This window comes from Streptomyces cacaoi, from assembly GCF_006539165.1.
Taxonomy (GTDB): Bacteria; Actinomycetota; Actinomycetes; order Streptomycetales; family Streptomycetaceae; genus Streptomyces; species Streptomyces cacaoi.
On sequence record NZ_BJMM01000023.1, the window covers coordinates 1 to 108,322 of the forward strand.

General features: G+C 72.8%; 83 protein-coding genes and 1 pseudogene. 50 read left to right on the forward strand and 34 right to left on the reverse strand.

Translation table 11 applies throughout. The annotated features are described in order from the left end of the window. Window positions 1-51 precede the first annotated feature (51 nt). From SCA03_RS20895 to SCA03_RS20915, 5 genes are all read right to left on the reverse strand, one after another. Window positions 52-1,881 (reverse strand): branched-chain amino acid ABC transporter permease, encoded by a 1,830-nt coding sequence (locus SCA03_RS20895; protein ID WP_141275567.1) that lies wholly within the window; start codon window positions 1,879-1,881, stop codon window positions 52-54. 5 nt (window positions 1,882-1,886) lie between these two features. Next, on the reverse strand, window positions 1,887-2,816 hold the full coding sequence (locus tag SCA03_RS20900) for a branched-chain amino acid ABC transporter permease (RefSeq protein ID WP_030881319.1): 930 nt from the start codon (window positions 2,814-2,816) through the stop codon (window positions 1,887-1,889). Between the two features lie 78 nt (window positions 2,817-2,894). Then, window positions 2,895-4,139 (reverse strand): branched-chain amino acid ABC transporter substrate-binding protein, encoded by a 1,245-nt coding sequence (locus tag SCA03_RS20905; RefSeq protein ID WP_086814294.1) that lies wholly within the window; start codon window positions 4,137-4,139, stop codon window positions 2,895-2,897. Window positions 4,140-4,998: 859 nt separating this feature from the next. Continuing rightward, a complete protein-coding gene (locus SCA03_RS20910) occupies window positions 4,999-5,469 on the reverse strand; it encodes a PaaI family thioesterase (protein WP_030881329.1) in 471 nt (156 codons plus the stop codon). Between the two features lie 129 nt (window positions 5,470-5,598). Then, a complete protein-coding gene (locus SCA03_RS20915) occupies window positions 5,599-7,884 on the reverse strand; it encodes an FdhF/YdeP family oxidoreductase (RefSeq protein WP_030881331.1) in 2,286 nt (761 codons plus the stop codon). A 283-nt stretch (window positions 7,885-8,167) separates the two neighbouring features. Between SCA03_RS20915 and polA the strand changes: the two genes are divergently transcribed. The 4 genes from polA (at window position 8,168) to pgfA (ending at window position 14,312) form a co-directional block, all read left to right on the forward strand. Further along, the gene (gene polA / locus SCA03_RS20920) at window positions 8,168-10,897 is read left to right on the forward strand and encodes a DNA polymerase I (RefSeq protein ID WP_030887094.1); all 2,730 of its coding nucleotides are present in this window, start codon (window positions 8,168-8,170) and stop codon (window positions 10,895-10,897) included. Between the two features lie 305 nt (window positions 10,898-11,202). Then, window positions 11,203-12,954, forward strand: a complete 1,752-nt coding sequence (locus SCA03_RS20925) for a lytic transglycosylase domain-containing protein (protein WP_086814290.1) — start codon at window positions 11,203-11,205, stop codon at window positions 12,952-12,954. Between the two features lie 191 nt (window positions 12,955-13,145). After that, the gene (locus SCA03_RS20930; RefSeq protein ID WP_107061435.1) at window positions 13,146-13,280 is read left to right on the forward strand and encodes an SPW_0924 family protein; all 135 of its coding nucleotides are present in this window, start codon (window positions 13,146-13,148) and stop codon (window positions 13,278-13,280) included. 21 nt (window positions 13,281-13,301) lie between these two features. Continuing rightward, the gene (pgfA, locus tag SCA03_RS20935; RefSeq protein WP_037866096.1) at window positions 13,302-14,312 is read left to right on the forward strand and encodes a cell envelope lipid trafficking protein PgfA; all 1,011 of its coding nucleotides are present in this window, start codon (window positions 13,302-13,304) and stop codon (window positions 14,310-14,312) included. A gap of 48 nt (window positions 14,313-14,360) precedes the next feature. Here pgfA and hrpB read toward each other — a convergent pair whose 3' ends face one another. Continuing rightward, on the reverse strand, window positions 14,361-16,991 hold the full coding sequence (gene hrpB / locus SCA03_RS20940) for an ATP-dependent helicase HrpB (RefSeq protein WP_230988834.1): 2,631 nt from the start codon (window positions 16,989-16,991) through the stop codon (window positions 14,361-14,363). Window positions 16,992-17,036: 45 nt separating this feature from the next. Continuing rightward, window positions 17,037-17,906: a class I SAM-dependent methyltransferase gene (locus SCA03_RS20945; RefSeq protein ID WP_086814300.1), complete on the reverse strand. Its 870-nt coding sequence runs from the start codon at window positions 17,904-17,906 to the stop codon at window positions 17,037-17,039. Between the two features lie 482 nt (window positions 17,907-18,388). Between SCA03_RS20945 and rpsA the strand changes: the two genes are divergently transcribed. Then, a complete protein-coding gene (rpsA, locus tag SCA03_RS20950) occupies window positions 18,389-19,894 on the forward strand; it encodes a 30S ribosomal protein S1 (protein WP_030881351.1) in 1,506 nt (501 codons plus the stop codon). A 90-nt stretch (window positions 19,895-19,984) separates the two neighbouring features. On the opposite strand, the gene SCA03_RS20955 is transcribed toward rpsA, so the two are convergent. Beyond that, window positions 19,985-20,998, reverse strand: a complete 1,014-nt coding sequence (locus SCA03_RS20955) for a right-handed parallel beta-helix repeat-containing protein (RefSeq protein ID WP_230988835.1) — start codon at window positions 20,996-20,998, stop codon at window positions 19,985-19,987. Between the two features lie 212 nt (window positions 20,999-21,210). On the opposite strand from SCA03_RS20955, the gene SCA03_RS20960 reads away from it, so the two are divergent. The 4 genes from SCA03_RS20960 to SCA03_RS20975 all read left to right on the forward strand — a co-directional run bounded on the left by SCA03_RS20960 (window position 21,211) and on the right by SCA03_RS20975 (window position 23,871). Beyond that, a complete protein-coding gene (locus SCA03_RS20960) occupies window positions 21,211-22,191 on the forward strand; it encodes a proteasome assembly chaperone family protein (RefSeq protein ID WP_037849822.1) in 981 nt (326 codons plus the stop codon). 65 nt (window positions 22,192-22,256) lie between these two features. Continuing rightward, complete coding sequence (gene coaE, locus SCA03_RS20965) at window positions 22,257-22,844, forward strand: dephospho-CoA kinase (protein ID WP_030881366.1); 588 nt, start codon at window positions 22,257-22,259, stop codon at window positions 22,842-22,844. A 136-nt stretch (window positions 22,845-22,980) separates the two neighbouring features. Beyond that, window positions 22,981-23,382: a tetratricopeptide repeat protein gene (locus SCA03_RS20970; RefSeq protein ID WP_030881367.1), complete on the forward strand. Its 402-nt coding sequence runs from the start codon at window positions 22,981-22,983 to the stop codon at window positions 23,380-23,382. 69 nt (window positions 23,383-23,451) lie between these two features. Beyond that, a complete protein-coding gene (locus tag SCA03_RS20975; protein WP_030881371.1) occupies window positions 23,452-23,871 on the forward strand; it encodes a hypothetical protein in 420 nt (139 codons plus the stop codon). 90 nt (window positions 23,872-23,961) lie between these two features. Here SCA03_RS20975 and SCA03_RS20980 read toward each other — a convergent pair whose 3' ends face one another. After that, a complete protein-coding gene (locus tag SCA03_RS20980; protein WP_030881374.1) occupies window positions 23,962-24,780 on the reverse strand; it encodes an aldo/keto reductase in 819 nt (272 codons plus the stop codon). 322 nt (window positions 24,781-25,102) lie between these two features. Here SCA03_RS20980 and SCA03_RS36385 point away from each other — a divergent pair, with 322 nt between their 5' ends. From SCA03_RS36385 to SCA03_RS21000, 3 genes are all read left to right on the forward strand, one after another. Next, window positions 25,103-28,678, forward strand: a complete 3,576-nt coding sequence (locus SCA03_RS36385) for a DEAD/DEAH box helicase (protein ID WP_230988836.1) — start codon at window positions 25,103-25,105, stop codon at window positions 28,676-28,678. A gap of 458 nt (window positions 28,679-29,136) precedes the next feature. Beyond that, window positions 29,137-30,336: an SWIM zinc finger family protein gene (locus SCA03_RS20995; RefSeq protein ID WP_141275568.1), complete on the forward strand. Its 1,200-nt coding sequence runs from the start codon at window positions 29,137-29,139 to the stop codon at window positions 30,334-30,336. 359 nt (window positions 30,337-30,695) lie between these two features. Further along, on the forward strand, window positions 30,696-31,478 hold the full coding sequence (locus SCA03_RS21000) for a GNAT family N-acetyltransferase (RefSeq protein WP_086817705.1): 783 nt from the start codon (window positions 30,696-30,698) through the stop codon (window positions 31,476-31,478). A 196-nt stretch (window positions 31,479-31,674) separates the two neighbouring features. Here the strand turns inward: SCA03_RS21000 and SCA03_RS21005 are convergent, their stop codons facing one another. The 3 genes from SCA03_RS21005 to SCA03_RS21015 all read right to left on the reverse strand — a co-directional run bounded on the left by SCA03_RS21005 (window position 31,675) and on the right by SCA03_RS21015 (window position 35,591). Continuing rightward, complete coding sequence (locus SCA03_RS21005) at window positions 31,675-32,457, reverse strand: GNAT family N-acetyltransferase (RefSeq protein WP_141275569.1); 783 nt, start codon at window positions 32,455-32,457, stop codon at window positions 31,675-31,677. A 163-nt stretch (window positions 32,458-32,620) separates the two neighbouring features. After that, on the reverse strand, window positions 32,621-34,141 hold the full coding sequence (locus SCA03_RS21010) for a VWA domain-containing protein (protein ID WP_086815600.1): 1,521 nt from the start codon (window positions 34,139-34,141) through the stop codon (window positions 32,621-32,623). A 169-nt stretch (window positions 34,142-34,310) separates the two neighbouring features. Beyond that, the gene (locus tag SCA03_RS21015; protein ID WP_086815601.1) at window positions 34,311-35,591 is read right to left on the reverse strand and encodes an AAA family ATPase; all 1,281 of its coding nucleotides are present in this window, start codon (window positions 35,589-35,591) and stop codon (window positions 34,311-34,313) included. Window positions 35,592-35,987: 396 nt separating this feature from the next. On the opposite strand from SCA03_RS21015, the gene SCA03_RS21020 reads away from it, so the two are divergent. Further along, window positions 35,988-36,731, forward strand: a complete 744-nt coding sequence (locus SCA03_RS21020) for a hypothetical protein (protein WP_086815602.1) — start codon at window positions 35,988-35,990, stop codon at window positions 36,729-36,731. A 124-nt stretch (window positions 36,732-36,855) separates the two neighbouring features. Here SCA03_RS21020 and SCA03_RS21025 read toward each other — a convergent pair whose 3' ends face one another. Further along, window positions 36,856-37,704: a class I SAM-dependent methyltransferase gene (locus tag SCA03_RS21025; RefSeq protein WP_051846079.1), complete on the reverse strand. Its 849-nt coding sequence runs from the start codon at window positions 37,702-37,704 to the stop codon at window positions 36,856-36,858. 319 nt (window positions 37,705-38,023) lie between these two features. On the opposite strand from SCA03_RS21025, the gene SCA03_RS21030 reads away from it, so the two are divergent. After that, window positions 38,024-38,803: a PIG-L deacetylase family protein gene (locus tag SCA03_RS21030; RefSeq protein WP_170298015.1), complete on the forward strand. Its 780-nt coding sequence runs from the start codon at window positions 38,024-38,026 to the stop codon at window positions 38,801-38,803. A 33-nt stretch (window positions 38,804-38,836) separates the two neighbouring features. Here the strand turns inward: SCA03_RS21030 and SCA03_RS21035 are convergent, their stop codons facing one another. The 4 genes from SCA03_RS21035 to SCA03_RS21050 all read right to left on the reverse strand — a co-directional run bounded on the left by SCA03_RS21035 (window position 38,837) and on the right by SCA03_RS21050 (window position 43,152). Then, window positions 38,837-39,946 carry a PP2C family protein-serine/threonine phosphatase gene (locus SCA03_RS21035; protein WP_086815603.1) on the reverse strand — a complete coding sequence of 370 codons (1,110 nt, stop codon included), beginning with the start codon at window positions 39,944-39,946 and terminating at the stop codon, window positions 38,837-38,839. Window positions 39,947-40,034: 88 nt separating this feature from the next. Beyond that, window positions 40,035-41,375 carry an MFS transporter gene (locus tag SCA03_RS21040; RefSeq protein ID WP_086815605.1) on the reverse strand — a complete coding sequence of 447 codons (1,341 nt, stop codon included), beginning with the start codon at window positions 41,373-41,375 and terminating at the stop codon, window positions 40,035-40,037. Between the two features lie 166 nt (window positions 41,376-41,541). Continuing rightward, window positions 41,542-42,186, reverse strand: coding sequence for a methylated-DNA--[protein]-cysteine S-methyltransferase (locus tag SCA03_RS21045; RefSeq protein ID WP_030881406.1), 645 nt, complete (start codon window positions 42,184-42,186; stop codon window positions 41,542-41,544). A gap of 54 nt (window positions 42,187-42,240) precedes the next feature. Further along, window positions 42,241-43,152, reverse strand: coding sequence for a glycerophosphodiester phosphodiesterase (locus tag SCA03_RS21050; protein WP_030881410.1), 912 nt, complete (start codon window positions 43,150-43,152; stop codon window positions 42,241-42,243). 228 nt (window positions 43,153-43,380) lie between these two features. Between SCA03_RS21050 and uvrB the strand changes: the two genes are divergently transcribed. From uvrB to SCA03_RS21070, 4 genes and pseudogenes are all read left to right on the forward strand, one after another. After that, window positions 43,381-45,528, forward strand: a complete 2,148-nt coding sequence (gene uvrB / locus SCA03_RS21055) for an excinuclease ABC subunit UvrB (protein ID WP_030881414.1) — start codon at window positions 43,381-43,383, stop codon at window positions 45,526-45,528. 218 nt (window positions 45,529-45,746) lie between these two features. Continuing rightward, window positions 45,747-46,325: a TerD family protein gene (locus SCA03_RS21060; protein ID WP_030881416.1), complete on the forward strand. Its 579-nt coding sequence runs from the start codon at window positions 45,747-45,749 to the stop codon at window positions 46,323-46,325. A 40-nt stretch (window positions 46,326-46,365) separates the two neighbouring features. Continuing rightward, window positions 46,366-48,282, forward strand: a pseudogene (locus tag SCA03_RS21065) (TerD family protein). Window positions 48,283-48,582: 300 nt separating this feature from the next. Beyond that, entirely contained in the window at window positions 48,583-49,644 is a 1,062-nt protein-coding gene (locus SCA03_RS21070) for a TerC family protein (RefSeq protein ID WP_051846078.1), read from the forward strand. 131 nt (window positions 49,645-49,775) lie between these two features. Here the strand turns inward: SCA03_RS21070 and SCA03_RS21075 are convergent, their stop codons facing one another. The 3 genes from SCA03_RS21075 to SCA03_RS21085 all read right to left on the reverse strand — a co-directional run bounded on the left by SCA03_RS21075 (window position 49,776) and on the right by SCA03_RS21085 (window position 55,619). Continuing rightward, a complete protein-coding gene (locus tag SCA03_RS21075) occupies window positions 49,776-53,036 on the reverse strand; it encodes a phosphodiester glycosidase family protein (RefSeq protein ID WP_170298014.1) in 3,261 nt (1,086 codons plus the stop codon). A 940-nt stretch (window positions 53,037-53,976) separates the two neighbouring features. Then, window positions 53,977-54,987, reverse strand: a complete 1,011-nt coding sequence (locus SCA03_RS21080; RefSeq protein WP_230988838.1) for a hypothetical protein — start codon at window positions 54,985-54,987, stop codon at window positions 53,977-53,979. Between the two features lie 5 nt (window positions 54,988-54,992). After that, window positions 54,993-55,619, reverse strand: coding sequence for a papain-like cysteine protease family protein (locus SCA03_RS21085; protein WP_030887050.1), 627 nt, complete (start codon window positions 55,617-55,619; stop codon window positions 54,993-54,995). Between the two features lie 207 nt (window positions 55,620-55,826). Between SCA03_RS21085 and SCA03_RS21090 the strand changes: the two genes are divergently transcribed. Then, a complete protein-coding gene (locus SCA03_RS21090) occupies window positions 55,827-56,783 on the forward strand; it encodes a hypothetical protein (protein ID WP_086815130.1) in 957 nt (318 codons plus the stop codon). A gap of 316 nt (window positions 56,784-57,099) precedes the next feature. Here the strand turns inward: SCA03_RS21090 and SCA03_RS21095 are convergent, their stop codons facing one another. Together SCA03_RS21095 and uvrA are read right to left on the reverse strand one after the other, a co-directional pair. Next, complete coding sequence (locus SCA03_RS21095; protein WP_030881435.1) at window positions 57,100-57,555, reverse strand: Rieske (2Fe-2S) protein; 456 nt, start codon at window positions 57,553-57,555, stop codon at window positions 57,100-57,102. Between the two features lie 162 nt (window positions 57,556-57,717). Further along, a complete protein-coding gene (uvrA, locus tag SCA03_RS21100) occupies window positions 57,718-60,888 on the reverse strand; it encodes an excinuclease ABC subunit UvrA (RefSeq protein WP_169729622.1) in 3,171 nt (1,056 codons plus the stop codon). Between the two features lie 261 nt (window positions 60,889-61,149). Here uvrA and SCA03_RS21105 point away from each other — a divergent pair, with 261 nt between their 5' ends. From SCA03_RS21105 to SCA03_RS21165, 13 genes are all read left to right on the forward strand, one after another. Then, complete coding sequence (locus SCA03_RS21105) at window positions 61,150-61,851, forward strand: maleylpyruvate isomerase family mycothiol-dependent enzyme (protein WP_030881439.1); 702 nt, start codon at window positions 61,150-61,152, stop codon at window positions 61,849-61,851. Window positions 61,852-61,899: 48 nt separating this feature from the next. Continuing rightward, window positions 61,900-62,556, forward strand: coding sequence for an MBL fold metallo-hydrolase (locus tag SCA03_RS21110; protein ID WP_030881441.1), 657 nt, complete (start codon window positions 61,900-61,902; stop codon window positions 62,554-62,556). Between the two features lie 105 nt (window positions 62,557-62,661). Continuing rightward, complete coding sequence (gene uvrC, locus SCA03_RS21115) at window positions 62,662-64,728, forward strand: excinuclease ABC subunit UvrC (RefSeq protein WP_030881443.1); 2,067 nt, start codon at window positions 62,662-62,664, stop codon at window positions 64,726-64,728. A gap of 89 nt (window positions 64,729-64,817) precedes the next feature. After that, window positions 64,818-65,780: an RNase adapter RapZ gene (gene rapZ, locus SCA03_RS21120; protein ID WP_051856544.1), complete on the forward strand. Its 963-nt coding sequence runs from the start codon at window positions 64,818-64,820 to the stop codon at window positions 65,778-65,780. A gap of 5 nt (window positions 65,781-65,785) precedes the next feature. Next, the gene (locus tag SCA03_RS21125; protein WP_030881448.1) at window positions 65,786-66,814 is read left to right on the forward strand and encodes a gluconeogenesis factor YvcK family protein; all 1,029 of its coding nucleotides are present in this window, start codon (window positions 65,786-65,788) and stop codon (window positions 66,812-66,814) included. Beyond that, on the forward strand, window positions 66,805-67,782 hold the full coding sequence (whiA, locus tag SCA03_RS21130) for a DNA-binding protein WhiA (protein WP_030881449.1): 978 nt from the start codon (window positions 66,805-66,807) through the stop codon (window positions 67,780-67,782). Before SCA03_RS21125 ends, whiA begins: the two co-directional genes overlap by 10 nt. A gap of 199 nt (window positions 67,783-67,981) precedes the next feature. Then, window positions 67,982-68,986, forward strand: a complete 1,005-nt coding sequence (gene gap, locus SCA03_RS21135; protein WP_030881451.1) for a type I glyceraldehyde-3-phosphate dehydrogenase — start codon at window positions 67,982-67,984, stop codon at window positions 68,984-68,986. Window positions 68,987-69,131: 145 nt separating this feature from the next. After that, on the forward strand, window positions 69,132-70,352 hold the full coding sequence (locus SCA03_RS21140) for a phosphoglycerate kinase (protein ID WP_086815129.1): 1,221 nt from the start codon (window positions 69,132-69,134) through the stop codon (window positions 70,350-70,352). Beyond that, entirely contained in the window at window positions 70,349-71,125 is a 777-nt protein-coding gene (gene tpiA / locus SCA03_RS21145; protein WP_086815128.1) for a triose-phosphate isomerase, read from the forward strand. Before SCA03_RS21140 ends, tpiA begins: the two co-directional genes overlap by 4 nt. A 165-nt stretch (window positions 71,126-71,290) precedes the next feature. Then, the gene (gene secG, locus SCA03_RS21150; RefSeq protein WP_030881456.1) at window positions 71,291-71,521 is read left to right on the forward strand and encodes a preprotein translocase subunit SecG; all 231 of its coding nucleotides are present in this window, start codon (window positions 71,291-71,293) and stop codon (window positions 71,519-71,521) included. A 243-nt stretch (window positions 71,522-71,764) separates the two neighbouring features. Beyond that, window positions 71,765-72,052, forward strand: coding sequence for an RNA polymerase-binding protein RbpA (locus SCA03_RS21155; RefSeq protein ID WP_030881458.1), 288 nt, complete (start codon window positions 71,765-71,767; stop codon window positions 72,050-72,052). A gap of 157 nt (window positions 72,053-72,209) precedes the next feature. Further along, window positions 72,210-73,859 (forward strand): glucose-6-phosphate isomerase, encoded by a 1,650-nt coding sequence (gene pgi / locus SCA03_RS21160; RefSeq protein ID WP_086815127.1) that lies wholly within the window; start codon window positions 72,210-72,212, stop codon window positions 73,857-73,859. 158 nt (window positions 73,860-74,017) lie between these two features. Then, complete coding sequence (locus tag SCA03_RS21165) at window positions 74,018-74,746, forward strand: hypothetical protein (RefSeq protein WP_141275570.1); 729 nt, start codon at window positions 74,018-74,020, stop codon at window positions 74,744-74,746. A gap of 23 nt (window positions 74,747-74,769) precedes the next feature. On the opposite strand, the gene pgl is transcribed toward SCA03_RS21165, so the two are convergent. The 5 genes from pgl to tkt form a co-directional block, all read right to left on the reverse strand. Beyond that, the gene (gene pgl / locus SCA03_RS21170; RefSeq protein ID WP_030881462.1) at window positions 74,770-75,570 is read right to left on the reverse strand and encodes a 6-phosphogluconolactonase; all 801 of its coding nucleotides are present in this window, start codon (window positions 75,568-75,570) and stop codon (window positions 74,770-74,772) included. Next, a complete protein-coding gene (gene opcA / locus SCA03_RS21175) occupies window positions 75,567-76,748 on the reverse strand; it encodes a glucose-6-phosphate dehydrogenase assembly protein OpcA (RefSeq protein ID WP_086815125.1) in 1,182 nt (393 codons plus the stop codon). The genes pgl and opcA overlap by 4 nt, the downstream gene beginning before the upstream one ends. Further along, complete coding sequence (gene zwf, locus SCA03_RS21180) at window positions 76,745-78,271, reverse strand: glucose-6-phosphate dehydrogenase (RefSeq protein WP_030881465.1); 1,527 nt, start codon at window positions 78,269-78,271, stop codon at window positions 76,745-76,747. Before zwf ends, opcA begins: the two co-directional genes overlap by 4 nt. Window positions 78,272-78,276: 5 nt before the next feature. Further along, window positions 78,277-79,395: a transaldolase gene (gene tal, locus SCA03_RS21185; protein ID WP_030881468.1), complete on the reverse strand. Its 1,119-nt coding sequence runs from the start codon at window positions 79,393-79,395 to the stop codon at window positions 78,277-78,279. An 81-nt stretch (window positions 79,396-79,476) separates the two neighbouring features. Then, complete coding sequence (gene tkt, locus SCA03_RS21190) at window positions 79,477-81,552, reverse strand: transketolase (RefSeq protein WP_086815124.1); 2,076 nt, start codon at window positions 81,550-81,552, stop codon at window positions 79,477-79,479. A gap of 799 nt (window positions 81,553-82,351) precedes the next feature. On the opposite strand from tkt, the gene SCA03_RS21195 reads away from it, so the two are divergent. After that, complete coding sequence (locus SCA03_RS21195; protein ID WP_030881474.1) at window positions 82,352-83,299, forward strand: heme o synthase; 948 nt, start codon at window positions 82,352-82,354, stop codon at window positions 83,297-83,299. 150 nt (window positions 83,300-83,449) lie between these two features. Here the strand turns inward: SCA03_RS21195 and SCA03_RS21200 are convergent, their stop codons facing one another. The 4 genes from SCA03_RS21200 to SCA03_RS21215 form a co-directional block, all read right to left on the reverse strand. Next, window positions 83,450-83,767: a hypothetical protein gene (locus SCA03_RS21200; RefSeq protein WP_030881478.1), complete on the reverse strand. Its 318-nt coding sequence runs from the start codon at window positions 83,765-83,767 to the stop codon at window positions 83,450-83,452. A 163-nt stretch (window positions 83,768-83,930) separates the two neighbouring features. Next, window positions 83,931-84,980 carry a COX15/CtaA family protein gene (locus SCA03_RS21205; RefSeq protein WP_086815123.1) on the reverse strand — a complete coding sequence of 350 codons (1,050 nt, stop codon included), beginning with the start codon at window positions 84,978-84,980 and terminating at the stop codon, window positions 83,931-83,933. A 95-nt stretch (window positions 84,981-85,075) separates the two neighbouring features. Further along, complete coding sequence (locus SCA03_RS21210; RefSeq protein ID WP_086815122.1) at window positions 85,076-85,843, reverse strand: ABC transporter permease; 768 nt, start codon at window positions 85,841-85,843, stop codon at window positions 85,076-85,078. Window positions 85,844-85,929: 86 nt separating this feature from the next. Further along, window positions 85,930-86,856 carry an ABC transporter ATP-binding protein gene (locus SCA03_RS21215; RefSeq protein WP_086815121.1) on the reverse strand — a complete coding sequence of 309 codons (927 nt, stop codon included), beginning with the start codon at window positions 86,854-86,856 and terminating at the stop codon, window positions 85,930-85,932. A gap of 188 nt (window positions 86,857-87,044) precedes the next feature. Here SCA03_RS21215 and SCA03_RS21220 point away from each other — a divergent pair, with 188 nt between their 5' ends. The 12 genes from SCA03_RS21220 (at window position 87,045) to SCA03_RS21275 (ending at window position 96,921) form a co-directional block, all read left to right on the forward strand. Then, window positions 87,045-87,905, forward strand: a complete 861-nt coding sequence (locus SCA03_RS21220; protein WP_030881489.1) for a helix-turn-helix transcriptional regulator — start codon at window positions 87,045-87,047, stop codon at window positions 87,903-87,905. Beyond that, window positions 87,902-89,323: a Fe-S cluster assembly protein SufB gene (gene sufB, locus SCA03_RS21225; RefSeq protein ID WP_030881492.1), complete on the forward strand. Its 1,422-nt coding sequence runs from the start codon at window positions 87,902-87,904 to the stop codon at window positions 89,321-89,323. The genes SCA03_RS21220 and sufB overlap by 4 nt, the downstream gene beginning before the upstream one ends. Window positions 89,324-89,483: 160 nt before the next feature. Then, window positions 89,484-90,665 (forward strand): Fe-S cluster assembly protein SufD, encoded by a 1,182-nt coding sequence (sufD, locus tag SCA03_RS21230; protein WP_030881494.1) that lies wholly within the window; start codon window positions 89,484-89,486, stop codon window positions 90,663-90,665. Continuing rightward, window positions 90,662-91,000 carry a non-heme iron oxygenase ferredoxin subunit gene (locus SCA03_RS21235; RefSeq protein ID WP_030881497.1) on the forward strand — a complete coding sequence of 113 codons (339 nt, stop codon included), beginning with the start codon at window positions 90,662-90,664 and terminating at the stop codon, window positions 90,998-91,000. The genes sufD and SCA03_RS21235 overlap by 4 nt, the downstream gene beginning before the upstream one ends. A gap of 7 nt (window positions 91,001-91,007) precedes the next feature. Continuing rightward, window positions 91,008-91,772, forward strand: a complete 765-nt coding sequence (gene sufC, locus SCA03_RS21240) for a Fe-S cluster assembly ATPase SufC (protein ID WP_030881499.1) — start codon at window positions 91,008-91,010, stop codon at window positions 91,770-91,772. After that, window positions 91,769-93,037, forward strand: a complete 1,269-nt coding sequence (locus tag SCA03_RS21245) for a cysteine desulfurase (protein WP_030881502.1) — start codon at window positions 91,769-91,771, stop codon at window positions 93,035-93,037. The genes sufC and SCA03_RS21245 overlap by 4 nt, the downstream gene beginning before the upstream one ends. Window positions 93,038-93,046: 9 nt before the next feature. Continuing rightward, on the forward strand, window positions 93,047-93,523 hold the full coding sequence (sufU, locus tag SCA03_RS21250; protein ID WP_030881505.1) for a Fe-S cluster assembly sulfur transfer protein SufU: 477 nt from the start codon (window positions 93,047-93,049) through the stop codon (window positions 93,521-93,523). Continuing rightward, complete coding sequence (locus tag SCA03_RS21255) at window positions 93,520-93,849, forward strand: metal-sulfur cluster assembly factor (RefSeq protein ID WP_030881507.1); 330 nt, start codon at window positions 93,520-93,522, stop codon at window positions 93,847-93,849. Before sufU ends, SCA03_RS21255 begins: the two co-directional genes overlap by 4 nt. Before the next feature lie 139 nt (window positions 93,850-93,988). After that, on the forward strand, window positions 93,989-94,309 hold the full coding sequence (locus SCA03_RS21260; RefSeq protein WP_030881510.1) for a DMT family transporter: 321 nt from the start codon (window positions 93,989-93,991) through the stop codon (window positions 94,307-94,309). After that, window positions 94,309-94,884: a TetR/AcrR family transcriptional regulator gene (locus SCA03_RS21265; protein ID WP_030881512.1), complete on the forward strand. Its 576-nt coding sequence runs from the start codon at window positions 94,309-94,311 to the stop codon at window positions 94,882-94,884. The genes SCA03_RS21260 and SCA03_RS21265 overlap by 1 nt, the downstream gene beginning before the upstream one ends. 63 nt (window positions 94,885-94,947) lie before the next feature. Beyond that, window positions 94,948-95,937 (forward strand): 2,3,4,5-tetrahydropyridine-2,6-dicarboxylate N-succinyltransferase, encoded by a 990-nt coding sequence (gene dapD, locus SCA03_RS21270; protein ID WP_030881515.1) that lies wholly within the window; start codon window positions 94,948-94,950, stop codon window positions 95,935-95,937. 150 nt (window positions 95,938-96,087) lie between these two features. Beyond that, window positions 96,088-96,921, forward strand: coding sequence for an EI24 domain-containing protein (locus SCA03_RS21275; protein ID WP_037866098.1), 834 nt, complete (start codon window positions 96,088-96,090; stop codon window positions 96,919-96,921). 37 nt (window positions 96,922-96,958) lie between these two features. Here the strand turns inward: SCA03_RS21275 and SCA03_RS21280 are convergent, their stop codons facing one another. Beyond that, a complete protein-coding gene (locus tag SCA03_RS21280) occupies window positions 96,959-98,989 on the reverse strand; it encodes a DUF8508 domain-containing protein (protein WP_158102272.1) in 2,031 nt (676 codons plus the stop codon). A 510-nt stretch (window positions 98,990-99,499) separates the two neighbouring features. On the opposite strand from SCA03_RS21280, the gene SCA03_RS21285 reads away from it, so the two are divergent. From SCA03_RS21285 to SCA03_RS21295, 3 genes are all read left to right on the forward strand, one after another. Beyond that, window positions 99,500-101,167, forward strand: a complete 1,668-nt coding sequence (locus tag SCA03_RS21285; protein WP_086815119.1) for a hypothetical protein — start codon at window positions 99,500-99,502, stop codon at window positions 101,165-101,167. Window positions 101,168-102,345: 1,178 nt separating this feature from the next. Then, on the forward strand, window positions 102,346-103,626 hold the full coding sequence (locus SCA03_RS21290; protein ID WP_030881526.1) for a YeeE/YedE family protein: 1,281 nt from the start codon (window positions 102,346-102,348) through the stop codon (window positions 103,624-103,626). Between the two features lie 426 nt (window positions 103,627-104,052). Next, a complete protein-coding gene (locus SCA03_RS21295) occupies window positions 104,053-105,597 on the forward strand; it encodes an MFS transporter (RefSeq protein WP_030881528.1) in 1,545 nt (514 codons plus the stop codon). A 51-nt stretch (window positions 105,598-105,648) separates the two neighbouring features. Here SCA03_RS21295 and SCA03_RS21300 read toward each other — a convergent pair whose 3' ends face one another. Together SCA03_RS21300 and SCA03_RS21305 are read right to left on the reverse strand one after the other, a co-directional pair. Continuing rightward, window positions 105,649-106,131: a DUF1648 domain-containing protein gene (locus tag SCA03_RS21300; protein ID WP_230988839.1), complete on the reverse strand. Its 483-nt coding sequence runs from the start codon at window positions 106,129-106,131 to the stop codon at window positions 105,649-105,651. A 415-nt stretch (window positions 106,132-106,546) separates the two neighbouring features. Then, window positions 106,547-106,762, reverse strand: coding sequence for a hypothetical protein (locus SCA03_RS21305; RefSeq protein ID WP_030886989.1), 216 nt, complete (start codon window positions 106,760-106,762; stop codon window positions 106,547-106,549). A 55-nt stretch (window positions 106,763-106,817) separates the two neighbouring features. On the opposite strand from SCA03_RS21305, the gene SCA03_RS21310 reads away from it, so the two are divergent. Next, complete coding sequence (locus SCA03_RS21310; protein WP_086814938.1) at window positions 106,818-107,534, forward strand: class I SAM-dependent methyltransferase; 717 nt, start codon at window positions 106,818-106,820, stop codon at window positions 107,532-107,534. A gap of 167 nt (window positions 107,535-107,701) precedes the next feature. Continuing rightward, on the forward strand, window positions 107,702-108,322 hold a 621-nt coding region (locus tag SCA03_RS21315), incomplete at its 3' end, for a TerD family protein (RefSeq protein WP_141275572.1).

The window sequence follows — 108,322 nt, forward strand, 5'->3', positions numbered from 1 at the left end:
CGGGTTCCGGTGTGTGGGGGCCGGGGTGCGGGGTGGGCGGGGTGGTGGTCGTCATCGCTGTGGTGCCTCCGTCTCGCCGGGGTCCGGGCCGGGGCCGGGGCCTGCCGGGGCGGGTGTGGCCGGTGCGCCGGGGGCTTGGGGCCGGCCGGTCTCGTGGAATTCGAGCTGTTTGCGGCGGTCGGCGATGAGGCCCTCGGGACGGAAGCGCATGAGGAGGACGAGGGCGATGCCGAACAGGAGGAGTTGGTAGTCGGCCATGAACTGGAGTTTGGCCGGGATGAGGTAGAGCAGTGCGGCGCCGATGAGGGGTCCGCTGACGGTGCCCATACCGCCGAGGATGACGGCGATGAGCAGGAAGGCGGAGTTGGGCGGTGCGGTGTGGACGAATTTGTAGGACTCGGGGTTGACGGAGTATTCGACGTGGGCGAGGACGGTGCCTGCCATGCCGGCGAGGGTGGCGCCGAGTGCGAAGGCCATGAGTTTGAGGCGGAAGGCGTTGACGCCCATGGCGCGTGCGGCGGTCTCGTCCTCGCGGATGGCGAGCCAGGCGCGGCCGATGCGGGAGTTGTCGGCGCGGCGGAAGACGGTGACGACGACGGCGGTGAACAGCAGCATCAGCAGGTAGTAGTTGGCGAATCTGCCGGAGGTGAAGCCGAGGAGGGTGTGTTCGTCGCCGAGGTTGAAGCCGAAGATCTCCAGGTCGGGGATGTTGGGGATGCCGTTGGGGCCGCCTGTGACGTCGGGGCCCGAGTCGCCGTCGAGGTTCTGTACGGAGATGCGGAAGATCTCGCCGAAGCCGAGGGTGACGATGGCGAGGTAGTCGCCGTGCAGCCGGAGCGAGGGGAAGCCGATGATCAGCCCGAAGACGAGGGCGACGGCGGCTCCGATGAGGACGGCGGCCCAGAAGGGGACGTGCAGGCCGAGGGAGGAGGTGGGGGCTCCGGAGACGAGTGCGGCGGTGTAGGCGCCGACGCCGAGGAAGGCGACGTAGCCGAGGTCGAGGATGCCAGCGAGGCCGACGACCATGTTGAGGCCGAGCGCGACGGTCGCGAAGATCAGCACGCTGACGGCGATGTTGGTGTACGCCTCGTTGCTCTGGGTGACGGGGAACAGGAGCGCGGCGACGAAGGCGGCGCCGAGGGTGACGTTGCGGTGGGCGCCGGCGAGCCGGGAGAGCCGGTGGGTGAGTCCGGCTTTGCCGAGGGCGGGGAAGGCGAAGGCGGCGAGGAGGAGGAAGCCGATGAAGGGCGGGCCGTCCTCGGTCTCGATGCCGTAGGCGAAGACGTACAGGCCGAGTGCGCAGGCGGCGCAGATGAGGAGGATCTCGGCCCAGCCGGGCAGTGGTGCGGCCTGCCCGGGCTCGGGGGCCTTGAGTGCGTGGCGCAGCCGCCGCCAGGGCCCGGCGGGTTGTGCGGGGTGTGGGGGCGGGGTGTCGGCGGGGAGGCCGAGGGTGCCGAGGAGGGCGAGGAGGGTGCCGGCGAGGGCGAGCCACATGCCGGGTTCGTAGTTGACGAGTCCGCCGAGGTCGACGGCGAGGGCGGCGGCGGTGTACCAGGTGGCGGCGAGGTTGCCGAGGGCGATGAGCAGCAGGGGGCTGTGGGCTCCGCCGGGGGTGAGCCACCGCAGTCCGGGGACGTGCGCGGAGGCGAGGAGGAAGGCCGCGGTGAGCAACGAGGCGGCCAGGGTGAGCAGTTGGAGGCCGGCGGGGTAGAGGGCGAGGGTCAGGTTGCCGGGGAAGTCGGCGGTCCAGGTCCAGGCGAGCAGGGTGCTCACGAAGGCGAGGGCGGTTCCGGCGCCGGTGAGGGCGCGGGCGAGCAGCAGGCCGCGGGCGGGGTCGGGGTGCAGGGGGAGCGGTGCACCGGTCCGGGTGGGGGTGGTCATGGGTATCACGCCCGATCCGCGAGGCGTTCGCCGAGAATGCCCTGGGGTCGTAGGAGGAGGACGAGGATGAGGAGGACGAAGGCCCAGACGTCCTTCCAGGAGCCGCCGCCGAACTGTTCGAGGCCGGGGATGTCGCCGATGTAGGCGGTGGCCATGGCTTCGGCGATGCCGAGGACGAGTCCGCCGGCCATGGCGCCGTAGATGTTGCCGATGCCGCCGAGGACGGCCGCGGTGAAGGCTTTCAGTCCGGCGATGAAGCCCATGCGGAAGTTCACCTCGCCGGTCTTGAAGCCCTGGGCGATGGCGGCGACGGCGGCGAACGCGGCGCCGATCGCGAAGGCCAGGACGATGATGCGGTCGGTGTTGATGCCCATGAGCTTGGCGGTGTCGGGGTCCTGGGAGGTGGCCTGCATGGCGCGGCCGGTGCGGGTCCTGGCGACGAACAGGCCGAGGGCGATCATGCAGACGGGCGCGGCGACGAAGATGAACAGGTCCTCGCGGGAGACGGTGACGGGCCCGAGGTCGAGGTCGCCTCCGCCGAACTGCGGGAAGGGCCGGGCTTTTTTGGCGTCGGGGTAGAAGGCCCAGACGGCCTGCTGGAGGGCGAGGGAGAGGCCGATGGCGGTGATGAGGGGGGAGAGGCGGGGGCCGCCGCGCAGGGGGCGGTAGGCGAAGCGTTCGGCGCCGACGCCGACGAGGACGGCGCAGACGACGGCGAGCAGGATCATCAGGGGCAGTGCGACGGCGAGCGAGGTGCCGTCGGGGAGCCACAGATAGGCGGTGAGGGCGCCGAAGCCGCCGATCATGAAGATCTCGCCGTGGGCGAAGTTGATGAGCTGGACGATGCCGTAGACCATCGTGTACCCGATCGCGATCAGACCGTAGAGCGCGCCGAGAGCGAGGCCGTTCACCAGTTGGTCCGGCAGATCATGCACCGGGTCCTCCGAGGGGTCGGTACGGCGGCGCGGGGACGCGGGGCGTCCCCGCGCGCGGGTGCGGGGTGGCGCTCGCGGTCAGTTGCCCCGGAAGGTGCCGGTCTGTACGGGCACGTGTTTGCCGCCCTTGACCTCGTAGACGGACAGCTGCTTGTTGGTGGTGTCGCCGTACTTGTCGAAGGACACCTGGCCGGTCACACCGTCGAACTTCACGTCCTGCATGGCTTCGACGACCTGTTCGCGGGCCTTTTCGTGGTCGTCGGGCAGCTTGCCGTCGTTCTTCTGCACGACGGCCTTCACGGCCTGGACGATGGCCCAGGCGCTGTCGTAGCTGTAGCCGCCGTATGCCTCGTAGGGCAGCTTGTAGCCGGCTTCCCGGTAGTTGCGGACGAAGGTCTTGGCGGTGTCGAGGGTCTCCAGTGGTGCGCCGACGGAGGTGGCCATGTCGCCCTCGGACTTCTTCTTGTGCAGCTTGATGTATTCGGCGCTGTAGAGGGCGTCGCCGCCGATCGCGGGCATGGTGCCGCCGGCCTTCTTGATCTGGGCGGACAGCGGTGCGGCGGTGGGGTATTCGCTGCCGATGTAGACGAAGTCGGCCCGGGACGTGGCGACTTTGGTGGCGACGGCGGAGAAGTCGCGGTCCTCGGGGTTGACGTGGTCGGTGCCGACGACCTTGCCGCCGAGTTTCTTGAACTCGTCGGTGAAGGTGCCGGCGAGGCCGGCGCCGTAGGTCTTCTTGTCGTCGATGATGTACGCCTTGCGGAACTTCTTCTTGTCGTAGAGGTACCGGGCGGCGTAGGGGCCCTGGACGGCGTCGGTGGTCGCGGTGCGGAAGTAGGTGTCGAACAGCCGCTTCTTGTCCCCGGTTTGCCAGTCGGGGCCCTGGGTGAGCTGGGGTGCGGTGTTGGCGGGGGAGACCTGGACGAGGTGCGCGGTGCCGAACACCTTCTGCATGGACTGGCCGACGTGGGAGTTGAGCGGGCCGACGACGCCGAGTACGTCGCTGTCGCCGACGAGTTTGGTCGCGTTCTGCTGGCCGGATCCCGCCTGTCCCTGGTCGTCGAGCGCCTGGAGCTTGAAGGTGACGCCCTTGACCTCCTCGGTCCTGTTGGCGGTCTTCACGGCCAGCTCGCTGGAGTTCTTGATGCCCTGGCCCAGGGCGGACAGATCGCCGGTCAGTGGGGCGTCGAGGCCGATGACGACGGTGGTCTTCCCGCCGCTGTCGCCGCTGCCGCCCTTGGCGTCGCGAGAGCCGCAGGCTGTCAGCGCGAGGGCTGACACCGTGAGAGTGGTGGTGAGTACGAGCAAGGGGCGGTGACGCACGATCAGTCCTTTCCCCAGGCACGGCCCTCGGGGGGCGAGGGGTGATGGACGCGCCGGGCGCAGGACAAGGGATCGTGCGTTGGCATGTACGCCCACGCGGCGCGTTGGATGGCCGGTGACTTTAAGCCGACCGCGCAAGCTCGGGCAGAGGGGCGTCGTGGATGTGACGTTCTTGTTATGACAGTGCCGGAATAAGCGGATCTTCCGCGGAAGAAGGGATCAACTCCCTTGCGTGACCAGCGGATCGGCGACGGCCTTCCCCTTCGCGTCCCGCCGGGCGGTCGCGGGGAGCGCTCCCGTGGTGTTCGCATACCGTGCGGCGTGCGTCGCTGAGTGCGCGCGCCGGGGGCGTGCCCGCCGGGGCGTCCGGTGCCGGGCCCGGGCGCCCGTCACTGAGCGTCATCCGTGGCGGGGGCTGCCGGTGCTGCGACGGTGGGTTCCGGCACGCTGCGGCGGCCTGCGGCAGGTAGCGGCGCTGCCGCGGAGGGCTAGTTTCCGCGGGCGCCGGGTGACCGGTGCGACAGGCCCGCCGTGACTGCCCCTCCTGCCGCTTCCGGCGTAGCCCCGCATGGTGCGTGCGTCGGTGCCGGCTCCCGCGTCCCGGCCGGCGGGCCGCAGCGGAACGGCGCGGGCACCGCCCGCCGCACGTCGGCCCCCGGCTACGGGAAAGGCGGGCCGTGCCCGGCGACGCGTGAGGGCGGCGGGAGGGGACACCGTCCGGTGCTCTCGGTGCTCCCGGCGCTGTTGGTGCCGCTGGGGGCGTCGGTGCCGTCGGGCGCCGGGGCCGGTCGGGGCCCAGGGGAGCGCCCCGGTCGGGCCGGGGGCCCGGGCGGCACCGGGAAGCGGTGGGGCGGGAGAGTCAGGCGCCGGGCTGGGCCGGTGCGTCCCGCAGGAGGCAGGTGAGCCGGGCCGAGCAGACCCGCTTGCCGTCCTCGTCGGTGATGGCGATCTCGTAGGTGGTGCTGGTGCGGCCCCGGTGCACGGGGGTGGCCGTGCCGGTGACCAGGCCCGAGCGCAGACCGCGGTGGTGGGTGCAGTTGAGGTCCACACCGACGGCGATCTTGCCGGGCCCGCCGTGCAGCATGGCGCCCACCGATCCGAGGGTCTCGGCGAGCACCGCCGAGGCGCCCCCGTGCAGCAGCCCGTACGGCTGGGTGTTGCCCTCCACGGGCAGGGTGCCCACGACCCGCTCCGGCGCGGCCTCGATCACCTGGAGCCCCATGCGCTCACCGAGGTGCCCGGCGGAGAACAGCGCCTCCAGGTCGATACCGGAGCCGGTCCACTCGTCCAGGATCTCCTGGGGGAACGTGGTCGTGGTCTGCTCGCCCATGGGCCGCGGCTCCGATCGTTGATCGTCCGGGGCACGCCCGCGTACGGCCGGTGGCGCCCGGTGCCCGCCGCGGTGTGCGTGCTCCTCCTCGTCGTGCGTGTGTCCGAAACCGAGCTTAAGCCCGGGGGCTCACCCCTCCGCCGCCGAGGGGGTGAGCCTGACCACCACGGACTTGCTGGCGGGGGTGTTGCTCGTGTCCGCGGTGGCGTCGAGCGGGACCAGGACGTTGGTCTCCGGGTAGTAGGCGGCGGCGCAGCCCCGGGCCGTGGGGTAGTGGACGACGCGGAAGCCGCGCGCGACCCGCTCGGTGCCGTCCCGCCACTCGCTGGTCAGGTCGGCGTAGGAGCCGTCCGGAAGGCCGAGCGCCGCCGCGTCCTCGGGGCGGACGAGCACCACACGGCGGCCGTTGCGGATGCCGCGGTAGCGGTCGTCGAGCCCGTAGACCGTGGTGTTGTACTGGTCGTGCGAGCGCAGGGTCTGCAACAGCAGCCGGCCCTCGGGCAGTTGCGGGTACTCCACGGGCGCCGCCGTGAAGTTGGCCTTGCCGGTGGCCGTGGGGAAGCGGCGCTCGTCGCGCGGCGCGTGCGGCAGCGCGAAGCCGCCGGGGCGGGCGACGCGCGCGTTGAAGTCCTCGAAGCCCGGCACGACGCGCGCGATGCGGTCGCGGATGCGCCCGTAGTCGGCCGACAGCTCCTCCCACGGGACGACGGAGCCGGAGCCGAGCACGGCGCGGGCCAGTCGTGCGACGATCGCGGGCTCCGACAGCAGCGCCTCACCGGCCGGGGCGAGCCGGCCCCGCGAGGCGTGCACCATGCCCATGGAGTCCTCGACGGTGACGAACTGCTCGCCGCCCGGCTGCACATCGCGCTCGGTGCGGCCGAGCGTGGGCAGGATGAGCGCCCGCGCCCCGGTGACGCAGTGCGATCTGTTGAGCTTCGTGGACACGTGCACCGTCAGCCGTGCCCGGCGCATCGCGGCCTCGGTGACCTCGGTGTCGGGCGAGGCCGCGACGAAGTTGCCGCCCATGGCGAAGAAGACCTTCGCCTCGCCGTCCCGCAGGGCCCGGATGGCGCGGACCACGTCGTACCCGTGCTCGCGGGGTGCCGTGATGCCGAACTCCCGCTCCAGCGCGTCGAGGAACTCGGGCGCCGGGCGTTCGAAGATGCCCATGGTGCGGTCGCCCTGGACGTTGCTGTGGCCGCGGACCGGGCACACGCCGGCGCCCGGCCGGCCGATGTTCCCGCGCAGGAGCAGGAAGTTGACGACCTCGCGGATCGTCGGCACCGAGTGCTTGTGCTGGGTGAGGCCCATGGCCCAGCAGACCACGGTGCGCCGGGACGCCAGCACCATCTCCAGCGCCTGCTCGATCTCTTCGCGCTCCAGGCCCGTCGCGGCCAGCGTCTCGTCCCAGTCGGCCGCGCGGGCCGCCTCGGCGTACTCCTCGAAGCCGTGCGTGTGCGCGCGGATGAACTCCTCGTCCAGCGCGCCCTCCCGCTCCAGCAGGAGCCGGCCGAGGGTGCGGAAGAGCGCCTGGTCGCCGCCGATGCGGATCTGGAGGAACAGATCGGTCAGCGGGGTGCCGCCCGCGACCAGGCCGCGCGGCGTCTGGGGGTTCTTGAACCGCTCCATCCCGGCCTCGGGAAGCGGGTTCACGGTGATGATCTTCGCGCCGTTCGCCTTGGCCTTCTCCAGCGCCGAGAGCATCCGCGGATGGTTCGTGCCGGGGTTCTGACCGGCGACGACGATCAGATCGGCGCGGTGGAGATCCTCCAGCAGGACGCTGCCCTTGCCGACGCCGAGCGTCTCGGTGAGCGCCGAGCCGGAGGACTCGTGGCACATGTTGGAGCAGTCGGGCAGGTTGTTCGTGCCGAACTCGCGGGCGAACAGCTGGTAGAGGAAGGCGGCCTCGTTGCTCGTGCGGCCGGAGGTGTAGAACACCGCCTCGTCGGGCGAGGTGAGCGCGCCCAGCTCCTCCGCGATCAGGGAGAAGGCGTCCTCCCAGGAGATGGGCCGGTACTTCTCGCCGCCCTCGGGCAGATACATGGGCTCGGTGAGCCGGCCCTGCTGCCCGAGCCAGTACCCGGAGCGCCCGGCGAGATCGGTGACGGGGTGCTCGTCGAAGAAGCGGCGCGTCACCCGGCGGGTGGTGGCCTCCTCCGCGACGGCCTTCGCACCGTTCTCGCAGAACTCGGCGGTGTGCCGCTCGTCCCCCTCGGGCCAGGCGCAGCCCGGGCAGTCGAAGCCGTTCTTCTGGTTGACGCGCAGCAGCGTCAGCGCCGTGCGTCTGGCGCCCATCTGCCGCCCGGCGATGCGCAGCGAGTGGGCGACGGCCGGGGCTCCGGCGGCGGCGTGCTGCGGCGCGCTGACCTGGGGTGCGTCCTGAACGGGATCGGCGGAGGGCGGCTTTCGCTTCATGGCCCTGATGCTCCCACGCACGACCTGAGCTGCCCAGACCTGTGGATAACTCCGCCGCGACCCGGAACCGGCAGCGTACGCGGGCCCCGGCCGGGCCGCCCCCGCCGCCTCCCGCCGGGGGTGGCCGGAGCCCCCCGGCCGCGGGCCGCCGAACGCGGAGCACTGGCGGAGCGCTGGCGGAGCGCTGGAGGCGCGCTGGAGGAGCACTGCCCGCCGGTCCCCGTGACGCGTGACGCACCGCACTGACGGCGGCGTGTCGGTGGCCCGTGGGAGGATCGGTTCCGTGGCTAAGACGGCATCGAAGACGACAACGACAGCACCGAAGGCGGAGGCGGCGGCCAGGCCGCGTCTGCTTCTCATGGACGGACATTCCCTGGCGTACCGGGCGTTCTTCGCGCTTCCCGCGGAGAACTTCACGACCGTGACGGGGCAGCCGACGAACGCGATCTACGGCTTCACCTCGATGCTCGCGAACACCCTGCGTGATGAGGAGCCCACGCACTTCGCCGTCGCCTTCGATGTCTCCCGCAAGACCTGGCGCTCGGAGCAGTACTCCGAGTACAAGGCGAACAGGTCCAAGAGTCCCGACGAGTTCAAGGGCCAGGTCGAGCTGATCGGCGAGCTGCTCGACGCGATGCAGGTGCGCCGCTACGCGGTGGACGGCTTCGAGGCCGACGACGTGATCGCCACACTCGCCACCCAGGCCGAGGCCGAGGGCTTCCAGGTCTCGATCGTCACCGGTGACCGCGACACCTTCCAGCTGGTCACCGACAACATCACCGTGCTGTACCCGACGAAGGGCGTCTCCGAGCTGACCCGGTTCACACCGGAGAAGATCGAGGAGCGCTACGGCCTCACCCCCCAGCAGTACCCGGACTACGCGGCGCTGCGCGGCGACCCCTCGGACAACCTGCCGGGCATCCCCGGCGTCGGGGAGAAGACGGCCGCGAAGTGGATCAACCAGTTCGGTTCGTTCGCCGAGCTGGCCGACCGGGCGGACGAGGTCAAGGGCAAGGCCGGCCAGAACCTCCGCGATCATCTGGACGCCGTCCGCCTCAACCGCACGCTGACGGAGCTGGTGCGCGACGTCGAGCTGCCCGACCGCCCCGAGGACCTGGTCCGCGCCCCCTACGACCGGCAGGCGCTCGGCGTCATCCTCGACGCCCTGGAATTCCGCCACCAGAACTTCCGTGACCGCCTGTTCGCCGTCGACCCGGGCGCCGAGGAGCAGCAGGAGCAGCCCGCCGCCGGAGTGGAGGTGGACGGCGAGGTGCTGGAGCCCGGCGCCCTCGGCCCCTGGCTGGCCGAGCACGGCTCGGGCGCGCTCGGCGTCGCCACCGTCGACGTGTGGAAGCAGGGCACCGGCAGCGTCAGCGAGGTCGCGCTGGCCACGGCCGGCGGCCCGGCGGCCTGGTTCGACCCGACGGCGCTGACCGAGGAGGACGACGCGGCGTTCGCCGCCTGGCTCGCGGACGAGGCCAGGCCCAAGGCGATGCACGACGCCAAGGCGCTGATGCGGGTCTTCGCCGAGCACGGCTGGAGCGTGGCGGGCGTCCGGATGGACACCGCGCTGGCCGCCTATCTCGACAAGCCCGGCCGGCGGTCCTTCGCGCTGGACGCGCTCTCGGTCGAGTACCTCGGCCGGGAGCTGGGCCCCACCGCCGAGTCGGACGGGCAGCTGGCCCTCGGCGTGGACGAGCGGGCGGAGGCCGACGCGCTCATGGTCAAGGCGCGCACCGTGCTGGATCTGGGCACGGCCTTCGAGGAGCGGCTGGAGCAGGTCGGCGCGGCGGAGATGCTGCGCGATCTGGAGCTGCCCACCTCCGAGTTGCTGTCCCGGATGGAGCGCGCGGGCATCTGCGCCGACCGCGAGTGGCTGACGAACCTGGAGCAGCAGTTCGCGGACGCCGTGCAGCAGGCGGTCCAGGAGGCGCACGCCGCCGTCGGCCACGAGTTCAATCTCGGCTCGCCCAAGCAGCTCCAGGAGGTCCTCTTCGGCGAGCTGGGCCTGCCGAAGACGAAGAAGACCAAGACGGGATACACCACCGACGCGGACGCGCTGGCCTGGCTGGCGGGCCAGACGGACCACGAACTGCCCGTCATCATGCTGCGCTACCGCGAGCAGCAGAAGCTGCGCACCACCGTCGAGGGCCTGATCAAGACGATCGCCCCGGACGGCCGGATCCACACGACGTTCAATCAGACGGTCGCCGCGACGGGCCGGCTCTCCTCGACGGATCCGAACCTCCAGAACATTCCGGTGCGTACGGACGAGGGCCGCGCGATCCGCCGCGGCTTCCGCGTCGGCGAGGGCTACGAGTCGCTGATGACGGCGGACTACAGCCAGATCGAGCTGCGTGTGATGGCCCATCTGTCCGAGGACGAGGGCCTCATCGAGGCGTTCACCTCCGGCGAGGATCTGCACACGACGGTCGCCGCGCAGGTCTTCGGCGTGGAGAAGTCCGCGGTGGATCCGGAGATGCGTCGCAAGATCAAGGCGATGTCGTACGGCCTGGCCTACGGGCTGTCCGCCTTCGGCCTCTCCCAGCAGCTGGGCATCACCCCGGACGAGGCCCGCAAGCTGATGGACACCTTCTTCGAGCGCTTCGGCGGCGTGCGGGATTATCTGCACAACGCCGTCGACGAGGCCCGGGCCATCGGCTACACCCACACGATCATGGGCAGGCGCCGTTACCTCCCGGATCTCACCAGCGATCACCGGCAGCGCCGGGAGATGGCCGAGCGGATGGCGCTCAACGCCCCGATCCAGGGCACGGCGGCGGACATCGTCAAGGTCGCGATGCTCAAGGTCGATGCCGCGATCCGGGCGGCCGGTCTCGCCTCGCGGATGCTCCTCCAGGTGCACGACGAGATCGTGCTGGAGGTCGCCCCCGGCGAGCGGGAGCAGGTCGAGGAGCTGGTGCGCCGCGAGATGGCCTCGGCGGTCGAGCTGCGGGCGCCGCTGGACGTCTCGGTGGGCCACGGCCAGGACTGGGAGTCGGCCGCGCACTGAGGCGGTCCGCGTCCCGCACCGGGGCGGCGCCGGCGGCCCGGCCGTCGGCGCCGCCCCGGCGTATGCGGATCCGGGCCTCGGGACGGGGCGGTGCCTCCCGGGAAAGGCGCCGTACGGCGGGACGTCGCGCGGCAGCCGGGGGAAGGGGAGGTGAACCGGCGGGAAACCGGCCCCATGGGGGCAGGAAAGCTGCGCAGGGCGGGCCGGAAGTGGCGCGAGAGCGCTGACTTGACGGCCGGAAGTGCCGTAATGTCACCGGGGATTGCGTCTTCGGGGACGTTCAGGGGAGAGGACGGGACATACCTATGGCGCGGTACCGCGGCAGGCACGCAGCGACCGGACAGGGCAGTACGGCCGGACGCCACCGCATCAGCGGGGGCACGAGACTCCGCAGGGGGCTGGGCGGGACGGCCGTGGCGGCCGTCGTCATGGCGGCGCTGACCGCCTCGCAGGCGCCCGGGGTGGGGCTCGGCGGCCCGCAGCGGGACGACGGCAACGGCCGTACGGACGCGGTGGAGGACCGCACTCCCGGCGACGGTTCGTACCACACCGAGCTGCCGCCGTTGGAGTCGCCGAACCCGCCGGGTGACGAAGCGCCCGGCGGCGGCACCGAGTCCGGCATTCCCGCCTCGCTGCTGGCCGCGTACAAGAAGGCCGCCGCTTCCCTGTCGTCCTCCTCGCCGGGCTGCGGCCTGCGCTGGGAGCTGCTGGCGGCCATCGGCAAGGTCGAGTCGGGGCATGCGCGCGGCGGCGCCGTCGACAAGGACGGCACCACCCGGCAGCCCATCCTCGGCCCCGTCCTCAACGGCCAGGGCTTCGCGAGCATCAAGGACACCGACGGCGGCGAGTGGGACGGCGACTCCACCTACGACCGCGCGGTCGGCCCGATGCAGTTCATCCCGTCCACCTGGTCGCGCTGGGGCGCGGACGGCAATGGCGACGGCCGCAAGGACCCGAACAACATCCACGACGCCGCGCTCGCCGCCGGCCAGTACCTGTGCGCCGGCGGGCGCGATCTCGCCGTCAAGGCCGATCTCGACCGCGCGGTGCTGAGCTACAACAACTCCGCCGAGTATCTGCGCACCGTCCTCGCCTGGTTCGAGTACTACCGCAAGGGCACCCACGAGGTGCCGGACGGCGAGGGCGTCCTGCCCACCTCGCCCGGTGCCGGCGGCGCGGGCGACTCCTCCGGCGGCACGGCCTCCCCGGGGCGCGGCCACGGCAGCGGCGACGGCGGCTCCGGCGGCAGCCACAAGCCGGACAAACCGGGTAAGCCCGACAAGCCCGGGGGCGGGAAGCCGGACAAACCGGGCGACCCGGAGAAGCCCGGCGACGGCAACGGCGGTGACGACGGCAACGACGGCGACAACGGTGACGACGGCGGCTCGCCCAGCCCCGGCCCGACCGCGCCCGCCGCGCTGGAGGCGGTCTCCCCGGGCTCGTTCACGGCCGTCGCGGGTGAGGACTTCACCGAGCGCCCCCGGGTCAGGGCCGAGAACGCCCAGGGCAAGGGCGTCGAGGATGTCGAGATCACCTTCGAGGTGACGGGGAGGACGGGCGCCTCCTTCGACAAGGGCGCCAAGAAGTTCGCGGTCCGCACCGACGCCAAGGGCCTGGCCACGGCTCCGGTGCTGCACGCGGGCGCGGAGCCCGGTGACTTCGTCCTGCGGGCCACCGTGCAGGGCGGGAAGCTGAAGCCCGTCGAGTTCCGGGCGTCGGTGACGGCGCCGCAGCCCGACGGCCTCGCCCGCACCGGCGAGGCGGCGCTGGAGGGCGCCGCCGGCGAGGACATCGCAGCGCCGGTCGAGGTGCGGGCCACGAACAAGGGCGAGCCGGTGCCGGGCGCCGTGGTGAAGGCGGCGATGGCCGACCAGGGCAAGGGCCCCTACTTCACCGACGAGGACGGCAAGCCGCTGCGCACCCTCCAGCTGACGGCCGACGACAAGGGCGTGCTGAGGCTGCCGCCCATCCACGCGGGCGACGAGGCCGGTACCTGGACGCTGATCCTCCGCACCGGCAGCGCCGAGCTGAAGCTGGAGCTGACCGTCAAGGGCTGATGCCTGCCCGGTCGTGTGCCCCGGCGTCCGCGCGCCGGGGCACACGTCTGTCCGCACCCGCGCGGGCCGTCCACCGCCCCGGAAAATCGGGCTGCCGAGCTGTTCCCATCCCCGGCGAACGGCGGTACGTTCCCCGGGCCCTGACGAAGCGTCAGGTGCCGTCGGGTGACATCGACCGGGAGGTGCCGCGGATGCGTGCGCTGATCGCCGCCGGAATAGGACTGGCCGCCGCGCTCGCGCTCGTCTTCACGATCACGGCCATCGGCATGCCGGCCGGAAAGACCTCGCCGAAGCCGCTGTACACCACCGTTCCCGAGCACCCCTAGCCGGAGCAGGGAGGACGCGGCATGCGCAGAAGAGCGAGTCTGGTGCTGCTGGCGTTCGCGGTGTTCTTCGCCGCGCTCTCGCCGCTGATCCGCTGGTACGGCTTCCCGCGGCTGGCGAAGATCCCGCCGAGCCAGTACCAGGCCATGGTGCTGGAGGCGAAGGACGCCACCCTGCTCGACTACGCCACCATGCGGCCCAAGAAGGTGTCGAAGGTGAGCATCGTCCAGAGCCTCAGGGGCAATGTGCCGGCCGCCGAGCGGGTGCGTGAGCGCACCGGCAGGGACGTCGTCGTCTGGGACACCCGCAGCCATGTCGCCGACGACAAGGGCAAGCTGGTCTCCAGCATCCCCGAGCGCTACGTCTTCGACGCGCACACCCAGGAGCCCGTGCACACCGCGGGCGAGCACGTCGACGGCGACCCGGTGCGCCGCGAGGGCATCGAGTACAAGTGGCCCTTCCTGACGGAGAAGCGCGACTACGAGTACTTCGACTTCCAGACCCGCACCTCCGCGCCCATCCACTACAAGGGGACCCGCACGGTGGCCGGTATGGAGGCGTACTACTTCGAGCAGACCATCCCGTGGACCAAGGTGAAGGTCCCCAGGAAGCTGCCGATGGGCGCCACCCCCGAGGTGGTCCGGCAGGCCGGGATGGAGCGCTGGTACAGCACCAAGCGGATGTTCTGGGTGGAGCCGGTCACCGGCGCCCCGCTGGACGGCCAGGAGATCCACCGCGAGGAGATGCGCTGGAAGGGCCAGCCGGACAAGGAGCCGCTCACCGCCTTCTCCGGGCACGTCAAGATGCGCCCCGACTTCCAGCAGGCCGCGCAGGATCTCGTGCGCTCCCAGCGCCAGTTGGTCCTCGCGCTCACCAGCTATCTGCCGTGGGGCTTCCTCGCCCTCGGCGCCGTGCTGCTCACCGTCTCCCTCGTCCTGGAACACCGCTCCCGCCGCCCCGGTGCCCCCGGCCCCGACGCCCGCGCCGACACCGCCGACCGGGACCCGCAGCCGGCTCCCGCCACGGGGGCCTGAACGCCGGGCCGGGCCCGGGCCGTCCCGGGCCCGTCCACCCGGACGGGATCAGGCCCGGTCGCGGCCCCGCTCCTGCCGGGCCTTCGTGTGCCGTGTCGGCTCGGCCGCCGCCGGGTCCTCGGGCCAGGGGTGCTTCGGATAGCGGCCGCGCAACTCGGCCCGCACGGACCGGTATCCCTCCCGCCAGAACGACGCCAGATCGGCCGTCACCGCGGCCGGACGCCCCGCGGGCGAGAGCAGGTGGACGAGCACCGGAACCCGCCCGTCCGCGAGGCGCGGGCTCTCCTGCGCCCCGAACATCTCCTGGAGCTTCACGGCCAGCACCGGCTGCTCGGACGTGTAGTCGACGGCGATACGGGACCCGGAGGGGACCTCGATCCGCTCCGGGGCCAGCTCCGCCAGCCGGGCGGCCTCGCCCGAGGCCCACGGCAGCAGACCGGAGAGCACCTCGCCCGCATCGATCCGCCCCAGATCCGCCCGGGAGCGGACCGCGCCCAGCCACGCGTCGGCGCACTCCAGCAGCGCCGCGTCGGACACATCCGGCCACGGATCACCGAGCACCCGGTGCAGAAACGCCATCCGCTGCCGCAGCCCGCGCGCCTGCCCCGGCCACCGCAGCAGCCCCGTCCCCTCGCGGCGCAGCCCCTCCAGCGCCGCCTCCCGCAGCAGCTCGGGGGACGGCGCCTCCAGGGGGCGCACGGACAGCGGGACCGCGCCCAGCGCCGCCACCCGGCGCGCCACCACATCGCCCCCGGCGCCCTGCTCCGGACCCCAGCGCACCTCCTCCGACTCCGTGTACAGCTCACCGGCCGCCGTACGGGCCGTCTCCTCGTCCACCACGGCCGCGAGCCGCACCCGCGCCGACGCGCTGCCCACCGGCCGGTCGGCGACGGCCACCGCCAGCCACGCCGCCTCCCGCAGCCGGCTCTCACCCGCCGTCCGCGCCCGGGTGCCGCCCGCCATCAGATACGCGTCGCCGCCCTGCGCCCGCGCCACCCGCTCCGGATGCGCCAGCGCGACGACCAGCCCGACCGCCTCCTCGTCCGTCCCACCGGCCGCCGGCGCGCCGCCCGCACGCCCGTTCCCCGCGCCGCCCGCCTCGCCGCTGCGCTCCGCGCGCCCCCGGCCGTGCGCACCGGCGCGCTCCTCGTCGTCCAGCAGGGCCCGCAGCCGGCGCCGCTCGGCCGCCCAGCGCCGCCCGTAGGGATCGCCCCCGCGCCGGGCCCGGCGCAGCGCCTCGACGGCGTCGTCCCCGTACTCGCGCGGCGGCTCCTCGCTCAGCAGCGCCACCGCTTCCGCCGCCCGTTCCGGGCCGACCCGCGCCGCCCCGTCCAGCAGGGCCCGCGCCAGCCGCGGATGCAGCCCGAGCCGGGCCATCCGCGCGCCCCGCGAGGTCATGCGCCCCGCCTCGTCCAGCGCGCCGACGGCGTGCAGCGTCCGCCGGGCCGCGTGCATCGCGCCCTCGGGCGGCGGGTCGAGCAGCGCGAGCCCCTGCGCCCAGGGCTCGCCCCAGTGCGCCGCCTGCAACGCGAAGGACGTCAGATCGGCGAGCGTGATCTCCGGCGCGGGCTCCGCCGGCCGCCCGGCGTCGTCCGCCTCCGCCCAGCACCGGAGGGCCACCCCGGGCGCCTCACGCCCGGCCCGCCCCGCGCGCTGGGCGGCGCCCGCCCGGGAGACCCGCACCGTCGTCAGCGCCCCGAGGCCCCGCGCATGATCCACCCGCGGCTGCCGTGCCAGCCCCGAGTCGACGACGACCCGCACCCCCGGCACCGTCAGACTCGACTCGGCGACCGCCGTCGACAGGATCACCCTGCGACCGGCCCCGGAACCGCCCCCGAGCACCTCGTCCTGCACCCGCGAGGGCGCCCTCCCGTGCAGCTGGAGCACCTCCGCCCCGACCCCGTCCAACAGGCCCGCCACCCGCGCGATCTCCCCGACCCCGGGCAGGAAACACAGCACGTCACCCTCCGGCACGGCCCGGAGCGCCTCCCGGACGGTGGCCGCCACGTGCCGCAGCAGCGCGGGGTCCACCCTTGTCCCGTGCGCCGGCCGCACGCCGGCGGGCGCGGGCGCGTGCCGCACCTCGACCGGGTGGCTCACCCCGTGCCCCCGCACGACGGTCCCGCCCAGCAGCCGCGCCCACGCCTCGGCGTCCTGCGTGGCGGAGGCGGCCACCAGCCGCAGCCCGGGCCGCAGCGCCTCGCGCACATCCAGCAGGAAGGCCACCGCGGTGTCCGCGTCCAGATGGCGCTCGTGGCACTCGTCGATCAGGACGACGTCGACGCCCGGCAGCTCCGGGTCCCGCTGGAGCCGCTGGAGCAGCACCCCGGTGGTCACCACCTCCACCCGGGTGCGCGCCCCCGCGCTGCGCTCCCCGCGCACGGTGAAACCGACGCTCCCGCCGGTGCGTTCACCCAGCAGCCACGCCATCCGCCGCGCCGCCGACCGTGCGGCCATCCGCCGCGGCTCGGCCACCAGCACGCGGCGCGGGGGAGCGCCGTCGTCCAGCAGCCCGGCCAGCGCCAGCGGCACACAGGTCGTCTTGCCGGTGCCCGGCGGCGCGTGCAGCACGGCCGCACCGTGCTCCTCCAACGCGTCCCGCAGTCCGGGCAGCGCCGCGCCGATGGGCAGGTTCCGCAGTGCTCGCAGGTTGGCTCGCTCGCCGTCGTCAGGCCGCACGCCCCGCAGTCTGCCGTGCCCCCTCCCGCGTCCCGAGCCCGGGCCCTACGCCCGCTCGCAGACGAAGACGGCCGTGCCCGGCACGAGCTGCCCGCGCAGCGGCGACCAGCCGCCCCACACCTGCCGGTTCCACTCCGGCCACTCCGGCTCGACCAGATCCAGCAGCCGGAACCCGGCGCCCACCAGCTCCCGCACCCGGTCGCCCAGCGTCCGGTGGTGCTCGACGTAGACGGTGCGCCCGGCCGCGTCCTCCTCCACGTACGGCGTCCGGTCGAAGTACGAGGCGAGCACGGTGAGCCCCTCGGGGCCCGGCTCGTCCGCCAGTGCCCAGCGCAGCGGGTGGGTCAGCGAGAACACCCACCGGCCGCCGGGCCGCAGCACCCGCCGCACCTCGGCGAAGACCCGCTCCGGATCGGCGACGAACGGGATCGCGCCGTAGGAGGAACAGGCGATGTCGAAGACGGCGTCAGCGAACGGCAGCGCCCGCGCGTCCGCCTCCACCAGCGGGAACCCCTCGGGGGCGTCCGGCCCGCCCCCGATCCGCAGTGCGTGCTGGAGCTGCCGGTGCGCGAGGTCGAGCGCCACGGGCCGGGCGCCCTGCGCCGCCAGCCAGCGCGAGCACTGCGCGGCGCCCGCGCCGATCTCCAGCACGTCGGCGCCGCGCAGGGCCCCGGCGGGGCCCAGCAGCCGCGCCTCGGCCTCGTCCAGTCCCTCGGGGCCCCAGACGAACCGGTCGTCCCCGAGGAAGTCGCCGTGATCACGCTGGTACTCGTCGGCGTTCCTGTCCCACCAGCCGCGGCTGGCCCGGCTGCTCTCCGGCCCGCCCGCGGGCCGGCGGACCGCCTCGGCGTCGTCGTCGCCGCCGCCGGAGTCGCTCACGGGGAAGGCCGCGCTGACTTCGTGCTTTTGTTCCATCGCCCCTGTCGCCGTACTCTTGTGCTCGATCACGTGGCTGATCACCGCTGACCGGTAGCGCCGTCCCCGACGACCGGTTTCCCCGGTCACCGCGGTGCCCGTCGGCCCTGTGGCGTACGGGGGTTCCGCGGCTTGTGCGGCGCCCGCAACGCCCGCGGTGCGGCCGCCGGGTGAAAGCCCTGTACAGGCCCCGCGCGAAGGCCCAATTCGGCTGGCCGCGCGGCGAGTTCTGCCGGGAATGGGGGCTTCCAACCGAGGTGTGCTCTTTCGCGCATTGACCATGCCCAGCGGCCCCCGTATGCTACAAGTTGCGCTGCGGGCCTGCGCGCCTCGGACGGAGCAGGCCGCGCTCGCATCGGCTGTATGTCCCCTCGGGTTTCCGGCTTTCATGGCTGTCCGGCTGGCTTGCATGTGGTGCGATCAAGGGCTCTCGGCGTAGCAGTACCTACGACTTCATGTCCGTACCGGAGACCCTTTCCCACATGACGAGCAGCACCGAGACCTCCGCCACCACTCCGCAGGTTGCGGTCAACGACATCGGTTCCGAGGAAGCCTTCCTCGCCGCGATCGACGAGACGATCAAGTACTTCAACGACGGCGACATCGTCGACGGCGTCATCGTGAAGGTCGACCGGGACGAGGTCCTGCTCGACATCGGTTACAAGACCGAAGGTGTCATCCCTTCCCGTGAGCTGTCGATCAAGCACGACGTCGACCCGAACGAGGTCGTCGCCGTCGGTGACGAGATCGAAGCCCTGGTTCTCCAGAAGGAGGACAAGGAAGGCCGCCTGATCCTCTCGAAGAAGCGCGCCCAGTACGAGCGCGCCTGGGGCACCATCGAGAAGATCAAGGAAGAGGACGGGATCGTCACCGGTACCGTCATCGAGGTCGTCAAGGGTGGCCTCATCCTCGACATCGGCCTCCGCGGCTTCCTGCCGGCCTCCCTGGTCGAGATGCGCCGCGTGCGCGACCTCCAGCCGTACGTCGGCAAGGAGCTCGAAGCCAAGATCATCGAGCTGGACAAGAACCGCAACAACGTGGTCCTGTCCCGCCGTGCCTGGCTGGAGCAGACGCAGAGCGAGGTCCGCCAGACCTTCCTCACCACCCTCCAGAAGGGCCAGGTGCGCTCCGGCGTCGTCTCCTCCATCGTCAACTTCGGCGCCTTCGTCGACCTGGGCGGCGTGGACGGACTGGTCCACGTCTCCGAGCTGTCCTGGAAGCACATCGACCACCCCTCCGAGGTCGTCGAGGTCGGCCAGGAGGTCACGGTCGAGGTCCTGGACGTCGACATGGACCGCGAGCGCGTCTCCCTGTCGCTCAAGGCGACCCAGGAAGACCCGTGGCAGCAGTTCGCCCGGACCCACCAGATCGGCCAGGTCGTCCCCGGCAAGGTCACCAAGCTGGTGCCGTTCGGTGCGTTCGTCCGCGTCGACGAGGGCATCGAGGGCCTGGTCCACATCTCCGAGCTGGCCGAGCGCCACGTGGAGATCCCGGAGCAGGTCGTCCAGGTCAACGACGAGATCTTCGTGAAGGTCATCGACATCGACCTGGAGCGCCGCCGCATCAGCCTCTCGCTGAAGCAGGCCAACGAGGCCTTCGGCGGGGACCCGACGATGGTCGAGTTCGACCCGACGCTCTACGGCATGGCCGCGTCCTACGACGACCAGGGCAACTACATCTACCCCGAGGGCTTCGACCCGGAGGCCAACGACTGGCTGCCCGGCTACGAGAAGCAGCGTGAGGAGTGGGAGCGCCAGTACGCCGAGGCGCAGGCCCGCTTCGAGGCGCACCAGGCGCAGGTCATCAAGTCCCGCGAGGCGGACGAGCAGGCGGCGGCCGAGGCCGCTTCCGGCGGTGCCTCGCAGGGCGGTGGCCAGTCCGGCGGCGGCTCGTACTCCTCCGAGGGCTCGGACGAGGACTCCGGCGCCCTGGCCTCGGACGAGGCCCTGGCGGCTCTCCGCGAGAAGCTGGCGGGCGGCCAGAGCTGACACCGGCTCCCGGTACGCACGCAGCGAGGCCCGCACTCCCGGAAGGGGGTGCGGGCCTCGCCCGTGTTCGGGCGGAGTTTTCCGCAGGGCTCAGTCCTCGACGGGGATGCCGGGGTTCGTGAGGCCCCTGCCTCCCTCGACGGTGTTGTCGGCGGCCACGGTGACGGGGCAGGAGGCGGCGTCGTAGTGGGTCACGTTGATCGCGTAGCGGCCGTCGCCGGTGGCGCCGCGCAGATCGGAGTGGTTGCCGCGGAAGACGGTGCCGCAGCCCCAGCCGTCCTCCTGCGAGTGGGTCTCGTAGCCATTGTTTGTGGTGTTCTTGCCGGTGTTGTTCTCGACGAGGACGTCGTTGCCCTTGATGTCGACCCAGGAGTCGTCGTAGTTGGCGCCGGTCAGGCCGCTGCCGTCGAAGGTGTTGCCGGTGATCCGGGCGCCGGACGTGCCTTCCTTGATGTCGATGTTCTCGCCGCCGATGCCGGGCCCGAGGGTGTTGTCCGCGATCAGGATGTTGTCGCTTCTGTCGCCGTCGTCGCCCGTGCCGCCGGCGCTGCCGACGTAGACGCCCTCGCCCATGCCGCGGCCGTCGTGCCCGGTGTCGCGGATGGTCGAGTCGCGGATCGAGCCGTCGGAGCTGGAGTTGCGCCAGTGCACGGCCTCCATGTCGAGGTCGTGGACCGTGACGCCGTCGATGTGCACACCGTCGGCGCCGTCCATGACGATGCCCTTCTGGCCGCCGGTGACGGTGAAGCCCCGCAGATTCCAGTGGCCGGCCCCGTCCAGGTGCAGCCCGTAGCCTCCGCTCGCCTTCAGGACGGCGTCGGCCGAGCCGGTGAGCGTGACCGGTTCGCTCTCGGTGCCGGCCCGGGTGGTGCGGAAGGTGCCGCTGTAGGTGCCGTCCGCCAGCTGGACGGTGTCGCCCGGGGAGGCCGAGGCGAGCGCTTCCTTGAGCTCCCTGCTGTCCGTGACCTCGATGGTGTCCCGGGGCACGGCCGTCGTGTCGGCGAGGGCCGCGGTGGCGCCGGGCCCGGTCGCCAGGAGTGCGGCGGCACCGAGAGTGAGCAGGCGGCGTCGTCGCGCGGCGGAGGGGTGGGGGGAGCCGGGCATGACGGTTCTCCTCATATGTGAACGATGGGCAGGAGCATGAACTGGTGCGGTGACCGGTGAAGCTAGAGTCGGCGCGTGGGGGCGTCAAGGCGGGCGGACCGGAAAACAGGAAGGTTTCCAGTCGGTCGGTGATCACGGGACGCGGCGGCAGCGGGAATGCCGTACCGGTAGCGGGCGTTGACGGTACGTAGGCCTTAAGGAGCGTGAATCAGTTGGATCCGCAGGGTTTGTACGCGTGGGACCAGAGCGGGCTGGACGCCGTCGACGCGATCGTCGGTGAGCCGGACAGCGCCGGCCTGGTGATGCTCTACCACTTCGAGGGCTTCATGGACGCCGGGGACACCGGCGAGCAGATCGTCGAGCGGCTCCTGGAGAGCCAGCCGTACGTCACGGTCGCCCGCTTCGATGTCGACCGGCTGATCGACTACCGTGCGCGACGCCCGATGATGACCTTCCGCCGCGACCGCTGGGTCTCCTACGAGACGCCCCGCCTGGAGCTGCGCCTGATGCGGGACGCCACGGACACCCCGTTCCTGCTGCTCGCGGGCCCCGAGCCGGACAACGAGTGGGAGGCGTTCTCCACGGCCGTCCGCGAGATCGTCGACCGGGTGCGGGCGCGGCTGTCCGTCACGTTCCACGGCATTCCGATGGGGGTGCCGCACACCCGCCCGGTCGGTCTGACCCCGCACGGCAACCGGACGGAGCTGGTGCCCGCGCAGCGTGCCGCGTTCGACGAGGCGCAGGTGCCCGGGAGCGCCGCCGCGCTGGTCGAGCTGCGGCTGGAGGAGACGGGGCACGACGTCCTCGGGGTCGTCGCGCATGTGCCGCACTACATCGCGCGCTCCACCTATCCGGACGCCGCGCTGGTCGTCGCCGAGGCGATCACCTCCGCGACCGGCCTGGTGCTGCCGGATGTCGCACACGCGCTGCGCAGCGAGGCGCTGCGCACCCAGAACGAGATCGAACGCCAGCTCGCCGAGGGGGACGAGGAACTCGTCTCCGTGGTGCGGGGCCTTGAGCAGCAGTACGACGCGGTGGCCGGGGCCGAGACCCGGGGCAATCTCGTCGCCGAGCCGGCCGAGCTGCCCTCGGCCGACGAACTGGGCGCCGTCTTCGAGCGGTTCCTCGCCGAGCGCGAGACGGACGGTGGCTTCGGCGACGGCCCGCAGGACGGCGGCCCGCAGCGTGGCTGAGGAGCCGTGCGCCCCGGTTGCCGGGCGCCGTGTCCGGCCCGCTGCGGTGCCGATAGCGTGACCGCATGGTCAAGGTGGGTCTGACAGGCGGGATCGGTGCGGGCAAGAGCGAGGTGTCGCGGCTGTTCGCCGGGTACGGCGCGGTCGTCGTGGATGCGGACCGCATCGCACGGGAGGTCGTGGAGCCGGGCACGCCCGGACTGGCCGCGGTCGTCGCCGAGTTCGGCGAGGAGGTGCTGACGGCGGACGGTGCGCTGGACCGTCCGAAGCTGGGCTCGCTCGTCTTCGGCGACGACGAGCGCCGTGCCGCGCTGAACGCGATCGTCCATCCGCTGGTCGGGGAGCGCTCGGCCGAGCTGGAGCGGGCGGCGGGCCCGGACGCCGTTGTGGTGCACGATGTGCCGCTGCTCGTGGAGAACGGCCTGGCGCCGCTGTACGACGAGGTCGTCGTCGTGGACGCCTCCTGTGCGACGCGGCTCGACCGGCTCGTGCGGCTGCGCGGTATGGACGAGCAGGAGGCCAGGGCGCGGATGGCCGCGCAGGCGAGCCGCGAGGAACGGCTGGCCGTGGCCGATGTCGTGATCGACAACGACGGTCCGCTGGCGCAGCTGGAGCCGCAGGTGCGCAGGGTGTGGGAGCGGCTGGCCGGCTGAACCTTCCCGGCACCGGCGCGCGGCCTCGGGCGCGCGCGGGGGCCGGGCTCCCGGGCGCACCGCCTCTCGGCCGCGGTGCGGGAATGCGGCGTCGGCGCACGGTGTTGAAGTCGACGCGACAACCCGAGGGGAGGGACTGTCCGTGACCAGCCCCGAAACGAATGTCATCCAGTTCCGTGCCGCCGAACAGCTGCTGGAGGCGCGGGATCCGCGCGGTGCCGTCACCCTGCTCGACGGCGTACTGGAAGCCCACCCCGACCACAGAGGGGCGCGGCTGCTGCGTGCCCGCGCCTACTTCCTTCAGGCCCGGCTGCGCTCCGCAGAGGAGGAGTTCCGCTGGGTGCTGGAGCGCGAGCCGGACAACGCCTATGTCCACTTCGCGCTCGGCCGGACGCTTCAGCGCTCCTCCCGGCACGAGGAGGCGCGGCCGCACTTCCGGCTCGCCGCCGCGCTCGATCCGCGTCCCGATTTCGTGGAGGCGGCCGGCTTCGACAGCTTCGAGCCTCCGCCGCCCGGCAGCACCGATCTGGGCAACTGACCGCAGACCGTCCGTCGTGGCGCGGCGCCGCTCTGGAGCGGCGCCCGCGCGCCAACTAGCCTGTCCTCCATGGATGTTGGCTCCGCGCTCGCTCTGGTGACGACTGCCGCCTCGGCCGCGGCCGGTGGGGCCGCCACGGCGGCCGGTGAATCGGCGTGGCGGTCGCTGATGGACTTCGTCCGGCGCGCACCCACGCGTGCCGGGGGCGGGCCGGAGGATCCCGCGACCGCCGGTCCCGCCCTCGACCCGGCCGTCGATCCGGGTGACGAGGCGCAGGTGCGGGTGCTGACCGGGCGGCTGGCCGAACGCGCCGACGCGGACGAGGAGTTCGCGGCCCGGCTGTGCCGCTGGGCCGAGCAGTACGGGCCGACGCTGCCCCTGGTGCACACCGAGCGCTCCGAGGTGCACAACACCGTCGCCGACGGGGCGCGGATCCAGGGCCATGTGATCCAGGCGCAGGACATCCACGGGAACATCAACCTGGGCTGAGCCCGCACGAAGCGGCCGGCGGCGCGTGTGTGCGCCCACCGGCCGCTCCGTCGCGAGCGCGCCCTCAGCGGGCCGGGCGGGCCCTCGTCCTCACAGGATGTCGAGCGGCTGCTTGCTCCGCGGCGGCGGGAACGCCCGGTCCAGCGCCGCGAGATCGTCCTCCGTCAGCCGCAGATCCGCCGCCGCGCGGTTGTCCTCGACGTGCTCCCGGGTGGACGCCTTGGGGATCGCGAGGACGTCCTCGTGCCGCAGCACCCAGGCCAGCGCCACCTGCGACGGGGTCACCCCGTGCGCGGCCGCGACCTCGTGCAGCGCGGAGTGGCCCAGCAGCCGGCCCTGCTCGATCGGTGAGTACGCCATGAGCGGCACGCCCTGCTCGCGGCAGTGCGGCAGCAGGTCGTACTCCGGGCCGCGGCGGGTGAGGTTGTAGAGCACCTGGTCCGTCTGCGGCAGCCCGGCCTCGGCGGGCAGCTCCCGCAGATCGTCGACGTCCAGATTGCTCACGCCCCAGAAGCGGATCAGACCCTCCGAGCGGAGCTTCTCGAACGCCTCCACCGTCTCCGCGAGCGGCACGTTGCCGCGCCAGTGCAGCAGATACAGATCGATACGGTCGGTGCCCAGGCGGCGCAGGCTGCGGCGGCACGCCTCGGCGGTGCCCCGGGCGTCCGCGTGCCAGGGCAGCACCTTGTCGACGAGGAACACCTCGTCGCGCCGGCCTGCCACGGCCTCGCCGACCAGCTCCTCGCTGCGTCCGTCGCCGTACATCTCGGCCGTGTCGATCAGCGTCATGCCCGCGTCGATGCCGGCCCGCAGCGCCGCCAGCTCCTCGGTGCGCCGCGCGGGATCGTCCCCCATGTGCCAGGTGCCCTGGCCGAGCGCGGGTACGGCCGTGCCCGAGGGCAGCGTCACCGTGGCGACACCGCCCGTGCCGGATGTGCCGGCCGTACCGGCTGTTTCTGCCCTGTCTGCCCTGTCAGCCCTGTCAGTCACGTGCTGCCGTTCCTTCCCGTACGTGTTCCGTCAGGCCCCGGGACGGCGGGGCGGTGCGTCGGCGAGCGTACGGCACGAAGACGCGGGCGGCGCGCGGTGCCGGGCCGGTGGCGGACGGCCGGGAGCGGGCGAGCGGTGGGCGGTGCCGGCGGGAGTGTCGGTGGCGGCTCCTAGACTCGGGCGGTCCATGGGCAGGTGGCCCGTGCGGTGGTCTGTTGCCGGTGAGGAAGTGGTGGCGCGTATGGGGCCCGGGGGTGGTGCGGGGTTCGCGGAGTGCGCCGCCGTCTTTCTGCCGGGGGAGCTGCCCCGGCAGGGGCGGATCGCGTTCTGGCGGCCGGGCGGCGGCCCGCTGCCGCAGGACGGGCCGGGCCGTGAGGAGACGCTGACGGTCGTCCGGCCGCACGGCAGTGGGGTGCGGCAGCGGACGGTGCCGGCCTTGACGCTCTCCGTCGGCGAGGCGCTGCCGCTGCTGACGCGGGCCAGGACCAACGAGGCGGCCCATCCGGCGGCGGCCTGCTGGGGCGCGGCGGCGCTGCACGGGCTGCGGCTGGTGGCGCGGGGGCGGCTGGTCCCGGCGCTCGGCGAGGGGGACACGGACATCTGGCGGGCCGGCCCGCTGGACGAGCAGGACGTGGAACATCTGCGGGCCGTCGCGGCGGCGATGCCGCCCGAGGGCCACGCGGTGCCGCAGACCGGTCCCGACGGCGCCGGCCACGAGCCGCTGCGGCTGCCGGAGCCCGAGAGCCTGGTGCGCGACTTCCTGGACGCCGTGGCCGATGTGCTGCCGCGCACACCCGCGGCCCCGGGCGTCGCCGGCCCGGCGTTCGCGTCCGCCGGGCCGCCGCTGCGGCTGCCGGAGCGGTATCCCCGCATCCGGGAATGGGCGGCGGAGGCGGCAGCGGGCACCCCGGCGGGGATCCGGGTGTCGCTGCGGCTGGATCTCTCACCCGATGTGGTGTTCGACCGGGGGCCGGGCGGCGCGGGTGTTCCGGGGGAGCGGCCCGGTGGCGCCGAGGATCCCGGAGAAGGCGCGGGCGGTCCTGACGGCGAGGAGCGGTATGTGGCGGCGGCCGTGGTGCAGGCGCACAGCGTGGAGGACGCCACCCTGGTCGCGGACGCCGGCCTGCTGTGGGCGGGCGAGGCCGAGTACCTGGGCCCGCGGGCGCGGGTCGACACGGTGCTCGCGCTCCGCCGCGCCGCGCGGGTGTGGCCCCCGCTGAGCCGGCTGCTGGAGCGTCCGGAACCCGATGTGCTGCCGCTGACGGAGGCGGAGCTGAACGAACTGCTCGGGCCCGCCGCCCGGGAGCTGGCCGCCGCCGACGTGGCGCTGCACTGGCCGCGCACGCTGGCCCGTTCCCTGAGCGCGACGGCCGTGGTCGGCCCGCGGCAGCAGACGCCCGGCTCCGCCGCCGACGGGTTCGGCTTCTTCAAGCAGCAGCACCTCACGGAGTTCCGCTGGCAGTTGGCGCTCGACGGTGATCCGCTGACCGAGGACGAGATGGACGAGCTCGCCGAGGCGCACCGTCCGCTGGTGCGGCTGCGGGACCAGTGGGTGGTCGTCGACCCCGAGCTGGTGCGCAAGGCACGCAAGCGGCACCTCGGGCTGCTGTCGCCCGGGGACGCGCTGGCCGCCGCGCTCGGCGGTGCGGTCGAGGTGGACGGCGAGGACGTGGAGGCGGTACCGGTCGGCGCGCTCGCGGCGCTGCGGGACCGGGTGCGCGGGGCCGCGGCGCGCGGGGGCGTGGCGGACGATGCGCCGGGCGCGGGTTCGCACGCCGCCGCGGCGCCCGGCGCCTCACCGGCCGGTCTGCGGGCCCGGCTGCGCGGCTACCAACTCCAGGGCCTGGACTGGCTGGACGAGATGACCTCGCTCGGCCTCGGCGGCTGCCTGGCCGACGACATGGGCCTCGGCAAGACGGTCACGCTCATCGCCCTGCATCTGCGCCGGGCCGAGCGGGCCGCCGCCGCAGGCGGGACACGGGACGCGCCCGGGCCCCGTCCGACGGCCCCGACGTTGATCGTGTGCCCGGCCTCCCTGCTCGGCAACTGGCAGCGGGAGCTTGCCCGGTTCGCCCCCGGTGTCCCGGTACGGCGCTTCCACGGGCCGGGCCGCAGCCTGGCCGGGCTCCCCGGTCGGGGCGCGGGCCAGGACGGGCCGGGGTCCGGCGGCGGGCCGGAAGTGGCCGGTCCGGCCGGGGAGTTGCGCGGTCCCCTCGGGGCGGGGAATTCCGGTGGGCCGAGGCCACCCGGACCGGAGGAGCAGGCCGGGCGGCCCGGACAGCCCGGGTACGCCCGGCAGGACGAGCAGGACGAGCAGGACGGGCAGGACGGGCAGGACGAGCAGGACGGGCAGGACGCGCAGGGCCGGCAGGCCGGTCGGGCCGGACAGGTCGAGCAGCCGGGGCGGTGCGGAGGTGTCGGGGTGTCCGGGCAGGTCGTCGAGGTCGAGGCGTCCGGGAGCGCCGGGGCGTCCGGGCCGGTCGTGACCGTCGGGACAGCCGGGAGTGTCCGGGCGCCACAGGGCAGCGAAGGCGTCGAGGTGTCCGGGGGTGCCGGAGCCTGCGGGCAGCCCGTGGGTGTCGAGGTGTCCCGGAGCGCTCGGGTGCCCGCGAGCGGCGGAGTGTCCGGGCGGGAGGTGATCGCCGAGGCGGCCGGGGGCGTCGGAAGGTCCGGGGAGGGCGGGGACGGCGGGGTCGTGTTGACCACGTATGGGACGTTGCGGAGCAGCGCGGCGGAGCTGGCCGAGGTGGAGTGGGGGCTCGTCGTCGCCGATGAGGCACAGCATGTGAAGAACTCGCGTTCGGCGACGGCGCGGGCGCTGCGCACCGTGCCGGCCGAGGCCCGGGTGGCGCTCACCGGCACCCCGCTGGAGAACAATCTGTCCGAGCTGTGGGCGCTGCTGGACTGGACGACGCCCGGGCTGCTCGGCCCGTTGAAGACGTTCCGCGCCCGGCACGCCCGCGCCGTGGAGGGCGGGGAGGACCCGGAGGCGACGGAGCGGCTGGCGCGGCTGGTGCGCCCGTTCCTGCTGCGCCGCAGGAAGTCGGACCCCGGCATCGTGCCGGAGCTTCCGCCCAAGACGGAGACCGAGCACCCGGTCGCCCTGTCGAGGGAGCAGGCGTCGCTGTACGAGGCGGTCGTGCGGGAGACGCTTGCGCAGATCGAGCAGGCCGCGGGTATCGAGCGGCGCGGCCTGGTGATGAAGCTGCTGACCTCGCTCAAGCAGATCTGCAACCATCCCGCGCAGTATCTGCGCGAGGGCCCGGAGGCGGGCGCGGCGCGGGCCGGCCGCTCGGGCAAGCTCGCGGTCCTCGACGAACTGCTGGGCGCGATCCTGGCGGAGGGCTCGTCGGTGCTGGTCTTCACCCAGTACGTCGCGATAACCCGGATGTTGTCCGCGCATCTGGCCGCGCGCGGTGTGGACTGCCGGCTCCTGCACGGGGGGACGCCGGTGGCGCGGCGGGAGGAGATGGTCGAGGAGTTCCAGGCCGGGAGCGTTCCGGTCTTCCTGCTGTCGTTGAAGGCGGCCGGTACGGGGCTGAACCTCACGCGGGCGGCGCATGTCGTCCACTACGACCGCTGGTGGAATCCGGCCGTCGAGGAACAGGCGACGGACCGCGCCTACCGCATCGGCCAGATCCACCCCGTGCAGGTGCACCGGCTGCTGACCGAGGGGACGGTGGAGGATCGGATCGCCGGGCTCCTCGCGGCGAAGCGGGAGTTGGCGGACGCCGTGCTCGGCGGTGGTGAGGCCGCGCTGACCGAACTGACGGACGCCGAGCTGGCCGATCTCGTCGCGCTGCGGAGGCAGCCGTGAGTCCCCGTCGGGCGCGTCCCCGTCCGGAGGCGGCGGACCGGCGCCTGAACTCCGGTGCGGGCGGCGCCCGGGCACGGCGCGCGGCGGGGCAGGTGCGCCGCCCGCCGGTGCCGGGCGCCACCTATGGGCTCGACGGCGGCGAGGCACCGCCCGGGCCGGAGGGGCGGCGGCCCGCGGCACCGGTGGACCCGGCGGGACCGGCTGGTCCGGTGGACCCGTCGGCAGGCTCGGCGGGCCGGGCGGATCCGGCCGCACCGGTGGGTCCGGCCGGCCGTGGCGATCCGGCGGAACCGGTCGGTCCGGCGGAGGGGGCAGGGGCAGCCGAACCGGGGACGGCGGGTGCGGAGGACGCTCGGTGGGGGAGTGACGGCTGGGGAGCGGCGTGGCTGCGGGCGCTGGAGTCGTCCGGGGATCCGGCGCGGCTGGAGCGCGGCCGGGCGTACGCCCGCGGCGGATCCGTGGCGGCGGTACGCGTGGTGCCCGGCCGGATCACCGCATATGTGCACGGCAGCCGCCCACGGCCCTACCGTGCCGAACTCCGGCTGCCCGTCCTGTCCGACGAGGCGTGGGAGGGCTTCCTGGACGCCGTCTGCGACCGGCCGGACCTGGTGGCGGCGCTGCTGGACGGCGGCATACCGCGGGCCGTCGCCGACCGCGCGGCGCGGGCCGGTGCACCGCTGCCGCCCGAGCCGGGGGAGCTGCGTCCCGCCTGCACCTGCCCCGACCGCGGACGGATGTGCAAGCACACGGCGGCGCTCGGCTACGCGGTGGCCGGGCTGCTCGACGTCGAACCGTTCGCGCTGCTGCTGGCCAGGGGCCGGGACGAGGAGAGTCTGCGGGACGAACTGGCCCGGCGCAGCGCCCGTCCGCGCCGCCCGGCAGCGCCGGTCGCCGCACCACCCCGGCGCGCGGCGGCGCTACCCGCGCGGGGCGTGTACACGGCGCGCGAGCGGCCGCCGCTGCCCGAGCCCCTGCCGATACCCGAACTGCCGGGCGAGCCGGGCCCGTTCCCGGAGGTGGCGGGCGGGCCCGAGCCCGATGCCCTCGCGTTCCTCGCCGTCGGCGCCGCGGCCCGTGCGCACGAGGCGCTGCGCTTCGCGGTACATCCCGGCTCCACGGGTCCGGCCGGGGGCCGGGCCCGCGCGGAGGCGGCCCCGGCCGTGGATCCGCTGCCCGAGCTGTCGCTGTGGCACGACACCGTCCGCCTCGCCGCGACCCACCCCGATCTGGCCGGACGGCGGTCGCTGTCCCCGCTCTTCGCCGAGCTGGCCCGGGCGGCGGGGCGGACGGCGCCGGAACTGGCCCGGGCCGCCGCGGCGTGGCGGCAGGGCGGCCCGGCCGGGCTGGAGGTGCTGGAGACGGTGTGGGACCCGCCCGCCGGGGACTTCGACCGGGGCCGCAGCGCCCTCGTCGGCCAGGGGCTGACGCCGGTGGGCATCCACCGCAACCACCTCACGCACCGGGCGGGCGGCCATCAGCTGCGCTACGGCCGCGACGGCCGCTGGTATCCCTACCGCGCCGATCCGCTGCCCGCGGGGGCGGAAGCCGAGGAGGGCCCCGCGCCGGGTGACTGGTGGCCCGAAGGCCCGGCCGCTTCCGATCCGTTGACGGCACTGGCGGCGCTCACCGCCCGGACGGCGGCGACGGGGCGGCAGTGACCAGCGGAGCCGTGACCGCCCGGCGGTGGCAGCGAGGCAGTGATGACTGCTCGGCGGTGACAGCGCGGTGGCGGGAGCCCTCTGTGCACGGGCAGCGGTGACGGCAGCGACGGCACGGGGTGGCACCGTCGGCAGGGACCACAGGGACCACAGGGACCACAGGGACCACAGGGGCCACAGGGACCTCAGAGACCGTAGGGACGGCAGGGACGGGTTCGGGGGCGCGGTCCGGGTGAGCGGTGCACGCCCGGCGCGCGCGTGGGGGAGCGGTCCCCGGCGGGCGCGGCCGGGGCCACGGCTGATGGAATACCGGTATGGAGCGTACGGAGTCCGGCGAACACGCGGATCTGCTGGAGCGGATGGAGCGGAATCTGGCCGAACACGCCTGTCATCTGCAACGTCACCGGGCCGCCGCCGGGCTCGGCGGTCGGGTGGACGAGAGCGGCGAACTCCTCGTCACCGACAGCGGGTTGGCGGACGACACCTTCAACGTCGTCGCCGCGGCCCGGTTCGCCCCGGAGACAGCGGCGTTGCACATCGCTCGGACCGTGTCGTCGCTGGAGGCGACCGGGCGTCCCTTCTCCTGGTGGGTCGGGCCCTCCTCGACGCCGCCGGACCTGGCCGAGCGGCTGCGCCGGGCCGGGCCGGAGGCGTCCGAGAGCGAGACGGCGATGTGGCGGGACCTGGACGAGGCTCCCGAACCGCCGCACGCGGGCCCGGTCGTCCGCCCCGTCTCCGACGCCGCCGGGCTCGCCGACTTCGCCGCCGTCCTCGCCGCCAACTGGGATCCGCCGGCCGCGACCGTGCGCCGCTTCTTCGCCGAGGCGGAGCCCTGGGCGCTCGATCCGTCCTGCCCCGCCCGGTACCTGGTGGGGTACGAGCCGGAGGGTACGGGGCGTGCCGTCTGCGCGGCCGAGGTGTTCCTGCACGCCGGGGTGGCGGGGCTGTACAACATCTGCACGCTGGAGGCCCACCGGGGGCGCGGGTACGGCGGTGCGATCAGCCGGGCGGCGGTGCGGCTCGCCTGGGACGCGGGATACCGGACGGTGGTGCTCCAGGCGTCCGGGCAGGGCGAACCGGTCTACCGGAAGCTCGGGTTCCAGGAGTGCGGGACCTTCACGGAGTTCGCGCTCGGCGGGTGACCGCACCGCGTCCGGGCGTGGGCGGGGTGCCGAGGGTGCGGTGCGGTGCCGCGGGCCGGTGTGGTGCCGAGACCCCGGCCCGGCGCCGGGAGTTGGAGGGCTCGGGGCTCGGGGCTCGGGGCTCGGGGCTCCGGCCGGGGGCTCGGTGTCCGGGCGTCGGGCGCCGGGGTCTCGGCCGGGGCGTAAGTGCCGGGGCTCAGGCCGGATCGTCCTTGTGCCGGGCCGCGCGCAGCGGGCGGTGGGTCATGCCCAGGCTCGTGTAGACGGCGCGGGCCGGCACGTTGTCGGTGTCCACCATCAGGGCGGCGCGCCCGTACCGGCCGACGAGCGCGTCGAGCACGAACGCGCACACCGCGCGCGCCAGTCCGCGCCCGCGCGCCACGGGGTCGGTGACGACCCCGGCCAGAAAGCCGCAGCCGGCCGCCGACCACGCGTCCGCCGCCACCGCGAGGGGCGCCGCTTCGCCGCCGGCGCCGTGCCCGGCCGGGACTCCGGCCCACCGGTGGACGCCGTCGCGGCCCGGCTGCGCATACGAGTCGGGGAAGTGGTCGTCGAACAGCCGGGTGGCGCGCTTCGCGGCCTCCGCGTCGAGCCAGCGTGCGCCCCCGTCGGCGGCCGGTCCCGGAGGCGGCGGTGCCGTGGTGTCCATCCAGTGGAAGACGTGCAGCGGCTCCAGGCCGGGTACGTCCGTGAGCACCGGGTCGGCGAGCCGGGCATCGGCGACGAGCCGGTATCCGGGGCCGGTCTCCGCCAGGACGCGGGGCAGCAGCCGGGCCGCGTCCGCCCGGTGGCCGGTCAGCGCCAGGCGGTCGCGCGCCGACAGGTGCGGGGAGGCGACCGCGACGGCCGTGCCCTCCCGCCAGGCCCGGACGCCCGTACCGAGACAGTCGTGCGCCTCGCGGCCCTGCGCGGCCCAGACGGCCAGGGCGTCGTCGCCGGAGGCCCGCACGACGTCACTGAGATTCCGTAGCTCTTCCATGGCCTCTGTCCGTATCAGGCCGCCGCCGGAGCCGGCACCCCGGGGCGGCCGGTTCCTTCCGCCCCGCTCACGGCGTCCGCGGCCTCCGCTGTGCCCTGGCGCGTCCGGGGCTCCCGCCTGCTCTTCCGGCAACGGCCGGAATCACTCGAAGAGTTGACGGTTGTCAGATGCTGCGGAAGAGACCGGCGGCGGCGTGGACGTCGGTGAGGTCCTCGACGGAGCGGAGGTCGTCGCACAAAGCCTCCAGGACCGAGCCGGAACCGGCGGCGTCCGGAGCGCCGACGGCCAGGCCGAAGAGGCGGAAGCCCAGCCGCCGCCTCGCGTCGTCCCAGTCGCGCCGCCACTCCGCGGTGACGGCGCACTCGTCGTCAGTGAGGAGGACGATGTCGCCGCGTGCCCGGGCCGTCTCGTCGAACTCGTCCGCCAGCAGACCGGCCGCCGCCGTCAGTGGCGCCTGGTAGCTGGTGCCGCCGCCGAGGAAACTCTCCGCGAAGTCCAGGACCTCGGCGGGGTCGGCGGGCCGGTCCGCCGGGAAGCGGAAGACGCGCAGCTTGTCGGCGGCGGAGAACAGGATGCCGACGAAGTCCCGCCGCTCGTGCCGGGCCTGGTCCAGCAGTGCCAGGGCGCACGCCTTGGCCCATGCCTCCCGGGTGACACCGCCGGGCCCCGCCTCGTACATGGAGTGCGAGGTGTCCACGCAGGCGATGACGGCGCCCCGGCCCGAGGACTGCTCGGTCCGGCTGTCGTAGAGCATCAGTTCCCCGGCCGCGTAGCGCACGGCGAACACCGCGCGCAGCTCCGGGAGGCCGAGATGCGCCAGTTCGGAGGGGATGACGCGGGAGAGGTCGTCGCCGAGCGTGACACCGACCAGTTCCCCGGTGGCGCTCTCCAGCTTGCGGGCCCGCTCGGCGTCGGCCATCTCCCGGAAGCGGCCGATCAGTTCGGCCCACCGGGCGAGGCGGCCGGTGCGCAGCCGCTCGGCGAGCCGGGCACGCCGGTCGAACGGCATCCGCTCCAGCTCGCCCGGAGTGACTCCCCAGGCCCGCATCAGCGTGGCCTCGCCCCGGACGGCCTCGGCGGCCCGGGCCACCGCGGTCCGTGCGGCGGCCCGGGCGCCCGGTACCGCCTCCGCTGCGGTCCGTGCCGCGCCCCCGGCGGCCTGTGACGCCGGAGCCGCGGACGCCGGAGCCTGGGACGTCTGGGGCCGCGGCGTCGCGGTGGGCGGCGGCGCTCCCGCCGTTCCTCCGGCCGCCGGGGCTTCGGCGAGTTCGGACGCCCCGGCCGCCCCCGTCGTCCGCGCGGCGTCGTCCCCGGGGTCCCGTGAGCGGTCCAGCAGTTCCCGCAGGGCCGGGGCCTGGGCGAGCACGGCCAGCGCGGCGGCGTACGGATCGCCGGCCGTCTCGCGGCGCAGCCCGGTGAACTCCGGTGTCTCCACGAGGGCGTTGACGATGTGGTGGTTGACCAGCCGGGAGGGGGCCATGTCGGCGGGCTCGCGCACCCGGGGGCCGGTGAGCTGGTAGGCGGCCAGGAAGGTGTCGGCGAGGAGGTCGGCGGCGTGGGCGTGGTGCGTGAGCAACTCCTCGGCGAGTTCGCGTAGTCCGGCCGACTGTGCGTAGGTGTCGCGCCAGGCCATCCGGTCGAACACGTCCGCGACGACGGCGGCCGTGTGCTGCCGGCCAACCATGCTCCGCCCCTTCCCGCTGGAAGCCTTCAGTTTCTTGCAGCTTCCTTCAGCTTCCTTCGGCTTACTTCGGTTTCCTTCAGCTTTCCTTCGACTTTCTTTCGGCTTTCCTTCGGCATTCTTCCGGCGTCGGACTGCTCCGGTGCCGGAGCCCTGCGGTGCCCCGCCACGCTCAGAGCTGGGGCCCCACCGCGCTCGCGTCCACGCCGAGCGCCTCGGTGAGCACACGGGCGCGGACGGCGCGCTGTCGGCCGGTGACCCGGTCGATGGCGGCGGTCGAGCGGCCGGCGCCCGCGGCCTCCGCACGCAGTTCCGCCAGCCGCCTGCCCGCGGTGGCGAGCCTGTGGTGCGCCTTCTTGATGACCCACTCGCTGAGCGCCTCGCGGGACTGTCCGGCCATGGCGTCGAGCTGGGTGTCCAACTCCTCGATGGTGTCGGCCAGATCGAGCGCCTCCCTGGCGTCCGGGTTGACCAGCTGGAGCACCTCGCGCTCGACGGTGGGGCGTTCGGCGGGGGAGTTCCACAGCACATGGGTCAGTACCGACAGATCGCTCTCGGCGACCGCCGGGCGGCCGTCGAGGTACGCGGACGCCTGGAGCAGGGTGACCGCCTGCCGCCAGCGGCGGTCGGAGGCGACGAGTTCCCTGCGGCGCAGGGCGGCCCGCAGCGTGCACACCGCGTCCACGATCGCGTCCGGAACCGCCACGGACGGGACGCCCTCGGCCACGGCGTGCTGGAGGGCGGCCAGTTCGACCGTGGTCCGCTCGGGTGCCGTGGGGCGGACGGCGGCGGAGCGGACCAGCGCGGCGAAGTTCGCCGGGTCCTCCAGGTAGCCGACCTCGATCCGTACCAGCAGCCGGTCGTAGATCGCGGCCGCGTCCTCCCGGTCGGGCAGTTCGTTGCTCGCCGTGATGGCCCCGATCAGGGGGCAGCGGATCGGGGCGCCGCCGTTCTCGGGGTGGTAGATCCGCTCGTTGAGGTAGCCCAGCGTCTCGTTGAGCGCCGCCGTCGAACACTTGAATATCTCGTCGATGAAGGCGACATGGGCACGTGTGGCGCGGCCGTCGTACACCTGGCGGTACTCGCCCCGGGCCAGCGCGGCCACGTCGATCGGTCCGAACATCCGGGTGGGCGCGGTGAACTTCGACAGGAGGATCTCCCAGTAGGCGGCCCCCTCGATCCGGCCCGTCAGCTCCCTGGCCATCTCGGACTTCGCCGTTCCGGGCGGGCCGAGCACCAGCGAGTGCTGCCCGGCCAGCAGCGTCACCACCAGCGTCCGTACCGCGTCGGCACGTTCGTAGAAGCGCTCCGCCAGCGCGTCACCGATCGCCCGCAGCCTCGCGGCCGTGTCCTGCGCGGACTGCTGAGCCCGCTGAGCCCGCGGGCTCTGCCGGTCCTGCGCGGCCTGCGGACCCCGTCCGGTCTGCGGACCCTGCGAACCCTGTGCGTTCATGTGCACCCTTCGACTCCGTGCCTGCGCGGCCCTGCCGGGGTGACGGGGCAGCCGCGGTACCTCGGCCCTGCGGCCGGGGTACAAGATACGGCCCTGTACGCAAAGGGCGGGCGCCGGTCGGCCACGGGACGGCCCGGAACGGAAGCGGAATCCGTGCCGGGGTGCCGAGAAGACGGCCAGGGGCTTTCCGTGCTCCGGCGCTGCTCCGGCGCCGCCTCCGTTGACCAGGTGCTGACCTCGCCGTTGAGCTTCCGTGACCAACAGCGGCACCGCTCTTCACCTGGCGTAGCGGACTCCCGGGCCCGGCGCTGCGCCCGGGTGTTCGGGCCGAGTAGCCTGCGCCGGACGCACAGGCAGCGCCGGCGGGGGCCGGCGGTACGAGCGAGGAGTGGTCCGATGGCTCTGCGGAAGCCGACGATGAAGAAACAGGTGGCCGAAGCCATCGCGGGGCAGATGCCCGGTGACCGGCCGCTGGTGACCGTCGCGGCCGTGGCCGGGCCGACGCCGTGGCTCAGCGTGGGGCTCCTGGCCCTGATAGGCCAGCTCCTGACCAAGTACTACTTCATCACGGTCACCGAGCAGGGGCTGCTGCTCCACCGGATGGCCAGGTTCTCGCAGCGTCCCAAGGAGATCGTGCACGCGATCCCCCGCGACCAGGCGGCCGCCCTCTTCGGGGAGATCCAGCTCAACCCGCTGTGGAGCGTCTTCCACATGATGCTGCCGGGCGGCGCCAAGCCGGTCCGGATCAACATCCACCGGATGTGGCGCAACGAATTGCAGGAGATGATCCAGCTCCTGCGGGGCGGCTTCCCCGGTCCGGTGCCCGGCGCACCCTCGCAGATGCCGTACCCCGCCCCGCAGGGGTATGTGCCGCCCACTGCCCCGGCGCCCGCACCCGGCTACGCGCCCCCGCCGCAGGGCTACGCACCCCAGCAGGGCTACGCACCCCCGCAGGGCTACGGCCCGCCGCAGGGCGCCGTTCCGCCCCAGCCCGGCCAGCCCGGCCAGCCCGGCCAGCCCGGCCAGCCCGGCCAGCCCGGACAGGCACAGCCCCCGCAGCCCCCGCAGTACGGCGGGCACTACGGCGCGCCCGCACCGCAGCACCCGCCGCAGCCCCCGCAGGGCAACCCCTACGCCTGACGCCGCACGGGCCCGCACGGTCCCGGGCGCACCGCAGCGCTCCGGCCCGGACAGCCCGCGGCGTGCCGTGGCGCCGGGCGGCGCGCCCGTGCCGCGAATCCGGCCGGGGAGAGCGGCTCGTGCCTCACTCCCCTTCGGGCAGATGGCTGCGGGGCACGACGACGCGGATCCGGGACTGGCCGTGCGGCAGCGCGTCCCAGTCGTCCATGGTGCGGGCGAGGAGCCCCTGTGCCCCGGCGAATCCGATGAGGGTCCCGGCGCGGTAGCGGAAGTGCTCACGGAGCGCGTCGTACGCGTCCGCCTGTCCGGCGCGGCGCCGGCGTCCCGTCGACTCCCGCTCCTCCGCCCGGTGGTAGGTGAAGTCGAAGAAGCCACCGGGCTTGAGGACGCGTCGCACATGGGCCAGGCATTCCACGATCAGCTGGGGCGGTGCGTGGGTGAAGACGTCGTGCGCGTGGGCGACGTCGAAGTGGCCGGCGGGCAGCTGCGCGAAGCGCAGATCGTCCACGAGCGACAGGTAGGGCACCTTGTCCTGGAGGCCGCGGACGGCCAGCATCCGCTGGGCCGCGTACAGGGCCTCGGGTGCGATGTCGACCCCGTGGTAGTGGCCCGGGGCGAGATAGTCGACGAATCGCCATCCCGCGCTGAGGCTGCCGCAGCCGATCTCCAGCAGATGGTGCACGGGCAGCAGACCGTGCGAACGCAGATAGCTGAACTGCAACTCGCCGAGGGCGTCCTGGCGTTCGCGTACCGTCGCGCTCGCCGCGGTGCCCGCCGTCCGGCGTGCGTCCGCCCGGACGACGGCGCGCCGGAAGGCGAGATGGTCGCCGTGCGCGGACCGCAGCAGCCACCGGTTGCGCAGCAGCCGCCCCGCGAAGGCCAGCGCGCGTACCGGCCGGCGTATGCCGCGGCGTAACAGCGCCCGGAGGGCTCGGCGGCGCGGCACACCACGGGGAGGGGTGTCGTGAGGCATGGCGGTGCCCCGCTTTCAGTCGTCGCGCGCCCCGGTGCGTGCGCCCCGCGGACGCGCGTCCTTGCGTCGTGTCGTCCGCCGCCCTCGTCCCCCGGTCCGTGACGGGGCGGTCCCCGTCTTCTTCCCGCCCCGGGCGCTCCCTTCCCCTCGGTGTTCCCCTCGGCACGACAGTGCGTGAGGGAAGGGAAGACAGGGACGCCCGGACACGGGGGCGTACCGGTGAGAAGCTGGAGCCGGCGCTCAGCGCCCGTCCGCGCCTGGGTGCGCCGGGCGGGACCGTCCACGACAGCACGCCGGATCACCGGCGGGGAGGCGGGAGATGACAGCCACGGACGACAGCCGGAAGAAGGCGGGCGAGCCCCAGTGCGCCGCGATGCCGGAGGACTGGCAGCGCGCGCTCGCCGTGGTCGCGCACCCGGACGATCTGGAGTACGGCGTCGCGGCAGCCGTCGCCGAGTGGACGGCCCGGGGCAAGGAGGTCGTCTATCTCCTGGCGACCCGGGGCGAGGCCGGCATCGACACCATGGACCCGGCCGAGGCGGCCCGGGTGCGGGAGGCGGAGGAGCGGGCGAGCGCCGCCGTCGTCGGCGTCACCCAGGTGGAGTTCCTCGACCACCGGGACGGCGTCATCGAGGAGGGCGTCGCCCTGCGCCGCGACATCGCGGGGGCCGTACGCAGACACCGGCCCGACCTCGTCGTCACGATCAACCACCGCGAGACCTGGGGGAGCGCCCCGGGCAGCCCGTGGAACACCCCCGACCACCGGGCGGTGGGACGCGCGACGCTGGACGCGGTCGGCGACGCCGGAAACCGCTGGATCTTCACCGAACAGCTGCGCGCCGAGGGCCTGGAGCCGTGGGACGGCGTCCGCTGGGTGGCCGTCGCCGCCTCCCCGGCCGTGACGCACGCGGTGCCGGTAGGCCCGGAAGCCGCCGCCCAGGGCCTGGCCTCGCTGCGGGAACACCGGGCGTACATCACGGCACTCACCGGTGAGGACCCGGAAGCCTACGTCCGCTCGATCGTGGAGGGCGGCCTGGACATGTACGCGCCCCGTTTCGCCGGGCGCCGCTGTGTCGCCTTCGAGCTGCATCCCTGCTGACGGCCGGGTGCCCGCCCCGGGCGTGCCGCGCCGTCACCCGGGGCGGCCGGGCCGGGCGGCGGCGGGGCGGGCCAGGGCGAGCATGACGGCGTCGTCGTCGAGGCGACCGCCCGCGTGGTGCAGCAGATCGCGCCGGAAGTGGTCCAGGAAGGCGTCCGGGTCGGTGCCGGTCCATCCGGTCAGGCGCTCGGTGAGCGGGTAGAAGACGCCGGCGGAGTCGCGGGCCTCCGTGACGCCGTCCGTGTACAGCAGCAGGAGGTCGCCCGGCGCGAGGCGGAAGCTGTCGACGCGGTAGTCCGGCTGCGCCAGCTCGCCCAGGCCCAGCGGGGGCGCGGGGCGGGGGGCGTGCACGGTCCTCGGGCGGCCGTCCCGCAGCACGACCGGCGGCGGGTGCCCGCAGACGATCATCTCGACCCGGTCGTCGCCGTCGGGGATGTCCAGGACGGCCGCGGTGATGAACGCCTCGCCCGGCTCGGACAGGTCCCGGCGCACGCTCTCGTCGAGGAAGGCCACCAGCTCGTCGAGGACCGTCCGGCGGCGGGCCGCTGCGCGGAACGCGCCCAGCAGCAGGGCGGCGTCACCGACGGCGGTCATGCCCTTGCCCCGGACGTCGCCGACGATCAGCCGGGTGCCCGAGCCGGTGCGGACCGCCCCGTACAGGTCCCCGCCGATCCGGGCCTCCGCCTCGGCGGCGAGATAGAGCGAGGCGACACGCAGCGGCCCGAGCCGTGGGGGCAGCGGCGGCAGGAGCCCGCGCTGGGCGGTCTCGGAGACGTACCGCACCTGCGTCAGTTCCCGGGCGCGGCGCTCCCGCAGGGCGCAGAAGAGCACCAGGCTCAGTCCGACCACGATCAGGGCGGTGAGCTGCGTCTGGTGGTTGGACGAGAGCAGCTCGTCCGGATCGCGCAGCCAGGCGATGGCCCCCTGCCCGAGCACCGCGAGCGCGGCGACCAGCCCCACCGTGCGGGGACCGGCCCACGAGGCGGTGATCGCCGGAGCCGCGACCAGCAGCGGACCCAGGTGCAGATCGGGCGGCACGAGGACGTCGACCACGGTCACCGCGACGATCCACGCGACCGGGACGCTCACCCACGCACGGCCCGCCCGTACCGGCCGACGGGATCCGGTGGGGCGCGGTGACATACCTCTTCTCTACACCGGCACCGCCCGGCCCGCACCGGCACGGCCGGCAGAGCGACCGCGCACCGGCCGGGCCCCGCCGGGGCGCGCCTCACCCCCTCCGGGCGAGGGTGAGCACCGTCAGACCGGCGACGAGCACCAGTACAGCGGCGGCGCCGACGTTGAGCCAGCCGTAGCCGGCCTGCGCGACGACGATCCCCGCCAGCGCGCCGCCGACGCCCGCACAGGCGTTCATCAGCAGATCGGAGAGCCCCTGGACGGCGGCCCGCGCGGGCTGCGGCACCGAGTCGGTCAGCAGCGCGGACCCGGCGACCAGCCCGGCCGACCAGCCGAGCCCCAGCAGGAAGAGACCGGCGGCGGACCGCAGATGGGCGCCGTCGGCGGTACCGGCCAGCGCCGTCGCACAGGCGAACAGCGCGACGGCGACGAGCAGCACACTGAACCGTCCGATCCGGTCCGCCAGCCACCCCATGACCGGGGAGAAGGCGTACATCCCGGTGACATGGCCGCTGATGACGAGCCCGATGAGCTGCACACCGGCGCCGTGCGCGCCCAGGTCGACCGGGGTCATCACCATCACGGAGACCATCACGGTGTGCGAGCCGGCGATCGCGACCAGCGCGGTCCGGGCGGAGCGCGAGCCGGCGACGGCCGCGAGCCCGGCACGCAGCGAGCGCCCCTCGCCCGCGGCGTCCGCCCTCCGGGCGTCCGGCGCCTCCGGTTCCCGGGCGGCCAGCTCCCGCGCGACCAGCAGCGGATCGGGCCGCAGCAGCAGGTGGACGAGGAGCCCGGCGAGGACGAACACCACCGTTCCCCAGACGAAGGCACCGGCGGCCTGCGGAATGCCCAGCCCGGCGACGCTCCGCCCGGCCGGCGCCGCGATGTTGGGCCCCAGGACGGCCCCGATGGTGGTGGCCCAGACGACGGTGGAGATCGACCGCGCCCGGCGGGCCGGTGCGGCGAGGTCGGCCGCCGCGAAGCGGGCCTGGAGATTGGCGGAGCTGCCCGCTCCGAAGGCCGCCATCCCGGCGAGCAGCAGCGGGAAGTTCGCGACGGTCGCCGCCGCGACGACGACCAGTCCGCCGGCCGCGGCGACCGAGTAGGCGACGGTCAGCCCGACCCGCCGGCCCCGGCGGGCCATGAGCGCGGCGAACGGCAGCGACAGCAGGGCGGTACCGATGACGGAGGAGGTGGAGGCCAGCCCCGCGACCGCCTCGGAGCCGCCGATCTCCTCGGCCAGCACCGCTGCCAGGGTCACCGCGGTGGCCACGCCGAGGCCGCCGAGTATCTGGCTGACGACCAGCACCGTCTGCACCCGGCGGCGCAGGGCGTCCAGCCCCGGCCCGGTCCAGGGGGCGGCGGCCCGGCCGGTGCCGGGTATGCCGGCGGGGGCTGTGATGCACCTGTCAGCAGCGTCGGACTGTTCATGCATGTCGGTCACGCGCGCAGTCTGACAGGTGCATCACAGCCGCACCACGGTGTTCCGGGAGGCCCGGAGGCCCGGAGGCCCGGGGGCCTGGAGCCCCGGAGGCCCGGGGGCCCGGGGGCCCGGAGGCCCGGCGGCCCGGAGGTCTTCAGCCGAGGGCGGGCCCGTTGGCTCAGAACAGGGGTTCGGGCAGGATCCCCTCCAGCGTCAGCAGCGCCTGCTTGGTGCCGCGGCCGCCCCCGAACCCGCCCAGCGCGCCCGAGCTCTCCAGTACCCGGTGGCAGGGCACGACGACGGGCAGCGGATTGGCGCCCATGGCGACCCCGACGGCCCGGGCGGCACCCGGCTCGCCCACCCGGACGGCCAGATCCTGGTACCCGACGGTGTGGCCGTACGGCACGCCGGCCGCCAGCTCGCGCAGCACCCGCTCGTGGAAACCGCCGGTCAGCGACCAGTCCAGCGGCACCGAGAACGGCTCACGGGCCCCGTCGAAGTAGCGCTCCAGCTCGGCGACGGCCGTACGCAGGTGCCCGGCTCCGTCGCCCTCGGCGGCCGGCGGCTCCCACGGCAGGGGCGGGGCGCCGAGCACGGCCGCGGCACGCGCGAGGGCCCGGCCCACGGTGCGGCCTTCGGCGTGGAAGACCACATGGGCCAGGCCCTCTCGGGTGGCGACCAGCAGCAGCGGGCCGATCGGCGCCGCGTGCACCGTCCAGACGGCGGCGCGGGCCGGGGGCTCCGCTGCCGCGGCTTCGACAGCTTCGGCGGCTTCGACGGCTTCGACGGCTTCGGCTACGGGGCCCACCGGGGTGTCGGTCATACAGCGCACCCTAGAGCGGCGCACCGACAGCCCCGCCGGCCGCTGCCGCGCGGGTCAGTCGTCCGTGCCGGCGGCCCGGAGGGCGCCGGTGACCACGTCCGGCTTGTTGGAGATGATGCCGTCCACCCCCGCGTCGGTGACCTTGCGGGCCGTCGCGGCGTCGTTCACCGTCCAGGTGAACACCTCCAGCGGCCGGTGGTGCGGGCCGCGTACGGCGTGCACCGCCTTGACGTAGCTCTCGGAGACGTCCTTGTAGCTCGGGTTTATCTGGTCGGCGAAGCGGGCGTAGGAGTTCAGCTCCTCCGGCTTGGGCGTGCCCAGGAAGCCGGTCTTCACCTCGGACCGGTAGTGGTGCACACGCTTGACCGCGTCGGCGTTGAAGCTCTGGACGATCAGCTTGCTGCGGTGCGAGCGGCCGAGCCAGCCCTCGCTCCCCAGCTCGCGGAGCGTCTGCCGCTCGATGCCGGGGTACAGCTCGGGCGACTTCAGCTCCAGCAGCAGCCGCTGCCGGTTGTGGTCCACCCGGTCGAGGAACTGGTCCAGGGTGGGGACCTTCTCGCCCTTGTACCGGGAGTCGAACCAGCCGCCGGCGTCCAGGCCGCGGATCTCCTTCAGCGTGAAGTCGGACACCTTCCAGGGCGAGCGGTCCGGGAAGCGCTGCTCGACGTCGGTCGTCCGCGAGAGCGTCGTGTCGTGCATCACGATCAGCTCACCGTCCTTGGTGCGCTGCACGTCGGTCTCGACCCAGTCGATGCCCATGCTGTGGGCCTTGTCGACGGCGGCGAGAGTGTTCTCCGGCGCGTAACCGGAGGCCCCCCTGTGGGCCACCGGGACCGGGGATCCTTCGCGGACGGCTGTGGCGTCGGCCCGGTCGGCCGCCGTGGCGGTGGGGGCCGCGGTGAGGAAGAGCGCGCTCGTACCCAGCAGCGCACCGGCAGCGGTGACGGTCAGCGGGCGTATCGTCATGCGGAACTCCTCGCATCTGTTTGTGCACGGACTGCGAAGACAGTTCCCGATGCGCAATACAAACAAGCGGGGACAAAGTGGCGTGAAGTTGAACGAGGGACGTCCGGGTCTGTGAGCTGCGGGAGAGCGCAACCGGGCTGCACGGGACGAAATGGCGGTTATCCGCCGGACCGGGAACGTTTCGGTGGACGGGACCCGATGTCGGTGGCGGGTCGTACCGTTGTTGGCATGCGGCCCAACACCGAGATCGAACGCAAGGTGGCGCCCTTCGAGGTCGTCAGCCCCTACCGGCCCAGTGGCGACCAGCCTACGGCCATCGCCGAGCTGGCGCAGCGCGTCACCGCTGGTGAGAAGGATGTCGTGCTGCTCGGTGCGACGGGCACGGGCAAGTCGGCCACCACCGCCTGGATGATCGAGAAGCTCCAGCGGCCGACGCTCGTGATGGCGCCCAACAAGACGCTGGCCGCTCAGCTCGCCAACGAGTTCCGCGAGCTGCTGCCGAACAACGCGGTCGAGTACTTCGTCTCGTACTACGACTACTACCAGCCCGAGGCGTACGTCCCGCAGACGGACACCTACATCGAGAAGGACTCCTCGATCAACGAGGAGGTCGAGCGGCTGCGCCACAGCGCGACGAACTCGCTGCTCACCCGGCGGGACGTGGTCGTGGTCGCCTCCGTCTCGTGCATCTACGGCCTGGGCACGCCGCAGGAGTACGTCGACCGCATGGTGCCGCTCAAGGTCGGCGAGGAGTTCGACAGGGACGCGCTGCTGCGCCGCTTCGTCGACATCCAGTACACGCGCAACGACATGTCGTTCACCCGGGGCACCTTCCGGGTCCGCGGCGACACCATCGAGATCTTCCCGGTGTACGAGGAGCTGGCCGTCCGCATCGAGATGTTCGGCGACGAGATCGAGGCGCTCTCCACGCTGCACCCGATCACCGGCGAGGTCATCTCGGACGACCAGGAGCTGTACGTCTTCCCCGCCTCGCACTACGTGGCCGGTCCCGAGCGCATGGAGCGGGCGATCAACGACATCGAGGCGGAGCTGGCCGAGCAGCTGTCCTCGCTGGAGAAGCAGGGCAAGCTGCTGGAGGCCCAGCGGCTGCGGATGCGCACCACCTACGACATCGAGATGATGCGCCAGATCGGCACCTGCTCCGGCATCGAGAACTACTCACGGCACATCGACGGCCGTGCGGCGGGCTCGGCCCCGCACACCCTGCTCGACTACTTCCCGGACGACTTCCTGCTGGTCATCGACGAGTCGCACCAGACGGTCCCGCAGATCGGCGCCATGTACGAGGGCGACGCCTCCCGTAAGCGGACGCTGATCGACCACGGCTTCCGGCTGCCGTCCGCGCTCGACAACCGCCCGCTGAAGTGGGAGGAGTTCCTGGAGCGCATCGATCAGACGGTCTATCTGTCGGCGACGCCCGGGGCCTATGAGCTGTCCCGCTCGGACGGCTTCGTCGAGCAGGTCATCCGCCCCACGGGGCTGGTCGATCCGGAGGTCGTCGTCAAGCCGACCGACGGCCAGATCGACGATCTCGTGCACGAGATCCGCGCCCGCGAGGAGCGGGACGAGCGGGTGCTGGTCACCACGCTCACCAAGAAGATGGCCGAGGATCTCACCGACTACTTCGTCGAGCTGGGCATCCGGGTGCGCTATCTGCACAGCGACGTGGACACGCTGCGCCGTATCGAGCTGCTGCGCGAACTGCGCTCCGGCGAGTACGACGTCCTGGTCGGCATCAACCTGCTGCGCGAGGGGCTGGACCTGCCGGAGGTCTCGCTCGTCGCGATCCTCGACGCCGACAAGGAGGGCTTCCTGCGCTCGGGCACCTCCCTGATCCAGACGATCGGCCGCGCGGCGCGGAACGTCTCCGGCCAGGTGCACATGTACGCCGACACCGTCACCCCGGGCATGCAGCGCGCCATCGACGAGACCAACCGGCGCCGGGAGAAGCAGCTCGCGTACAACGCGGAACACGGCATCGACCCGGAGCCGCTGCGCAAGAAGATCGGTGACATCGTCGCGGACATCGCCCGCGAGGAGATCGACACTGATGCGCTGCTGGAGACCGGCTACCGGCAGCGGGACGAGACCGGCAAGCAGGGCAAGCGCGGCAAGGGCCAGGAGGGCAAGGCGCCCAAGGAGAAGGCGCCCACTCCGGCCAGGAGCAGCCACGCCAGGGCGGGTCAGCTGACGGACCGCCCGGCCGCCGAACTGGCCGAGACCATCGAGGAGTTGACCGAGCGGATGCGGGCCGCGGCGGCCGAGTTGCAGTTCGAGGTGGCGGCCCGGCTGCGGGACGAGGTCGGCGAACTCAAGAAGGAGCTGCGGCAGATGAAGGAGGCCGGGCTGAAGTAGCCGGCGCGGCAGCCCCCGCCACCTCGGCTTTTCACCGTTCCGGCCGGGCGCCCCGCCGCCCCGTGCGGGGCCCCGCGCAGCCGCCGCGCGGAGTGTTGCAAGAGCGCCACAAACCCGGGGGACCCCCGTCGACCCGTCCGCACCGGTGCGTAGGCTTCCGGAACGGCCGCCGGTCCCGTGGCGGCCGCGCCGACGGAGACTGTCGAGAGGGGACGCACGTGACGGTCAACATGTCCAAGGGCCAGGCGATCAGTCTGGAGAAGAGCGACGGGGGGACGCTGACCGCCGTGCGGATGGGGCTGGGCTGGAAGGCCGCCCCGCGCCGTGGCTTCTTCGGCAAGCGCAGCAAGGAGATCGACCTGGACGCCTCGGCGGTGCTCTTCGCCGACAAGCAGCCCGTCGACGTCGTCTTCTTCCGCCATCTCGTCAGCGACGACGGCTCGGTCAAGCACACCGGCGACAACCTGGTCGGCGGCGCCGGGCAGGGCGGGGACGACGAGGCGGTCATGGTGGACCTCCAGCGCGTCCCTGTGCACATCGACCAGATCGTGTTCACCGTCAACTCCTTCACCGGGCAGACCTTCGCGGAGGTCGAGAACGCCTTCTGCCGGCTCGTGGACGAGACCAACGGCCAGGAGCTGGCCCGCTACACCCTCACCGGCGGCGGCGACTACACCGCGCAGATCATGGCCAAGGTGCACCGCCAGGGCGGCGGTTGGCGGATGACGGCGATCGGCGAGCCGGCCGACGGCCGTACCTTCCAGGACCTGATGCCGAGCATCGCTCCCCATCTGTGAACGTGCGGCGCCGTCCGTGCCGAGGGGGGAGAGGCCGCAGGTGACGGCCGAGCTGGCGCGCGGGCAGAACCATCCGCTGCCCGGCGGCCGGCTGGAGATCCTGGTGTCGGCGGGAACACCCGTGATCGCCGGGGCGACGCTCAACGACGAGCGGGGCCGAATGCGGGACGCACGCTGGTGTGCCCACCCGGCGTCCCCGCGGTTGCCGGGCGTGGAGGTGCTCCGGCAGGCCGCCGCCGAGCACCGGCTCACCGTCGATCCCGCGGCGCTGCCGCAGGACGTGCACCGGGTGAACGTACTGCTCGCGCTGCCGGAGGGCCCCGGCGGGCCGGCCCGGTTCGCGGGGCTGCCGGCCCCGTTCCTCGCCGTCACCGGGCCGGACGGCACGGTGCTGTCTCCTGCACGGTGCTGGGCCTCGGCGACGAATCGGCCGTGGTGGCGCTGGAGTTGTACCGCAGGCAGGGCGCGTGGAAAATCCGCGCCGTGGGCCAGGGGTATGCGGCGGGGCTCGCCGCGCTGCTGGCCGACCAGGGGCTGCCGGACGGCCGGCGGGTGACCAAGGCGGCCATGGCGGCGGTCGCCGTGGGCCGGAACCGCTCGTCCGCGGCCGCCGCCCGCCGGGGACGGGGCCGCGAGCCCGGACGGCGACCCGGCCCGGACTTCCGCCGCAGCGCCCGGCGTCGACTCCACCGGGCCGGAAGAGCGCGGCGGCGTCGACCACCGCCATCCGCACCGCGCCCCCGCTTCCCCGTAAAGGTCCGCCCGCGGCGCGGGCCGGGGCCGCCGGGCACCCGGAGTCGGGAGCGGCCGGGGGCGAGTCCGCGCGGGAGGAACCCGTCGCCGGGGACGCCCCGGGCCGGACGGCGGAGGAACGCCTCTACAACCAGGTCCGGGCCATGTTCGAGGATCTGACCCGCACCGTCGCTGCCTACCGTTCCGCCGTCGACTTCGCCGCCTCCCGCAGGGAACGCGAGCTGGAGCGGACCCTTCAGGATCCGCGCGCCCGCACCGGCCCGGCGGCCGAGGCCGCGCGCGAGGCGGTACACGCCCGGCACGCCGGGCTGGTGGGGCAGGCCCGGGCGGTGCTCGACCGCGATCTGGCCCAACTGCGGGCGGAGTCCGAGGTCATGGAGCCGGCGCTGCCGCCCGCGCCGGCCCGCTGGGACAACCCCGTCTGGCACGCCTACCAGCCGCCCGCCGACCGGCCGACGGCCCTGTGGCTGGGCGACCTCACGCTGCCGGAGGCCCCGGATCTGCGGATCCCGATGCTGCTGCGGCTTCCGCTGGAGCGGGGGCTGTGGGGCGACTCCGGGCCGGCCCGCGCCGAGGACGGCTGTGTCGTCCCCGGCGGGCTGCGCGAGCCGGCGACGCGGACGGCGGTGGCGCTCGCGGCCCGGCTGCTGGCCGTGCACCCCGTGGGCGCCCTGACGGTGCACGTCATCGATCCGGACCGGAGCGCCGGCGAGTCGTCGGCGCCGCTGGCGGAGTCCGGCGCGCTGCACGAGCCCCGGCGGCCGGCGCGCGGGGTGTGGACGCGGTGCTGGACCGCCTCGTCCGGCGGGTGGAGCTGGTGCGGACGGCGGTGCGCCACCACGCGGTGGACGCGCTGCCCGACGACATGGATCTCGCTGACCAGCTGCTGTGGGTGCACGACTTCCCGCACGGCTTCGACGACCGGGCGCTCACGAAGCTGCGGTATCTCGTGGACGAGGGCGCCTCGGCGGGGGTGAGCCTGATGCTGGTCGCCGACCGGCGGGACGCGGACGAGTACGGGCCGGTGCTGGATCCGCTGTGGCGCTCGCTGCTGCGGCTCACGCCCGTCCCCGACGACCATCTCGCCGACCCGTGGGTGGGGCCCGCGTGGCGCTACGAACCGCCGTTGCCCCCGCCGGGCAGCGGGATCGTCCCGGAGGTGCTGCGCCGGCTGGCCGCGGTCCGCCGGGAGCGGGGCGGCTGAGCGGGCACCGCGGGCCTCACCGCGGGCCTCACCATGGGCGTCATCGGGGTGTCACAGCGGGCTCGTCGCGGGCGTTCCCGCCGGTCGGCCGGGGTGAGCGGGCTCACTCCACCCACTCACTTTGCCTTTTCATGGGGTTGCTTTACCCTCTTTTCAACGGAGGGGAGTATTCCCAGCCACGCGACGTCCCCGTCAGTACGGACCGACAGGACCGGTCCCGGGGCGTCGGCCCGATCCGCGCGGTGCGATCTGGTGGAAGAGACCTCCGGCCCATGCTCGACAGCACGCCGGAGGACCTTCATGGACGTTTCCATGGCTGTCTGGGCGCTGACCATCGTCGGTCTGTGCGCCCTGATCGCCGTCGACTTCTTCATCGGCGGCCGTAAACCGCACGAGGTCTCCCTCAAGGAGGCCGGCATCTGGACCACCGTCTGGGTGGTGCTCGCCGTGCTCTTCGGGCTCGGCCTCTTCCTGTTCGAGGGCGGCGGCCCCTCGGGTGAGTTCTTCGCGGGCTTCATCACCGAGAAGTCGCTGAGCGTCGACAACCTCTTCGTCTTCATCCTCATCATGGGGAAGTTCGCGGTCCCGACGGTCTACCAGCAGCGGGTGCTGATGGTGGGTGTCCTGATCGCGCTGGTGCTGCGCGGTCTGTTCATCGCCGCCGGCGCGGCCATGATCTCCGCCTTCTCCTGGGTCTTCTTCCTCTTCGGCGCGTTCCTGATCTGGACGGCCTGGAAGCTCATCAAGGAGGCGATGAGCGACGAGGAGGACGAGGAGTACGAAGAGAACCGGTTCTTGAAGATGGTCGAGCGGCGCTTCCCGTCGACCGACCGGTACCACGGCACCAAGCTGTTCGTCGTCGAGAACGGCAAGCGGCTGATGACGCCGATGCTCGTCGTGATGCTGGCGATCGGCACCACCGATGTGCTCTTCGCGCTCGACTCGATCCCGGCCATCTTCGGCCTCACCCAGGACCCGTACATCGTCTTCACCGCCAACGCCTTCGCGCTGATGGGCCTGCGGCAGCTCTACTTCCTCATCGGCGGGCTGCTGAGGAAGCTGGTGCACCTGTCCTACGGGCTGTCGGTCATCCTCGGCTTCATCGGCGTCAAGCTCGTCCTCCACGCGCTGCACGAGACGGGTGTGCACGTGCCGGAGATCAGCATCCCGGTCTCGCTCGGCGTCATCTGCGGCGTCCTGGTCGTCACGACCGTCACCTCGCTGCTGGCCTCCCGCAAGCAGCGGGGGACGGGGGACGGCGCGGGCGGCGCGTCCGGCGACGGCGGCGAGCAGGACGAGCAGGCCGGACAGGACGCGGACGGCTCGAAGAGCGTTGCGCGCAGGGCCGACATCGAGCCCTGAGCCGCCTCCCCGAACCTCCCGGTTCCGCCCCGGCACTCCTTCCGGTAGGGGGCGGGACCGGGAGTCGTCCTTTCCACGGGTACGCCCGCGGATGTCCCTCCGCGGGCGTCCCTTCGCAGACGTCCGGCCGGCTACCGGGTCACGGTGACGCGGCGTTCCGCGCGTGCGCCGTTGACCAGCACGCTCAGCGTCACCGTGCCCGGCCGCAGCCCCGTGAGCGTGCCGGCGGCCGGGTCGAACACGGCGGTGCAGCGGCCCCGGGGGACGGCGCCGCGCACACACAGCCCCCGCGCGCCGGGCCAGTCCGCGCTCACCGGCCAGTCCACCGGGATCCGGCGGGCCTCGGCGCCCGCGCCCTGCCGCACCGTCGCGGACGCCTGCGCGCGCTCCCCGGCCCGGATGCGTCCGGGCGCCCGCAGGGTGAGCCCGTCCACGTGCGGACGGGTCTGCACGGACAGCCAGTCGCCGTCCCGTCCCGGCCGGCCGCGGTCCACCCCGACGAGCGACCAGCCGGTGAACCCGCCCTCGCCGGGCGGTGCCGCCGGTGCCTTGCCGGAGTTGCCGTTCACCAGATACGGCACCCCGTCCACGTGCGAGGCGTCGAACACCCCGACGTGTCCGCCGATGAGCACCGCGCCCTTGCCCGAGCGGGCGCGGAACCGGGCGAGCCAGTCCTCCAGCAGATCGGCCTCGCGGCGGTCCGTCAGCCGGCTGCCGTGCTGCGGCGTCGGATCGCGGGGCGGCACATGCTGGAGGACGGCCACCGAGCCGATCCGTGGATCCTTCGCGGCCTTCTCCAACTGCTGTTTGAGCCCCTTCAGTTGGTCCCATCCGCCGCCGCGCACCGTCAGCGAGGAGGTGTCCAGCGTCACGAAGCGGGTGCCGCGGTGGTCGAAGGTGCGGTGGGCCGGGCCGAACTCCTTGACGAAGTTGTCGATCGAACCGCCCATCACCTCGTGGTTGCCCGGCACGTAGTACCAGGGCACGGCGTCCCCCAGCTCCTCGCGCAGCAGCCGGTGCCCGAACGCCAGATCGGCGGGGGAGCCCTCGTCGACGAAGTCGCCGTTGACGACGACGAAGTCGGGCCGGGCCGCGCGGATCTCCCGCAGCGTGCGCCGCGCCTGGCGTACCGCCTCGCCGTCCGGTTCCCGCGCGACGAACTGCGCGTCCGAGAGCACCGCGAACCGCCAGTCGCGGCCCGCGGTGTCCGCCGCGGTCGAGATCAGCGGATCGTGCGGGCGGCCCGCCGCCGGGAGTTCGACGTCGGGCGGGATCCGGGCGACGAGTTCGTCCAGCACGACCTCGCCGGAGTAGCGCGCGGACGGCCGTGTCTCGGCGAGATAGAAGCGGTGCAGCCGCAGCGGGTAGGCCACGCCCTCGGGCACCTCGAAGGTGATCCGACGCCAGCCCTCCCAGTCGATGTGCGGGCCGCGCAGCACCTGGTCGGTGCCGGCCGCGTCCTTGAGGTGCAGCGAGGGCCAGGCGCCCGAGCCGTCGCCCTTGAGCCACAGGGAGAAGGCACGTGGCTGGCCCTCGACGGTGACGTCCTCGGGCGGGCTGGCGTAGGCGGCGCGGGTGGCGGTCGACTCGGTGAAGTCGTAGCTCAGCTTCAGCCCGCCGCCCTCCTTGCCCGCGGGTTCCGGCGCGAGCGAGCCGCTCGCCCGGGCCGCGCTGAACTTCCAGTCGGCGGCGTCGTCGAAGCCGGCCACGGTCTTCTCGTGCAGGCCGACCGTGACCGCGAGCCGGGTGGTGTGCCCGCGCACGGTCGCGGTGACGATCCCGGAGGCCGTGTCCCGGCCCGGCCGCGCCCGCACCCGGAAGGTGCCCGAACCGTCGTCGGCCGGCGCGATGTCGAACAGCGAACGGTCGTAGTCCAGCCGGGCGTCGGCCGGTTCGACGGGCGCGCTCGTGCCGTCCGCCGTGTACCCGACGAGCCCGAACGCCGAGGAGGCGTCGGCGTTCGGCAGCCCCACCCGCTCCCGGGTCGGCCGCACCCGGTCCAGCGCCCCCACGACGTGCAGCCGGGTCGAGCCGGTGGCCCCGGCGCGGTGGGCGCTCGCCCGTACGTCGCCGGTCCGCCGCGCGTGGAACACCCCGTCCGCGTCGACCCGTCCGGTGCCGGGCCGGTCGGTGCGCCAGCGGGGGCGCGGGTCGCCGTGCGCCGGGCCGTAGGTCTCGTCGTAGCCGGCCGCCGACAGCCTGCGGGTCAGGCCGGTGAAGACCCGTTCGGGGTGGCCGCCGGGCACGTTGTCCGCCGTCGGCGCGGTCCGCGCGTCCATGGCCGTGCCGACCCGGTAGCCGGTGAGCCGGCCCGAGCCGGCGGGGGCGGTGAGCGCGAGCCCGTTGGGCACCGGGCGCTGCGCCCCGTCGGAGGGCGCGTTCTCCAACCGCAGCCCGCGGGCGCCCGGTTCGCGGGCCAGCAGCGTGGACGAGCCGCCGCCGTCCAGGTTGAGCGCGTTCCAGGCGCCGAGCTTCTTCATCATCACGCCCAGCTCGGTCAGCGTCACACCGCCCGAGGCGGCCTGCCGGCCGTCGACCGACAGCACATGCATGGTGCCGCCGTCGCGGGAGAAGCCGACCGCGGTGCGCGGCGCCGTCTCGTTGTTCGGCTTGCCCTCCCAGTTCTGCGGCTTGCCGTCCACGACCAGCAGGCCCCGGCCGCCGACGGCCGTGCGCGGCAGCGGCGAACCGTCGTCGGTGCGCACCCGGTAGGCCGTCTCCACCCGGTCACCGGGACGGAGCGCGGCCAGCCGCCGCGCGCCCTCACCGCGGCCGAGCAGCGCCGTGACCCCGTCCGGCAGGGGCTCCTTGCCGGGCTTGCCGGTGGCGACGACCCTGCCGTCCTCCACGGTGACCTCGGTGGCGTCCGGATCGTGGTCGACGGTCATCGCGCGGTCCGCCTCGCCCCACTGCGAGTCGTAGACGCCGATGCCGTCGGCGGGCACGTTCGCCGCGTCCCGGCCGTCCAGCCGCGCCTTTCCGCCCGGCAGCGTGACGGTGCCCTCGAAGTACAGATCCAGCACCCGCCCGGCCGCCTCCGGGCCGATGCCGACGGCCTCGGAGGTGCCCGGCGCCGGCGAGTGGACGGGCCTGCCGTCGCGGACGCCCGGGCCGAGGGGCGCACCGGTCTCGTTGATGTCGAAGAAGTCCGCGTTGAGAGCGGCGACGGTGCGCCGGCCCTTCCCCGGGTCGTGCCGCTCGGCCAGCTCGCCGACGGTGTGCCGCTCGGAGACCTTGCCGGAGGACAGATAGTCGGCCCGGGCGCCCTTCCGGCCGCTGCCGAGCCGGAGACTGAGCGCGGAGGCCCGGAGGAACTTGCCGGGCTCCAGCCGCTCGAACGAGGTGAGTTCGGCACCCGGCGCGACGGGGCGGCTGGTGCGGGACAGCTCCATTCCGGCACCGGACGGCCCGGCCGCGCGCTGCTCCGGCCGTGCCGCCGCCTCCCGCTGCTGCGCCGTCGGCCGGTCCGGCCCCGGGACGGCGGTCGCGCCCGCGGGCAGCAGCCCGACGAGCAGCCCGGCGAGCGCCAGGGCGACGGCAGCCGGAAGGCGGCCCCGCGGACGCCGGGCGGCGCCGGAGCCTCCGCGGGCGCGAGCGGTGCGAGCGGCGTGGGCCTGTGCGGGGCGGGCGGGGCCCGGTGGCCGGGACGGGCCGTGGGGCCGGGGCGGTCTGTCGTGTACGTCGTCGGCTGGTCTCTCTGCGTCCACTACGTCCCCCACAAGGAACCGGATCGGCGGTGGTCGAGGCGGTACGCCCGGGCACTCGGCACGGCCCGGGCGCTTCCCGGCGGGCCCCGGGCGACCCGGCGCGGCACGGATCAACTCGGGTCCGTCCTCCGGGTGTTCGGCGTGTTCGGGGCGCCCTGCGTGTTCGGCGTGTTCGACGGATGCGGGCTTCCGGGCTTCGGGTGTCGCGGGCTCGGGCTGTGCGGACCGTGCGTGCGCCTCCGGGCGGACCGGGCGGCCCCGGACGGCCCGGGTGGTTCCGGCCGGTTCCCGGGACACCGGATGCTCCCGGCCGCCCCGGATATCGCCGCCGTTCCGGATGCCCCGGACCTCCGGTGCATGCCGGGTTTTACGGAACTGACCGAACTGACCGAACTGACGGAACTTCCGGTGCTTCCGGTCGTGCGCGGTGTTCCCGGGCCTTCCGGGTCTCCTGGTCCGCACCGTGCGTCGCGTGGCACAGCGTCCCAAGACGGACGGGCCCGCACCAGGGGGCCGAAGCGAACCCGAGGGAAACAACCGGTCGTTCCGGGACGTCCGTGAAGGGCAGCCGAAAGCCCCGCGTCCGAAGGGGAGTTCGGAGCGCGGGGCCCGGCCGGAGGGCCGCTCAGCGGCGCGGCGTCCCGGTTCTGCGACGGATCAGCCATGTGCCGCCCGCAGCGGCGGCGAGCAGGGCACCGCACACACCGGCAGTGGTGGCGACGGCCGTGACGGGGCTCGCCGCGCTGCCGTCAGCGGCGACCGGCCGCGCGTCGGCCGCCCGGGCCCGGCCCTCGTCGGCCCGGGCGCCGACCCCGGCGTGCGCACTGCCGGACGCGCCGTCGCCGTTGTCGCCCGAGCCGTGGCTCTGCGGACCGAAGCCACCCGCCAGCCCCTTCCTGTCGTACGCCGAACCCGGCAGCTTGTCCGCGTACTCGCGGTGCACCCGCGCGTGGTACGTGCGCAGGTCCGTGCCCTCGGGCCCGACCGCCGCGCGGGCGTCCCGGTCGAGGGGGAGGATGCGGGTGCCCTCCTGGACGTACCACGCGTCGATCTGCGGTTCGTGGAACACCGTGCCGCCCGGTGCCTTCTTCGCACCCTTGGCGGCGTACCGCGTCTCGTCGTCGCCCGTCGCGATGTTGACGACGCGCCAGCCGTGCGCCGTCCGCGCCGTGCTGACGCTCGCCCGCCGGCCGTCGGCAGCGACCGCCGTCGTCGCGTACGCCTCCGTGCCGGCGACGGGGGTGCGCTCCACCTTCGCGCCGCGAGCCGCCACGAACCCGGCCGAGAGGGTGCGCACCGGCACCGTCGTCCCGAGCAGCTTCGGTTGCGCCGCGGAGGCGCTGTGTCTGCCGCCGCGGGCGAAGAACCGGGCGAGGGTGCGCACCGTGGGGCCGTCGTCGGCCGCCGCGTGCGCGGCCTTCAGCGTGGCGGCCGACGGGGGCGCGGGAACGGCGGGCGCGTCCGTACCGGCGGCGTGGGCCTGCGGGGCGAGCCCGAGCAGGGCGACGGTCAGGGCGCCGGCCGCGACACCGCGCAGGGCACGCGGGGAGCGCGGAGCGCGGGAAGTGCGCGGGGCGCGCGAGGGGCACGGGGCGCCCGGGGCGGTGCGGTGGCGGGGGGTGGGTCCGTCGGCCATGGTGCTCACGCTCCGATCCCGTAGAGCGAATGGGTCCAGGAGAACTGGTTGTTGGCGATGTACCAGTCGTGGGAGGCCCAGTTGTAGCGGTTGTTGGAGGGCCAGGGGTCGCCCCAGTAGACCCAGCCGTTGCTGTTGTCGTAGCCGTAGAGGACGTGCATGTGGCCGCCGCCGGAGCTCCACTGGATCCGGGTCTCGACCGGGCGTCCGGCGTCGATCTCGCCCTGCACCGTGCCGTAGCGCAGCCAGCCGGAGACGTAGCGGCCCGGGTTGATGCCCATCCAGTCGAACGCGTTCTGCACATTGCCGAGCGTGGCCTGGTTGTTGGGGCACGAGGAGCCCTGGCTGCGGCCGAACGCGGCGTTGCAGAAGGCGTTCTGGTCGTAGCCGCGGCCCAGGTAGGAGGCGATGGTGTTGCCGCCGGCGGCCCAGCACCAGTTGCTCAGCTCCTGCGCCTGCATACGGATGTCGAGGCGCTGGGCGGCCCGGGTGCCGTCCGTGGCCGGCCGGTCGGCGGGCGCCGCGGTCGCGAACGACACGGGGACGGCGAGCAGCACGGCCGCGAGCGCCGCGACGGTGAGCCGGCGCCGTCCCGCCCGTGGCACGCGACGGCGGAAGAAGCGTGGGGACATGGCGTTCCTCCCGAGGGAACGAGAAGTGCGGAGGAGCGCATCCGGATGCGATGACGACGAGCATCAACAGTTGTCGGGGCCCGGTCAACACGCTTCAATACGTCGGGAAGAGCCCTGTGAACACCCGGGTCCGTATGTGAACGCGCCCGGCACACCGGCTGGTCGGAGGCGGCGGAGCGAGGGGGACCTGTGAACGTTCACACCGGGATGCCCGACACCACGGAGCCGCCCCCGGCGGTCGGCCGGCGCCCGCCGTCCGCCGAACTCGCCCGGCTGCTGCGCACGGGGCCCTTCCACGCGGCGCTGCGTGCCGCGATCCGCGCCCGGGGGCTCGCCCTCCACCGGGTCCGGCACAAGCTCGCCGAGCGGGGCGTCACCGTCGGCGTCACCAGCCTGAGCTACTGGCAGCAGGGCGCACGCCGCCCCGCGCGCTCCGAATCGCTGCGCGCCGTCCGGGCGTTGGAGGACGTGCTCGACCTGCCTCCGGGCGCGCTGCTGCGGCTGCTGGAGCCCGTCGAGAGCGCGGCCGAGCGCCCCGTGGGCCGCTCCTACCAGACGCTCGTCGAACAGGCCGATGTGCTCCGCTCCCTCCTCACGGAGCTGGGCGCGCCCCTGGACGGCGGGCTGCACACCCTGGACCACTGGGAACGGGTCCGGCTCGGCGCCCGCCGGGAACTGCTGGCCCGCTCCTCCCAGCAGGCCGTCGGCGCGCACCGGGAGGGAGTCGACCGGTATCTGGCCATCCACCACGGCGACGCCGGCTGTGTACCGGAGCTGGTACGGGTGCGCGCCGACGAGAACTGCCGCGTGGGGCGGGTGCGCTGGCGGCCGGGCGTCCCCGTCGTCGTCGCCGAGCTGCTGTTCGACACCCGGCTGCGGCCGGGGGAGACCTATGTGTTCGGCTACACCGTGCAGGACGGCACCGGCGGGGAGAGCCACGAGTACGTCCGGGGCTTCAGCTTCGGCGGCGGACGGTACGTCCTCCAGGTGGGCTTCGACACCGCGGCGCTCCCGGTCCGCTGCCGCAGCTTCACACGCGCCACCGCGTCCGCGCGGGACTGCGAGGAGCGGGAGCTGACGCTGAGCGGCGGCAACCGCACGGTGCATCTGGTGCGCGGCGACGCGGGCCCCGGCCTCCTCGGCATCGGCTGGGACTGGGAGTGACCGGGGAGCGCACGGCCGCCGGGCCGGGGCGTGAGCCCGTCCCACCCGAAGGGATGAACTCCCGGCCGGAACCGGCCTGTCCGGCCCGACCGGCCCCGGAGCGAACGGCACCGCAATCGGCGACGAACGGGACCGCGCCGCGACAGAACGGGACCGCGCCCCTGGAAGAACGGGACCGCGACGCGACGGAACGGGATCGCGACGCGAAGGCAGGGGACCGAACCGGACGGAAGCCACCGGCGACCGGAGGGAAGGGACCGGCGATCCGGCGGAAGGGCCGGTGGCAGGAGGGACGCCGCTCGGTGGCCGGCACTCCCTAGCCCTTCAGTGGACCGCCGCCCGCCACGAGCTTGCCGTTCCGGACCTTCACCGGGACCTCCGGCAGCGGCTTCGTCGCGGGCCCCTGGGCCACCTTGCCCGTGGCGGCCTCGAACCGGCTGCCGTGCAGCGGGCACACGGCCTCGCCCTTCTCTACGCTGTCGAGCATCCCGCCCTGGTGGGTGCACACGGCGCTGAAGCACTTGAACTCGCCGTCGGCGGGCCGGGACACGAGCACCCGCTGCTTCGGATAGATCTTCGCCCCGCCGACCGGGACGGCGTCGGCCGCCCCCAGCTCGACCGGCTCGTCCGGGCCGGGTGAACCGCCGTCCTGGCCGGAGCCTTCCGAACCGCCGCACGCGGCGGCCGTCAGCCCGAGCGCCGCCAGGGCCGCCCCGCACAGGACGGCGCGGCGTCCCGCCCGTGGTGCCTGGCCGGTCTGCTGCCCGGACACGGCGGCCGTACCGGGCTCGTGATCGGTGCCCGTACCGGGCTCACTGCTGCTCACGCGCCGTACTCTACGTCCCCTTCGTGTGCCTTCGGGCGCCCGGTGCCGGCACCCGGGCGCGGACGCGCGCACATGCGCCCGCGCCCGGGGCCGCCCCGGCGCCCGGGGCTACTTCTTCGCGCCCTTGGCGGCCTTCTTGGCGGGCGCCTTCTTGGCCGCCGCCTTCTTCCCGGCGGCAGCCCGGGTCTTCGAGGCGGCAGAGGACGCCGAAGCCTTCGACGTCGCCGAAGCCTTCGACGAGGCAGAGGACTTCGACGACGCAGAGGACGCCGAGGACTTCTCAGCCGCGGACGACTTCGCCGCCGCCTTCTTCCCGGCGGCCCGCGCGGTGACGGTCTTCTTCGCCGCACCCGCCGAGGCCACCGTCTTCGCCGCGCCCGTACGGGACTTCGCGCCCGCCTTCCGGCCGCGCCCCGCGGGCGGTGCCGCGTCGCTCACGCGGTCGCCGAGCATGTCGCGCAAGAATTTGCCGGTGTGGCTGGCCGGGACGGAGGCGACCTCCTCGGGGGTGCCCTCGGCGACCAGGAGCCCGCCGCCGTTGCCGCCCTCGGGGCCGAGGTCGACGACCCAGTCCGCGGTCTTGATGACATCCAGGTTGTGCTCGATGACGATCACCGAGTTGCCCTTGTCGACCAGGCCCTCCAGCACGGCGATGAGCTTGCGGATGTCCTCGAAGTGCAGGCCGGTCGTCGGCTCGTCCAGCACGTAGACGGTCTTGCCGGTCGAGCGCTTCTGGAGCTCGCTGGCGAGCTTCACCCGCTGTGCCTCGCCGCCGGAGAGCGTCGGGGCCGACTGGCCGAGCCGCACATAGCCGAGGCCGACGTCGTTGAGCGTCCGCAGGTGCCGGGCGATCGCGGGCACCGCCTCGAAGAAGTCCAGGGCCTGTTCGATCGGCATGTCCAGGACCTCGGCGATGTTCTTGCCCTTGTAGTGCACCTCCAGGGTCTCCCGGTTGTAGCGGGCGCCGTGGCAGACCTCGCAGGGCACGTACACATCGGGCAGGAAGTTCATCTCGATCTTGATCGTGCCGTCACCGGCGCAGTTCTCGCACCGGCCGCCCTTGACGTTGAACGAGAAGCGGCCCTGCTGGTAGCCGCGGACCTTCGCCTCGGTCGTCTCCGCGAACAGCTTGCGGACGTGGTCGAAGACACCCGTGTAGGTGGCCGGGTTGGAGCGCGGGGTACGGCCGATGGGGGACTGGTCGACGTGGACGACCTTGTCCACCAGATCGTCGCCCTCCACCCGGACGTGCCGCCCGGGCACCGACTTGGCGGCGTTCAGCTCCCGCGCCAGATGCGTGTAGAGGATGTCGTTGACCAGCGTCGACTTCCCCGAGCCCGAGACGCCGGTGACGGCCGTCAGCACGCCGAGCGGGAAGGAGACGTCGATGTCCTGGAGGTTGTTCTCCCGGGCGCCGCGCACCGTCAGCTGCCGCGCCGGATCGGCGGGCCTGCGCACCTCGGGCACCGGGATCTCCCGCTTGCCCGCCAGGTACTCGCCGGTGACCGAGTCGGAGTTGGCCAGCAGCTCCTTCAACGGGCCGCTGTGCACGACCTTGCCGCCGTGCTCGCCGGCGCCGGGGCCGATGTCCACGACCCAGTCGGACGCCTTGATGGTGTCCTCGTCGTGCTCGACGACGATCAGGGTGTTGCCCAGGTCCCGCAGCCGTACCAGCGTCTCGATCAGCCGGTGGTTGTCCCGCTGGTGCAGCCCGATCGACGGCTCGTCCAGCACGTAGAGCACGCCCACCAGGCCGGAGCCGATCTGGGTGGCCAGCCGGATGCGCTGGGCCTCGCCGCCGGAGAGGGTGCCCGCCGCGCGGTTGAGCGTCAGATAGTCCAGGCCGACGTCGACGAGGAAGCGCAGCCGCTCGTTGACCTCCTTGAGCACCCGCTCGGCGATCTTCTTCTCGCGCCCGGTCAGCTCCAGATCGCGCAGGAAGTCGGCGCACTCGGTGATCGACATCGCGGACGCCTCCGCGATCGACTTGCCCTGCACCGTCACCGAGAGGATCAGCGGCTTGAGCCGGGTGCCCTCGCAGGCCGGGCAGTTCACCTCGCGCATGTAGCCCTCGAAGCGCTCCCGGCTGCTGTCGGTCTCCGCCTCGGAGTGCCGCCGCTTGACGAACGGCACCGCGCCCTCGAACGCCGTGGTGTAGGCCCGCTCCCGGCCGTACCGGTTGCGGTAGCGCACCTCGACCTGGGTCTTGTGGCCGTACAGCAGCGCCTTCTTGGCGCGGGCCGGCAGCCCCGCCCAGGGGATGTCGGTACGGAAGCCGAGCGCGTCGGCCAGCGCGCCGATGAGCCGGCCGAAGTACTCCCGGGTGTGCCCGTGCGACCAGGGGTGGATGGCGCCCTCGTCCAGCGACTTGTCCTCGTCCGGGACGATCAGCTCCGGGTCCACCTCCATCTGGGTGCCGATGCCGGTGCACACCGGGCAGGCGCCGAAGGGGGAGTTGAAGGAGAAGGAGCGCGGCTCCAGCTCCTCGAACGAGAGGTCGTCGTAGGGGCAGTACAGGTGCTCGGAGTACATCCGCTCACGCTGCGGGTCGTCCGGCTCCAGATCGACGAAGTCGAGGATGACCATGCCGCCGGAGAGCCCCAGCGCGGTCTCGACCGAGTCGGTCAGCCGGCGCTTGGCGGTGCTCTTGACGGTGAGGCGGTCGACGACCACCTCGATGGTGTGCTTCTCCTGCTTCTTCAGCTTCGGCGGGTCGGACAGCTGGATCGTCGTCCCGTCCACCCGGGCCCGGCTGTAGCCCTTGGTCTGGAGCTCGTTGAAGAGGTCGACGAACTCGCCCTTGCGCTCGCGCACCAGCGGCGAGAGCACCTGGAAGCGGCTGCCCTCCTCCAGGCCGAGCACCTTGTCGACGATCGCCTGCGGCGACTGCCGGGCGATGGGCCGGGAGCACACCGGGCAGTGCGGCTTGCCGATCCGGGCGTAGAGCAGCCGGAGGTAGTCGTACACCTCGGTGATCGTGCCGACGGTCGAGCGCGGATTGCGCGAGGTCGACTTCTGGTCGATGGAGACCGCGGGGGACAGGCCCTCGATGAAGTCGACATCGGGCTTGTCCATCTGCCCGAGGAACTGCCGCGCGTAGGCGGACAGCGACTCCACGTAGCGCCGCTGGCCCTCCGCGAAGATCGTGTCGAAGGCGAGCGACGACTTCCCCGAGCCGGAGAGGCCGGTGAAGACGATCAGGGAGTCGCGGGGGAGGTCGATCGAGACGTTCCGGAGATTGTGCTCCCGAGCGCCACGGACGAGGAGACGGTCGGCCACGCTGGCGTGCACCTTTCATGCCTGCTGCTGCTTGGGCCGCGGGCTGCTGCCCGCGGAGGGAGGGAAGGACGTGCGCCCGGGGCGGCACGGGGACATCCCCCAAGAGTAGGACGGCGCCGGCCGGAGTGTGGTGCGCTTCCCGGTCGGGAACCTCCCCCGAGCCTATAGCACGCGTATTCGATTTTGTGCCGCTCCGCCCTCCGGTCCACCCGGCAGCCCGCCGTCTTCCGCTCCTCACCGGGGCCGCATTAGCTTGGGGCCATGATCACGCCCGAGCAGGATGCCGAACGTGTACGGACCGCCACCGAGCAACTCCTTCACGCCCTCATGAAGCTCGATTCCGCCGAGGTCACCCAGCCGTCCCAGCTCCCCGGCTGGACCCGTGCGCACGTCCTCGCGCACCTCGCCCGCAACGCCGACGCCCTCGTCAACGTGCTCGCGGGACAGCCCATGTACCGCAGTGCCGAGGCCCGGGACGCCGACATCGAGCGCGGCGCCGGCAGCACACTCGCCGAGCTGCTCGACGATGTGCGCCGCACCGCCTCCCGGCTCGACACCGCCTTCCACGGGCTCACCGAGGAGGACTGGAAGCGCACCGTCACCCTGCGCAACGGCGTGACCGACCTCGCCTCCGCGCTGCCCTTCCGGCGCTGGGTCGAGGTCGAGCTGCACCACGTCGACCTCGGCATCGGCTACACCCTGGAGGACCTGCCGGGCACCTTCCTCGACCGCGAGCTGACCACCCTGGCCCGCCGGTTCGCCTCCCATCCGGACGTCCCCGAGGCGATCGAACTGCGCGCCGAGGACGGCCGGGTCTGGCACACCGGTGCCGAGCCGCGCGAGGGGCAGCCGCCGCTCGTCGTGGCCGGCAGCCCGTCCGCGCTGGTCGGCTGGCTCGCCGGCCGCACCAGCGGCACCGGCCTCTCGGCCCGCGGCTCCCTCCCGAAGCTGCCCCCGCTGTGAGCCCCCCGGGGCAGGCGCGCGGGCGACGCCGGAGCCTAGGCTGACCCCATGGCGTACACCGGAGAGGTGCGGGTCGGCGGACCCGCAGACGTGCACGAGCTGCCGGGGCTGATGATCTCCAAGATCGCCGTCGGCCCCATGGACAACAACGCGTATCTGCTGCGCTGCCGCGCGACGGACGAACAGCTGCTGATCGACGCGGCGAACGAGCCGGAGACGCTGCTGCGTTTCATCGGCGAGGACGGCATCGCCGCGGTCGTCACCACGCACCGGCACGGCGACCACTGGCAGGCGCTCGACGAGGTCGTCCGGGCCACCCGGGCCACCACCTACGCGGGCAAGGAGGACGCCGAGGGGATCCCGGTGCCCACCGATGTGCTCGTCGAGGACGGCGGCGTCATCCAGGTCGGCGAGGTGGAGCTGCGCGCCCGCCACCTCGTCGGCCACACCCCGGGCTCCATCGCCCTGATCTACGACGACCCGCACGGCCATCCGCACGTGTTCACCGGCGACTGCCTCTTCCCCGGCGGCGTCGGCAACACCTTCGGCGACTCCGCCGCGTTCGCCCGGCTGATCGACGACGTCGAGCACAAGATCTTCGACCAGCTCCCCGACGAGACCTGGGTCTACCCCGGGCACGGGGCCGACACCACCCTGGGAGCGGAGCGCCCGCAGCTGGCCGAGTGGCGCGAACGCGGCTGGTAGCAGCGGGAGTCGGGCCGGCCGGGGGCGGGCGACGAGCCCCTCGGGGACCCCCGGCGCACCCCGCGCCACCGTCCACCGTCACCCTCCGCAAGTAGGGTGTCCACCATGGCAGACCCCACCACCTATCGACCCGAACCGGGAGAGATCCCCGACTCGCCCGGGGTCTACCGCTTCCGCGACGAGCACCGCCGGGTGATCTACGTCGGCAAGGCCAAGAGCCTGCGCCAGCGGCTGAACAACTACTTCCAGGATCTCTCCGGCCTGCACCCGCGCACCCGCACGATGGTGACGACGGCGGCGTCCGTGGAGTGGACGGTCGTCGCCACCGAGGTCGAGGCGCTCCAGCTCGAATACACCTGGATCAAGGAGTACGACCCCCGCTTCAACGTCAAGTACCGCGACGACAAGAGCTATCCGTATCTCGCGGTGACGATGAACGAGCAGTTCCCCCGGGTCCAGGTGATGCGCGGCCAGAAGAAGAAGGGCGTGCGCTACTTCGGCCCCTACGGCCAGGCGTGGGCGATCCGCGAGACGGTCGACCTGATGCTCCGCGTCTTTCCCGTACGCACCTGCTCCGCAGGGGTGTTCAAGCGTTCCGCGCAGATCGGCAGGCCCTGTCTGCTGGGCTACATCGGCAAGTGCTCCGCCCCCTGCGTCGGCCGGGTCTCCCCGGAGGAGCACCGCGAACTGGCCGCCGAGTTCTGCGACTTCATGGCCGGGCACACCGGTTCCCATCTGCGCCGCCTGGAGCGGCGGATGGCCGAGGCCGCCGAGGAGATGGAGTACGAGCGGGCCGCCAAGCTGCGGGACGACATCGAGGCGCTCAAGCGCGCCATGGAGAAGAACGCCGTCGTCCTCACCGACGCCACCGACGCCGATCTGATCGCCGTCGCCGAGGACGAGCTGGAGGCCGCGGTGCAGATCTTCCATGTGCGCGGCGGCCGGGTGCGCGGCCAGCGCGGCTGGGTCACCGACAAGGTCGAGGAGGTCGCCACGGCCGGCCTGGTCGAGCACGCGCTCCAGCAGCTCTACGGCGACGAGAGCGGCGACGCCGGCGGCGGCGCCGGCAACGGCGGCGTGCCCAAGGAGGTGCTGGTCCCGGCGCTGCCCGAGCCCGCCGAGCCGATAACGCAGTGGCTGAGCGAGCGCCGCGGCGCCCAGGTCGACCTCCGCATCCCGCAGCGTGGCGACAAGCGCGCCCTCATGGAGACGGTGCACCGCAACGCCCAGCACGCCCTCGCCCTGCACAAGACCAAGCGCGCCTCCGATCTGACGACCCGCTCCCGCGCCCTGGAGGAGATCGCCGGGGCGCTCGATCTGGAGGAGGTGCCGCTGCGCATCGAGTGCTTCGACATCTCGCACCTCCAGGGCGACGACGTGGTGGCCTCGATGGTCGTCTTCGAGGACGGCCTGGCCCGCAAGAGCGAGTACCGCCGCTTCCAGATCAAGTCCTTCGCCGGCCAGGACGACGTCCGCGCGATGCACGAGGTCGTCAGCCGCCGCTTCCGCCGCTACCTGCTGGAGCGGCAGAAGACCGGAGAGTGGCCGGAGGGCGAGGAGAACGGCGCCCTGCCGGCGACGCCGGAGGCCGAGCTGCGCGCCGAGGAGGAGCCGGCAGGCCCCGAACCGGCCGATGTCCGCGGCGCCGGCCGGGACGAGGACGGCCGCCCGAAGAAGTTCGCCTACCCGCCGCAGCTCGTCGTCGTCGACGGCGGCCGGCCGCAGGTGGCGGCGGCGCAGGCGGCGCTGGACGAGCTGGGCATCGACGACGTCGCGGTCTGCGGCCTGGCCAAGCGGCTGGAGGAGGTGTGGGTGCCGGGCGAGAGCGACCCGGTCGTGCTGCCCCGCACCAGCGAGGGCCTGTACCTGCTGCAACGGGTCCGCGACGAGGCGCACCGGTTCGCCATCCGCTACCAGCGGGGCAAGCGCGGCAAACGCGTCCGCCGCAGCCCGCTGGACGACGTCCAGGGCCTGGGGGAGACGCGGAAGAAGGCGCTGCTCAAGCACTTCGGGTCGGTCAAGAAGCTGCGCGCGGCCACCGTGGAGGAGATCTCCCAGGTGCCCGGCGTGGGCCGGAAGACGGCGGAGACGGTGGCCGCGGCCCTGGCGGGAACGCAGCCGTCGGCCCCGGTGGTGAATACCGCGACCGGTGAGATCGTTGAAGAGGAGTGAGCGGGCTGTCGCCGGGGGCGCCGGCCCGCGCGGGGGTCGGCACCGTCGGTGACGGCCGACAACGCACGGATGACGGGGGGACGAGCGGGATGAGCAGCGTGAGCGCGGAACGTGAGCTGAACGGGAAGCGCGGAGACGGAGCAGTGGTGAGTACGGCCAAACCGGCACAGCCGCAGGAGGCGGCGGGCGCGACGATCCCCGAGCTGGTGATCATCTCCGGGATGTCGGGCGCCGGCCGGAGTACCGCGGCCAAGTGCCTGGAGGACCTGGGCTGGTTCGTCGTGGACAACCTGCCGCCGGAGCTGATCCCCACCATGGTCGAGCTGGGGGCCCGCTCGCAGGGGAACGTGGCCCGGATCGCCGTCGTCGTCGACGTGCGCGGCCGCAACTTCTTCGACAACCTCAAGGGCGCGCTGGCCGACCTCGCCGCGTACCACGTGGCCCGGCGCATCGTCTTCCTGGAGGCGTCCGACGAGGCCCTGGTGCGCCGGTTCGAATCGGTGCGCCGCCCGCACCCGCTCCAGGGCGACGGCCGCATCGTCGACGGCATCGCCGCCGAGCGGGACCTGCTGCGCGAACTGCGCGGCGACGCCGACCTGGTGATCGACACCTCCAGCCTGAACGTGCACGAGCTGCGCGCGAAGCTGGACGCCCAGTTCGCCGGCGAGGAGGAGCCCGAACTCCGCGCCACCGTCATGTCGTTCGGCTACAAGTACGGCCTGCCGGTGGACGCCGACCTCGTCGTGGACTGCCGCTTCCTGCCCAACCCGCACTGGGTCCCCGAGCTGCGGCCCTTCACCGGCACCAGCGAGGAAGTGGCCACCTATGTCTTCAACCAGCCCGGCGCCAAGGAGTTCCTGGACCGCTACACCGAGCTGCTCCAGCTGATCGCCGCCGGCTACCGCCGCGAGGGCAAGCGGTACGTGACCGTCGCCGTCGGCTGCACGGGCGGCAAGCACCGGAGCGTCGCCATGTCGGAGAAGCTGGCCCGCCGGCTGTCCGACGGCGGCGTCGAGACCGTCGTGGTCCACCGCGACATGGGACGTGAGTGAGGCGTATGCCGCGCAGGACCCTCCGCCACCTCGTCGGCCCCCGCGGAGCGCTGCGCAGCGGAGCCGCGGGTAAAGCGCCCAAGGTCGTCGCGCTGGGCGGCGGCATGGGCCTGTCGGCCTCGCTGACGGCGCTGCGCCGCATCACCGGCGATCTCACCGCCGTCGTCACCGTCGCCGACGACGGCGGCTCCAGCGGCCGGCTGCGCGACGAACTGGGCGTGCTGCCCCCGGGCGATCTGCGCAAGGCCCTCGCGGCGCTGTGCGGGGACGACGAGTGGGGCCGCACCTGGGCCGAGGTCATCCAGCACCGCTTCGAGAGCCGGGGCGATCTGCACGAGCACGCGGTCGGCAATCTGCTGATCGTCGCCCTGTGGGAACAGCTGGGCGATCACGTCCAGGCGCTCGACCTGGTCGGCAAACTGCTGGGCGCACACGGCCGCGTGCTCCCCATGTCCGCCGTCCCGCTGGAGCTGCGCGCCCGCGTACGCGGCCACGATCCCGCGCGCCCCGAGGATCTGTCGGTGGTGCGCGGCCAGGCCACCGTCGCGCTCACGCCGGGGGAGGTCCAGGAGGTGCACCTGGTGCCCGCCGACCCGCCGGCCGTCCCCGAGGCGGTCAGCGCCGTCCTGGACGCCGACTGGGTCGTGCTCGGCCCCGGCTCCTGGTTCTCCTCCGTCATTCCGCACCTGCTGGTGCCCGAACTCCTGGAGGCGCTCACCGAGACGAAGGCCCGCAAGGTCCTCTCGCTCAACCTCGCGCCGCAGCCCGGCGAAACGGATGGTTTTTCCCCGCAGCGTCATTTGGAGGTTTTGGCACGACACGCCCCTAAACTCGCCTTCGACGTGGTGCTGGCCGACCAGGACGCCGTGCCCGACCAGGACTCCCTGACGGAGGCCGCCGAGCGGCTCTCGGGGGCGGTCGAGCTGGCGCGGGTAGCGGCTCCCGGGGGCGCTCCGAGGCACGATCCCGAGCTGCTGGCCGCCGCGTACGACCGTATTTTTCGGATGCATGGAAGGATCGGCCCATGGCGATGACGCCCGCGGTGAAGGACGAGATCTCCCGGCTTCCCGTCACCCGGACCTGCTGCCGCAAGTCGGAGGTGTCGTCGATCCTGCGCTTCGCGGGGGGCCTGCACCTGGTGAGCGGGCGGATCGTGATCGAGGCGGAGCTGGACACGGGGATCGCGGCCCGGCGCCTGCGCAAGGACATCCTGGAGATCTTCGGGCACGCCTCGGATCTCGTGGTGATGGCACCCAGCGGGCTGCGCCGCAACAGCAGGTACGTGGTGCGGGTGGTCGCCGGCGGCGATCAGCTGGCCCGCCAGACGGGCCTCGTGGACGGGCGCGGCCGGCCCATCCGAGGTCTGCCGCCGCAGGTGGTCTCGGGGGCCACCTGCGATGCCGAGGCCGCCTGGCGCGGCGCTTTCCTGGCCCACGGTTCGCTCACCGAGCCGGGCCGCAGCTCCTCGCTGGAGGTCACCTGCCCGGGCCCGGAGGCGGCCCTGGCGCTGGTCGGCGCCGCCCGCCGGTTGCAGATCGCCGCGAAGGCCCGCGAGGTCCGCGGCGTCGACCGCGTCGTCGTCCGGGACGGTGACGCGATCGGCGCGCTGCTGACGCGGCTGGGGGCGCACGAGTCGGTGCTCGCCTGGGAGGAGCGCCGGATGCGCCGCGAGGTGCGGGCCACCGCCAACCGCCTCGCCAACTTCGACGACGCCAATCTGCGCCGCTCGGCCCGGGCGGCCGTGGCCGCCGGCGCGCGGGTGCAGCGGGCGCTGGAGATCCTGGGGGACGAGGTGCCCGAGCACCTGGCCGCCGCCGGCCGGCTGCGCATGGAGCACAAGCAGGCTTCACTGGAGGAGCTGGGTGCGCTCGCCGACCCGCCGCTGACCAAGGACGCGGTCGCGGGCCGTATCCGGCGTCTGCTGGCGATGGCGGACAAGCGTGCGCAGGACCTGGGGATCCCGGGAACGGAGTCCAACCTGACCGAGGAAATGGTCGGCTGAACGCCTGAGCGGAGCCCCTCAACAATCGAGCGGGAAGCCGTGAAAATCCTTGCGGTTGAGCGGCTGAGGGGGCCCGTTTCGCCCACCCGGCCGATGTGAGCCCCGCCGCGATGGAGAGGTAGGGTCGGACTCGGTCGGGGACATCCCAAACAGCATTCGCCGGTGTCCTCACCGGCGCACCTAGCGAGGAGATCGGTTCGTGACGATCCGCGTAGGCATCAACGGCTTTGGCCGTATCGGTCGTAACTACTTCCGCGCGCTGCTGAACCAGGGTGCGGACATCGAGATCGTCGGTGTCAACGACCTGACCGACAACGCCACTCTCGTCCACCTGCTGAAGTACGACAGCGTGCTCGGCCGCCTCCCGTACGAGGTCAGCCACACCGAGGACACGATCACCGTCGGCAAGCAGACCTTCAAGACGATGGCGGAGAAGGACCCGGCCCAGCTCCCCTGGAGCGAGCTGGGTGCCGACATCGTCATCGAGTCCACCGGCATCTTCACCAAGCGTGACGACGCGGCCAAGCACCTGGCCGCCGGCGCGAAGAAGGTCCTCATCTCGGCCCCGGCCAAGAACGAGGACATCACCATCGTGATGGGCGTCAACGAGGACAAGTACGACCCGTCGCAGCACGACGTCATCTCGAACGCCTCCTGCACCACCAACTGTGTGGCGCCGATGGCGAAGGTGATGGACGAGAACTTCGGCATCGAGCGCGGCATGATGACGACGGTCCACGCCTACACCAACGACCAGCGCATCCTGGACTTCCCGCACAAGGACCTGCGCCGTGCGCGGGCCGCCGCGGAGAACATCATCCCGACCACGACGGGCGCCGCGAAGGCCACCGCGCTGGTCCTGCCGCAGCTCAAGGGCCGTCTGGACGGCATCGCGATGCGCGTCCCGGTCCCGACCGGCTCCGTCACCGACCTGGTGATCGAGCTGAAGCGCGAGACCACCAAGGACGAGGTCAACGCGGCCTTCAAGAAGGCCGCCGAGGGTCAGCTCAAGGGCATCGTCGAGTACACCGAGGACGAGATCGTCTCCTCGGACATCGTCAACCAGCCGCCGTCCTGCACCTTCGACGCCTCCCTCACCATGGTCGACGGCAACCAGGCCAAGATCATTGGCTGGTACGACAACGAGTGGGGCTACTCCAACCGGCTCGCCGATCTCACCACCTTCGTCGGTAACCGCCTCTGACCCGCAGCCTCACGAGGCAGCAGACCGTTGGAGAACGCACCAGCACGCTGAGGAACAGGGCCCGTGCGCCCCGCACCGCACGGGCCCTGTTCCGTGCTGCAGCCCCCGGGGCACCCCGTCCCGGGACCCCTGAGCAGGAGCCTGCATGAAGACGATCGACGAACTGGTCGCCGACGGCGTGAGCGGCAAGCGGGTCTTCGTCCGCGCCGATCTCAACGTCCCGCTCGACGGCCAGACCATCACCGACGACGGCCGTATCCGGGCCGCCGTCCCCACGATCAGAAAGCTCGCCGAGAGCGGCGCGCGGGTGGTCGTGGCCTCCCATCTGGGCCGCCCCAAGGGCGCGCCCGACCCGCAGTTCTCCCTCGCGCCGGTCGCCGACCGGCTCGGTGAACTGCTCGGCACCAGCGTCCCGTTCGCGACCGACACGGTGGGCGACAGCGCGAAGGCCACCGTCGGCGCCCTGGCCGACGGCGAGGTCACGCTGCTGGAGAACCTCCGTTTCAACGCCGGCGAGACGAGCAAGGACGACGCCGAACGCGGCGCGTTCGCCGACGAGTTGGCCGGGCTGGCGGACGCCTACGTCGGGGACGGCTTCGGCGCCGTGCACCGCAAGCACGCCTCCGTCTACGATCTGCCGGCCCGGCTGCCGCACGCCGCCGGGTATCTGATCGCGACCGAGGTCGGCGTCCTGAAGAAGCTCACCGAGGACGTCGAGCGGCCCTACGCCGTGGTCCTGGGTGGTGCGAAGGTCTCCGACAAGCTCGGTGTGATCGACCACCTGATGCAGAAGGCCGACCGGCTCCTGATCGGCGGCGGCATGGCGTACACCTTCCTCAAGGCGCAGGGGTACGCCGTCGGCGACTCCCTGGTGCAGGAGGACCAGCTCTCCACCGTCAAGGGCTACCTCCAGCGGGCCGAGGAGCTGGGCGTGGAGTTCGTGCTGCCCGTCGACGTGCTGGCGACCTCCGAGTTCCCCGATCTGAAGGCCAAGGCGCCGACCGAGCCGCAGACCGTGCCGGCGGGGGAGATCCCGGACGGCCTGATGGGACTGGACATCGGGCCGGAGAGCCGTAGGCTCTACGCCTCGAAGCTCGCCGACGCGGCCACCGTCTTCTGGAACGGCCCGATGGGCGTCTTCGAGCACCCGGACTTCGCCGAGGGCACCCGCGCGGTCGCCCAGGCGCTGCTGGACAGCCCGGCCTTCACGGTCGTCGGCGGTGGCGACAGCGCCGCCGCCGTGCGCCAGCTCGGCTTCGACGAGGCGAAGTTCGGCCACATCTCGACCGGCGGCGGAGCCAGCCTGGAATACCTGGAGGGCAAGACGCTGCCCGGTCTCGCCGCACTGGAGGACGCACCCGCATGACCACCCGTACCCCGCTGATGGCGGGCAACTGGAAGATGAACCTCAACCACCTTGAGGCCATCGCGCACGTCCAGAAGCTCGCCTTCGCGCTGACGGACAAGGACCACGAGGCCGTCGAGGTCGCGGTCCTGCCGCCGTTCACCGATCTGCGCTCGGTCCAGACGCTGGTCGACGGCGACAAGCTGAAGATCAAGTACGGCGCCCAGGACGTCTCGGCGCACGAGTCCGGTGCCTACACCGGTGAGATCTCCGGCGCGATGCTGGCCAAGCTCAGCTGCACCTACGTCACGATCGGTCACTCCGAGCGCCGGCAGTACCACGCCGAGGACGAGGCGGTCGTGAACGCCAAGGTGAAGGCCGCCGTCAAGCACGGCCTCACCCCGATCGTGTGCGTCGGCGAGGAACTGGCCGTCCGCGAGGCGGGCAACCAGGTCGCGCACACGCTCGCCCAGGTCGACGGCGCCCTGGAGGGCGTCCCGGCCGAGACGGTCTCCGGGCTGGTCATCGCCTACGAGCCGGTGTGGGCCATCGGCACCGGCAAGGTGTGCGGCGAGGGCGACGCACAGGAGGTGTGCGGCGCGATCCGCGGGCGCATCGCGGAGCTGTACGACCAGGACACGGCCGACAAGGTCCGTATCCAGTACGGCGGTTCGGTGAAGTCGGGCAACGTCGCCAAGATCATGGAACAGCCCGACATCGACGGCGCCCTGGTCGGTGGCGCCTCTCTCGACGCGGACGAGTTCGTCAAGATCGTCCGTTTCCGGGACCAGTGAGCACGCTCCGGCGTGTGACGGCGGGCCGTCGCCCGTCGTAGTCTTGCGGGGCCGGGCCGAGGCCGTTGCCGAGGGCCGGCCCCGCGGGCGCAAGGGTTTCCTCACCCCGCGTCGTCAGTCGTAAGTGTCCAGCCACGATCCGAGAGAGTTGGTCCAGCCGTGGTCATGGGGTTCTCAATCGCCCTTATCGTCTTCAGCGCGCTGCTGATGCTGCTGGTGCTGATGCACAAGGGGAAGGGCGGCGGCCTCTCCGACATGTTCGGTGGCGGAATGCAGTCCTCCGTCGGTGGCTCCTCGGTCGCTGAGCGCAACCTCGACCGGATCACCGTCGTGGTCGGTCTGGTGTGGTTCGCCCTCATCGTCGTCCTCGGGCTGCTGATGAAGTTCAACAGCTGACGGCGGCCGGCGACAGCCGGCGCTGCGAGACGGCTGACAGGACGTCGTATCCCCTGCCTATCATGAGGGCTCGCGTCCGGTACCGACGCAGTAACTCCGGTCAGCGGACGCGCGTTGGGCCCTACGTACACTAGGGCGCCCGCAGCGGAGCTGCCCTTCGATGCTCCGCGGCACCGTGAGGCAGGGAGTTACGACGTGGCAAGTGGCAACGCGATCCGGGGCAGCCGGGTCGGAGCGGGGCCGATGGGGGAGGCCGAGCGAGGCGAATCCGCACCCCGCCTGCGCATCTCCTTCTGGTGCTCCAACGGGCACGAGACCCAGCCGAGCTTCGCCAGCGACGCACAGATTCCCGAAACCTGGGACTGTCCGCGCTGTGGCTTCCCGGCCGGGACGGACCGGGACAACCCGCCGGACCCCCCGCGCACGGAGCCGTACAAGACCCATCTCGCCTATGTGCGCGAGCGCCGCAGCGACGCGGACGGCGAGGCCATTCTCGCCGAGGCGCTCGCCAAGCTCAGGGGCGAGATCTGACGGACCGGCGGCCCGGCTCCCGGGGCGCCGCCGACGGCCCGCAGCACGTCATCGACGGCCCGGCCGCACACCGCAGGGGCGGTGCGCGGCCGGGCCGTTCATCGTCTAGGTTGGAGGCGGTGGGGGCTGTTACGAGAGGAATGGGCTGAATTCGCTGATGACTGCTGAAGGCCGCACCCGGCTCGACCAGATGCCCGAATGGCAGGCGCTGTCCAAGCACCGCGAGGAGTTCGGCGGCACCCATCTGCGGCAGCTGTTCGCCGACGACCCCGCGCGCGCGGAGCGCTACACCGTACGGGTCGGGGATCTGTATCTGGACTACTCCAAGCATCTGGTCACCGACGAGACCCTGCGCCTGTTGCAGCAACTCGCCGAGGCGGCGGGCGTGACCCGGCTGCGGGACGCCATGTTCGCCGGCGAGAAGATCAACATCACGGAGGACCGCGCGGTGCTGCACACCGCGCTGCGGACCCCGGAGTCCGCCACCGTCGAGGTCGACGGCGAGAACGTGATGCCCAAGGTGCACAAGGTGCTCACCAAGATGGGCGTCTTCGCCACGAAGGTCCGTGAGGGCCACTGGACGGGCCACACCGGAAAGCCCATCCGCAACATCGTCAACATCGGGATCGGCGGCTCCGATCTCGGCCCCGCCATGGCCTACGAGGCGCTGCGCCCGTACACCCGGCGGGACATGGTCTTCCGGTTCGTCTCCAACGTGGACGGCGCGGATCTGCACGAGGCCGTCCGCGACCTGGACCCGGCCGAGACGCTCTTCGTCGTCGCCTCGAAGACCTTCACCACCATCGAGACCATCACGAACGCCAAGGCCGCGCGCGCCTGGCTGCTCGACGGGCTCGGCGGCGAACAGAGCGCCGTGGCCCGGCACTTCGTCGCCGTCTCGACCAACGCCGAGAAGGTCGCCGAGTTCGGCATCAACACGGACAACATGTTCGAGTTCTGGGACTGGGTCGGTGGACGCTACTCCTACGACTCGGCCATCGGGCTCTCGCTGATGGTGGCCATCGGCCCCGAGCGGTTCGGTGAGATGCTCGCCGGCTTCCACCTCGTGGACGAGCACTTCCGGTGCGCCCCGCCCCAGGAGAACGCCCCGCTGCTGATGGGCCTGTTGGGCGTCTGGTACGGCGGCTTCTTCGACGCGCAGTCCCACGCCGTGCTCCCCTACAGCCACTATCTGTCCCGGTTCACCGCCTACCTCCAGCAGCTCGACATGGAGTCGAACGGGAAGTCGACGGACCGCGAGGGACGCCCCGTCAACTGGCAGACCGGGCCCGTCGTCTGGGGCACGCCCGGCACCAACGGGCAGCACGCCTACTACCAGCTTCTGCACCAGGGCACGAAGACGATCCCCGCCGATCTGCTCGGCTTCGCCGAACCCCTCGCCGAACTGGGCGAACTGCGCGGCCAGCACGATCTGTTGATGGCGAACCTCTTCGCGCAGGGGCAGGCCCTCGCCTTCGGCAAGACCGCCGAGGAGGTGCGGGCCGAGGGCGTGCCCGAGGAGCAGGTGCCGCACCGCACCTTCCCCGGCAACCGCCCGACGACGACGATCCTCGCCGAGGAGCTGACCCCCAGCGTGCTGGGGCAGCTCATCGCCCTCTACGAGCACAAGGTGTTCGTCCAGGGCGCCGTCTGGGACATCGACTCCTTCGACCAGTGGGGCGTCGAGCTGGGCAAGGTTCTGGCCAAGCGGATCGAGCCGGCGCTGACCGAGGGCGCCGAGGTGCCCGGGCTGGACGCCTCCACCGCCGCACTGGTCGCCACCTACCGCTCGATGCGCGGCCGCTGAGGTCCGCGTCCCCCGCGTCGGACGGCCCGGCCCGTACGGACGACGGCAACCCCCGGAACCCGGTGTTCCGGGGGTTTTCGTGTGCGCCGGCTGTTCCCACGCCCGTACAATCGCCGTGCGGGCAACGGCAGTTGGTACGGGGGTGATTTCCGTTGCTGATGACGCTGATCCGTCTTCAGCGCAGACACGGCCGGAGAGTGGCGCCCAAGGACGTCGCGGAACGGCTCTTCCAGCCACCGTGGATGCCGGTGCCCGTCGACCCGTTCATCGAAGGACTCAAACGGTTCCGGGTGATCGCCGGACTGGTGACGGCAGTCGGCGTCTACACCGTCGTCGCGGGCGGCTTCGACTTCGAAGAGGTCATCGAGAACCTGCTCACGGCCACCCTGGTGCTGCTGTTCATCACACCGCTGTCGGTCGGTGTGCTGCTGCTGATCTGGCGGCGCTCCGCACCCATCGGAACGCTGCGGCAGCCCCTGCTGCGCTCGCTGCGGCTGCTGCTGTACTTCGTGGGATCCGCCGTCGCCAGCTTCACGCTGCTGCTGTTCGCGCCCCGCACCGGCATGTTCATCCTGCTGCTGGGACCCGTGGCCCTCTGGGGGCTGGCCTTCGTGGCCTGCGCGGCGGTGCGGCTCAACGCCAACTTCTTCGGCACGGCCGCCGTGCACCGCTGTCTGCCGCCCGTCCTCGCCGCGGTGACCGCCTGGCTCACCGCCGTCCCCGACCTGGTGACCGGTGATCTGCACGGGCTCGGTCTGACGATGGGCGTCGTCTTCATCCTCGGCGCACCGGTGACGGTGACCGCCCTGAGCCTGCTGGAGATGCACCGGCTCCGGCGGCACCTGGGCGTCCGGCTGCTGGGCCACCCGCTGGCGTCCCGCGCCTGAACCGGCGCGGGACGCCCGGGCGTTCACGACAGCGGCGGGTGCAGATCCTCCGGCAGCTGGGCCGCGGCGGCGCGGTCCAGCAGCCACAGGGTGCGGCTGCGGCCATGGACCGCGGCGGCCGGCGCCTGGAGCTCGCCGCCGCCGGTCAGGGCCAGCGCCACGGCGGACGCCTTGTCCTCACCGGCGGCCAGCAGCCACACCTCACGGGCCGCACGGATGGCCGGCAGCGTCAGCGAGATGCGGGTGGGCGGCGGCTTGGGCGCGCCGTGCACGCCGACGACCGTGCGCTCCGTCTCCTGGAGCGCGGGGTGCTCCGGGAAGAGCGAGGCCACATGCGTGTCCGGCCCGACGCCCAGCAGCAGCACATCGAAGGCCGGCACCAGCGGGTGGGCGGGCCCCTCCGCCGGATCCAGCCGTGCTGCGGACGCCAGTTCGGTGGCATAGGCCTCCGCCGCGGCCTCCACATCGGCGCCGTACGGCCCGTCGGACGGGGCCATGGCGTGCACCCGGGCCGGGTCCAGCGGCACCGTGTCCAGCAGGGCCTCGCGGGCCTGGGTGTGGTTGCGCTCGGCGTCGCCCTCGGGCAGGAACCGCTCGTCGCCCCACCACACGTCCAGCCGCGACCAGTCGATCGCGTCCCGCACGGGCGGGGCGGCCAGCGCCGCCAGCAGGGCGTTGCCGTTGCGGCCGCCGGTGAGGACGACGGAGGCGGAGCCCCGCGCCTCCTGGGCCTCGGCCACGCGGGCGCCGAGCCGGGCGGCAGCGGCCTCGGCCAGCTCGTCCTTGCTCTGGTGGACGAGGATCTGCGGCGTGCCGGGGCTCATGAGCGCGTCGCCTTCTTACCGCCGGAGGCACCCTTGGCGGCGCCCCGCGACCGGCCCGTGCCCTCCGAGGAGGCCGAACCGCCCTTGCCGGACGCCTTCTTGGCGCCCGCGCCGCCGGAATCCGCCGTACCGGAATCCGCGCCGGACTCCTCGCCCGAGGCGCCCTTGGCGTCCGCCTTCGCGCCCGCCGCGCCGCCGCCCTTCGCGGGGGCCGGGGTCGCCGAGGCGGCCGGGGTCGGGTGCTGCGGATCGGGCTGGGCGAGCTTGTCGACGCCGAACCTGACCGCTTCCGCGTACGCCTCGTCCGGGTCGAGCCGCCGCAGCTCCTCGGCGATCAACTCGGCCGTGCTGCGCCGCTGGAGCGCCACGTGCCTGTCCGGCTGGCCGGGGACGGCCAGCTCGGCGAGGGTGCCGTCCGGCCGGTCCAGGCAGACCTGCCCGTCTGCCGTCTCCAGGCGGACGGCGGTGATACCCGGGCCCTCGGAGACGCGGCGCTCGACCGGGATGCGCAGCCGCTCGGCCAGCCACAGCGCCAGCAGTTCGCTGGACGGGTTGTACTCCTCGCCCTCGACGACGGCCGAGTGCAGCGTGGAGTGCTTCTGGTCCAGCGAGGCGGCCAGCATGCTGCGCCAGGGCGTGATCCGCGTCCAGGACAGATCGGTGTCGCCCGGCGCGTACGTCTCGGCGCGCCGGCCGAGGGCGCCGACCGGGTCCTCCGTGGCGCGGGCGTCGGTGATCCGGCGCTGGCCCAGGCGGCCCAGCGGGTCCTCGGCGGGGTGGTCCGGCGCGTCGTCCGGCCACCAGACCACGACCGGCGCGTCCGGCAGCAGCAGCGGCAGGACCACGCTGTGGGCGTGCGAGGAGAGTTCACCGTGCAGTCGCAGGATCACCGTCTCGCCGGCGCCGACGTCGCTGCCCATGCGCAGCTCCGCGTCCAGCCGGTGCTGGGCGCGGTCGCGCGGGGAGCGGCCGGGGCGGCGGACGACGACGAGGATCCGCGAGGGGTGCTCCTTGGAGGCGCCACTCGCGGCCCTGAGCGCGTCGTAGTGGTTGCCCTCGTCGGTGACGATGACGAGCGTGAGGACCATGCCGGTCGCGGGGGAGCCGAGCGCCCGGCGCGTCTTGACCAGCTCGGTGTTGATACGGCTGGACGTGGTGTCCGTGAGGTCGATGTTCATGGCCGACGCCAGCTCCGTCCGTCGCGTGCGAGCATCTCGTCGGCGGCCTGGGGACCCCAGGTCCCGGCGGAGTACTGCTCGGGCTTGCCGTGGGTGTCCCAGTACTCCTCGATCGGGTCGAGGATCTCCCAGGAACGCTCGACCTCCTGATGGCGGGGGAAGAGGTTCGCGTCGCCCAGCAGGACGTCGAGGATCAGGCGTTCGTACGCCTCGGGACTGGACTCGGTGAAGGACTCGCCGTAGGCGAAGTCCATCGTCACGTCCCGGATCTCCATCTGGGTACCGGGGACCTTGGAGCCGAACCGGATCGTGACGCCCTCGTCCGGCTGGACGCGGATGACGAGCGCGTTCTGGCCCAGCTCCTGGGTGTCCGTGGCGTCGAACGGCGAGTGCGGCGCGCGCTGGAAGACGACCGCGATCTCGGTGACCCGGCGGCCCAGGCGCTTGCCCGTGCGCAGATAGAACGGGACGCCCGCCCAGCGGCGGTTGTCGATCTCCAGCTTGATGGCGGCGTAGGTGTCCGTCTTCGAGGCCGGGTCGATGCCCTCCTCGTCCAGATAGCCCGGGACCTTCTCGCCGCCCTGCCAGCCGGAGGCGTACTGGCCGCGCACGGTGTGCTTGCCCAGATCCTTCGGCAGCCGGACCGAGTTGAGGACCTTCAGCTTCTCCGTCAGCAGCGCCTTGGCGTCGAACGAGGTGGGCTCCTCCATGGCCGTCAGCGCCAGCAGCTGGAGCAGATGGTTCTGGATGACGTCACGGGCCGCGCCGATGCCGTCGTAGTAGCCCGCACGGCCGCCGATGCCGATGTCCTCGGCCATGGTGATCTGCACGTGGTCGACGTAGCTGCGGTTCCACAGCGGCTCGAACATCGTGTTCGCGAAGCGGACCGCCAGGATGTTCTGGACGGTCTCCTTGCCGAGGTAGTGGTCGATACGGAAGACCTCGGCCGGCTTGAAGACCTCGTGCACGACCGCGTTGAGTTCCTGCGCGGACTTCAGATCGTGCCCGAACGGCTTCTCGATGACGGCGCGGCGCCAGGACTCGGACGAGGTGTCCGACAGCCCGTGCTTCTTCAGCTGGGAGACGACCGTGGGGAAGAACTTCGGCGGTACCGAGAGGTAGAAGGCGAAGTTCCCGCCCGTGCCACGGGACTTGTCCAGCTCGTCGATCGTCGACTTGAGGGTTTCGAACGCCTCGTCGTCGTGGAACTCGCCGGGGACGAAGCGCATGCCCTCGGCGAGCTGCTGCCAGACCTCCTCCCGGAAGGTCGTCCTGGCGTGCTCCTTGACGGCGTCGTGCACAACCTGGGCGAAGTCCTCGTCCTCCCAGTCGCGGCGGGCGAAGCCGACGAGGGAGAAGCCGGGCGGCAGAAGCCCTCGGTTCGCGAGGTCGTAAACGGCCGGCATCAGCTTTTTGCGTGACAAATCGCCCGTGACGCCGAAGATGACCAGGCCCGACGGTCCCGCGATACGCGGGAGCCGCCGGTCCTGGGCGTCACGCAGCGGGTTGGCTGCGTTGCTCAATTCGCTTACGCCTCCTTCGGGGCGAGGCGCTGGAGCTCGGCCTCGGTGGACTTGAGCAGGTCGTTCCACGAGTCCTCGAACTTGCTGACGCCCTCGTCCTCCAGCACCTGCACGACGTCGTCGTAGGAGATGCCGAGCTCGGCGATGGCGTCCAGCACGGCCTGGGCGTCCTCGTAGGAGCCCCGGACGCGGTCCCCGGCGATCTCGCCGTGGTCGGCCGTGGCCTCCAGGGTGGCCTCCGGCATGGTGTTGACCGTGTTCGGCGCGACCAGCTCGGTGACGTAGAGCGTGTCCGGCAGCGAGGGGTCCTTCACACCGGTGGAGGCCCACAGCGGACGCTGCTGGTTGGCGCCCGCCCGCTCCAGCGCCTGCCAGCGGTCGGAGGCGACGACCTTCTCGTACTCCTGGTACGCCAGCCGGGCGTTGGCGACGGCCGCCTTGCTCTTGAGCTTCTTGGCCTGCTCGGTGCCGATGGCCGAGAGCCGCTTGTCGATCTCGGTGTCCACCCGGGAGACGAAGAAGGACGCCACGGAGTGGATCTGCGAGAGGTCCAGACCGAGGGACTTGGCCTTCTCCAGGCCCGCCATGTAGGCGTCCATGACGGCGCGGTACCGCTCCAGGGAGAAGATCAGCGTGACGTTGACGCTGATGCCCAGGCCGATGGTCTCGGTGATGGCCGAGAGCCCCGCCTTGGTGGCCGGGATCTTGATGAAGGTGTTGGGACGGTCCACCAGCCAGGCCAGCTGCCGGGCCTCGGCCACGGTGGCCTTGGTGTTGTGCGCCAGTCGCGGGTCGACCTCGATGGAGACCCGGCCGTCCTTGCTGTCGGTGGCGTCGAAGACCGGGCGCAGCACATCGGCGGCGTCCCGGACATCGGCGGTGGTGATCATCCGCAGGGCCTCGTCGACGGAGACGCGGCGGGCGGCGAGGTCGGAGACCTGCTGCTCGTAGCCGTCACCGGCCGAGATGGCCTTCTGGAAGATCGTCGGGTTGGTGGTGACGCCGACGACGTGCTGCTCGTCCAGCAGTTCGCCGAGGGCGCCCGACGTGATGCGCTTGCGCGACAGGTCGTCCAGCCAGATCGCGACGCCTTCGTCGGAGAGGCGCTTGAGTGCGTCTGTCATGGGATGTGCATCTCCTGAGCTCATATGAGGCTTCTTCTTGTACCGGCTGTACCGGTCGGGGCCGGCCCGGGGCCGGTCGCGTCAGCGCGCGGCGGCCTGCAAGGACTCCTTCGCCGCCAGATGCACGGCCTCGGCGGTGAGGCCGAACTCGCGGAAGAGGACCTTGCCGTCGGCCGAGGCACCGAAGTGCTCCAGCGAGACGATGCGGCCCGCTTCGCCCACGAACCGGTGCCACGTCAGACCCACGCCGGCCTCCACGGCCACCCGCGCCTTGACGGCCGGCGGCAGCACGCTGTCGCGGTACGCCTGGTCCTGCTCCTCGAACCACTCGACGGACGGCATCGAGACGACGCGCGTGGGCACGCCCTGCTCCTGGAGCCGCTCGCGCGCCTCGACGGCGAGCTGCACCTCGGAGCCGGTGCCGATCAGAACGACCTGCGGATTGCCGCCCTCGGCCTCGAACAGCACGTAACCGCCCTTGGCCGCGGCCGGGTTGGCCTCGTAGGTGGGCACGCCCTGACGGGTCAGCGCGAGGCCGTGCGGTGCCGGCGCGGTGCTGTGCCGGCGCATGATCTCCGCCCAGGCGATGGCCGTCTCGTTGGCGTCGGCCGGACGGACGATGTTCAGACCCGGGATGGCACGCAGCGCCGAGAGGTGCTCGATGGGCTGGTGCGTGGGGCCGTCCTCGCCCAGGCCGATGGAGTCGTGCGTCCACACGTAGGTGACGGGCGCCTTCATCAGCGCGGCGAGCCGCACGGCGGGCCGCATGTAGTCGGAGAACACCAGGAAGGTGCCGCCGTACACACGGGTGTTGCCGTGCAGCGCGATGCCGTTCATCGTCGAACCCATCGCGTGCTCACGGATGCCGAAGTGCACGGTGCGGCCGTACGGGTCGGCATTCGGAAGCGGGTTGTCCGCCGGCAGGAAGGAACTGTCGGCGAAAGTGGTGTTGTTCGAGCCGGCGAGGTCGGCGGAGCCGCCCCACAGCTCGGGGACGACCGGGCCGAGCGCCTTGAGCACGGCGCCGGACGCCTTGCGCGTGGCGACGGACTCGCCGACGGGGAAGACCGGCAGCGCCTTCTCCCAGCCGTCGGGCAGGCGGCCGGCCGCGATGCGGTCGAACTCGGCGGCACGCTGCGGGTTGTCCGCACGCCACTTGGCGAACTGCTTGTCCCAGGCGGCGTGTGCGGCCTGGCCCCGGTCCGTCGCCTTGCGGACGTGCGCCAGCACCTCGTCGGAGATGAAGAAGTGCTTGTCGGGGTCGAAGCCGAGGACCCGCTTGGTGGCGGCGACCTCCTCGTCGCCCAGCGCGGAGCCGTGCGCGGCCTCCGTGTTCTGGGCGTTGGGGGCCGGCCAGGCGATGATGGAGCGCGCGGCGATGAACGAGGGGCGCTCCGTCTCCTCCTGGGCCGCCCGCAGTGCGCGGTACAGCGCCTCCGGGTCGAGGTCGCCGTTCTCCTTCTGCTCCACCCGCTGCACGTGCCAGCCGTAGGCCTCGTAGCGCTTGAGCGTGTCCTCGGAGACGGCGGTCGCGGTGTCGCCCTCGATGGAGATGTGGTTGTCGTCCCACAGGACGACGAGGTTGCCGAGCCGCTGGTGGCCGGCGAGCGAGGACGCCTCGGCCGAGATGCCCTCCTCCAGGTCGCCGTCGCCCGCGACGACCCACACCGTGTGGTCGAACGGGGACTCGCCCGCGGCGGCGTCGGGGTCGAACAGGCCGCGCTCGTAACGGGCGGCCATCGCCATGCCGACGGCGTTCGCGATGCCCTGGCCCAGCGGGCCGGTGGTGGTCTCGACGCCGACCGTGTGGCCGTACTCCGGGTGGCCCGGCGTACGGCTGCCCCAGGTGCGGAACGCCTTGAGGTCGTCCATCTCCAGGCCGTATCCGGCGAGGAAAAGCTGGATGTACTGCGTCAGGCTGGAGTGGCCGGCGGAGAGGACGAAGCGGTCCCGACCCGTCCACTCGGGGTCCGTCGGGTCGTGCCGCATCAGCTTCTGGTAGAGCAGGTACGCCACGGGAGCCAGGCTCATGGCCGTTCCGGGATGGCCGTTGCCGACCTTCTGCACGGAATCCATGGCCAGGACTCTCACGGTGTCCACGGCCCGCTGATCCAGGTCGGTCCACTCAAGATCTGTGGTGGTCGGCTTGGTGCTCACCCTGCGTCAGGGCTCCTCTCCACATGTTCGATGGCCGGTGTGTGCGCTCACCGGGCGGTGTCGAGCGTACCTCCGCCGGAACGCGCCACTTTTCGAGCGTTCAGCAACTGGTATCGAGCGGTACCGAGCAGACCTGAAGCAGACCTGAACGGTGCTGGAACGGGGCTGCTCGATGCTGTTCGTCCGACACCGGTGCCGGCCGCCACCGACAGGAGCGCTCGCCGCGTTCCGGCCGACGTCCCGTACAACCGGCGTCGGAAATGTGCTATTCCCAAGGGCTCCCGGCGACGGTTGCACGTCGACTGTCCGTGCGCTCCGTTGCGCCGGGGTACGCCCTTCCAGGCTGCCGCCTGCCGGGCGGATCCGCCTGTTGAACGCGGATACCGGTACGGCTGTGTCGACTTTGTCGACTTTGTTGCTTCACCGGCTCTGCCGGCCGCCTGTTCCACCGCCGCTGTCGCCTCCATGGCCTCCATGGCCTCCAGGCCTCCATTGCCTCTGCTGCCGTTGCCGGCTCCACCGGCTCCGGGGGCCCTGCCGGCTTCGGGGCCTCCGCGGCGCTTCCACCGCGGAGGCGGCCCGCCGCGGACGCGGACCCGCACCTCGGCGCGGGTGCCCCCCGGGCCCTGCTGGGCCCCGCCGGGCGCGCTGGGAGGGCCGCCAACACGGGAGACCCCCATGGCAGGCGAGGAAACGCCAACGTCTAAAGTGGCGTGGTACGCGCGAGCTTGACCGGGCCTGCACGCCTTGTCGCGGGGCTTCCGGCTGTTCGCGGAGTTCTCTTTACAGGCGATCAGGGGTGTCCGTGACGGCCGTCGATTCCCGTTCTGCGGGGGCGCTGGACGACAGCAGCCGCCACCGGCCGTTCGGGGCCAGGGTGAAGGCGTTCATCGCACTCACGAAGCCGAGGATCATCGAGCTGCTGCTCATGACCACCATCCCGGTCATGTTCCTGGCCGCGCAGGGTGTGCCCAATCTGAAGCTCGTGGTGGTCACCTGCCTCGGCGGCTATCTGTCCGCGGGCGGCGCCAACGCGCTCAACATGTACATCGACCGCGACATCGACGCGCTGATGCACCGCACCGAGCAGCGTCCGCTGGTCACGGGGATGGTCAGCCCGCGCGAGTGCCTGGTGTTCGGCATCTCCCTCGCCGTGGTCTCCACCCTGCTGTTCGGGCTGATGGTCAACTGGCTGTCCGCCGCCCTGGCGTTGGGCGCGCTGCTGTTCTACGTCGTCGGCTACACGATGATCCTCAAGCGGCGCACCTCGCAGAACATCGTCTGGGGCGGCATCGCCGGCTGCATGCCCGTCTTCATCGGCTGGTCCGCCGTCAAGAACGAGGTCAGCTGGGCGGCCGTCATCCTCTTCCTCGTCATGTTCTTCTGGACGCCGCCGCACTACTGGCCGCTGTCCATGAAGGTCAAGGAGGACTACGAGCGGGTCGGCGTGCCGATGCTGCCGGTCGTCGCGGGCAACAAGGTCGTCGCCAACCAGATCGTCGTCTACAGCTGGGTGATGGTGCTCGTCTCCCTGCTGCTGTGGCCGCTCGGGTACGTGGGCTGGTTCTACCCCGTCGTCGCGGTGCTGGCCGGCGGCCTGTGGCTGTGGGAGGCGCACGCGCTGCGCGCCCGGGCCCGGGCCGGTCTGACGGGGCCGAAGCTCAAGGAGATGCGGCTCTTCCACTGGTCGATCACCTACGTCTCGCTGGTGTTCATCGCCGTCGCGATCGACCCGTTCCTGCGCTGACGCGGCACGGCTGCGCGAGTCACCGCAGCCGCCGCGCGTTCCGCACAGCTGCCGTGCACAGCAGACGGCCCCCTCACCGCACTCCGCGGTGAGGGGGCCGTTCGCGTGCGTGGGTGCCCGTGTGCGCGCCCGCTCGCGCGTCCGCCGGTTTCAGGCCCGGGCGGCGCCTCCGGAGAGCTGGATGCCGGCCATCCTGCGCCATTCGTAGGGCCCCGTGCGCACCCGGTCGGCCATCTCGCCGTCGAACGTCTCTTTCAGCTCGATGCCCGCCTGCTCGGCCGCCCGTTCGGCGGTCTCCCGGGACGGTGCCATCAGATCCCCCCAGACGCCGTCGCCGCCGACCAGGACGAGGCGGAACCCGATCTGGCCCACGTAGGAGATCTGTCCCTCGGCGCCGCCGTGCTGCCGCGCGAACGCGCCGATCTGCTGGGCGAGCGCGGACGCCCGCTTGCTGCTGTCTGCTGCCATGGAGGCGATGCTACCGGCGGGTAGTCGGCGGGGCGAGGCCGCACGGTGTCCGGACCCGGGCCGTCGAAACGGGCGCCGCACACGCCGACGCCCCGCCGCTCGCGGGGAACAGACGGGGCGTGCGGAGCTGTCGGGTGAGCAGCGGGCGGGGACCCGGCGACGGTCAGCCCGCGGGGGCGGTGGACGGGGCCGGAGCCTCGTCGGCGGCGGTGCGGGACGCCGGTGCACCGGCGGCGACGGCCTCGTGGGCGGCCGGCTCCGTCGCTCCGGGGACGGGCAGGGGCTCCCCGCGGTCGCGCAGCGAGAGCAGGACGCGCAGAACGGCGATCCACACCAGCGTCGAGCCCAGCAGATGCGCACCGACCAGGACCTCCGGCAGGTCGGTGAAGTACTGGACGTAGCCGATGGCGCCCTGTGCCAGCAGCACCAGGAACAGATCGCGTGCGGACCGGCGCGGACCGGGCGGCGCGTCCACGGCGCGCAGCACGAACCACAGCGCCAGCGTCAGGCCGACCACCACCCAGGCGAGATCGGCGTGCAGCTGTGCGACCGTCTTCCAGTCGACCGGCATGCGCGGCACCTCGCTGGTGTCGCCCGCGTGCGGGCCGGCCCCGGTGACGACCGTGCCGGCGGCGATCAGCAGTCCGGAGAAAACGGTCAGGGCCACCACCAGCTGCTTGACCGGCTTGCCCACCAGCGGGCGCGGGGCCGCATCACCCTCGCGGGCGCGCAGCCACGTCAGCGTCGTCACCGTCAGCAGTGACGTCGCCGCGAGGAAGTGTGCCGCCACGGTGTAGGGGTTCAGGTCCATCAGCACGGTGACGCCGCCGATGACGCCGTTGCTCATCACGAGCCAGAACTGTGCCCAGGCCAGCCGGCTGAGCCCCTTGCGGCGCGGCTTCGCGGACCGGCAGGCGACGATGGCCCAGCCGACGGCGGCCGACAGCACCCACGTCATCATGCGGTTGCTGAACTCGACGGCGCCGTGGAAGCCCATCTCCGAGGTGGCCACCAGGCTGTCGTCGCTGCACTTGGGCCAGGTGTCGCAGCCGAGCCCGGAGCCCGTGAGCCGCACGGCCCCACCCGTCACGACGATGATGACGCTCAGCAGCAGCGCGGTGAACGTGGCCCGGTTCAGGGTGCGCTGCGTGGGGGTCCACCGCGCGGCGATGTACGCGATGGGGTTACGTACGACTTCGAGCAGATTCGGCACGGGCCCATCGTAGGCCGCCGCTTGTGCGCGCTTTCACGAGGGGCGGGGTTCGCGGGCCGGGAACGGCCGCCGGGCGGCGCGCCCGGCGGCAGCGCTCACTCCCAGCGGAAGAAGCGTGCGGCGGCGCCCAGACCGAGCACCGCCCAGACGGCGAGGACTCCCAGGTCGCCCCAGGGCACACCCGCGCCGTGCTGGAGAACGGCGCGCAGTCCGTCCGAGAGCGCGGAGATCGGCAGCAGCTGGAGCACGTGCTGCGCCGCATCGGGGAACTTCCCCAGCGGGACGATCACGCCGCCGCCCACCAGCAGCAGGATGAACACCAGGTTGGCGCCCGCCAGGGTGGCCTCCGCCTTGAGCGTGCCGGCCATCAGCAGACCGAGGCCGGAGAAGGCCGCGGTCCCCAGCAGGAGCAGCAGCAGGACGGTCGCCGGGTTCCCGTGCGGCGACCAGCCCAGCGCGAGCGCCACCACCGACAGCAGCAGCACCTGGAGCGCCTCGATCAGCAGGACCGAGCAGGTCTTGGCCGTCATCAGGCCCCAGCGCGGCAGCGGGGAGGCGCCGAGCCGCTTGAGGACGCCGTAGCGCCGCTCGAATCCGGTCGCGATGGCCTGCCCGGTGAAGGCGGTGGACAGCATGGCCAGCGCGAGGATGCCCGGAGCCAGGAAGTCGACACGGGAGCCCGCACCGGTGTCGACGACGTCGACGGTGCTGAAGAGCACCAGCAGCAGTGTCGGGATGATGACGCTCAGCAGCAGCTGTTCACCGTTGCGCAGCTGTGTGCGCACCTCCAGCAGTGCCTGGGCGCGCACCATGCGGCCGAGTGGCGCCGCACCCGGCTTCGGCGCGTAGGTACCGGCGCTCATGAGCGCAGCTCCTTCCCCGTCAGCTCCAGGCTGTGTTCTCCCGGGGGGCGACCCCCCGGACCCCCGGCCGGATCCGGTGCGGGTGTTCACGACCGCAGCTCCTTCCCCGTCAACTCCAGGAAGACGTCCTCCAAGGTCCGGCGTTCGACCGAGATGCGGTCGGGCAGGACGCCGTTCTGGGCGCACCAGGAGGTGACGGTGGCCAGCAGCTGGGGGTCGACGGTGCCGGTGAGGCGGTAGCTGCCCGGGGACAGTTCCACCGCGGCCGTCTCCGCGGGCAGCGCCTTGAGCAGGGAGCTGAGGTCGAGGCCGGGGCGGCCGGCGAAGCGGAGGGTGTTCTCGGCGCCGCCCTTGCACAGCTCGTCGGGCGCGCCCCGGGCGATGACCTTGCCGCCGTCGACGATGGCGACGGCGTCGGACAGCTCCTCGGCCTCGTCCATGTGGTGGGTGCACAGCAGGACGGTGACACCGTCGGCGCGCAGGTCGCGGACGAGGTCCCAGGTCGCGCGCCGGGCCTGCGGGTCCAGACCGGCGGTCGGCTCGTCGAGGAAGACCAGCTCGGGGCGGCCGACGAGGGCCAGGGCCAGCGCGAGCCGCTGCTGCTGGCCGCCGGAGAGCCTGCGGTAGGGCGTGCGGCCGCAGCTGCCGAGGCCGAGGCGTTCGACGAGCGCGTCCACGTCCAGCGGGTGGGCGTGCAGCCGGGCCATGTGGCGGAGCGTCTCCTCGGCGCGTGCCGTCGGGTAGATGCCGCCGCTCTGGAGCATGACCCCGATCCGGGGGCGCAGCTGTGTGCCCTGTGCGACGGGGTCGAGACCCAGGACGCGGACCGTGCCGGCGTCCGGGCGCCGGTAGCCCTCGCACGTTTCGATGGTGGTGGTCTTGCCCGCTCCGTTGGGGCCGAGGAAGGCGGTGACGGCGCCGCGTTCGACGGTGAGATCGAGACCGTCGACGGCGGTGCTGTTTCCGTAGCGCTTCACCAGCCCGGCGACTTCCACAGCCGCTGAACTTCCCATGGGGAGCAAGTCTAAGGAGCCCGGTGCCGTGCCCGGTCCGGGGGCGGCCCGGCGCAGCTGCGGAGTAAGGCCCGCCTTACGTGACGCACCCCATGAGAGCTGGTCACAGACACGGGTTGCCGCGCTACGCGGAATTAAGCAACAATGACGTTGTGAAAAAGAGGGGCACGGCGCGGGAGGACCGTCCGATGGCCGCACGGGCCACCGGTGGGGCACCCGTGTCCTCGTCCCCGGATGAACAGAGCGGCACGAGGAACAGGGTCGCGCGTTCCATTCTCGACCACGGCCCGTCCACTGCGGCCGAGCTGGCGAAGCGTCTGGAGCTGACCCAGGCGGCGGTCCGCCGCCACCTCGACGCCCTCGTCGCCGAAGGAGTGGTCGAGCCCCGTGACAAGCGGGTCTACGGCTCCCGTGGCAGGGGACGGCCCGCCAAGGTGTTCGCGCTGACGGACTGCGGGCGCGACGCCTTCGACCAGGCCTACGACCAGCTCGCCGCCGACGCCCTGCGGTGGATCGCCCGCACCGCGGGCGGCGGCGAGGTGGGCGACGCGGCCGTGGCGGCCTTCGCCAGGGCACGCGCCGAGGCGCAGGCGGAGAAGTACCGCACGGCGCTGGAGAGCGTCCCGCCCGAGGAGCGCGTCAGGGTGCTGGCGGCGGCCCTCTCGGCGGACGGGTACGCTGCCACAGCACGCAGTGCTCCCGCCCCGGCCCCGGGCCACCCGGCGGCTCCGGCACCTCCGGAGCAGAGCCCAGGAGGGGAGCAGCTCTGCCAGCACCACTGCCCGGTGGCGCACACCGCCGAGCAGTTCCCTCAGCTGTGCGAGGCGGAGACCGAGGTCTTCTCCCGTCTGCTCGGCACTCACGTCCAGCGCCTGGCGACGATCGCGCACGGCGACGGGGTGTGTACGACGTTCGTCCCGCGGGCGCAGTCGCACCCGCCGGACGCCAGGGACAGACCCGCCTCGTCGGCGCCGTCGGCACCCGCAGAACCACCAACAGAGACCAGCAACGCCACCACTGTGAACGAGGCCGGGAGGAACCCCGCATGACCGCTCCGACGGAGACTGCTCACCCCGAGCTTGAGGGGCTGGGCAAGTACGAGTACGGCTGGGCCGACCCCGACGCCGCCGGCGCCGCGGCCAAGCGCGGCCTCTCCGAGGACGTCGTCCGCGACATCTCCGAGAAGAAGAACGAGCCGGACTGGATGCTGAAGCTCCGGCTCAAGGGCCACAAGCTCTTCGAGAAGAAGCCGATGCCCAACTGGGGATCGGACCTCTCCGGTATCGACTTCGACAACATCAAGTACTTCGTCCGGTCCACCGAGAAGCAGGCCCAGACGTGGGAGGACCTGCCGGAGGACATCAAGAACACCTACGACAAGCTCGGCATCCCCGAGGCGGAGAAGCAGCGCCTGGTCGCCGGTGTCGCCGCGCAGTACGAGTCGGAGGTCGTCTACCACCAGATCCGTGAGGACCTGGAGAAGCAGGGCGTCATCTTCCTGGACACCGACACGGCGCTGCGCGAGCACCCGGAGCTGTTCCAGGAGCACTTCGGCACCGTCATCCCGGCCGGTGACAACAAGTTCGCCGCGCTGAACACGGCGGTGTGGTCCGGCGGTTCGTTCATCTACGTGCCGAAGGGCGTGCACGTCGACATCCCGCTCCAGGCCTACTTCCGGATCAACACCGAGAACATGGGCCAGTTCGAGCGGACGCTGATCATCGTCGACGAGGACGCCTACGTGCACTACGTCGAGGGCTGCACGGCGCCGATCTACAACTCGGACTCGCTGCACTCGGCCGTCGTCGAGATCATCGTCAAGAAGGGCGGCCGCTGCCGCTACACGACGATCCAGAACTGGTCGAACAACGTCTACAACCTGGTCACCAAGCGCGCCGTCGCCTACGAGGGCGCGACGATGGAGTGGGTCGACGGCAACCTCGGCTCCAAGGTGACGATGAAGTACCCGGCCGTCTACCTGATGGGCGAGCACGCCAAGGGCGAGACGCTGTCCGTCGCCTTCGCCGGCGAGGGCCAGCACCAGGACGCCGGCGCCAAGATGGTGCACATGGCGCCCCGTACGTCCTCGAACATCGTCTCCAAGTCGGTGGCCCGCAGCGGTGGCCGTACCTCCTACCGCGGGCTGATCGAGATCGGTGAGGGCGCCGAGGGCTCGAAGTCCAACGTGCTGTGCGACGCGCTGCTCGTGGACACGATCTCCCGTTCGGACACCTACCCGTACGTCGACGTCCGCGAGGACGACGTGACGATGGGCCACGAGGCGACCGTCTCCAAGGTCAGCGACGACCAGCTCTTCTACCTGATGAGCCGCGGTCTGTCCGAGGACGAGGCCATGGCGATGATCGTGCGCGGCTTCGTCGAGCCGATCGCCAAGGAGCTGCCCATGGAGTACGCCCTGGAGCTGAACCGGCTGATCGAGCTGCAGATGGAAGGCGCGGTCGGCTAGCCGCGGCGGCTGCGCCGGACGTTTCTTCCGCAGGCCGCCGAGGAGGCGGCCGTACCCTCGCCGCGCCGGCCGAGCGCCCCCGGTCCCTCGGCCGGGAGGTGCCACCGGCGGCCGGGGAAAGACTTGGATTTGAGCCCAGAAAGCGAGCAGTACGGATCCCATGGCTGAGGCCCAGAACATTCCGGTCGGTTCCAACACCACCGGCTCGATCGCGGTGGCCGCTGAGTCCACCACCGCCACGAGGATGAGCGCGCCGCCGTCCTTCGACGTGGCGGACTTCCCGGTGCCGCACGGCCGCGAGGAGGAGTGGCGGTTCACGCCGCTCGACCGGCTGAAGGGCCTGCACGACGGCTCCGCACAGGGGACCGGCGCGATCAAGGCCGAGGTGTCGGCGCCCGAGGGCGTCACCGTCGAGTCGGTCTCGCGGGACGACGCACGCATCGGCCGTGCCGGCAAGCCCGTCGACCGTGTGGCGGCGCAGGCGTTCTCCTCCTTCGAGAAGGCCAGCGTCATCTCGGTGCCCAAGGACGCGGTGCTGTCCGAGCCGGTGCGGGTGACCCTGCACGGCGAGGGCGGTGTCACCTACGGGCACACGGTGTTCGACATCGGCGCCTTCGCGGAGGCCGTCATCGTCATCGACCACACCGGTGACGGTGTGCGCTCGGCGAACGTCGAGTTCGTCCTCGGGGACGGCGCCAAGGTCACGGTCGTCTCCGTGCAGGACTGGGACGACACCGCCGTGCACTGCTCGCAGCACAACGCGCTGGTGGGCAGGGACGCCACGTTCAAGTCGGTCGTGGTGACCTTCGGCGGCGACCTGGTCCGGCTCAACCCGCGGGTCAACTACGGCGGCCCGGGCGCCGAGGCCGAGCTGTACGGCCTGTACTTCACGGACGCCGGGCAGCACCAGGAGCACCGGCTGTTGGTCGACCACGACACCCCGAACTGCCGCAGCAACGTGGCCTACAAGGGCGCCCTCCAGGGCGACGACGCGCACGCGGTGTGGATCGGTGACGTGCTCATCCAGGCCCCGGCCACCGGTACCGACACCTACGAGCTGAACCGCAACCTGGTGCTGACCGACGGTGCGCGCGTCGACTCGGTGCCGAACCTGGAGATCGAGACGGGCGAGATCGTCGGCGCGGGCCACGCCTCGGCGACCGGCCGCTTCGACGACGAGCAGCTGTTCTACCTGATGGCCCGCGGTATCCCGGAGATGGAGGCGCGCCGGCTGGTGGTGCGCGGCTTCTTCGCGGAGCTGGTCCAGCAGATCGGGCTCCCCGATGTGGAGGAGCGCCTCATCGCCAGGATCGAGGCGGAGCTGGAGGCGTCCGTCGCATGAGCGAAGAGAGTTTCGTACGGGCAGCGGCGCTGGGTGACCTGGAAGAGGACACCCCGCTGCGGGTGGAGCTGGGCGGTGTCCCGGTCTCCATCGTCCGTACGGAGGGCGAGGTGTACGCGATCTACGACATCTGTTCGCACGCGAACGTCTCGCTCTCCGAGGGTGAGGTCGAGGACTGCACCATCGAGTGCTGGCTGCACGGCTCGCGCTTCGACCTGCAAACCGGCAAACCCACCGGGCTGCCCGCCACCCGCCCCGTTCCCGTCTACCCCGTCAAGATCGAAGGGGACGGCCCTGAAGCAGCAGTGCTCGTCTCCGTCACACAGGAGTCCTGAAGTCCCCATGGCAACGCTTGAGATCAACGACCTGCACGTCTCCGTCGAAACCGAGGGCGGACCGAACGAGATTCTGCGCGGCGTCGACCTGACGGTGAAGCAGGGCGAGACGCACGCGATCATGGGGCCGAACGGCTCCGGGAAGTCGACGCTCGCCTACTCGCTGGCCGGTCACCCCAAGTACACGATCACCGGTGGCTCGGTGAAGCTCGACGGCGAGGACGTCCTGGAGATGTCCGTCGACGAGCGCGCCCGCGCCGGCGTCTTCCTCGCCATGCAGTACCCGGTGGAGGTGCCCGGCGTCTCCGTCTCCAACTTCCTGCGCACCTCGGCCACCGCCATCCGCGGTGAGGCCCCGAAGCTGCGTACCTGGGTGAAGGAGGTCAAGGAGGCCATGGAGCGGCTCTCCATCGACCCGTCCTTCGCCGAGCGGAACGTCAACGAGGGCTTCTCCGGCGGTGAGAAGAAGCGCCACGAGATCCTCCAGCTGGAGCTGCTGAAGCCGAAGATCGCGATCCTGGACGAGACCGACTCCGGCCTCGACGTGGACGCGCTGCGCGTGGTCTCCGAGGGCGTCAACCGCGTCCGCGAGTCCGGCGAGGTCGGCACCCTGCTGATCACCCACTACACGCGGATCCTGCGCTACATCAAGCCGGACCACGTGCACGTCTTCGCCAAGGGGCGCATCGCCGAGTCGGGCGGCCCCGAGCTGGCCGACAAGCTGGAGGAAGAGGGCTACGAGGAGTACGTGAAGGGCGGTGCCACTGCGTGACGGAAGCCCGTCAGGGACTCCCTGGCCTCCTCGACACCGAGGCGATCCGTAAGGATTTCCCGATCCTGGACCGCCAGGTCCACGACGGCCGCAAGCTCGTCTATCTGGACAACGCGGCGACCTCGCAGAAGCCGACCCAGGTGCTGGATGCGCTGGCCGGCTACTACGAGCGCCACAACGCCAATGTCCACCGCGGTGTGCACGTGCTCGCCGAGGAGGCCACGGCGCTCTACGAGAGCGCGCGCGACAAGGTCGCCGCGTTCATCAACGCGCCCAGCCGGGACGAGGTGGTGTTCACCAAGAACGCCTCCGAGTCGCTCAACCTGGTGGCCAACATGCTCGGCTGGGCCGATGAGCCCTACCGCGTCGAGCAGGGCACCGAGATCGTCATCACGGAGATGGAGCACCACTCCAACATCGTTCCCTGGCAGCTGCTGGCGCAGCGCTCGGGTGCGGAGCTGAAGTGGTTCGGGCTGACCGACGAGGGTCGGCTGGATCTCTCGCCGATCGACGAGCTGATCACGGAGCGCACCAAGGTCGTGGCGCTCACGCTGGTCTCGAACATCATGGGCACGCACAACCCGGTCGAGACCATCGTGCGCCGCGCCCAGGAGGTCGGCGCGCTGGTCGTCGTGGACGCCTCCCAGGCGGCGCCGCACATGGTGCTGGACGTCCAGGCGCTCCAGGCCGACTTCGTGGCCTTCACCGGCCACAAGATGTGCGGTCCGACGGGTATCGGTGTGCTGTGGGGCCGCCAGGAGCTGCTCAACGACCTGCCGCCGTTCCTCGGCGGCGGGGAGATGATCGAGACCGTCACGATGCACTCGTCGACGTACGCGCCGGCGCCGCACAAGTTCGAGGCCGGCACCCCGCCGGTCGCGGAGGCGGTCGGGCTCGGTGCCGCCGTGGACTATCTGTCCGCGATCGGCATGGAGCGCATCCAGCAGCACGAGCACGCGCTGACGGAGTACGCGGTGCGCAGGCTCCAGGAGATCCCCGATCTGCGCATCATCGGCCCGGCCACGGCCGAGGACCGCGGTGCGACGATCTCCTTCACGCTCGGGGACATCCACCCGCACGACGTGGGTCAGGTGCTGGACGAGCAGGGGATCGCCGTCCGGGTGGGGCACCACTGTGCGCGCCCCGTCTGCCTGCGGTACGGAATTCCCGCGACGACGCGAGCGTCGTTCTATCTGTACTCCACGCCGGCCGAGGTGGACGCCCTGGCCGACGGGCTGGAGCACGTACGGAATTTCTTCGCTTAGGGGCTGTCGGTGAAGCTGGACTCGATGTACCAGGACGTGATCCTGGATCACTACAAGAACCCGCACGGACGGGGGCTGCGCGACGGCGATGCCGAGGTGCACCACGTCAACCCGACGTGCGGGGACGAGATCACCCTGCGGGTGCGGTACGAGGGCGGGACGGTCAAGGACGTCTCGTACGAGGGCCAGGGCTGCTCCATCAGCCAGGCCAGCGCCTCGGTGCTCAACGAGCTGCTGGTCGGCAAGGAGCTGAGCGAGGCCCGCAGGATCCAGGAGACCTTCTTGGAGCTGATGCAGTCCAAGGGGCAGCTGGAGCCCGACGACGCCATGGAGGACGTGCTGGAGGACGCCGTCGCGTTCGCCGGCGTCTCCAAGTACCCGGCGCGTGTGAAGTGCGCCCTGCTGAGCTGGATGGCCTGGAAGGACGCCACGGCGAAGGCGCTGGGGACCACCGAAGCCGACGCGGCCAAGGAGAAGACCGCATGACCGAGATGACCACCAAGCCCGCGAGCGAGGACGAGGTCCGCGAGGCCCTCATGGACGTCGTCGACCCCGAGCTGGGCATCGACGTCGTCAATCTGGGCCTCATCTACGGGATCCACATCGACGACGCGAACGTGGCCACGATCGACATGACGCTCACCTCGGCGGCCTGTCCGCTGACGGACGTCATCGAGGACCAGGCGCGTTCGGCGACCGAGGGCATCGTCAACGAGATGCGGATCAACTGGGTCTGGATGCCCCCGTGGGGCCCGGACAAGATCACCGACGACGGCCGGGAGCAGCTGCGCGCGCTCGGCTTCAACGTCTGAGGCCCGGGCCGGGAGTTCCCGTTCCGCTGACGGCCGTGTCCGCCGGTTTCCCACCGGCGGGCACGGCCGTCACGCGTTGCGGGGCGGATCCGTGCGCTGGTGTGTACGGGCGTACGCAACGTTGTGTACAGTCGTACGCATGACCTATGTGACGCTGGCGGCCGCGATCCTCGCCGAGGTGCTGGGGACGACGTCGATGAAGTTCAGTGAAGGCTTCACCCGGCTCTGGCCGTCGCTGGCGACGGCGGCGGGCTATGTGGTGGCCTTCGTGCTGCTCGCGCAGACGCTCAAGTCCATGTCCGTCGGAACGGCCTACGCCATCTGGTCCGGCGCCGGGACGGCCGTGATCGCGCTGATCGGGATGGTGTTCATCGGCGAGGCCGTCACCGCGGCGAAGGTGCTCGGACTGCTGCTGGTGATCGCCGGGGTCATCGTGCTCAATCTGGGGGGTGCGCACTGATGGGCCGCCGCTACGACCCGGAGCGGCGGCAGCGGATCATCGACGCGGCCATCCGGATCGTCGAACGCAAGGGCATCGCCGGGCTGAGCCACCGCAGTGTGGCGAGCGAGGCCGATGTGCCGCTCGGCTCCACCACCTACCACTTCGCCGGCCTGGACGAACTGCTCGTCGCAGCCCTGGAACAGCTCGTGTGCGAGCCGCAGAGCGCACTCAAGGACTGGCACGTCGACCACGGCGGCGCGGCGGCCGGCGAGGGCTTCCTGGACGTGCTGACCCGCGTGCTGGAGGAGTACGCCTCCGGCGGCCGCGGCCGGATCCGGCTGGAGTACGAGCTGTACCTGGAGGCGCTGCGCCGGCCCGCGCTCCAGCCGGTGGCCGCCGCCTGGCTGGACGACATGACCCGGCAGCTGCACCGGTACACCGGCGATCTGGGCACGGCCCGCGCCCTCACCGCCGTCATCGACGGGCTGCTCCTCCAGTACCTGCTCACCGACCGCTCCTTCGACCGGGACGAGGTCCGGGGCGCCCTGGCCCGCGTCGTTGAGGGGCCCGAGCAAGCTGTGCAGCGCAGGTGAGCGGTGGTCCGCGGGCCGGGCGCGGTTCGTCATCCGGGCCCCGGTCCGGATAGCGTTCGAAGCATGACCGAAGCACCCACCCACTCCACGTCCGGCGCGGTCGCCGCCGGACTCGCGACCGTCGCGCCCGACGGTACGGTTCTCGACACCTGGTTCCCCCGTCCCGAGCTCGTCGCCGAGGCCGGGCCGGCCGGCACCGAGCGGCTGAGCGCGGAGCGCGCCGCCGAGCTGCTCGGCGAGGCGGCACCCAAGGCGCTGGGCGTGGACGAGCGCCGCGGCGTCGAGGTCGTGGCCGTCCGTACGGTCATCTCCTCGCTCGCCGACAAGCCGCTGGACGCGCACGACGTCTATCTGCGGCTGCACCTGCTCAGCCACCGGCTGATCCGGCCGCACGGCCTCAGCCTGGAGGGCCAGTTCGCGTACCTGGCGAACGTCGCCTGGACCAACCTCGGCCCCGTCCCGGTCGACGGCCTGGAGGCCGCCCGGCTGGCGGCCCGCGCCTCCGGTACCCATCTGAGCGTCACGAGCGTGGACAAGTTCCCGCGGATGACGGACTACGTGATGCCCAAGGGCGTGCGCATCGGCGACGCCGACCGGGTGCGGCTGGGTGCCCATCTGGCGGAGGGCACCACCGTCATGCACGAGGGCTTCTGCAACTTCAACGCCGGCACCCTGGGCACCTCCATGGTCGAGGGCCGGATCAGCGCCGGAGTCGTCCTCGGGGACGGCACCGACCTGGGCGGCGGCGCCTCGATGATGGGCACGCTCTCCGGCGGCGGCAAGCAGATCATCTCCGTCGGCGAGCGCTGCCTGATCGGCGCCGAGGCCGGTATCGGCATCTCGCTCGGCGACGACTGCGTCGTGGAGGCCGGGCTGTACCTCACCGCCGGCACCCGGATCACCCTGCCCGACGGCAAGATCGTCAAGGCGCTGGAGCTGTCCGGCGCACACAATCTGCTCTTCCGCCGCAACTCGGTGACCGGCGCGGTGGAGGCGCTCCAGCGCAGCGGCTCCTGGGGCGGCCTCAACGAGGCCCTGCACAGCCACAACTGACCCGCCCGGCGCGGCCCGCCCCGCAGGCCGCCCTTCCGCAACTCCCCTGCGCCACCCGTGTGTTCGCGGTGCGTGCCCGCTGTGTACCGGGTTCGTACCGGCCCGGCGGACGGGGCGGGGCGCATGCCCGTAGGCCATAGGCTTACGGGCATGCGCGATCTCGTGGCCGGTGTCCGGTATCTGGGGCGGGGCCAGCGGTGGGTGCTCACACACGGCCGCTGGTTCGGGTTCGGGCTGCTGCCCGCGCTGCTCACACTGGTGCTCTACGCGGCGGCCCTGGCTGCCCTCGGCTTCTGGGCCGACGATCTGGCCACCTGGGCCACCCCCTTCGCCGACGACTGGAGCCCGCCCTGGCCGGGACTGCTGCGCGGCGTCTTCGCCGTCCTGCTGTGGCTGGGGGTGCTGCTGCTCGCCGTGATCAGCTTCGCCGCGGTCGCGCTGCTGGTGGGGGAGCTGTTCTACGAGAAGCTCTCGGAGAAGGTCGAGGAGGCCGAGGGCGGGCTGCCGGACGACATGGTCGAACAGTCCCTGTGGCGGGAGCTGTGGATCGGGCTGTGCGACAGCGTCTACGTGCTCGGCAGAGCGCTGCTGTTCGGTGTTCCGCTGTTCTTTCTCGGCTTTCTGCCCGTCGTCGGCCAGAGCGTGGTGCCGGCGCTCGGATTCTGCGTCTCCGGGTTCTTCCTCACCCTGGAGCTGGCCTCCGTGGCGATGCAGCGCCGCGGCATCGACGTCCGCACCCGGCTGCGGATGCTGCGCGACCGCAAGGCCCTGGCCCTCGGATTCGGGGTGCCGCTGGTGCTGCTGTTCCTGGTACCCGTCGCCGCCGTGTTCCTGATGCCCGGCGCCGTCGCCGGTGCCGCGCTGCTGGTGCGCGACCTGGTGGGCGAGGGCGGTCCGGAGCCCGCTGCCGACGGGGACGAGCCGGCCGCCGCCCCGGCGGGCACGCCGTACGGCCCCGGCGGACCGCACGGCGTGCCGGGCTGAGCGGGCCGGCCCGGCCCGGCCCGGTGGGGGAGTCGGGTCAGTGCGGCCGGATGCGGACCACGGACGGGTCGTGGTCGCTGCTCTGGTCGGCGAACTCGGCGTTGAGATGGACGATGTCGTACTCGGGCCGGCCGGCACCGGGGCTGGTCAGCAGATGGTCCAGGGTCTGTGAGTTGCCGTTGAAGACGTAGCCGTAGCGCTCGTTCGCCGGCAGCCGGTCCATCGGGCTGGTCAGCGCCCCGCCGGAGCGGAGCGCGTCGAGCGCGGGGGAGAACGGGAAGTCGTTGAAGTCCCCGCCCGCGACGACGAGGGCGTCCTTGTCGATCTTCCGTACGTCCCGCACGAAGGAGTTGACGAGCTTCGCCTGCTCGATGCGCTGCGGCTCCGAGTGCCGTGCCGGCGGCTGGAACCGGCCCTCCATCGGCTGGTCGCCCTTGAGATCGCCGCCGCCCTTGGAGCTGAAGTGGTTGGCGACGACGAACACCTTCCGGCCGCGGAAGGCGAACTCGCCCGCCAGCGGCTTGCGGCCGGCCTCCCACGCCGGGTCCTGCGGCGCGATACGGCCCGGCGAGGCGGACAGCGCCGGTGCCCCGTCCCGCTCCTCGACCCGGACGGGGCTGGTCGCGTCGCCCCCGGCCCGCTCGGTGAACGAGACCCGCTCCGGGTTGTAGAGGAAGGCCACACGGATGTTGCCGCCGGGCTGCCCGCCGTCCGCGCCGTCCTCGGGGTCGATCTGCTGCCAGGCGTACGCGGGGCCGCCGGCCGCGCGGATCTCGTCGGTGAGCCGGCGCAGCGTGCCGTCGGCGCCGACCGTGCCGTCGTCCTCGGGTCCGCTGTCGTCCTGCACCTCCTCGACGGTGACGATGTCGGGGGAGGAGAGGTGGGTGACGAGGCCCTCGGCGAGCCGCTCGAACTTGGCGGGTTCGGAGGCGGGGGAGAGGTTCTCGACGTTGTACGTCGCCACGGACAGCTCGTCCCGGTGCTGGGCGCGGGTGCGCTCCCGCTCCAGGCCGCGGTCCTGGTGCCGGCCGAGGGTGGTCGCGCGCAGCGTGTAGCCGCCGAACTTGTCGTAGTCCAGGGGGCCTTCGCTGACGCCGCCCAGTCCATCGCCGACGTTCGCCTGCGGGAACGGGTGGGTGTCGAGCGGCAGCAGCGAGGAGACCTTCAGCCGGGCGCTGTTCTGCTGCTCGTAGGAGCCGTAGAAGGTGCCGCCGCGCGGTGTCGGGTTCTGCCGCGGGTCGGTGGTGACCCACAGTTCGTGGTGCTTCGTCGACGGGCCCGTGACGCGGACGTCGCGCACCGAGACGCGCATGCCCTCCAGCGACTCGTAGCGGTCCAGCGCGTAACGGCCGGGCCGCAGCCGGGAGTTCTCGATGCTCCCGCCGCCGGCCTCGGGCGCGTACCGCTCGGGCACCGACCCCGCGTCGAGCCGGACCGGAGCGGGCAGGCCACCGCGGGCCGCGCCGTCCGGGCGCCACTCCGCGCCGGTCAGCTGGGTGACGCTCTGGTGGCCGGAGTCCTGGCCGCCGGGCCGGAACTCGGTGACGTCGCCGGACACCCGCAGCGCGTCCCCGGGCGCGACCTCGGGGCTCTGCCTGCCGGTGAAGACGAAGATGCCCTCGCTGGTGGCCGGATCGTCGTCGGGCCGGGGGTCCTGCATCCAGAAGCCGCGCGCCGTCCCGAAGTCCCGTACGCCGGTGACCACTCCGGGCACCTCCGACACCCGCTCGCCCTGGAGCGGGGAGAGCCGGGTGGTGCCCTGGATGTCGTGGATACGGACCGGGGCGGCCGCCGCGGAGTGCGGGCCCGGGCCGCCGGGCGTGGCGGCGGACGCGGGCAGGGCGAGAAGCGTGGAGCAGACGGCGCCGACGGTGAGCGTGGCCGTCCGGAACGAGCGCCGGGACGACCGCCCGGGCCGCGCCGGTCCGGCAGCCGGTGCGGGCGGTGCGGCCGGTGCCGTCGTGGCGGCTGTCGCGGCTGTCGGGGCGGTCCGGGCTGTCGTGGCTGCTGTCGGTGCAGTGGGCGCCGTCGGGGCTTCACCGAACGGCCGGTCGGGTCGCGCAGGCAAGGCGAGCCTCCGTGGGGGTAGGGCCGCTCCCGCCGGGACGGCGGCGGAAGGGCGGGGCGGCCGGGCGCCGGAACGGGGCGCCGGCGAGGGCGGGCTGCATTCTGTACCCGTTTCTCTACGCGCGTAAGGTCCGCTGTGGGAACGGGAGTTGTCAAGGATGTGACAGGAACGGGCCCGGGGCGCGCGGGGGCTCGGGAGAGCGCGAGAGGTGTTCGCGCCGGGGAGCGGCGGAGCCGGGGACGGCCGGCACGCTGCCCGGCACCCGCCCGGGACCTGGCTGGAACGCCGTCCGGCACGCTGCCCCGAACGCCGCCCGGAGCGGGCGCGGCGGGGCCCGGTCGCGGAGGGCGGAGTTCCGGTCGGCGCGTGGGCGGTCCCGGCCCGCCGGGGAGGCCGTGGGCGGCCTGCCGACGATCCCGGCGGGCCCGGCTGCGAGCCGTCTACCCTGGGGGCCTTGCACCGTCCTGTACCCCTTGCACACCCCTGCACCTGTAGGAGATGAACTCCCCGATGACCGGTGACGACCGTCCCACCATGCCGCCCGTACGGCTGCCCTCCGATGCCGAACTGGCGCGGGACGCGCTGGCGGCGCCGCTGATGGCCCGCGCGGTACGCCTCACCCGCTGGGCGCGCACCGCGGCCGGCCCCGAGGGCGGCATCCCGGTGGGTGTGGGCGGCGAGCTGCTGTCTGAGCAGCTCAAGCAGGCCGCCGCACATCTCGGCCTGGCCGACGACGAGGACGCGCCCGCCCTCGCCGCCGACGCCTGGAACTTCGCGGTCGACACCGGTCTGCTGGCCGTGGAGGAGGACGAGGAGGCGAGCGGCAGGGACGACGCCGAACCGTCCGCCGACGAGCCGGTCGGTCTGGCCCGGCCCGAGGAGGAGCTGGCCGGGCTCACCGGCGGGGCCGAGGACGGTGTCCCCGCGCCCGCCGAGATCCTGGAGGTGTGGCGCGACGGGCTGGAGACCGTGCTCGCCGACGCGGCCACCCCCAGCTTCGAGGATCTGCTGGGCGGCATCGAGGGCGCCGTCGGCGAGAACGGCGAGATCGACACCGACTCGATCGACCTCGACGCGCTCGACTGGAACCCCGAGGAGGAGTCCGAGTTCCTCGACGGCGCGCTGGGCACCCTGTATCTGCTGACGGTCGGGGACCCGGAGATCGCCGCCGGTGCGATGGTCCCGCTGCCGGTGCTCGCCGCCTCCATGACCGTCCCCGACGGTGTCGACGAGCCCTCCGACGAGGTCCTGGAGGAGATCTCCGCGGTGATGATGCGGCTGGACGACCAGCTGCGCATCCTGGAGCCGACCGGGATCGTCGCCTACCACCCGGTCGACGAGGCGCTTACCCAGGAGGCCGAGGAGGGGGACGAGGCCGCGCTCGGCGCCGAACTCGACGAGGAGGACGTCTCCCGCTACGGCATGGTCCGGCTCACCCCGCTCGGGCTGCACGGCGTGCGCGAACGGCTGCTCGCCGCGGGTGTCGAGGCCCCGCTGGTGGGCGACCTCGCCGGCTCCGGCGCCGATGTGCTCCTCGGCTCGCTGCCCGCCTACACCGAGGAGAACGCCCGCGCCGAGATCGAGTCCTGGCTGGCCGCCCGCACCGCGGCGGACGGGAGCGGGGACGGCGACGGTGAGGGCGGCACGGCGGGGAGCGCGGGCGGCAGCGCCGAGGGAAGCGCCGGTGGTGACGGCGCGGTCGCCGAGCGCACCGTGCGGGCCGCGCGCGAACTGCTGGCCGCCGCGCGCGGGGCGGACGAGGACGGGCCCGTGCGCCGGCTCTCCTGCCAGCAGGCGCTCTCCCTCGCCGGCGCCGCGGCCGAACCCGCGCTCCGCGAGGTCCTGGAGGACCGCCAGCTCGGCGGGCTCGCCCGGGTCTGGCTCACCGAGCACGGGGCGGCGGACGTGCCCCAGCCCGACGAGGACATGATCTTCTGGCTGACGGTCGACACGCTCGCCGCACAGCTGGCGACCGCGGGCGAGGAGCAGGACGAACTCGCCGAGCTGGTACGGGGGTTGGTCGACCAGCACACCGGCTTCTTCGACAAGATCTGGCGCGTCGACCACCCCGCCACGGGTGAGGTCCTGGAGGCCATGGGCCGGCTCCACCCCGACAAGCAGGCGGCGAAGGCCGCCCGGAAGGCGGCGTTCAAGGCCCGCTCCCGCGCGGAGGACTGACCGGACCCCGGACGCCCCGCACCGTCCGGGACGCCTTGGGCCTCCTGGACGCCCAGCTGGCAGCCCTGCCGCGGCTGACCGCCTGCCACGGCCGCGGCCGACGGGCATGTCACCGCCCCGCGCCCGGACCCGGCGCACCGTCCGCCGGGTCCGCGCGCGGGGCGTCCGCTCCTCTCCGGGGGCACGCCCGGCGCACGGCGACCGGAATCCGGGGCACGGGCGTCCACCAGTCGGACACCTCGCCGCCCGCCCTTCTTCGCCGCCCCCTGATTCCACCGCCGTGCCCCCCGGCGCCGCGTACTCGACCGGGCGCTCTCCCGGCAGCGCCCCGGCGCCCCGCAGGCCCGGGGGAAGTACCGCCACCTGCGCTTTTCCTGACCGCGGCGACCGTCGTACGGGCCGTACCCGCCGCGCGTCCGAGCCGCCCGCCGACGAGCGTCGTCTCATGAACGCGTCTCACCATGGAAGATGGAGGGGGTGCGGACGCGCGCGGTCCATTACCGTGGCGCGCATGTTCGGCCCCGCCCGCCTGCTGGCCCTCACGCTCTTCGCGTCCACCGCGTGGAGCGTGGACGACGGCCTCTGTAGCCGCTGACCCACGCGTCGCCCCGACGCACGGACCGCCGACGCCTGCGCACGAGCCGGGCCGCTCGCGCGACCCGCAGCCCCGGCCTCCGCACCGCCCCGCGACCCGACCCGGATCGCCCCGACCGCACATGCCCGCCGGGACGCCCCGACCGGCGCTTCCCACCGGGCCCGCCGCACGACGGGCCGTCTGCCCAACGGAGGGCCGACGGGAGCCGGTTCACTCCGAGTCCGTCCCTGTAGACCCCTGCCGGGTCCGACGGGTGTGTGCGCCGGAGGGCCGCGCGCGGCACCGGCGCGTCACGCGCGGCGTGCGCGGGCGGATGCACCCGGCCGACCGCACCGGGACACCTCCCGGCGCGTCATCGAGGGCCCGACGGGTCAGCTGTCCCCCGGCAGCACTCGATGCCGCACCCGGCGGCCCGGCGGCCCGGAGGTCAGGCAGCCCCGCTGCCCGGCAGCTCGGGAGTCCCGCGGCCCGGTGGCCGGGGGCGGCCCGGGCCGTCGCCCGCCGGATCCGTGCCCGCCCCGCGCCCCGCACCGCCACGTTCCGCCCCTCGCCTGTCCCCGCCCCGTCGTCCCACGGAGGTCTCGTGACGACCGCTCCTCCCGCCCAGCCGCAGCCGGAAAGGCCCGCGCTGCTCTCTCCTCCGCCCACCCGGCTGCCCGCCCCCGAGGCGGCCCCGGCGCCGGCCGTGCGGCGGCTGCCGCTCGCCGTCTCCGCCGCGCTCGGCCTCGTACTGACCGGCTATGTGTGGGCCGTGCACGGTGCGAAGCCGGGCATCCTTTTGCTGCTCGGCATCGGGCTGGGCATCGCCCTGTTCCACTCCCGCTTCGGATTCACCTCGGCCTGGCGGCAGTTGATCGCCGTCGGCAACGGCACCGGGTTGCGGGCACACGCGCTGCTGCTCGGTACGACGGCGGTGCTCTTCGCACTCGTCATCGGCACCGGGACCGGACTGTTCGGCTCGACGCCGGCGCCCAGCGGCGGTCCGCTCGGTGTCGGACTGCTGCTGGGCGCCTTCCTCTTCGCGGTCGGCATGCAGCTGGGCGGCGCCTGCGCCTCGGGCACGCTGTTCGCCGTGGGGTCCGGGCAGAGCACGATCGTGCTCACGCTGGGCGGGTTCATCGCCGGATCGACCCTGGCCGCCTGGCAGTTCGAGCTGTGGCGCGATCTCCCGTCCCTCGATCCGGTGCTCTTCTCCGACCACGTCGGCTGGGCCGGCTCGGCGGCGGTGACGCTCGTGCTGCTGGCGCTCGTGGTGCTCGTCTCGCGCCTGGTGCAGGCCCGGCGCAACCCGCCGCCGGTGGGCGCCCCGCCGAGCGCACGCGGTGCCGCACGGGCGCTGCGCGGGTCCTGGCCGCTGGCCGCCGGTGCGCTGGTGCTGGCGGTTCTGGGCGCGGCCGTGCTGCTCGTGTCCGGCGGTGCGTGGGGTGTGACCAGCGCGTTCGCGCTCTGGGGCGCCAAGATCGCGGGCGCGCTGGGCGCCTCGCCGGAAACCTGGGCGTACTGGCAGGACCCGCACAGCGCACAGCAGCTGGCCGGGCCCGTCCTCGCGGACAAGACGAGCCTCACCGACCTCGGCATCATGATCGGCGCGGCGGTGGCCGCGGCCGCCGGCGGCGTGTGGACGCTGCACCGCGGCGTGGCCTGGCGCACGGCTGTGGCGGCCGTGCTGGGCGGCGTGTTGATGGGCGTGGGGGCGCGGCTGGCCGGCGGGTGCAACATCGGCGCCTATCTCGCCGGGATCGCCTCGGGCAGCCTGCACGGCTGGGTCTGGGGCGGGGTCGCGCTGCTCGGGACCTGGGCGGGGCTGCGGCTGCGCCCGCTGTTCGGGCTGGGGAACCCGAAACCAGGGGACGGTGTGTGCTGATAGCCTCCCCGGCGGCGTCCATCGGGCCGCCCGGCGCCTCTCGCGTCGGGCGGCCTTTCGCATGTGGCCATGTACGTGACCGTGTGTGTGACCACTGCGGATGGGTCGCTGCCGCACGTACGTGACCGCCGTGCGGTGGACCGCTGCCGTCCGGGTGTGCCCGTCAGCGCCGGGGTACGCCTGCCGTGGGCCCGCCCCGCGTTCCCGGCAGGGCCCGTCGCCGTCCGCGTACGCCTGCCACAGGTCCGCCGCTGTGCCGAAGGAGTCGCAGTTCGCAGGTGAGCGTGGCGCCCGAAGGGGAGACCCGTACCGGGGATCCGGCACCGGGAGGCCGCGCGCCGCCGCGTGGGTGCCCCGGTTCCTGGGGCCGTAGGATCAATCAAGCTGCATAACGGTCAAAAGTGTTTAAAGGACGTGAGAGGCGATATGACGGACAGCTCCGGGCAAGAGCCGGCCGGCGGCCGCGCGGGGGGCGCGGCCAAGCAGGTACCGCGAGCCGTCGCAGCGCTGCCGCGCCACGTGCGCGACGACCTGGTGCGACGGCTGCGCCGCAAGGGCCGTCCGTTCGACAAGGGCGACGTCCAGGTCGTCGAGGAGCCGATGCTGAAGCGGGCCGTGACCGCCTCGGCGCTCGGCAACTGCATGGAGTGGTTCGACTTCGGCGTCTACAGCTATCTGGCGGCGACGCTCGGCAAGGTCTTCTACCCGGGGGCCTCGGACGCGGCGCAGCTGCTCGCCTCGTTCGCGACCTTCGCCGCGGCCTTCGTCGTCCGGCCGCTGGGCGGGCTCTTCTTCGGCCCGCTCGGTGACAAGCTCGGCCGGCAGAAGGTGCTGGCCACCACCATGATCATGATGGCCTGCGGCACCTTCGCCATCGGTTTCATCCCCAGCTACGCGAGCATCGGCGTCGCGGCCCCCGTGCTGCTGCTGATCGCCCGCATGGTGCAGGGCTTCTCCACCGGCGGCGAGTACGGCGGTGCGACGACGTTCATCGCCGAGTACTCCCCGGACCGGCGGCGCGGATTCCTCGGCAGCTGGCTCGACTTCGGCACCTTCGTCGGCTACGCGCTCGGCTCGGCGCTGGTCACCGTCCTCAACTTCCTGCTGACCGACAGCGAGATGCTCAGCTGGGGCTGGCGCCTGCCGTTCCTGGTGGCGGGCCCGCTCGGGCTCATCGGCCTCTACATGCGGCTGAAGCTGGAGGAATCCCCGGCGTTCCAGAAGCAGTTGGACGAGCACGACCAGGCCGTGGCCCAGCGGGAGACCAGCCGCCACGAGTTCCGCACCATCCTGGGCACCCACTGGCGTGCGCTGCTGCTGTGCGTCGGCCTGGTGCTGCTCTACAACGTCACCAATTACATGGTCACCGGCTATCTGCCCTCCTACCAGACGGAAGTGCTGCACCGGAACGGCACCACAGCGGATGTGACGGTGCTGGTGGGCATGGTCTGGGTCGTCCTGCTCATCACCTTCCTCGGACGGCTGAGCGACCGGGTCGGACGACGGCCCGTCTACCGATGGGCGGCGATCGCCCAGATCGTGCTGGCCGTACCGGCGTTCCTGCTGTTGCGCAGCGACGGATGGCTGCTGCCGGGGCTGGGCGTGCTGATCCTCGCGACCGTGCTGGCCGGGTTCGCCGCGCCCTCGGCGGCCACGCTGCCGGCCCTCTTCCCGACGAGCGTCCGGTACGCGGCCATGGGCATCGGCTTCAACTTCTCCGTGGCCGCGTTCGGCGGGACGACACCGCTGTTCGCCGAGGGGCTCGTCGATCTGACGGGCACCGGTCTGATGCCCGGCTACTACCTGATGGCCAGCGGTCTGATCGGCCTGGTCGCCGTGCGCTTCATGCCGGAGAGCGCGGGTGTCGCGCTGCGCGGCTCGCAGCCCCTGGTCGGTTCCGAGGAGGAGGCCGAGGAGCTGATCTCCACCTCCCGGCAGCTGCGGACGCTGGGCGCCACCCGGCGCCAGTGACGAGGGACGCCGGGCGCCGACGCGGTCGGGGCCCGGCGCCCGCGCGGCCGCTCAGCGTGCGGACCTGTCCGCGATCCGGTCCCGTACGACGGCGCCGAGCAGGGCGAGCACGCCGACCGCTGTGGGCGCCAGTGTGAGCAGCTCGAACCCGCCGCCGGGCGACTTGTCGACCTTCTCGGTGCTCCACATCACCAGGCAGGTCAGCCCCATCGTCAGGCCGATGCAGCAGGCGAGGAACAGCTGGGCACGGGCCAGCAGGCGTACCCCGGCGCGGGTGCGCGGCCGGTTGACGAAGGGCGAGGTCCGGGCGCCGGGCTCCAGCTCCGACTCGGGCCGCATACGCAGGGAGAACACCGTCACGCCGGTCATCAGGGCGAGGACGCCCGCGTACACGAAGACGGGGAGGAAGACGCTGCCCACGGACTTGGCGGCGTAGGAGTCCACGCCGTCGGTGCCGAGGTGCTGGGGGACCTCGTCCGGCAGATCGGGGTAGACGACGGCGCCCCAGACGACGAGCCCCAGAAGGACGAGCACCCCGGGGGCGAGCCAGAGCCAGGGGAACCCCGGCCTCCCGGCGTCCGCCGTCGGTGCGCTCTTTCCGCCTTGCCCGCCGCGTCCGCCCTGCCTGCCTGGTCCGTCGGGTGCGTCCGCTCGCTCCGGCCCGTCCGGTCCGCCGCTGCCCGGTCTGTGCCGCTCACCTGTCCCCACGAGGGCCCCTCCCCTTGCTTCCCCTTGCCGTTGCCCTTGCTCACATGTACTGCCGCGCCCGGCCGTGCCGTGCGCCGCAGCCGACAGCCAGGGTTGCACGGGTCCGGACGGGCTGTTCGGGCCGGTCGCGCTGCCCGGCCCGGTCCGCGCGTCCCTCCGGAGCCGTTCGGCTCCGCCTCCCCCCGGAACCGTCGAACGATCTTGCGATCGCCTGCCCGGCGACCTCCCGGGTGAAACCCCGTCAGAGCGCCTCGCGGGCCCACACCTCGCGGGTGCCGCCCTGCCACTCGATGACGGAGTCGTCGTCCAGGTCGACCGTCGCCACGTCGATACCGGCCCGGCTGAGGAACTCGATCAGGTCGGTGAGCCCGTAGGCCGTGCCGAGGGTCTCCCCGTGCGCGCTCACCCGGCGGCCTCCGGCGGGGTACGGAGGGTGGACGACGATGGGAGCACTCATAGGACAAGCGTGCGACAGGGCACGCGTGGACGCACGCCGGGAGTACTGTCTGTCCATGGCTGGAGTGCGCCCCGCCGTCCACGGCTTCTGGGAAGCCGACGGCGCGACGAAGACGTTCACGCACGCCCTCGACGAGGACCTGCTCGCCGCGTACCTCCCGCGGGAGTCCCGGATCCTCGACTACGGCTGCGGCTACGGCCGGCTGACCGGCCGGCTGCTGGATCTGGGTTACCCGCGGGTCGTGGGCGTCGACCCGTCCCTGGCCATGATCGAGCGCGGCAGGCGGCTGCGCCCGCGCGCCCCGCTGCGGCACGAGCCCGAGCTGCCGCTGCCCGAGCGGGACGGCTCCTTCGACGCCGCGCTGCTGTTCGCCGTCCTCACCTGCGTCCCCACCGAGGCCGACCAGCGCCTCACACTCGCGGAGCTGGCCCGGCTGCTGCGGCCCGGCGGGGTGCTGTACGTCAGCGAGGTGCCGCTCCAGCGCGACGCGCGCAACGTGGCCCGCTACGAGCGCCACCGGGACGAGGTGCCCGGTAGCCCGTACGGCACCTTCACCACGGACGACGGCGGGTTCTTCCGGCACCACACCCCCGAACAGCTGCGCGGACTGCTGGCCGACCACGGCTTCACCGTCGTCGAGGAGCGCACCGGGACGGCCCCCACCCTGCACGGCCACGAGGTCGAACGGCTCCAGCTCGTGTCCCGCAACGACGCCGACGACGCTGACGACGCGGACGGCTCCGGCGGCTCTGGCGGCTCTGGGCGGCTCTGACGGCTCGGCCTCCTGGCGACGGCGCGCCGCACTCCGGTGAGCAGGAGCGGAAGCAGGCGGGAGAAAGTAGGAGCAGGCAGGAGCGCGGGCGTGGAAGCTCTCCGGGGGCGCCCGCTCGGCAAAGGAACCGCAAAGCCGAGCCGGTCGTTACCCCCGGCATGACGGCAATGACTCCCGGCTCCAACCTCCCGCTGGCCGCGCAGCGCGTGGCGGTGGAGGTGACCGCACCCACCAGGCTCGACGTCTCGGCCCTGCTGCTCGGCCCCGACGGCAAGGTGCGCTCGGACGACGACTTCGTGTTCTACAACCAGCCCAGCGCCCCCGGTGTGACCCACAGCGGCGGCGCCGCCGACACCATCACGGTGGAGACCGGGGCCGTCCCCGCCGACGTCGAGAAGGTCGTCGTCATCGCCAGCCCCGACGGCCCGGGCGCCACCTTCGCGGGCACCGAACCGACGGCCACGGTCCGTGACACGGCCGGTGGTGTGCTCGCCACCTTCACCCCGCCCGGGCTCGGCCCGGAGACGGCGCTCGTCGTCGTCGAGCTGTACCGCAGGAACGGCGCGTGGAAGGTGCGCGCGGTGGGCCAGGGCTACGCCAACGGGCTGGGCGGCGTCGCCTCGGACTTCGGCGTGGACGTGGAGGAGCCCGCCGTCCCGCCGCAGGCGGCGCCCGCTGCCGCGGCACCCGCCCCGGCCGCCGCCGCAGCCGCTCCGGCCCCGTCTCCGGCGGCGGCTCCGCCCCCCGCTCCCGCTCCGTCTCCCGCGGCGCCCCCGCCCCCGGCCGCC

What these genes read in the sequence shown, in the direction of transcription:
- tpiA (WP_086815128.1), top strand. Translation starts at nt 70,349, where the DNA reads ATGACCACCCGTACCCCGCTGATGGCGGGCAACTGGAAGATGAACCTC.
- SCA03_RS21025 (WP_051846079.1), bottom strand. Translation starts at nt 37,704, where the DNA reads ATGCCTCACGACACCCCTCCCCGTGGTGTGCCGCGCCGCCGAGCCCTC.
- rapZ (WP_051856544.1), top strand. Translation starts at nt 64,818, where the DNA reads ATGAGCAGCGTGAGCGCGGAACGTGAGCTGAACGGGAAGCGCGGAGAC.
- SCA03_RS21155 (WP_030881458.1), top strand. Translation starts at nt 71,765, where the DNA reads ATGGGGGAGGCCGAGCGAGGCGAATCCGCACCCCGCCTGCGCATCTCC.
- sufB (WP_030881492.1), top strand. Translation starts at nt 87,902, where the DNA reads ATGACCGCTCCGACGGAGACTGCTCACCCCGAGCTTGAGGGGCTGGGC.
- SCA03_RS36385 (WP_230988836.1), top strand. Translation starts at nt 25,103, where the DNA reads ATGGGGCCCGGGGGTGGTGCGGGGTTCGCGGAGTGCGCCGCCGTCTTT.
- SCA03_RS21235 (WP_030881497.1), top strand. Translation starts at nt 90,662, where the DNA reads ATGAGCGAAGAGAGTTTCGTACGGGCAGCGGCGCTGGGTGACCTGGAA.
- SCA03_RS21080 (WP_230988838.1), bottom strand. Translation starts at nt 54,987, where the DNA reads ATGGCCGACGGACCCACCCCCCGCCACCGCACCGCCCCGGGCGCCCCG.
- SCA03_RS20955 (WP_230988835.1), bottom strand. Translation starts at nt 20,998, where the DNA reads ATGCCCGGCTCCCCCCACCCCTCCGCCGCGCGACGACGCCGCCTGCTC.
- SCA03_RS21050 (WP_030881410.1), bottom strand. Translation starts at nt 43,152, where the DNA reads ATGACGATACGCCCGCTGACCGTCACCGCTGCCGGTGCGCTGCTGGGT.
- SCA03_RS20910 (WP_030881329.1), bottom strand. Translation starts at nt 5,469, where the DNA reads ATGGGCGAGCAGACCACGACCACGTTCCCCCAGGAGATCCTGGACGAG.
- SCA03_RS21005 (WP_141275569.1), bottom strand. Translation starts at nt 32,457, where the DNA reads ATGGAAGAGCTACGGAATCTCAGTGACGTCGTGCGGGCCTCCGGCGAC.
- SCA03_RS21105 (WP_030881439.1), top strand. Translation starts at nt 61,150, where the DNA reads ATGATCACGCCCGAGCAGGATGCCGAACGTGTACGGACCGCCACCGAG.
- SCA03_RS21140 (WP_086815129.1), top strand. Translation starts at nt 69,132, where the DNA reads ATGAAGACGATCGACGAACTGGTCGCCGACGGCGTGAGCGGCAAGCGG.
- sufC (WP_030881499.1), top strand. Translation starts at nt 91,008, where the DNA reads ATGGCAACGCTTGAGATCAACGACCTGCACGTCTCCGTCGAAACCGAG.
- SCA03_RS21000 (WP_086817705.1), top strand. Translation starts at nt 30,696, where the DNA reads ATGGAGCGGAATCTGGCCGAACACGCCTGTCATCTGCAACGTCACCGG.
- SCA03_RS20915 (WP_030881331.1), bottom strand. Translation starts at nt 7,884, where the DNA reads ATGAAGCGAAAGCCGCCCTCCGCCGATCCCGTTCAGGACGCACCCCAG.
- SCA03_RS20975 (WP_030881371.1), top strand. Translation starts at nt 23,452, where the DNA reads ATGGATGTTGGCTCCGCGCTCGCTCTGGTGACGACTGCCGCCTCGGCC.
- SCA03_RS21255 (WP_030881507.1), top strand. Translation starts at nt 93,520, where the DNA reads ATGACCGAGATGACCACCAAGCCCGCGAGCGAGGACGAGGTCCGCGAG.
- whiA (WP_030881449.1), top strand. Translation starts at nt 66,805, where the DNA reads ATGGCGATGACGCCCGCGGTGAAGGACGAGATCTCCCGGCTTCCCGTC.
- SCA03_RS21075 (WP_170298014.1), bottom strand. Translation starts at nt 53,036, where the DNA reads ATGGAGCTGTCCCGCACCAGCCGCCCCGTCGCGCCGGGTGCCGAACTC.
- dapD (WP_030881515.1), top strand. Translation starts at nt 94,948, where the DNA reads ATGACCGAAGCACCCACCCACTCCACGTCCGGCGCGGTCGCCGCCGGA.
- SCA03_RS21030 (WP_170298015.1), top strand. Translation starts at nt 38,024, where the DNA reads ATGACAGCCACGGACGACAGCCGGAAGAAGGCGGGCGAGCCCCAGTGC.
- SCA03_RS21090 (WP_086815130.1), top strand. Translation starts at nt 55,827, where the DNA reads ATGCCCGACACCACGGAGCCGCCCCCGGCGGTCGGCCGGCGCCCGCCG.
- uvrB (WP_030881414.1), top strand. Translation starts at nt 43,381, where the DNA reads ATGCGGCCCAACACCGAGATCGAACGCAAGGTGGCGCCCTTCGAGGTC.
- opcA (WP_086815125.1), bottom strand. Translation starts at nt 76,748, where the DNA reads ATGAACATCGACCTCACGGACACCACGTCCAGCCGTATCAACACCGAG.
- SCA03_RS21015 (WP_086815601.1), bottom strand. Translation starts at nt 35,591, where the DNA reads ATGAACGCACAGGGTTCGCAGGGTCCGCAGACCGGACGGGGTCCGCAG.
- sufD (WP_030881494.1), top strand. Translation starts at nt 89,484, where the DNA reads ATGGCTGAGGCCCAGAACATTCCGGTCGGTTCCAACACCACCGGCTCG.
- SCA03_RS21040 (WP_086815605.1), bottom strand. Translation starts at nt 41,375, where the DNA reads ATGCATGAACAGTCCGACGCTGCTGACAGGTGCATCACAGCCCCCGCC.
- pgi (WP_086815127.1), top strand. Translation starts at nt 72,210, where the DNA reads ATGACTGCTGAAGGCCGCACCCGGCTCGACCAGATGCCCGAATGGCAG.
- SCA03_RS21275 (WP_037866098.1), top strand. Translation starts at nt 96,088, where the DNA reads ATGCGCGATCTCGTGGCCGGTGTCCGGTATCTGGGGCGGGGCCAGCGG.
- SCA03_RS21220 (WP_030881489.1), top strand. Translation starts at nt 87,045, where the DNA reads ATGGCCGCACGGGCCACCGGTGGGGCACCCGTGTCCTCGTCCCCGGAT.
- SCA03_RS21295 (WP_030881528.1), top strand. Translation starts at nt 104,053, where the DNA reads ATGACGGACAGCTCCGGGCAAGAGCCGGCCGGCGGCCGCGCGGGGGGC.
- SCA03_RS21200 (WP_030881478.1), bottom strand. Translation starts at nt 83,767, where the DNA reads ATGGCAGCAGACAGCAGCAAGCGGGCGTCCGCGCTCGCCCAGCAGATC.
- SCA03_RS20925 (WP_086814290.1), top strand. Translation starts at nt 11,203, where the DNA reads ATGGCGCGGTACCGCGGCAGGCACGCAGCGACCGGACAGGGCAGTACG.
- SCA03_RS21035 (WP_086815603.1), bottom strand. Translation starts at nt 39,946, where the DNA reads ATGTCACCGCGCCCCACCGGATCCCGTCGGCCGGTACGGGCGGGCCGT.
- coaE (WP_030881366.1), top strand. Translation starts at nt 22,257, where the DNA reads ATGGTCAAGGTGGGTCTGACAGGCGGGATCGGTGCGGGCAAGAGCGAG.
- secG (WP_030881456.1), top strand. Translation starts at nt 71,291, where the DNA reads ATGGGGTTCTCAATCGCCCTTATCGTCTTCAGCGCGCTGCTGATGCTG.
- SCA03_RS21070 (WP_051846078.1), top strand. Translation starts at nt 48,583, where the DNA reads ATGGACGTTTCCATGGCTGTCTGGGCGCTGACCATCGTCGGTCTGTGC.
- SCA03_RS21125 (WP_030881448.1), top strand. Translation starts at nt 65,786, where the DNA reads ATGCCGCGCAGGACCCTCCGCCACCTCGTCGGCCCCCGCGGAGCGCTG.
- tal (WP_030881468.1), bottom strand. Translation starts at nt 79,395, where the DNA reads ATGACAGACGCACTCAAGCGCCTCTCCGACGAAGGCGTCGCGATCTGG.
- SCA03_RS21045 (WP_030881406.1), bottom strand. Translation starts at nt 42,186, where the DNA reads ATGACCGACACCCCGGTGGGCCCCGTAGCCGAAGCCGTCGAAGCCGTC.
- SCA03_RS20945 (WP_086814300.1), bottom strand. Translation starts at nt 17,906, where the DNA reads ATGGAACAAAAGCACGAAGTCAGCGCGGCCTTCCCCGTGAGCGACTCC.
- pgl (WP_030881462.1), bottom strand. Translation starts at nt 75,570, where the DNA reads ATGAGCCCCGGCACGCCGCAGATCCTCGTCCACCAGAGCAAGGACGAG.
- SCA03_RS21010 (WP_086815600.1), bottom strand. Translation starts at nt 34,141, where the DNA reads ATGGTTGGCCGGCAGCACACGGCCGCCGTCGTCGCGGACGTGTTCGAC.
- SCA03_RS21305 (WP_030886989.1), bottom strand. Translation starts at nt 106,762, where the DNA reads ATGAGTGCTCCCATCGTCGTCCACCCTCCGTACCCCGCCGGAGGCCGC.
- SCA03_RS20895 (WP_141275567.1), bottom strand. Translation starts at nt 1,881, where the DNA reads ATGACCACCCCCACCCGGACCGGTGCACCGCTCCCCCTGCACCCCGAC.
- SCA03_RS21165 (WP_141275570.1), top strand. Translation starts at nt 74,018, where the DNA reads ATGACGCTGATCCGTCTTCAGCGCAGACACGGCCGGAGAGTGGCGCCC.
- SCA03_RS21210 (WP_086815122.1), bottom strand. Translation starts at nt 85,843, where the DNA reads ATGAGCGCCGGTACCTACGCGCCGAAGCCGGGTGCGGCGCCACTCGGC.
- SCA03_RS21215 (WP_086815121.1), bottom strand. Translation starts at nt 86,856, where the DNA reads ATGGGAAGTTCAGCGGCTGTGGAAGTCGCCGGGCTGGTGAAGCGCTAC.
- SCA03_RS21265 (WP_030881512.1), top strand. Translation starts at nt 94,309, where the DNA reads ATGGGCCGCCGCTACGACCCGGAGCGGCGGCAGCGGATCATCGACGCG.
- rpsA (WP_030881351.1), top strand. Translation starts at nt 18,389, where the DNA reads ATGACGAGCAGCACCGAGACCTCCGCCACCACTCCGCAGGTTGCGGTC.
- SCA03_RS21110 (WP_030881441.1), top strand. Translation starts at nt 61,900, where the DNA reads ATGGCGTACACCGGAGAGGTGCGGGTCGGCGGACCCGCAGACGTGCAC.
- uvrC (WP_030881443.1), top strand. Translation starts at nt 62,662, where the DNA reads ATGGCAGACCCCACCACCTATCGACCCGAACCGGGAGAGATCCCCGAC.
- SCA03_RS21020 (WP_086815602.1), top strand. Translation starts at nt 35,988, where the DNA reads ATGGCTCTGCGGAAGCCGACGATGAAGAAACAGGTGGCCGAAGCCATC.
- SCA03_RS21085 (WP_030887050.1), bottom strand. Translation starts at nt 55,619, where the DNA reads ATGTCCCCACGCTTCTTCCGCCGTCGCGTGCCACGGGCGGGACGGCGC.
- SCA03_RS21260 (WP_030881510.1), top strand. Translation starts at nt 93,989, where the DNA reads ATGACCTATGTGACGCTGGCGGCCGCGATCCTCGCCGAGGTGCTGGGG.
- pgfA (WP_037866096.1), top strand. Translation starts at nt 13,302, where the DNA reads ATGCGCAGAAGAGCGAGTCTGGTGCTGCTGGCGTTCGCGGTGTTCTTC.
- SCA03_RS20930 (WP_107061435.1), top strand. Translation starts at nt 13,146, where the DNA reads ATGCGTGCGCTGATCGCCGCCGGAATAGGACTGGCCGCCGCGCTCGCG.
- SCA03_RS21285 (WP_086815119.1), top strand. Translation starts at nt 99,500, where the DNA reads ATGACCGGTGACGACCGTCCCACCATGCCGCCCGTACGGCTGCCCTCC.
- SCA03_RS21310 (WP_086814938.1), top strand. Translation starts at nt 106,818, where the DNA reads ATGGCTGGAGTGCGCCCCGCCGTCCACGGCTTCTGGGAAGCCGACGGC.